Genomic DNA, 100,286 nt, shown 5'->3' on the forward strand with positions numbered 1-100,286 from the left:
AGAAGCTGGGACCCAAGACGTTCCGGAGGAAGGGATGGGTTCCGCTTTTTGCAGGGTGTGGAATGTAAGAAAAGGATTTCTACAATATATCCACGGTCAAGTAAGTCAGGTCGTCCGGAATCTTAGAAGAGGAAAAAGAGCGCACCGTCGCTAAAATCTCTTCGTTTAAATTTCTCGGATTTCGAAAAAAATTATTCTTCAATACTTCCAGAAGTCGTCTTTCACCGAAGATTTCTCTCTCTGGGCTAAGCGCTTCCGTAACACCATCCGTATAAAAGAAAAATCGATCCCCGGTTTTTAGAGCGATCGTATAGGTTTCAGGTTCGATCGTTTTTAACATTCCGAGAATCATTCCCCTTCCCTTAAGGAATTCCGGTTCTACGGGATCTTCCCGAATCAAAACCGGCGGCGGATGTCCAGCAACGGAATATCGAAATTCTTCCTTTTCAAGATCGTATAAACAGACAAAGGCGGAGATAAAATTCTTCTCCAAAACCTGAAACATCCGATTATTCAATTCGGAAAGAATCTTCGAAGGCTCCTCCATCTTTCGACTCAATTCCAAAAAGGAAACCTTGAGCATAGAAGAAACCAGAGCCGACGCGACCCCGTGACCCAACACGTCGCAGAGAATAAACATTACCTTTTTCTCATTTAGAATATGATAATCTAAAAAATCCCCTCCGACCTGATCCACGGGAATATAAACCGAATTCACGGAAAGACGATGGATTCTTCCGTCGAGTTGAGGAATCAATCTTGTCTGCAAATTGGCGGCCATTCCCAATTCCTCGTGAAGAATCCGATTTTGTTTTTTTAACTCTTCTGTTCTCTGGTCCACTTTCGCTTCCAGAGTCGTGTTTAATTTTTTGAGTTCGGAATGAGCCCTCGCGTTCTGATACGATATACTGACCGCTCCGGAAATCAAAAGGGCGAAGAATCCGTATTGGGATAGAAACATATTCTTTCCGGAAACGTTATCCAGAACTACGTCGACGATCGCAAAAATAGCGAGAAGTCCCACTCCTCCCACCATGATCAACGCTTCCATAACTTTCTTTCTCAATTCCGCGTAAAAAATGGGAACGAGCAATAAGAACATGGAGAATAAAATTCCTTCCCATGCATACACGAGCAAAACTCTCTGCGTTCCGTCGAGCTCCAAAAGATGTAAGGCTCCGATGACCAAACTCGACTTCATGATCAGCTTTGCCGCGGTTCCGGTTTTTCTTCGAAACAAAGCATACAAAAAATATAATATACACATCGGAAAAACCGTCTGCGCTAAAAAAAAGGAACGGGACAGAAGTCCGAACGGCACGTCTATGTAGTGCATTTTGTGAAGAAGAGGCAATCTCCAAAAAACAAAGAGAACGGCTGAAAAAGCCAGAAAGATGCTCGCTCTCGAGTAACGATTGAGAGAATACGAAATCGATTGTTGTAAGAACACACCCAAGAATAAAACGATCAACACGAGCTGAAACGCATCTTCCTGTATCAAAGCGTCCTTTAGCTCGTCAAAGTCGCCTAACTTGGGAATCGTTCTAAAAATTCCGCAGTGAAATCCGAGTTCCTGACATTCGATTTCAATTCGTATCGTATTTTTCTTTCCTCTTTCGATCCATTCCAGAGGAATCTTATACAAACGACTTCGAAACCAAGCCGGTGAATATGGATCCATCTCACCCGTTTTTCCGATCAGCTTATCGTTAAAATAAACCCTATCTGCGGATTGGATTCTATCTAAGAAAATTCCCTGGGACCCGGAAGGAGACGTTTTCGGATATTCGAACGAAATCGTATAATAGCCTTTCATCGGAATTTCCAAACCTTGGCTCGTTAAACCCACTCCCGGAAGAATACTCTGATAACGTTTTCCGTCTTCGTTATAATATTCCCATCCTTCGCTTAAAAGCTGAACCTTTTCGGGATCGATCGGTTCCGAGTTTACAGCGGAGGCAATTAGACATAATAGGAGTAGTCCGAATAAAATCGGTTTCATACAAAAAGAGGGGATCAAACTAACTTTGCGAACAAGGCTGTAAAGTTAAATTTAGATCGGAAACGAAAGAATAAAGAAACCGTTAAAGAGAAAGGATTGTGGTTTCCAGTTCATCGGAATTGAAACCCTTTTTTGGAGAAGGAATGAAATCTAACGCGGAATCCGAAATTTCATGAGACGCTCTGAACAGGAGATCGGATGTATAATGGGAAAACATTCTTTCGGTAAGAATCCTTCGATAACTCCTCGCTCCCTTTTCCGCGTGAAACAATCCTAGAAGATGTTTTAAAATAAAATGCGGCTTTGTGTTTGGATCGCTCCCGAGTTGACGATCGATATAATCCTGCATTCTTACGAGAATTTCCCTTCGACTCAAAGAAGAAGAATCATCCCCGAAGTATCGGGAATCGATCTCCGAAAAAAGATAAGGAGTTTCATACGCCGCTCTTCCGATCATCACACCGTCGTTCTTTTTCAATCGTTCTTCGATCTCATCGTATGTCCGAATTCCTCCGTTGATTTCAACGATCAATTCAGGAAACATTTTTTTGATTAGTTCCACGTCCGCATAACGCAGAGGAGGAATTTGTCGATTCTGTGCGGGAGAAAGACCGCCTAAGATCGCAATTCTTGCATGAATGATAAATCGTCTGACACGCGCTTCCTTTACGACTTCGATAAATCTACAAAGATCCTCGAAACTTTCTTTTCCAGGAATCCCGATTCTACACTTAACCGTAACGGGAATCGAAACGGCCGCATCCATAGCCGCTACGAGTTCCGCGACCTTCTCCGGAGTTTCCATCAGACAAGCTCCGAAATTTCCTTCTCGCACACGATCGCTCGGACAACCTACATTCAGATTGACCTCAGAATATCCGTAGTCTTCACTGATCTTGGAACATTCTGCGAGGGCTCTCGGATGATCGCCTCCCAACTGAATCGCAAGAGGTAATTCTTCGGGATTGTAAGATAAGAATCGATTTCGATCTCCATGAAGAATCGCACCCGTATGAATCATCTCCGTATAAAGAAAGGTATGTTTGGAAATCAATCTGAGAAGATAACGAAAATGACGGTCGGTCCAGTCCATCATAGGAGCCAGAGAAACCGGATATCGTTTTGGAATTTTAGAACCGATCTCGATCATATGCCTTCTTACCAGATTTTTTTTTCCAAACACTTCGGTCAAGGATCCTCTTGGATTCATTTTTTTTCAAATCGTATGAGAACCAAAAAATGAGGAGCCTTTCTAAGAAAAATTCCCGATGGAACGTTCTTTTCCGATTGATCCGGAGAACGATCCGATTCTCACTTCTCTTAACATGTTTCACTTTCTATTCTTCTTGTAGAACCTTAGAATCTTTTTTTGAAACGATCGTACTGACAGGCGGCGTGGATTCGACGAGACTTTCCTTTTCCGCACACTACAGCCCATTGGAAAACGTCATACGTTCCAACGCCGGAAGTAAGGAGCCCGCCGCCTCCGATCGAACCGTGAATCACGATCCGTTCAAGTCCGTTCCCTTTTATACGATCGGTTCGATTCCGAGAAGAATTCCGGGAACTCCTTTCGAAGGATATTTAAAATATCTTAACTACATGGCTTACGGATTGACTCTTACTGCGCCGAGAACCTTTCGAGGAAACCTCTTAAATTTTCCGGACGATGGAAGAGTCGCAACGAACGTATCCGAGCTCGCCGCTTACGGACTGTATCCGCTTCCCGATCCTTTTGGACGCAAGTCGGAATATCTCTATTCGGATTATCAGGCGTATGCGACGATCTACCTCGCTTTCGTAGAATTTCAAAATTGGAATCTGGGAGCCGGAGTCAACATCGGATTTAGCGTATATGACTTCGACGTATTGGAAAGAAACGTGAGAGTATCTTCTTCCAGAAATCGAGTACGAATGGTCACCGGTTTAAAATTATTATACGAATACAATATCGGGAGATTTTTGGAAGATTCCATTTTCTACAACACGTATCTTTATTTCGAAGTTTCCACACTTTCTTCGGCGCATGATCCGATCAAACAGACGATCCCCACGTCCGCAGGTGGAACCGTTCCTGATCTTTATCTTACGATGGATACGTACCGAATCGGAGTTCGAAAAGAAATTCAGTTGTCTCGTCCTTCCCCGGAAGAATCCTTGAGAAGAGACAGCGGTCCAACGCGAGAATCTTCTCCTCCGAAACAAACGGAACCATTACCTCCTCGAATCTAATGTTATCCTGGAAAGAAAATCAAACACCGGTCTCGGAACAATTCGGAGATATATATTTTTCACCAGAGAACGGATTGGAAGAAACCAAACACGTGTTCATCGAAGGAAACAACCTCGCACAAAGATGGGCGGATCCGAAACTTCGGACATCGTTTTCGATCTTAGAATTGGGGTTCGGAACCGGACTCAACTTTCTAACGACTTGGAAAGAATATACCGAACACAAGAATCGTTTCCGACTTCATTACATTTCCATCGAGAAGTTTCCTTTAAACAAGGAGGAAATTTCCAAGGCACTTTCCGTATTTCCCGAACTTCAAACGATTCAGGAAGAATTTCTATCTTCCTATGAGAATCTGATTCCAGGGATGAATTATTTCCGATTCCTAAACGGAAGGATTCATCTTACCCTGTATTTAGGCGACGTAGCGAACGCGTTAGTCGAAATATCCGGCAAAGTCGATGCGATCTTCTTGGACGGATTCGCCCCTTCCAAAAATCCGGATATGTGGGAAGAATCGATTCTGATCCACCTAAGACGCGTTAGCAAACCGGGTACGACGTTCGCCACCTTCACCGTGGCGAGAATGGTTCGGGATTCTTTGACCGCTTGCGGATTCGAACTTGAAAAACGACCTGGATTTGGAAGAAAAAGAGAAATGCTCGTAGGAACGTATTCTCCAAAAGAAACCGAAAGCGAAGAATCCAATAGCAAAGAAAAACCTTGGTGTAAACGTTCCTTTTTCCGTCGAGAAACGAAAACCGCGACGATCCTCGGAGCCGGAATCGCAGGCGCCGCTTTGGCGTATTCCCTTTCCCAACGTGGCGTACAAGTTACGTTGATCGATCCGTCGGGCATCGCAAACCAGGCCTCCGGAATTCCGGGAGCGATTTCCCATCCGCATATCACAAAGATCCCGACTCCGACAAGCCTCTTCACGTTACGCGCCTTTCGATACGCTTTACAATTTCTGTCCTCTTTTGCGGATACAAAAGAATTCAAAACTTCCGGTCTTTTTCACGGAGTCACCGAGGAAATGAGTTCCGAAAGACTCGAAAGAGGATTGGAGAATCATCGCCTTTCCGAAGAGATCGTAACTTGGAAAAGAACGTCGAACGATCCTCAAAATAAAAGCGATTTGGAAAAAGAAATGGGGGACGGTATCTTTTTTCCAAAAGGGTTTTGGACACAACCGAATTCCTTGGCGAAACGATTGATCGACCGACCTTCTATAGAATTCGTTCAAAAAACCGCGATTGCGGTTCAGCCGAGCGGGTCCGGTTGGAAAACAACGTTTTCCGAATCCGAGGAGGAACTCCATTCCGATTCCGTTATATTCTGCAATTCTTATGGAATTGGAGAATTACTCGACCCCATCGTAGGAGAGGCATTCTTACCGATCAAAAAAGTCAGAGGACAATTGTTGGTTCTAAAAGAAACAGGATCTTCTTCTCGACTTCCAAACATTCTCTGCGCGGAACATTATCTAACTCCTTCCATCGAAGGAGAACATATCCTCGGCTCCACGTTTGACGAATTCGATCTCGATCCGAAGCCGAGACCAAAGGACACGGAAGAACTCGTACGATACGTGCAAAAAAAATATCCGAGTCTGGATTGGAATCAAGAATCGGTTCTTTCGGAAAAGGTCGGCTTTCGGGCGCAAACACCGGATCGTTACCCGATTTTAGGCCCGGTTGTTTTACCACAGGAATTTACGAAAGAATACAAAGGAATCGATCTACCGCGAAATCGAAACAAATCGTATCCGAATCTAAAAACCGTTCCGGGACTTTTTGTCTTCGGAGCCTTGGGTTCCCGAGGAATTTTGAGTTCTTTTTTGGGTGCAGAGATTTTAGCCTCCTTGATACTGGATGAACCCGCTCCCGTTGAATCCACGTTATTAGAATCCTTACATCCGGTTCGATTCTTATATCGTAAGATTCGAAACCAGGATTGAAACCTTTGTCTTTTGTGAAGACAAAGGTTTCGGACTCCGTTCAAAGGGATGGGATAATTACAAACAACGGAATCGAATCAACGAATCGATCCGTTTCTTTTAGGAAATATATATAAATCGATAAACCCGGTTCCAAATCCAAAGAAAGAAATTTACAAAAACGGATTCCATGAACTCAGAAGTACAAAAGAAGTTTAAAGACTTAGAATCGGCACTCAAAGAAGTCTGGGGACTTCAGAATTTCCGCAAGGGTCAAAAGGAAGCCATCGAGTCCGTCCTAGACGGAAACGATACGTTAGTCATCCTTCCCACCGGCGGAGGAAAGTCCCTCATCTATCAATTGCCTTCGCTCCTGGAAGAAGGTTCTCTCACACTCGTAATCTCTCCACTGATCGCTCTCATGAAAGATCAAGTGGATTCCCTCAAAGCGAAGGGAATCACCGCGGAGTATTGCAACTCGACCCAAGACGACCTTGAACAGTTGAGAATTCTTAGCAGAGCCGCCACGGGAAAAATTCAGATTCTTTACTTATCACCGGAAAAAGCTCTGAGCAGACAGGTGCTTGAAATTCTTCCCAAACTCCCGCTCAAAAGAATTGCGGTCGACGAAGCTCATTGTGTTTCCCAGTGGGGCCACGACTTTCGACCGGAATACAGAAAGCTCTACGAATTACGGGATAAATTTCCGCAAAAGATTCCGGTGATCGCGTTAACCGCCACAGCGACGCAAAGGGTCATCAAAGACATTTCCGATTCTTTGGGGCTGAAAGAACCTTCTCTGATCAAGGGAAGTTTTTATAGGGAAAACTTAAACTTCTCCATTTTTTTTCCCCAGAACGAAACGTTTCGTGAAAGCCAACTTTTAAAGATTCTGATAAAAGGAAATTTTCAAAAATCGACGAGCGGAAGAGCCATCATCTACTGCGCAACGAGACAAAAGGTGGAATCGGTTTACGATTTTCTAAAGAAGAACGGATTCAAAGTGGGAAAGTATCACGCGGGAAGAACCGATTCGAGTCGAGAAAAAGCGCAGGACGGTTATTCCACGGGAAAGACGAACGTCCTCGTCGCGACGAACGCATTCGGAATGGGACTGGATAGTCCGGATGTAAGAATGGTGATTCACTATCAAACGCCCGCTTCTCTGGAAAGTTATTATCAAGAAGCCGGCAGAGCCGGAAGGGACGGAAAAGATTCGGATTGTATTCTATTCTATCATCCCTCGGATCTTGTTACGCAGAGTTTTATCATAGGAAAGGAATCCAACCGCAAAGGAGGAGAGACTCTTCTTTCTTACGTTAAAGAATACGCGCTCTCCAATCGATGCAGACAACAAACTCTTTGTTCTTATTTTGGAGAAGAAATTTCCGAATGCAAAACCTGTGATATCTGCTTGGAAAAAGAATCAGAGGAAGAACTTTCGCCTTCGGGAAGAGACGAGTTTTTTAAGAGAGAAGAAGATAAAAAACAAAAAAAAGAACAAAAAGAAAAATACGATTTTTCTAATGAAGAATTAAGAACGATCGAAGAATTGCTCGAACTCATTCCCGGAAAATTCGGAAAAAGAATGATCGCCGGAGTCCTGAGAGGTTCGCGCTCGAACGAGATTCTTAGGAAAAAACTGGATCGAACTCCGATGTATGGATCTCTTCGTTCCATACCCGAAGAAGCGATCTTACGAATCCTAGACGAATGGATCACCGAAAAAAAAGTTAAAATCCTCGGAGACAAATATCCGAAGCTCATCCTCGCGTCGACCGTAATCGTAAAAACTCCCCGCAGGAAAAAAGAAGAAGGGGTCGAAAAAGAACGAAAAAATCTTCCCGCAAAAAACGTAATACAAGAACTCAAAAACTTTCGAGATCGAGAAGCAAGAAGAAGAAAGTGGAAAAAGTTTATGGTCCTTCAAAATCCGGTGATTGCAGAAATCGCAAAGGCGATGCCGGAAACTCCGGAAGACCTTTCCCTTATCCGAGGAATGGGTTCCGCCAAAGTCGAAAAATTCGGAAACGACATCTTGAGAATATTAGAAAAATGGAAATAAGACATTCGAATAGAACAGGCGCAAAAGTCGAATCCTCTCTTTTTACATTTCGTGCGAATATGCAGTTGTATATTTATAATATGCTTTGATTTTTTAATAGAATCTCCGCAAAATCTCCAGCTTCTTTCCTCTTATTTTTAACAAAACCTGTCTCACTCTCTATCGACTTTCTCTATATTTCTTTCGTGATTTCATTGGAGGTTTTGCACGATGAAACAAAATAGAGAGAATACAAAACGGAACCTAAAGCAAATTGTGGCATTCATTTCCGTATCCATCCTTTTGATGAGCTGTGGTTCTAAAAAAAAGGATGATAAAAATAATCTGTTATTGGCGTTGCTGGGAATGAGTCTCGGTTCTAAAGCGGAGTTCAAACTCACGACCGCAAACACGATGGCCGCCGCTCGCATTGCGAATTCTTCCCATTTTATAGTAGGTCCTCACGCTTCCGGATTGTTAAGCGACTTGGCCGGAGATGATCCGCTCAATTACGGAGACGCAGACGCTTTCTCAAATCATTTCTTAACTCCTTCCGCCGTCTCGATGGAAGTTTGTCGAATCTTAGCCTATAAATCGGCGGCAAAAGGCGGACCGGCTCCAGGAACCGAAACGTTAGAAAACGCGGCATTTACACCATTTAAAATAGAGGGAGCAAACGGAAGCGGTCAAGTTGGCGCTCCGGATTTCGGTCCTTGCGGAGGATTTATGCCAGTCGCATTAAAAGGAGGAAGCGTTACGACGGAATCCGCATCTCTTCCGATCACTCCGATTCCTTCCGAATTAAGTTCCGAGTTTGATAGAATCGGAATCGTTGTAAGAAGTTTCTCTTACTATTTTGAACCCAAAGACGTTCCTGAAAATTCGTATCGCTATGTAGATTTGCTTTTGAACACTCCTACCCAATCCTTACTCTCCAGAGGGGAAGTTAGCACAAAAATATTCGGATCGGGTTGTCCTGCCTCCTTTGCAAACTCTGCCAGTTTTATTTTTATGCAACTGCTTCAACCGGGAGAAAACTTAACCAGCGCCTGCTCTTTTTATGAATCCGCTATCGACTCGTCCTCGGGTATTTTCCTTTCGATTCCGGGAATCAATTACTTTGCCAATCCGAACTCAGTCTTAAATCCTCCATCCGTTGCAGGAGTAAATTACACATCGGCCAATCAAAAGTTGAGATTCAAAGCTCCGGCGGCAATGAACGGCGTCCCTTCTACGACCCCTTACATTCTCATCGTGAGTTTAGATAATTCGAATCCAGGCAAATCGAATCTTCTTTTTAACATTTCTGTGGACAATGTTTTATTCTGGGACTCAAGTGGCGGCGACAATGTCTTCTCTCCACAGCTCGATGCGGCCGATAGACCGAACGCGACCGATGGAAATGACAACCTAACGAACCCTGCAAGAAGAAACGTGATCTTTCACTTGCCGACCATTTTGAGCGAGTATATAAATGAATAACACCTTGAATCGGCTCTCAAAATAGAAGAATCGATCTATCGGAACCTTAAAACACCGAAAGGAGCCTTGTGCTCCTTTCGGTGTTTTAAGTGAACAAACTTCTAATGTCGCCCTCAATTTTACGAATTATAAAACGATCTCCAAGCCCCGCAAAAGCGGAGTGGGGATCGTTTTTTGTTTTTTCAAATGATAAAACGTGCGGAGCAGAAATAATTATGACTCGATCAAACGACGTCCATTCTATGACCTTACAAATCAGAGTCTTTCATTGAGCCCGAAGGAATGAGAGATATGCAAAAAAACTCAAAATTAAAACGTAGAAATCCGCCTTCGCAATTTCATTCGTTTTGTTTTCGTCTATCTTATTATCAATGTGCAATTGTATTTTTGTTTTTAAAAGGTTAAGATGAAGTTAAGTCAAGATCACGATTTTTCTCTGTTTTACCAAAAATACAAGGATGCGATTTACAAGGTGATTCGATATCTGTCCGGAGATCCCGATGAAGTGGAAGACATAGCGCAAGAGGTGTTCCTCAATTTATACCGCGCTTTTCCGAATTTTTCGGAAGAGAAGGGAAGTTTTTACACCTGGGCCGCGGTGATCGCAAAAAATACGTATCTCACATATCGTAAAAATCGTAAAAAGGAATATGCCCTTGAAGAAAATTCATCATTAGAATCGCTCCGAGTAAAAGACGATTTTATCCAGGATCTAGAAACGAGAATTCTGGAGGAAGAATTGAGGGAGGTAATCTCCTCCCTACCGGAACCGGAGAAAAGTATTATTCTCTTAAAAGAATTCAACAACTATACTTTGGAAAAAACTTCTCAGGCGTTGAATATTTCTTCTCGAACCGTGAGCAGAAAATTATTAAGAGCCTTGGACCTCCTCCGAGAAGAATTAGAAAAAAGAAAAGTGGCTTTGTAAAGATGGAAAGAAACGATCGATTAGAAGAATTCGAAGACCTCATGTCTTTAGCCCTCTTCGGTGAAATTTCGAAAGAGCAGACTTTACGATTGAATCAAATCGTTGATGAGGATCCATCTTTAAAAGAACGATACGAATACTATAACAGAATGCAGGAGGGTTTAAGGTTTCATAAAAAAGCACTCGCACAATCTGAATCGGAACAACAAAATATTTCTCCTAGAAGCGCCTTTACGGAAAGACTTTTTAAGAATAGAATTCTTCTCTTAGCCGCAATCATTCCGTTGATCGCTTCCCTCTATTTTATTCTAAGATTTCAATTTTCCAAAAGACCGGATTCCATTTCCATCCAGACCTTGGGCGCTTGTGACGCAAAAACGATCCAAACAAGGGAACCGATCCGATTGGATGAAAATTCTTTTTGTGACGTCAAAATCCTCCTTACGCGGGGGTCCGTTCACTTTAAAATTTTCCCGAACTCGGAAATACGAATTCTACATCTTCCTCAATCAAACGATTCGAAAGAATCTCTTTCCATATTTTTTGAAAAGGGAAAGTTTTTGTTAAACGAAACGCTTCACTCTACCGGAAAAACAAGACTCTATTGGAACGGAACTCAGATCGAATTGCTCGGTACAAAAGTTTTGATCGAAGATTTAGAAAACGGAAGAAGTATCAAAGTTTGGAACGGTTCCGTCGTTCTTCGTTCTGGCGTTCGATATATACTTCCATTTTTATCGGAGTCGAAAGAAGCCTGGGTCAAATCTTTTGAAGAAAATAACAAGGAATTATTAAACGACATCAAAGAGGTGACACTTTCCGATTCTTCTTTGGAAACGAAATCTTTTGTTCCCTCCGCGGACTCGATCCTATTCTTAACCTCCGAAAATAACCCAAAGACGGCCGATCTCAAAAAAATCCAGAACGACCTTGGACAAATTAGAAATCATCTTTCCCTCGATCTCAAAGAAAGCAGAACGAATCGGTTGACCCCGGAGGACCTCGAGGACTTGGAAACACTTTCACAAAATCTCGGAAACAAAAAACTTCCCGAAGTAAAAAAGAAAAATCAAGAACCGATTCGAATCGAAAACGGGAAAAAAAATTCAGTCGTCGAGGAAAAAAAGGAACTGAAAAAAGAGGAGCCCGTTCGATTAGGGAACAAGACGATCAAGTTGAAGGACGGATCCGAGTTAAAAGGAAATCTCATTCAGTATGAAAACGAATATGTGCTCGAGATCGATGGAAAGAAAAAAGTGATCAAGAACGAGGACGTGGAATCCATTTCATTTTAAATCAAAGGACTTCATGAAGAATTTTTTTATCGCTTCTCGAATTCGAATTCTTGCCTGGATTCTTTTTTTAATTCTGATCGTTCTCCCGAAATTGATATTCGGAAATTCAGTGGTTTTGAAGGACGGTTCGACTTTAAAAAACGTTAAAACTACATTAAAAGAAGATCATGTATTGGTTGAAGACGAATTCGGTCATGTCGAAAAGATAGACCTTCAACTCGTGGAAAAAATTTTAGTTTCCGAAATTAAAAAAGGAGAAATTCAAGATCCTAAAAAATTCAAAAAATTCTATTTCTCGCTGGTCGGTTCCCAATGGAACTCTCGTGTTTCGGAACCTATGGATCTAAATCGCCATTATACACTGACGGACCTTGTGACGACCGCGATCTATATCGATCCTTATCTTGAAAAAAAATATACAGTAAAGGTTCAATCCTTTGCAATACAGGGAGAATATCGCCGGAGTCCGAACTTATCGTTTTCTCTTTCCTTGGAGCATAACAACTTTCTATTTCCGAAAACCGGGGTTTCCCCTTTGACCGCGATCGCGACGAATGTAAGTCTGAATCAGACTCCGGAATACCAAACTTTAGCTTTCCTTTCTACAATGAATCAAAGTTTTAATACAAACTCTGGCGAGTATGAAGGGAACCGATCTTCCGGATCCGCATTTACCATTTCGACAATTTCTCTTTTACCGAGCGTAAAGTATATGATTCCGATTTCGGATTCTATCGTTTGGTTTGCTCAGGCTGGCTTTGGGATCGGGAAAAGTTACGAGAGCGGAATTTATTCACGGCAATTGATTTACGGCGCGGGAATAGTCGGAACGGGTTTTCAATTGGAATTCGATTCTTATTTTTTTAGTCTTACCGCTCAATTCAGAAAAACGATTTTAAACGGATCTGTACATTCCTATCAATTCGGAGAACCTTTGATCTTGTTCGGAATAGGATTCAAGATTTAGAATATTATAAAGCTGGAAATAAACTCGGTTCGTTCTCTTCCACAAAATTCGGATGAGAAAGGCTGATTCCTAAGAGTCGAATCGCTTTATTTGCTACAAGTTTTCCATCCTTCGTTTCGATGAATTCTTCCAAAAGCGGCGAAGCCGTTTTGAAAAGGTCTTCCGCGGAAAAAATCATCTCGGGCAAAGTTTTGGATCTTGTTTTCAAAGTAAAATCGTGAAATTTAATTTTCAAAGTCAGGGTTCGTCCAGAAAAATCCCTTTTTTTTAATCTTCGTTCCACTTCTCCGGCGACGTATTTCAGCTGATTGAAGAGATCTTCTTTTTCGATTCGGTCTTGATCGAACGTAATTTCCGCCCCGAGCGATTTGCGTTCTCTGGAGGATTCCACTTCTCTGTCGTCTTCTCCTCTCGAAATTTTATAATAGTAGATTCCCATTTTACCGAAATGTTGAACGAGTTCTTCCACACTTCTTGTACGCAGGTCCTTACCGGTACGGATTCCCAATTCATCCATTTTTTGAGCGGTCACTTTTCCAACTCCGTGAAAACTGCTCACAGGAAGAGGTTCGATAAAGGAAACCACGTCTTCCGGTAGAACTACCGTTAGCCCGTTGGGTTTGTTCTTTTCCGAAGCCAACTTTGCGATGAACTTTGAATTTCCGACGCCGGCAGACGCAGTAAGGTTCGTTCGTTTTAAGATTTCGTTTCGAATCTCCTTCGCGATCGTAACCGCATAAGGAATATTCTTTTTATTGAATGTAACGTCGAGATAACCTTCGTCCAAGGATAACATCTCGACTCGATCCGTGTATTCTAAAAAGATTTCTTTGATTTGTCTGGAAACTTCCTTGTAGGCTTCGAAACGAGGAAATACAAAGATCGCCTGGGGAGCCAACTGCGCGGCCCGAGAACAAGGCATCGCAGATCGAACCCCGAATTTTCTCGCTTCATAAGAAGCGGCCGCGACTACGGATCGACTTCCGGGGGGACCACCTACGATCAACGGTTTTCCTTTGTATTCCGGGAAATCCCTTTGTTCCACGGAAGCATAAAAGGCATCCATATCGACATGAATGATTTTTCGTGGTTCCATCTTCAGCTCCGGTCAAATTATAACATACTAAACATTTGTAACCTACTTTTTATTTCGAACCTTTGCCCTCCGTTCGGATCAAGGTCAGTACTCGGACCGAAGTCGCGCCGTTTTCCAGGAGAATTCTCGCGATTTCGTTTGCAGATGCCCCGGTTGTGAACACGTCGTCCAAGATAAGATAATTGCCTTTGAGACTTCCTTTATACTCTTCTTTGATTTGAAAGGCAAGTCTCGCGTGAATAAATCGGTCCGCATAACTTTTCCCCGCCTGTTTTTCATGGCTGATTTTTAAGACGGGATCGATAAAAGGAAACGGAAGAATCTTTTGCAATCTCTTCGACGCAAAATCGCAGGATTCAAAGGGCCTTTTTTTTCTGCTTTGGTACCATTTTGTTTTTGTAGAAGGCATGACGATGATTCCTGAAAAGGAAATTTTTTTCCAAGAAACAAGTTTCCTTTTCATACCAAGGCAAAGATATACTGAGAGCAGATAAACGGACTGAAATTTAACGTAGTTCATGACCTTCGCGAGGAAAGGAGTTCTACTTCTTAAAAATTTTAATTCTTCGAAGAATAAATTTCTGGAAGAACAAAAAGAACATTCCGATTCTACATTCCATTCTTTGCATACTCCGCATTCGACTCCCTGAAAAATTTCAGGACTTCGATTCTCATAGTGGCAGAGTTTACAAACCCCGATCTTAGAGGAAAAAAAATCGTATCTTCCGCAAAACTCGCAAGTTGAAGGAAGAAATAAATCTAAGAATTTCCATAGTCCCATATCCTTTACAGTTCCGGAAAGGATGCGCGGAAAATAAAAAAGCCCGGAAAATTCCGGGCTTTTTCGTCATCGGTAAGATTTTTTAATTCTTACTTTTTAGCAGGAGCTGGAGTCGCCGGCTTTGCTGGTTGAGGCTGAGGAGCAGGTTGTGTGTTGCTGTTCGAGCTTGCATCCACCTTACGAATCTGCGTAGTCGGAGGATTTACGTCCACGGAAAAGCTGACTTTTTTTGTTTCACTTTCGTTTCCTACATTGTCCACCGCTTTAGCTTCGATCGTGTGTTCTCCTTGAGAATCGATTACGATGGATTCCGCATACGGAACAAAATCAGGAGCGTTGTCGACTTTGATCAGAATTCTTTTGATTCCGGATTGTCCGTCCAACGCTTTGATGGTGAAAGAGTTTCCTTTTCTGGAATACGTTTTTCCGTCGATGATGACGAGAGGAGTATTTCCTTGAATTTCAACTTCCGGTTTTACGTCATCGAGAGTAACCACGAGAATCGCTTCCGAAGTTGCATTTCCGGAATTGTCGACTGCGGAATACTTGATTAGATTGACGCCGGCTTTTTCCAATTTAATCGGCTGGTTGTCATAGGTTTTCAAATCCCCGCCGTTGATGGAATACTTCACTTCTTTGACTCCGGAAAGTCCGTCGATCGCGGTGATCGTATAAGTTACGTTTTTAGAACCGTAATTGTATCCGTCGAGATTGTAGAGAATTTCGCTCGGAGCGATTTTAACGGTTGGAGCTGTGTTGTCCACGACCACGACAAGAGCCTTCGCAGGTTCTTTGTTTCCAGCCTTGTCCACAGCTCTATAAGTAAGACGGTTTACGCCTTCCTTTAGAATCGTAATCGGAGAAGTATATTTTGCATAATCAGCGTCGCCGATCTTGTATTCAATATAATCTACGGTGCTGGAATCGTCTTTCGCGGAAATTTCAAAAGAACTTTTAGAGTTCACATAAAGATCTGCATTCTTTACGTCATCACTTTGAGTGTTTCCCGCAGTCTTAGTGGTAGCCGCAGGCGCTGTCGCCCCTGTTTGCCCTTGGGTCGTTGCCTGAGGGGTAGAATTTTCGTCCAGATCTTCCTGTGCGACGAGAGCCACGGAAAAGGACATTAAAAAAGCGATTGCGAGTCTTGCAAGATAAGAACCCTTCATTTTACACTCCTATGAATTCGGTTAATTAGTTTTTTGACGATATTCGGATAGTGGAAACATTTGGAAGGAGCGTGTCAACCGATTCTATGAAAAAAAAATCCTTCCTCTCAAGGAGAGAGAACTTACTTTCAATTTACGTTCTCTTAGGGATGCTTCTTTTTTTCAAATTGCCCAATTCCTTAGACGCTCAAGAAAAATCTCCCGCGGAAATTTGGAAACAAGTGGTCGTAGAGGATTTTGAAACGAAAGACTGGAGTAAGAAGAATCTAAAGACACGTCTGGCGAAGGAATACGATCCTGACATAAGAACTTCCTCCCTTCTCCTAAGTCCCGAGAGGAATTCTTCCAAAAGTCTTCTTTTAGAAGTGCCCGCCGATAAAAATCAGTCTTTTGAAATACTCTGGGAATCTCCTTGGAGGACGCGCGGTTTCGTTCAGGAATTTCAGTTTCACGTCTATTCCTCCGGATCCGGAGCGTCGCTTTACGTTTTGTTAAGAGATTCTACTTTAGAAGTTAAGAAAATACTAATTACTCATCTTAGTTTTGAAGGTTGGAAAAAAATCAAACTCAACGTGGTGAGAAAGGTTAGACAAGACGATATCGTTTTTACAAAACAAGCGCCCTTGGAATTCCTGGGTCTTCTTTATGAGGCTCCTTTCGAAATGAAACGAGGAACCAGAGATCTATTCGCGATCGACGATATTCTAGCGATCATCAGAGATAAGAATCGAATGTTCCCGAACGATAAAACCCTCGTTCGTTAATCGTTTCCGATTCTGATAAAAAAGAATCCTTTGATCCAAATTCTTTCTCGAAGTCAGAGGAATTTCAGCCGAAACTAAATTCGATTTTTATAATAAACTTTGAAAATGGAAATCGAGAACGAACGTTTTTCTTTCCCGAACGAAATCGCCTCCAAATCCCGAATTTCCAATCCTGGAAGAACGAGAATCCTCCGAAACTCTATTCGGATCGGACTTCAAGTCCGATTTCAATCATCTTTCGGTTTAATTGTTTTTGTCGGAACAGTTGGAAAATTTGCGATTCATCCGATGACTAAGGTTTCGCCTACACTCAATTAAGCGATCGGAAGAAGAACAAAGAACCGGGTGCCGGCGGGAGAAGTCTCAAAACGAATCGAACCTCCGTGTGTTTCGATGATTCTACGTGCGATGTCCAAACCGAGACCGGAACCTTCTCCTTGCCCCTTCGTAGTAAAAAAAGGTTCGAAGATTCGATCCTGAACCACAAGCGGAATCCCGGGTCCCGAATCCGACACGATCACTTCGACTTCATTTTCGCCGCTCCTTCTTATCCCAATCCCCAGAACTCCTTTGAATGACATCGCTTGAACGGCGTTGTAAATCAGATTCGTCCAAACGTGGATGAGATCGTCCGCATAACCTTGAATTGGTGGAACCTCCTCGTAATTTTTATGAATTTCCACTCCCGTTTTCAATTGATTTTGATAGATCGTAAGAACGGTTTCTAAACCTTCCGAGAGGATTACGGAAGTTTTAATTCCTTCCGAACCGAAATGAGCGAATTTCCGAAGCGCAAAAACAACCTTGGACGTTCGATTCACGGACATATCGATCAGCCTGGAACTTTTCGAAGCTTGGATCTCTTCCATGGCGAAGTTGAAAAGAATCGGAACGTGTTCCCCGGAAAATAACTTAGGAAATTCTTCCAGAGCATCTTCCAAACCGGACTCGACCAAGTCCTGCGCTACCGAATGTGCATTTTCGATTTTCCTTTCTTTGAGTTTTACTTCCAGCTCCTTGATCTTGAGACGAGCTTCCTTTGGAGAAATGATTTCGTGAATTCTTTTGCCTTTGTTCATAAAAGCGAACAATTCCTTCAATAAGGAAATATCCAAACCTTGAATCAAATCCGAATGACGGGACAATCGGTCCGTAGAATGTTCGAAATAATTCTGAATGGAATCGTTCGCCGCCTTGATCACTCCGATCGGATTATTGATTTCATGCGCTATACCGGCGACTAACTGTCCTAAGGCGGCCATCTTCTCGGAAACGATCAACTGGTTCTGGGTTTTTTTTAAGTTCTGGAGAATCTCTTCCAATTCCTGTTTTTGTTTTTCGATCAATTCTTTTTGATCCGAAATTTCCTTATTCAACCTTCGCAATGCTTCGGCCTCTTTTTTTTCCGAAATATCTTTCACCAGATTGATCACACAAAGTTTACCGTTGATCTCGGCGAACATACTATAACATTCCGCGTGAATGGCTCTTCCGTCCTTCGCTCTCAAAATCAACTCTTGGTCCAGAAGAATTTTTTCCCGAATCAATCTTTCCAGATAATCCGCGCGAACTTTCGGGTCGGGCCAGATGTTCAACTCGGTACTCGTTCTTCCGATGGACTCCTCTCTAGAATATCCGAATAAATTCACAAAGCTATCGTTGACTTCGATGTATCTTCCCTCTTCCACCGTTGAAATCGTAGTGGAAATCGGACTCAAAGTAAACACTTTGGAATAAATCTCCTGCGTCGGTCGCAGAGCTTCTTCCGCCAAATATTTTTCGGTGATATCCTGTGCGGTCCCGTATGCGAGAAACGAATTAAGGAATCTTCCCTTTACGGAAAGAAAACGATTTTTTCCGTCGATCCTTTTGATCTGATAAACGAACTCGATCGTATAATTTGGATCATCCCTATGCGTCAAACATTCGGCGAGTAACGAAAGGAGTTTTACCCTGTCTTCCTCTTCAACGTACGAACTTACAAAGGATGAGAAGGACATGTTGACGGATTCCATCGCTGTAGAATCTCCCAAAATAAACTGGTATTCCTTCGTCAACGTCAGCTCTAACGTTTCCGCGTTCAAACTCCAGCCTCCCAATTTCGCATAACGTTGAACGTCGGAGAGTTCTCTTTTGACTTTCTTAAAACCGAGCAGAGTGTATCTCATCAGAATGGCGACGAGGATAAACGCGGAAATTTCTCCCATCAAAACGGACCATGGACCAGTTGGACTTTCCACCGGAGTAATGATTCCCTTTTGAATCAGATACTCGCTGAGAATCGCCAGAGAAACCGAGAGTGTCGCGTAAAAATAAACGGCTCTGGTTCCCAAAAGTAGAGCGGAAATTAAAATCAACACAAGGCTAAACGGAAATACTACCGTTTGAGTCGCCCCTTCCCGAAACATGATCCCGAACGTCGCCAACCATTCGATTCCGATCATAACATGCGCCGCGAGCAATAGTCTTCCGGTCTTAGCGATGATGTGACATACAAGAACCGCGACCGGAATGAGATAGGCCGCTATGTAGATCGCCTTCGGCTTTTCCGCGAGAATGGGGTGCAAAATCCTATAACTGAGAGCGACCGCCAAACAGGCGATCATGATCCCGTACATCAAACGAACGGAAAAATCCTTCTCCGTATCTGAAAACACGGGCGGCATCAGGAAAGAAGGTATTCTAAAACGAATCATAAGCTTAACGAAATCGGGAAACCATTTTTATTCGCAATCATACGGAAGCAAAGCTTGATTTCATTGGAAATAATTTTTTTTATAATTCCCACGAACCATTTCCGATTAAGATCGGAGTATTCTAATACGAAGGAATTAACGTTCTAACATTCCAAGACCTAAATCAAATACGCCGAATATTCGAGCGCGAAATGAGACCTATACAAGAATACTCATAAATCACAAAAAGTAAATTCGATTTTTTGAATATTCTCTCTTGAATTTAAAAAATTCTATTTATTATTTTGATAAATGGGCACCTTGGGAAACGTGAAAAGGATATTTCGGTTTTGATTCTCGTTGAAAGAAATTTCACCTCTAAAGAACGCATGAGATGCGTGAATTTGACATAGATTGAACAAAAAGGAATTATAAGAGAATGCATTCCACCCTTTCCGAAAGATGATCGAAATTCTAAGGTCACTCGAAACGTAAATTCGGAATCTTTCGAAGCAATGAAAGCTAACTGCGAACCTGATTTTAACTTGACCTTTCTTTTTTTTTCGGTTTATAAAGTCCCGAAGACCTATACAACTGGTCTCATCCGTCCAATTTTACGATATGCAAAATTCCCTGGAACAGGAACTCCGTCTCCGGATTCAAAACGATATTTCCTTCTTCGATTGGATTCAAAACCAGGCGATGGATGGGTTATGGATTTTAGATCTGAATTCGGAGAAGAATTTTTGGTTTGATAAAAAATTCTTACGAACGTTCGGCCTCAGACAAACTCCGAACGACCCGTCCTCAGTATTTACGAAGGAAAGCCTCCGAAAAATTTCCGAATTCGTCCTAAATATAAAAGAACGAGGTTTGGAAGACCGCGAAGAACTTTTTTCTTTTTACCGCAACGAGAAAGAAATGTCTTTCAAGACAAATTTAATGACCGTAAAAAACGAGCAAGGAGTCGCCTATCTTTTGTTAGGCGGATTGGACATTTCCGAAAAACTCTTCGCTCCGGAGGAATCAAAAAATCTTCGCGGACCACTCGATTCGATTTTGGACTCATTACCCGCTCTTATCGGTTTTTGGGATTCGAATCTGATCAATCGATTTGCGAATAAAGCCTATTTGGAATGGTTCGGAATGAAACCTCAGGAAATATACGGCAAACATATTCGAGAGGTTTTAGGAGAATCGCTTTTTGAAAAAAATCTTCCCTATATGGAAAAAGCCATTCGGGGAGAAATACAGAGTTTCGAACGAAAAATTCCGATGCCGGACGGGAAATCCCACAAACACTCTTTAGCGCAGTACATACCGAATCTTGTGAACGGAAAACCGTCCGGCTTTTTCGTGATCGTCAGCGACATCACTTCGATCCGAGAGACGACGGAACAATTACGAAAGAGCGAAATCGAATTGAGCACTCTTTTCGAATCGCTACCCATCGGAGTGACTTTACTGAATCACGATCACGAAATCGTAAAAGTAAATCCGGCATTGGGAAAGATCGTCTCAATCAATAATATCAGTTTGGAAAAAGGATATTATAAAAATAGAATATATCTTAAAGCGGACGGTTCGTATTATTCACCGGAAGAACTTCCCAGTTTTCGTGCAAGAACCGGACAATTCGCTATTAAAGACGAAGTAGTCGGAATTCAAATCGAAAACGGGTCGATCATTTGGACCAAAGTTACTGCCGTACCATTGAATCTTCCGGATTATTCCGTAATGATTCTTACGTACGACATCACGGAAAGTAAGAATTTCGAAAGCGAACTGATCAAGGCAAAAGGTCTTTTAGAACAAACAAGTCGCCTCGTTCGAATCGGCGCTTGGGCCGCGGACTTAAGGTCCGGAGTCGGCACTTGGTCGGCGGTTACGAAAGAAATGCACGAGGTTCCTCCCGACTTCGAACCTACGATCGAAACCGGACTTCGTTTCGTAAAGGAAGGGGAAAGCCGCGCGATGGTTAAGGAAGCCGTTGAAAATCTCATCTCAAAGGGAATTCCCTATGATATCGAAATGCAACTGGTCACGTACAAAGGCAATGAACTCTGGGTCCGTTCGGTTGCAAACGCGGAATTTGAAAACGGAGTTTGTGTAAGAATTTACGGAGCGTTATACGACATCGACGAAAGGAAAAAAACCGAGATCGCCCTCTTTCAAGAGAGATCAAGATTGCTCGCATTCGTCGAACACGCTCCCGCCGCGGTCGCGATGTTCGATACCGAAATCAAATATATCGCGGTCAGCGAGAGATGGCTCGCGGATTATCATCTCCAGGGCAGAGACATATTGGGCTTATCCCATTACGAAGTTTTTCCGAACATCTCAAAGGAATGGAAAGAAACTCATCAGAGATGTCTTTCCGGAGAAGTCCTTAAAAACGATGAGGACGTATGGAGACCGGCCGGATGGGAGCAAGATCAATATTTGCGATGGGAAGTTCGACCTTGGTATCAGTTGGATGGAGCGATCGGCGGCCTCATGATGTTTACGCAAGATATCACCGAAAGTTGTCTGCAAAGGGAAGAACTCAAAAAAGCGAAAATTCTTGCGGAAAGGGCGAGCAGAGCGAAATCCGAATTCTTAGCCAATATGAGTCACGAAATCAGAACACCGCTGAACGGGATCATCGGATTCACCGATCTATTACTCCGTACAAATCTGGATCCGACCCAACACCAATATATGATGACCGTATATCAATCCGCGGGATCATTACTGGAAGTCATCAATGATATATTAGATTTCTCTAAAATTGAAGCCGGAAAACTCGAACTTTCAAACGAGATGACGGATGTCTGGGAATTGGGAAGTCAAGTAGTAAACACGGTTAAATTTCAAGCGCACAAGAAGAATTTGGAGCTACTCGTAAACATATCTCCATCGGTTCCAAAATTCGTAAACACAGATAGCGTTCGACTGAGGCAGATTCTCGTAAACCTGTTCAGCAATGCGATCAAATTTACGGAGGAAGGGGAAATTGAATTTAGAATCGAAGTTCTAAATATGATTTCCGAAAAAGAATCCGTAATTCGATTTTCGGTACGCGATACGGGTATCGGAATCGCGAAGGAAAACCAAAAAAGAATTTTCGACGCCTTTTCCCAAGAGGACGCTTCGACCACGAGGAGATTCGGAGGGACCGGATTAGGACTAACCATTTCCAATCAAATTCTCGCGATGATGAAAAGTAAATTGGAACTCGAGAGCAAGGTTGGGAGAGGAAGTATGTTCTTCTTCGATCTTACGATGGAAATTTTGGATTCAAATCCGACCAACGAATGGCCGAGATATGAAAGCGTAAAAAACATCTTGATCGTGGACGATAACGATAACAATCGGAAGATCCTGGAAGAAATGTTAAAATTATCGAATATACCCTGCGAACTCGTAAAAAACGGAACCGAGGCGATAGAAAAAGTCGCCGGCGGGAATCGATATGACTTCATCCTACTCGACTATCATATGCCTTTCATGGACGGAATGGAAACCGCAAAGATCATACGGCAAAAACTCAACGTCACCGAACAAGAACAGCCAATCATCTTGTTGAGTAGCGCTTCAGACGATTCAAACACGATCGAAGAATCGCAGAAGGTCGGGATTCAGGAAGTGATGACAAAGCCGATTTATATTCGAGAACTTTACGATTTGATCGGAAGAAACCAGATTCTTAAAAAACCTAACTTACAAAAAAACGAAAATAAAACGGGCGAAGCGGTCACATCGATTCGAAAAGCGGTAAAAATTTTAATAGCGGAAGACAATCCGGTCAACATGCTTTTGACCAAGAGCATTATCGCAAGAATTCTTCCTTCTGCCAAGATCGTGGAAGCGCGCAACGGATTGGAAGCGGTGGAGCAAAGCCTAAAATCAATACCGGACTTGATTTTTATGGATATTCAGATGCCGAACATGAATGGATACGAGGCGACAGAGGCGATTCGAGGATTGGAAATGGAAAGAAGAGTTCCGATCATCGCGCTAACAGCGGGTATCGTTTCCGGAGAAAGGGAAAAGTGTATCGAAGCCGGAATGGACGACTACGTAAGCAAACCAGCAGTACAGGCAGATTTTACGAAAGTAATCCTAAAGTGGTTGGCTTAGAAAAAGCCAATCCGTTCGTACTTAATTGTTTTCGAATATTCTTTTTTTTGAAATCGTTCTAAGACCTTTTATGATCGACTTCCATTCCGGAATTCCTAGATTTTGAACGACGCGATCGTGCGCCACTTTCCAAACCGGGTAAGCGTAGCGAAGAGCTTCCCAACCTTTTTCCGTGAGCGCGACTTTTCTCGCCCTCTTATTTTCCGAAGGAATATCCTGAATATAACCTAACGTTTCCAACGGTTCCAAATTTCTAAGAAGAGTCGTTCGATCCAAAACAAGAAGATCTGCCATCGGAGAAAGTTCCATCCCCTCCGTCGTTCCGAGAGTCATAAGAATGTTAAAGCGGGCCGAAGTCAGACCTACCGGATCTAAGACGTGATCAAAGTATTGTGCGATGGCTCGGGAGGCCCTCTTCAAATTGAAGTTCAGACAACCCAAGCCTACGGTCAAAAGTTCGTCACGAGTCGGATTAAGAGATCCTTTTTTTGACTTCCGATTCGAAACCGTCGACTCCACCTTTTTGACCATACAATTCTCCGTTTTGATTTTAGACGAGAACGGCTTCTAAGCCAGGAGCCATCGTCCGCTTCATTTCGCGAACGCGCTCTTCAAAATTTCCGTTCTGCAATCCCGAATCCGAATAGAGGACGGAATTGAAAAACTGATTCAACTCCTCACCGTGCCGGGTCGGTCTTCCCCTTTTAAGATCTATGAAAGCAAAATCAATCCATATCAGGGCTTTTAATTTTTTTCCGGCTTGGTCATACATCAAATCCTCGTTTCGAATTCCTCCGTCACTCTTCCCAACCAATCGAGTAACGATACGAACCAGATCGCTCTGTTTCGCGGGTTCGAGATAGGCAATTTGTGTTCGAGTCACCACCCAGGATTTCCCTTCTCTGGAAGAATGTTCGAAAAGATCGAAACCGTAAAAATCCCTCAAATGGTCTTCGCGCGCCTCCAAGAAGTAATCCATATAACGAGCGTTATTGAGGTGCCCGAAAGGATCACAATCCTGGAACCGGATTCGATAGATACCGGAAGGAGATAATTCCGTTTTATCCAATGTAGAAAGCATAAAGGCCTCCGAAACTTTTATGTGCAATTACACAGTTGCATTTACACATGTGTAATTGCACACTTTGCGACAAAAAAGTCAACTCCTTTTAGAGAAAATTTTTCTCAATCGTTTTGTAGGAGAATTCCGTCCGGTTTGAGATTACAGTCGAACAACATCGGCAACAATGGAGAAATGATCGCTCCGGTCGGAGAGGCGATGTTTTTTGCACAATCGTCGATTCTTGCTTTCGGATAGTATTTGTCGTCTTCCAGACCGGCAAAGTCCGGAGCCAAAAGAAAGACGAGCGATTCAAGCGGAGTATCCACGATGCCGGCGGCCTTTCGCAGGGAAGCGACTTTGTTTACCGCATCGGCGATCTTTTGTCTTGCTTCCTTTCCTTTATATCTTGTTTCCAAACCTAAGGAATCGACGACGAGACAATTCACGAATGCAGATATGAGAATGATACCAAAGATCTGTTTCATGGATTCCTCTTTTCGAGTGAGAGAACGATTTTTAGAATCTCAGGATTTTAATAAGAATCGAAGACTAACTCGTATTTTTTCTATCTCAAAGAAATAGATTTTTATATAAAGAAACAAGCAGTTTTCTCAAAAAATATTTCTCATTGAATACTTAGGTATTCCGAAATCGATGTTCCTTTTTTAGAATTTTCATCTTAAAAGAACGTGTGATTCAACGACGCAAAAATATTCTTTTTATGAGAATTCCGATCTCAATTCAAAGAACAACTTCTTGACGAAAGAAAAAAAATCGACTCCAATCGGCTTATGCCCGAGCTTCCGGATCTTGTGATCATTCAAGAAAGACTGATTCCAGAATTGATCGATCGAAAAATTAAATCCATTGAGATCATCGATCCGATCGTAGTAAGGGATCTAACCGGCGGAGCGATAGACAGTTCTTTTCAAGACAACGTTTTTCAAAAGATAGAAAGAAACGGACCTTTTCTGAATTTTATATTTGAAAAAATGAATCTTGTTATCCATCCGATGTTGTCCGGAAGATTCTCCTTGGATCCGAAATACAAACGAAAAGATCTTTGTATTCGAATCGTTACGGATGGGCCCATTTTGAATTATATGGACGATACGAGAATGGGAAAGGTCTACTTTTTAAAACCGGAAGAATTGGGGCAAATTCCGAAATACAAAGAGCAAGGAGTGGATCTACTTTCGGAGAATTTTACGGAATCCATTTTTCTGAAGCTAATGAATAAGAATAGAAAACAAACGAGGGTTTTTCTGATGGACCAAACCAAACTCAGTGCATTAGGAAATGCTTATGCGGACGAAATCCTGTTCGCGGCAAAAATTCATCCCAAAACTCCCTGCAATCAACTCACGACGGAAGAAAAAATCTTACTCTATAAAAGTATAAAGGAAGTCCTTCACACTTCGATCGATTTTATCCGAAACACGAACGCGCCCTTGGAAGTAAAAGTAAGAGATCACGTAAAAGTCCGAAATCGTAAAAACGAACCTTGTCCAGTCTGTGGAACGACGATCCGAAGAGCGAACGTCTTAGGTTATGATTCCTTTTTCTGCCCGAATTGCCAAAGGGCAAAGGGAAAACAGTTTATCGATTGGGGAAATTCTTAGAAAGAAATTCAAAAATCGGAGGTTTTTGAAAAACGATCCGCGCGAAAATTCAAACTCGGTTTTAGAATGATTCTTTGCAAAATTTCGATCGCTACGGTCTTAAAGTTCAACCCCTTCCCGATTCAAAACAAAGTCGGTTTAAAAAATCACTTGGACTTCCAGGATAAATTCTTAAACCAAACCCCAGTCCAATCGTATCGGATAAGAATTGCGTCTTCTTTCGAAATAACTCGAATCCCCGTTTTTCCAAGAATCTCGTAGAAGACGATCCTCCTCTAAAAGAAAGGTTTCCGTCTTAAATTCTCCTTCGGTTTCTAAAAAGGATTCAAGGGGAGGCAACGGCTTGTCCCCATAAAGGATCGATAACTTTTCTGCGACACGATGAGTTCCGCTCATTCTTCCGATCTGGCTATAACCCGCGATATGAGGAGTAAAGACGGAATTTTTCGTCTTCGATAAAACAGCTCCGAATTCTTCAGTTGGAGGTTCCGGATCAAATACATCACATATTTTGAATATGTCTTCCCTTTCCAGCAATTTTACAAACGCTTCCGGAGTAAAAATTTCTCCACGACTCGTATTGATTAGGACGGTTCCGGATTTGAAAGAATCGATCGACGATTCCGATACCGATCGAAAAGTCGGATCAGAGCCGTCCTTTGTGAGAGGAACGTGATAACTTACGATATCGGAACTCAAAACTTCCCGAAGAGATACGGATTCCGCCTTGTAAAATGGATCGTAAAAAACGGATTCTACTCCGAAAGACTTTAGAATTTTATGAAATTCTTTTCCTGTATGACCGTGACCGATCATCCCAACTCGAAGTCGCTTTAATTCCTGATCGGAAAACCGACTTTTGAGTCCTGCAAAACAATATTCCGCGACGGAACCCGCGTTACAACCGGGTGCGTTCAAAAAAATTCTTCCCGTTTCTTTTAGCGCCGCAAAATCCACGTGATCGGTTCCGGAACTGACCGTCGCGAAAATTCTTACCGTCGGATATTTTTGTACGGCGTCTTTGTTTACTTTCAACCTCGTATTCGCGACGAGAATCTCCGGTTCTTCTTCGTTCAACCGAATCATTTGATCGGGAGTATAGGAACGGACATCCAATCTTTCCAAATAGGAAAAAATTTCCTTCGCCCCCGTGGTCCCTTCCGGGTAATAGAGAATCGGTCTTTTTTGTTGCACGACTTTGTCATTTCATACGAACCCACTTTTTCAGAAAAAACAAAAAAGGTTTGCCTTGAGAAAGAATTCTTTCACAATCACAGGTCCATGAAATCTCTCCAGGAAAGACTTACATTCCCAGCGGTCATCGCATTGATCTCCGTGATTCTCATCGCATTGATTTGGTTCGTTTTTTTTAGCGGAGGAGTCGGTTCGAAGAACGGCTCCGCGGATTCCGAAACCGAATTTACTCTTCAAAGATCCGAATCGGGAGAATGGATCCTGAACCAAGCGGTGGTCGATACTTCCAGAAGAATTTTTGACGAGAACGGAAAATGGCTGAGCTTCGACGAGCTGATGCAATACGCGGCGACCGGCGAAGTCAATCTTGTATCGGAACTCTGGGCGCTTCGGAGACAATGTCCCGAGAATACGGGCTTCGAACAGTGTAACGAAATCATCCGCGCATTCATCGCAGATCACTACTCCGGTAAGGACGCCGATTATCTGATGAAACTTTTTTCGGGTTACTTGAGATACGAAACCACGATGAGAGAATTCGAACTCCCCGATAAACTCAGCCGTGCGGAAAAATACGAACTCGTTAAAAAGAAAAGAAGGGAAATTTTCTCGGATAACGACGCTAAGCTGATCTTCGGGTTGGAAGAGGCGGAGGAAACGTATAGGGATTCTTTGAGCGGATTTTTAAAAGAAACCGAATCTTTGAACGGCGATAAAAGATTGGAACGATATGAAGAATATCGAAAAAACGTCTACGGTCAGTATTACAATACGGTAAAGACTCGGGAGCCGAAATACAATACCTATGAAACCGAAATGTTCTTACGCGATAAAGAATTGGAAAGAATGAATTTATCCGATCGAAACGGAAAAACGAGGGCGATTCGCGAAAAGTATTTCGGAAAAGACGGAGCCGATCGTATGGACGCGGTTTATAAAGAAATCGAAGAAAGAGAGAAAAAGGAAAAACAAACTCATTCGGAGGAATCCGACTGGCTCCAGAAGAATTCAAACGTAAAAGGGGAAGCGAGAGAAAAAGCCCTCATGGAAATTCGTATTAAGAACCTCGGAAAAGAAGAAGCGGAAGAATATTCAAGAAGACTTAAATACGAAGAGGAAATAAAGAAAAATCAAAATTGATGTTTTATCGATTCGTTCCCTTAGACTCGTTTCGCTACCGACTTCTACTTTGTTTTGGAGTCGGTTTCGGCGTCCTTTTTGGACTTTCCCCCTTTTCCTTTCTCAGCGCAGGAATCGTTGCTTCGGTTTCGACTTTATCCTTGTTTCTTTCTCTCAATCGAGGATCCTTATGGAAGGCATTTCTTTGGCTTTTACTCCTTTCCCAAATTCTAAACTTCACAACTTTCTTATGGATTCCCGGATCGGTTTCTAGGATCTCGGGAACCGGTCCCTTCGTTTCGTTTGTATTCTTCCTTTTTTACGGGTTGATTTCGCATATCAAATTCGTTCCTTTTTATATTATTTTCCGTTTTTCGAATATTCAAAATACTTCAAAACCCTGGAATTTGATTTTGTTTCCGGCCGCAGGAACATTGGCTGATCTGATCACCTTTCAGATATTTCCTTGGTATTGGGGGAATTTGGTTTCCGGTTCGATCGTTTTCGAGCAGTTCGCTTCCCTCCTGGGCGTCTACGGTTTGAGTTTTCTTTTACTTTTTATCGCATCGGCTCTTTCGTTTTCGATCGCACATTTCAGGAATCGAAAATCGAAAGAGTTTAAAATTCTTCTGATTTCCTTCATCGCTATATTTATCGTTTACGGTTACGGTTTGTATAAAATCGGATTTGTTTCCGATTCATTGGTCCCCGGAGAAACAAAAGTTCTTTCGGTCGTTATGATCCAACCGGATACTTCTCCCGGAACAAAGGATCTTCAAAATGACGAAATTTTTCTTGCAAGTACGATGAGTAAAATTCTATCGCTTGCGCTCCAAGGAAGTATGTCTGCGGAAAAACCTCCTTCGCTTATCATTCTTCCGGAATCCGCCATTCCGTTTCACGGAACGATTCCTTCCAAAGAGAATCAGGATGAACACATCTATTCCTCCACGATGGAAGGCGTGATCTTATATTTATCAAAACATACCGGTGCGGACGTTCTTTTCAACGAATTGAATCTGGAAGATGGAAAACTGAGAAATCAAATCTCCCTATTTAAAAACTTGGATGGGATCACCGAACGTTATAATAAAAGAAGACTCTTGGCTTTCGGAGAATATCTTCCTTGGGAATCCAAGTTCCCATTCTTACGAAAAACGTTCCAAGAAACATCTCGTTACGTTCCGGGAGATTCTCCCAAACTTCTGACAGGAACGATTAAAAAAAACAGCCGGCAAGTTTCACCTCCTGACAGACACGACCTCGAACAGCTTAAAACTCCGGAAAGGATGAAAGTAGAATTCTCCTCTCCCGAACTACAAACGGAGAAAATTAAGAATTTAGAATATTCTTATTCCATTCTTCCTCTTTTGTGTTACGAAGCTATGTTTACCGATCTCGTTCTCGATTACTTCGATTCGAAAGAACGTCCCGACCTACTGATCAATCTTACCAACGATTCTTGGTTTGATTCGGAATTGGAGGCAAATCAACACTCCGGAACCGTTCGTCTCAGGGCGATCGAAACAGGCATTCCAATGATTCGCTCCACCGTCTCCGGAATTACGGACGTTTGGGATGCGAGAGGAATTTCGCTGATTACTCCGGTCGGCTTTCACGAAACCGCGATCCGCACCTTTTCGATTCAACTCAATCCTTCCGCGGCGACCTTCTATACAAAAATAGGTAATTCCTTTCTATGGATCGTATGTTCGCTTATCATTTTCCTTCGTTTAACGATCACGTTCCGAAGCGGTAGGAAAGTTTGAATGCTCGAGCATACGTTTTGTCATTTACCGGGTATCGATTCGGTCGAAGAAAGACAACTCTGGGAAAAAGGAATTCTCAACTGGAATGATCTAAAGGATTTTTTAAGAACGGAGTCCGTTCCTATCAAGAACCTCATCTTAGACGCATTAGAGTTTTCTAAAAAAGAATTGGAACGAGAGAACTTTTTCTACTTCTTCCATGTTCTTTCCGCGAAACATCACTGGAGACTGTTTCCGGCCGTTCGTCAAAAGCTTCTCTACTTAGATATCGAAACGACAGGCCTGGCAAGCGAAGACAGAACTACGATGATCGGTACGTATGACGGCAACAAATACAAAGCGTACACGCGGGGATTCAATCTGGATTTTTTTTTGGACAACGTAAGTCCGGATCGAATTTTTGTTTCGTACAACGGAATCGCATTCGACGTTCCGTTTCTCGAAAGGGAATTCAACGTTCGTTTTCGGAATAATCACATTGATATTATGTTTTTCTTACGTTCCCTCGGGATCAAGGGCGGACTCAAAGGTTGCGAAAAAGCGCTCGGGATCAATAGGCCGGAGGAAGCCGCAATCAACGGGGCCGATGCGGTTCGATTGTGGAGACAATACGTCGAATACGACGATACGGATGCTCTGAGAATTTTGGAAAGTTATAACCGAGAAGACACGGTCAATCTTGAAATCTTGTTCATCAAAGGATACAATCTAAAAATAAAAGAGACTCCGTTCTACGGGGAAATCATTCGAGAACCGGGAGATCTCAGATTTTAGGGAATTCCATAGAATTCTTCCTTTGAGCCTCACCTTCATTCTAAGTTCGAAACCATTCTACAGAGTCCGATCTACTTTAGGAAAATAGAATATTCCCCGATGAGATATCGCTTTGAGTATTTACGATAAAACGATCGCCTCTCACGATTGAATAAGCGATCGAGGTTTTCGAACAAACAAAAAATTCTTATTCACCGCCGATCCAGTGATACTTTTCATAAGGAGGATCGACTTCCATGATCCGAACCTGCCCCTGATCGATCAACTTTCGAATCAGCGAATGCATAATCGCCAAAGCTGTGTTATAGTATCCGCTATTAGCGACCTTTTCCCCCATCGCCTCTAAAACGAGAGTGGAAAGATCCTGGTCATTCTCTTTCAATCGACGAACTACGCCTCTTTCTAAAAGATTGAGGGTTTTGGAAAGGAGTTTGATCGCTCTTTGCGGATCATCCGGTTCCGGTCCGTGTGCGGGAAGAAGTCTTCGGATCGGTAGTTTGGAAAGGCGATCCAAGGATTGATGATAGTCGTAAAGATTGCCGTCGATTTCAGCGTAAATAGAAGAGATGTTTTGTAAGACGAGGTCGCCGGTAAAATAAATTTTTTCTCCCAGGATATACGGAGTAAGATGCCAACGATTGTGCCCCGGCGTATAAAGAATTCCGATCTCTCTTCCACCTGCCGCGATTACGTCCCCTTCCACGAGCTCTACGTCGAAATTGAGAAAAGGATCCACCCTTTCCGAATTGTTAAGCGCATCTTGAAATTCGAATATTCCTGTATCGACCCTTTTGAGCTCCTGGGCTCGAACGGAATTGTCATGATGTCCTTTGTAGACCAATCTTCTCATCGCTCTCTGGAATACTTGAACGAATTCGACATAGTTATCGATACCCGCCGCCATCCCGGCCATCGCGTATAACTTCGCATCCGTATAATATCGAATCGTTAATGCGGCACTCATATGATCCAAATGATTGTGAGTATAAATGATATGTTTGATTTTACTCAGGGAAAGTCCGATTTTTCTGAGAGCCCTTTGTAAGAGTCCGAGGTTCTCGATGTAACCGGAATCGATGATCGTGGGTTCTCCATCCGGAAGAATATAAATATTGTTAGGCGAATAGAACGGCTGAGGGATCTCGGTTTTGAAAATTCCGTCACCGATTTCCTGAACATCCGGTACTGAATCATATCGGTGAATTTTCATCGAACTCTCCCAAAAAGGACTCGAACCTTTTTGATTACACGGTCTTTCGCAACGTGTAGACGGGCAATTGAAATTTAAATCGTGTTCTTTACCGAAAACAAGTTGGATTCGATCTAATTTTTACCGCAACAAACTTTGACAGCGTCCAACAATTGTTTCCGGTCCCAGGGTTTTGGAAGAACTGCGTATGTTCCTGCTTCTTTCATTACTCGTTCCACCGCCGCTTCGTCGATGTGTCCCGTGATTAAGATGGAACGGATCTTCGGATATTTTTGATGAACTAAAATTAAGAATTCGTCTCCCTTAATTCCGGGCATTCTCCAGTCGGATAGTATGAGGATCACATTGATCCCGTTTTCCACGAGCTCATCCACAACTTCGAGAGCTTCTTTCGCGTTGATTGCCGTTTCATATTGAAACTCGTTTCCGAATTGTTTTTTTAATTCCTGTTTCAACGCGATCAAGATGATCGGCTCGTCATCCACACAGAGAATAGCGTCATTTTTCATAGTATCTTTTAGGGTCTCCGTTATACCGAGCCTGCGGATTTCAGCCACACGCTAAACTTCGTTCTTCCAGGAACGCTCTCGAACTCTATCTTTCCGCCCATCTTCTCTATTATCTTCTTACAAATATCCAATCCGAGTCCGATCCCTTCTCCTTGTTTTTTCGTTGTGAAGAAGGGTTCGAAGATCTTATCTTTTACTGAATCCGGAATTCCGCTCCCGGAATCGATAAACGAAGTAACGATCCAAAGATCTTGTTTTTCGATACAGATTTCAATCTTCCCCTGATAATTCATAGCCTGCAAACCATTATTCAAGAGATTGATCCAAACTTGATTGAGTTTATTTCCGTCTCCGAGACAACGCTCGTCGGTCCGATAATCGGTAATTACCTCTACCCCATACTTTATCTTTGTATGATATAACGTAAGAATCGTTTCGATTTCCGATTTTATATCGACGGGAACGATTTCCCCTTCTTCTTCATTCACTCCCGGATTCAAATAATTTTTTAAGGCTTCGACCACGTGCGATGCCTTACCGCTCGCAATCGAAATCACGTTGCTCAATCTTACAACCGTGGAAAAAGAAGAAACCGCCGTAAGAATCTCCATCCTTCTTTCGGTTCCGAGAAGCTCGGGGAGTCGTTCTTTCAATCGATAAACTCCCGAGTCGAGAACGACGTTCGCAACGTTGTCGTGATCCGGAATTGCGGCGTTTTGAAATAACTGAACGAGTTCCTTTTTTAAACTTCGATTCGGAATGATTTCCGATTGTGAGGCATCCTGTAAACTTTCAGCTAAGAGTATTTTAAAATCCCGAACTTCTTCTTCGTTAAAATTGAAAATCAAATTGGGGATTTCCCTGATTTCGTTTTGAAGAATTTCTAAGATTGCCCGATTCGAGGAAACGATCGCTCCTAAAGGTGTGTTGAGCTCATGAGTCATTCCCGCCGCGAGTTGCCCGATGGCGGCTAACTTTTCGGAGAGAAGCAACTGATCCTGAGCTCCTTGGAGTTCCTTCATGGTCTTTTCCAAATTTCGAACGGCTTCCACCAAATCGAAATTCGATTTGCGAAGTTCTTCGGTTCGGAGATCGATCTTTTTTTCCAAGTTTGCGTTGAGATCTAGGATCGTCTCTTCCGCCTGTTTACTTTTCGTGATATCATAGATGATTCCGAATATCTGCTTCGGAGAACCGTTTTGGTTTCTTTTATAGATCAGTTCCCTTGAAATCAACCACCGCCAGTTTCCGTCGCTGTGTTTCATTCGATATTGATGTTCGATCAAATCCTTATCACTCGCTTTCGCATAACGTGGAAGAATTTCGGTGAAATACCGATCGTAATCTTCGGGATGCATCATGGTTCGAATGATCTGATCTCCCATCGACTGAAGTTGTTCCACCGAATATCCAAGGACGATTTCGATTCCGTTGTTGCTATAGATGTTTTTCTTTTCCTCTAAATCATAAATGTATAATATGTCCGGAGTAATATCCAGGATCGATTCTATGAATTGATTTCTTTCGCGGAGATTTTCCTCGATTTGTTTTCGTTCGGTGACGTCCACCATCACGCCGCGAAGCCACCGCGGTTGATGATCGAGGACGATCACTTTGACAAGATCGCGGAGCCAGACAACACTTCCGTCTTTTCTCAAGAATCGATACTCGAAATCATGAGCTTCCATTCTTCCCGTACAAGCGATACAAAAATCGACGGCCCAAATTCTATCTTCAGGATGAAGGTGATTGGCCCAAAATCCGGGTTCTTTCCATTCTTCTATGGAATAACCGAGCATACTTACGACCTGTTGACTCACGAACGTAAAATCAAAACTCTTCGCATCCGCTTCCCAAACGATTCCCGGTGTTGTATCCACGAGATCCCGGAATCTTTCTTCGCTCGACTTTGTTCTTCGAAAGGACTCTTGTAGCTGTTCCACCATGTGATTGAAAGAATGAGCAAGGGTTCCCAATTCTTCCAGGCGACTCTCCGGTATTCTTTGTTGAAAATCACCTTGCGCCATCGCTCGACTTGCGTTCAGAATTTTTTGAATCGGAGCGGTGACGATTCCCGCAAGAAACGCACCGATGAGAAGGGAAAGTGTAAGCGCAAATGCAAAGACCATCGCGGACTGACTGCTACCAATTCTAACTCCTTCCAGATAATAAGCGGCGGGAATCGCAGTGAGTACGATCCAATTCTTATCCCCTCGATTATCTTCATAGGGTGTGGCTTGTGTAAGCCATGTTTCCAGCGATAGTGGTTTTGCGGTGATGACGTCGAAACGAAACTGAACGGGAGACTTCAACGTATCGAGATTTCCGATATTCTTTTTTAAGGTCTGAATGGCGTTTACAAAAACCGGGTCTCCTTCCACTCCTTGTTTCCAATCTCCCGCACTCACATTTTTGGAGGAAGCGATCAAAGCTCCGGAACGATCGATGACGATTGCCCGACCATGTTCGGAGATGTTCATCGATTTTAAGAGCGAAAGTATTCCATTTAAACGGCGAGACTCCTCTTGATTCTTCGAATTTTCAAGATAACGATCCAATTGAAGATTGATGTTCTCCGAAATTTCCTGATGCAACCTTCCCGCGAGTTTATCGGCGGCCAGCTCCGAACTTTTTAAATTGAGATACGCGGTCATTCCCACCATCAACATCACGAGAAGAATAAACGGAGTCACCATAAACATACGAATTGGCAAACCGAGAATCGGATTTTCCTCTTCGTCCGAATTGCTGATCTCGTTCCAAAGCAATTCCTTATGATTGAAAACGAACTCCCTCACATGACAGGGAATTTGAATCCAGAACATTCGATATTTTTTTGCGAGCGGAAGAGCGACGAGCATCGCAAATGGTGCGAGAACCCAAGTGATCGAAGTGGTAAAAAACAAAGCGGGGGTGATATTTCTATAGGAAATTGCGGGAGTAAATTGATTCGCACAGATATAACCCCAGAGCTGAGGTTCCACCGCCATAAAAACGAAAACAAAAAGTAGATAGTAAAACCATGTTTTTATTTTTCTAAAATCCGGATCCCTTCCAATCAATTGATAAGCGACCCAAAAACATGCAGGATTGATAAAGTATCCTAATAACCAATCGAGTAAGAAGTCGGGTGGCACACCCTCGATCAGATCCGAAAGACCGTATGCGAAAGGAACTGCGATCAAAGCGGGATATCCGAACAAAACGATAGAAAGAAAAACGGAAAGATCCTTGAGAGATTCGAAGGTTTGCGCTCCGGGGACCAAAACGATAAAAGAACCGAGATAACCGGTTATAAAAATGAGAATGAACGTAAGAGGAATGCTTAAGAAAGCCTGTGTATCCCAGGATTGTCTTTCTCTTCCGAATCCGATTTTTCCTCCGGGACGAAAGGTAAAACCTCCAAAAGCGGAAATCATAAGAATCAAACCGACAAAGTATCCGACACTTCCCCAGACTTCCAGAAGAGAAAGTGGAATCGATTGAAAAACGGATTCAAACCATTGCACAACAACTTGCATTAGGATGACCCTATCGAAGAACTGAAAAATTCAATTGGGACAATTCTCTCGCCTCTTCCAAGTCCCCACGTCCGATCGATTTCGCAAGTGATTCTACCCATTCTAATCGTTCCTTCGATTTTTCTCCGAACACAAGCGGAAGATGTTTCCTTTCGAAGGAGGAAATTTTACCATCAAAACAGCAAGTTATGCTCAATATTTTTAGACAGAGCTCTTTTTCTTCCTCATTCAGATCCTTTAGAAGTTTTTCAAGGGATTCCCATTCATCCAATCGAAAGTGATAGTCTTCAATCTGAAAGGCTTTGTGAAGTTTGATAAGAATGTATTCTAGATTCGGATGAAATCTCTGCGTAAAAACGACCGAGTTTCCGACCGCCGACATACATGCGATCTTAGCTTCACGACTCAAAGAATTTCGTTTGGAAAGAATTTCCCCCACGAGTTCTTTGGATAAGATACGGGTCAAAAGTCGTGTTCGCAACTCCTTAAGAATAACATAAAGTACGATTGCGTCCCAAATCGCCGTAATGGGCGCGGCTACAAAATCGGCGTAAATTCGAAAAGAGTTTCTCGCGAGAATTTTCCGAATCACGATCTTTGCGACCAAGTTCGAAAGAAAAACTTTAGCTTTGTAGAGAAGTGTCGTGATAAAAAGACTATGTTTATTGGTGAGACGATAGGGATCGATTCCTAAGAGCCTGAGATCCGGATCTGGAATTTCCAAGGCCAATCTCGAAAGAAGACTGCTAACACCGGTGATGAGATCGGGATCCTCCTCCAAATCCAGTCCCGCAAGACGAGTCATCTTGTAGACGGAAGAAAGACCGATTCTATAAAGAAGATAAAATTCCAAGATCGTTCCAGATAAAAGAGCAAGGCCAGTCCAGAACCATTTTTCTAAAAACACGGGGGACCAAAGCTCCGGCGAATCCGGAAATAATTTTTCCACAAGGATAATAAAGAACGTAGTCCAGAAACCGGTTTGTAAGGACCAAAAGACGGTCCATCCAATGATCTTTCTGGATCCGGCTCCGAATTCTTGACGCGTCCAATTTCCGGGAGATCTTTTGTCTCTTAGAGCGAGATTTCGCAAAACTCGGACTCCCCAGAGTTCGAGGATTCCCGGTTTGTATTCTACGGCTCGAGACCTTTTTTCCATGGGCCGGGAGTTCATACCGTTTTCCGAGGTTGTCAAACCAATCTTTCAAATTTTATTTCAGAATCAGGGTGCTCGGGAACGATCTTCTAAAGGTAGGGTCGAAACCAGAAAGCGAAGTTCAATTTCATTGTTGACCTTCTTTCGCTTTTCAATGAGCATGAATTAAAGGCAATCTATGAAACGTTCTTATACCATTCTTCTTTTTTCCGTCCTGAGTTCTACGCTGTTCTTTTTCGATTGTGAACACAAAGATCAGAACAACGTTGATCTCAGGGTTTTGGCCGCAACCGGAGAAATCATTTTTATCAATGGAGAAGTAGATTCCGATAAGATTTCATCTTGCGGCGTTGCGGTTCCCGGAACTACCTCCACCGGAACAACGGGAACGACAACGGGCAATACCTCAACTACGACTTCCGGTTCCACAAGCACGCGTTATACGATTACGAGCCAATTAATCATGAAAACCACAGGGGAATCTTTGGTCCTTCGATTTCAATTCGATTCTTCTCAGTATCAAGGTTCCGTGGATCCGCAACAAGGCTTTAGTTATTCTGGTGGCGCCTTCGCAAGAACCGTTACCGGTAACGTAGGAAAGGTAGAATGGGGAGCGTCCGGAATTCCGGTGTATCCAAGTAGTAACGGGGGCGCTCAACAACAAACGCTTCAATATATGGATATCGATCTTTCCTTGACTGGAAAATTACTCGCGAGTTCGACTACGACGGGAATCCTGAATCAGTGTTACACATCCGATAACGTAAACTGTACTTCGATCACGACCACACAGCAGTGTTTTACACAAGACAACCAGACCTGCGTCTCAACCGCTTCCGCCGCAGGAGCCTCTGTGACAATCACCGGACATATTTCCTGTAGCGCTCCGAACGTGATTCCGAGCGGAAGCGCAACAACTCAGTAAAAAATCACCTTCCAAGAAAGAATCAGGATTCTTAAAATCCTTTCGGGATATTAGAACCTGATTCTATTAGAGTTTCATTGTTTTCGCAAGTTCTACTAACTGATCGAGAGCTTTTCCCCAGCCTTCGTGAAAACCCATCTCTTCGTGTTTCTTACGATTGATCGAGTTTCCGTGGATGGCGGTCGCGACGTACTTCGTCCCTTTTCCGTGAGGTTCCAAAGTGAGGATACCCGTAAAAAATCCGAAAGGATGTGTGGGATCCGGAGAAGGACGAAATCCGGGTTGAAGAGCATCGGTCCAAGAAAGTTTTTCGTTCGGAATCACTTCCAGATAACAGCCAATGTTCGGAAAATTCTCTCCTTCCGGAGACTGCATCGTAGTGCTAAAAATTCCGCCAGGACGAAGATCGATTTCGCAATCGATCGTTTTCCAAGGTGCGGGTGTGAACCATTTTACGATATGCTCCGGCTTTGTCCAAGCGGCCCAGACCAATTCCCGAGGGACGTCCACGATTCTTTCAAAGACCAAATCCAGATCGGAATCGATCTGAGGAAAAATTTTAGGCTTCATCTTACTTTCTCCAATTCTCACAAATATATTCAATTTTTATAATACTTTGCCGAAACTCTTCGTTCGAGACCGAAAGAAAAGCGGACGATCCCTTCCAACACTGGGACCTCAGATTTCCATTGAACGAACCTGCTTCGCTCGAGGATCTTCTTATCCGGAAAATTCTTCCACCTTGGGATAAATCCTGTCGTAAATACGACAATCCTCCGTGAAAGTCGCGCGCCCCACCCTGATTTTGGGTGGAGGGGTGGGTGGTGGAAATGCTCGGGAGACATTTCTCTATCATAAAATTGTAATTTTACAAGCACAAAGTTCCATTTGGGTGGGAACTCCTACAAAAACTCAATGGTGTTCACCACTAAAAACGTTCGCGGTCTTTTTTTTTGCGGATCCAAGAAGTATTTTATTCTCACAAAAAATAGAATCCGTCTGAGAAAAAATCGAGATGGATCCTTCCAATCGTCGTAGAAACAGAAAACGTTTTTTAAAAAAGAAATCTATTCTTCTAAGAGTTTTAAAATTTGATCTTTTAAAAGATTGCGAATCCCGGATTCTTCAAAGCCATTTAAGAATTTCATCAAGTTTTCAGCAATGTTTTGAAACTCAGAGTCCATCTGTTCCCGCACTTGATAACGGGAAAGTAGACTTAGAATCACGACTCCGTCTCCGGGAGATCGTTCGGATTTCGCAAACAAGGAATGAACCAGCTTCTTATCATTCTTATCCGCATTTTCTAAGAGAAGAAGAATCGGATACGTGTAAAGTCCGTTGTAAAAATCCTTCAAAGGGACCTTACCGCTCTTACTCGCCGGAGAAAAATAATCGATTGCGTCGTCTTTTTTCTGAAAAAAGGAACCGAGATCGATCCCGAATTGTCTGAGTTTTTTCTTTTCCTTGTCCGATTTTTCGGAAAGAATTCCCGCCGCTGAAGTAACAGCGCCGAAAAGAGAAGCGGTCTTTCCGTAAACGACTCTATTATATATTTCTAATGTAATCTTGGGATTTTTCTCCCATTCCATCTGAATGAGTTCCGAAACCGAAAGGTCTTTAATCACCTGGGTAAAAATATCCATGAGTTCCGGATAACCGAGGCCGTTGAGATGATCGATTCCGCAGGCTAGGAGATAATCACCGGCAAGAATCGCGGTCTTATTCCCGAACTTGGAACCTACGCTCTGAAGTCCGCGTCTGGTCTCGGCCTCGTCCACGACGTCATCGTGAAGCAAACTCGCGGCGTGAATCAGCTCTGCAATGGCGCCGACGTCGAGCCAATATTTACCTGAATACCCGAGGAGTTGACAAAGGCAATAGTGCAATATCGGACGAATTCGTTTTCCGCCCGATCGGATCGTATAGGTTTTGATCTCTGCAAGAATTTTGAGATCCTCGCGAATGATCGCTTCCAGTTTTTTATCAAACTTACGAACTAAAGAATCTTTCAGTACAGATACTTTCACTACCTCTTCCCGTGGGGCCAGTATTCAAAATATCTGTACAGGCTCAAGCAGAACTCTTCGCGGGGACTTACGCTTTCAGTTTGTTTTCAAGAATCAAGAGCTGACGAGCGAGAATATCTTCCATATCGCGATACTGTTCCTTACGGTAGATATGGATCAGATTTCGATACATCCTTTTGATAATGGAAAGAGTGCTCGCGCGAGTGAAATATCGTTCGCTCGGAGTAAAACTATTCGCTTCCAAAAATCGAATACAAGTCGACTTATCCAGAAGAACTCCTCCATGAAACGGATCGATAAACGTCTCGTAATCGGGAGAATCAAAATGAAGAAGGAAATGAAGAGGCATGTTCACACCGTAAAGCGGAAGAGAAAGCCTCTGTCCTACGAGAAGATATATGGCTGACAAAGAGATCGGGATTCCTTTTCGAGTGCGCACGATGCGAGTTACGAAAGAATTGTTCGGATCGTCGTATTGATCGTTGTTCCCTTGAAAGTTTTCCTCGGAAGAAAGAACCCTAGTCAAAAAATGAACCTTGAGTTCTTCAGAAACGTATTCCGGATTGAGATCGCAGAGTTCTTCTACCCGAAGAGCTAATTGATCCAGATAAATTTTGAATTCATGATAGGAAGCATCGGGGTCGCCTACGCTGGAAAGAAGAAACACGGCTTCTTCCAAATCAGAGTAATCGTTGATATGTCCCTTGCCCGCGAGAAGCATATAACGAGTATTAATACGCTCAAGATGTACGATCGAAGAAATGGAACGTGCAAAAACTCGTAACGTAGGATCTTTGAACTCGTCAACGAAGTCGCTGATTCGAAATTGCCAGGGAACCATTTCCGCGATCTCGCGCATGACTTGTATCTTATCTTCTACACCCGCAAATTCCAATTGATAGAATTTTTCTTCCAACTTCTCGGGCGGAAAGGAAAGAGAATCAAAGTAAGAATCGGATGAGGGCATAAACTAGATCTTTTTCCAAAAAACAAAATGAGTCAATTCAGAATGAAATTTCTTTGGGGAAAAAATGAAATGCGAATGATAAATTACTATGTCTTACGGTCGATCAGAGAAAGAGCATAAAAATTGAAAAGAGGATTCGAAAAGAAATAAAAAAAACGAAACGCTCCCCAACAAATCGAGGAGCGACCGAATTCAAACGGAAAGTGCGGTTAATTCTTCGAGAGCTTTTTTCTCTTCTTCCGGTTTTGGCGGAGTTCCATGCCAGCCAGGATTGTTTTCCATAAAAGAAACACCTTTACCGAGCACCGTGTTGAACAAAATGATCGTGGGAGAACCTTTGTGAAGTTTTGCTTTTTCAAATGCTTGTATGATCTGCTCGATATTATGGCCGTCGGCTTCTAAGACGTTCCAACCGAAGGAAAGAAATTTCTCATTGAGAGGTTCGAGATTCATTACATCTTTCGTAAATCCGTCGATCTGAATTCCATTCTTATCCATAAAAGCGATCAGGTTGTCCAATTTATAGTGCGCGCCGGACTGAGCCGCTTCCCAAGTCATTCCTTCTCCACACTCTCCATCGGAAATACAAGTGTAGATTTTATGATTTTGTTTTTTCAATCTTGCCCCGAGTGCAAGACCTACGGAAACGGAAAGGCCTTGTCCCAGAGAACCGGAAGAACTTTCAATACCTTTCATGTAGCGCGTCGAAGGGTGACCCTGCAAGTTACTATTCAATTTCCGGAAAGTAAGAAGTTCTTCTACCGGGAAGTAGCCGGAATGAGCCATAGCGGCGTAACGGATCGCGCAGACGTGACCGTTGGAAAGAATCAACCTGTCTCTTTCTTCCCAATCCGGATTGGAGGGTTTGTGATTTAGAATTTTCTTATATAAAACTGCGTAAATATCTGCGAGACCGAGAGGTCCGCCCGGGTGTCCGGAATTTGCGGCGGTGACCATACGGATCACGCTCTTTCTGAGTTCGTTGGCGAAATTCTTAAGTTCGTTGATTTCGTTCATATTCTTCCTATGTGATTGCGATAAAGATTTCCAACCTCGGTGAGAGGTGCCGAAAGAAGGTCAGTTCGTAGAACGAAACAGAACCAGGCCGGAAAGGAAAATCACGGTGTATAGAGGAAGGAAAATATAGTGTAGTTTTCTGTGAAATTCTTTTTTTTGAGCGATTCCTGACCCTGCCATCAGAAGCATCAAAATCAAAGTCAGCGCGGCAAAAGCTCTGTGGGTGTCGATGATCCAGCGATCGACAGTAGGAACGATTCCCGCATTTTCCAAACCGCCTCCGAGGTATTTTGTGTACAAAAGACCGACGGCCGTGATCAGATTGATAGCAGTTCCTATCAAATTAAAAATTCGATGCAGGAGATTCTTTCTAAAACGAAAATAATAACCCGCGTAAAAGCTAAGGAGGGAGATCGCCATTCCGACATTGATTAGGGTTAAAATCATTTCATTCCATTTTCGGTAGAGTTCCGACCATTCGAAACTCTTTTTCCGACCCTTCTCCGAAGAAAGAGGGAAATTCTTCCAATCTCAGCATCCGTTCCTTGATTTCCAACTGCACGTTCGTCGAGAAGATCCGCCTTGGATTTTTTATTTGACCAAGGAAAAGAGCGCGAAATACTGGTTTTCATAGTAAAATTGCTGCCTTAGCTCAATTGGTAGAGCATCTGATTTGTAATCAGACGGTTGTGGGTTCGATTCCTATAGGCAGCTAATTTCTCTTCGGGTAGGTACTCAAGTGGCCAACGAGGGCAGACTGTAAATCTGCTGACTATGTCTTCGAAGGTTCGAATCCTTCCCTGCCCAATGTTATCTCTCAACTATTCAATAAGAACTTAATAGACAAAAACGAATCCGGAAGGATTCGAAGCTTGCGAGCGAGAGTGTTTCAAACGACCTTAGGGAGTGATGAAACTCGAAGCGAATCCATGGACGGATGAGCCGCGAGCAAGACACCTCGGAGCTTCGCTGACCAGGATGGGCAACTGCGTTAGAGGCGAATCCTTCCCTGCAACGCGATCCATTGAGAGCGTTGCGCTGAGTTCTCCCAATGTTATCTCTCAACTATTCAATAAGAACTTAATAGACAAAAACGAATCCGGAGGGATTCGAAGCTTGCGAGCGAGAGTGTTTCAAACTACCCTTAGGGAGTGATGAAACTCGAAGCGAAACTTTTTGCGGGAAAGTTTTGAACTTCCGTAAGAAGTGATTTGATAATTCAGAAAATGGAAACTCGAAATTTCAATTCGCTTCGGGAACGCTCGTCTGAAGATTCTTCCATTCCATTGAATAGAATCGGTATTTTCCGTCGCTGGAATATCCTTCCACAAAAAAACGATTCAATGTTTTACGATAAACTACGCTCGTAATTTGGAGAGATTCTTCGTTCGTCTCGTTTCGAAAATCGATACGAGCCGGAACCGAATGATACGCCACACTGGCGAACAATAGACTCCATTCTTCTTGATCTTGAGAAAAAAGAGCGCTCCCCAAAATTGCTTCCGGAGAAAGTCCCTGAAAAGGAACACAATTCTGCGGTTGTATTAGGGTTTTCTTAAATAACGAAGAACGTCCTTGTTTGCAGAGAAATGCAGGGTTCGAGGATAACACGAGAGTCGTCTCCGCCTTTCGATAATCCCAAAACGGAGTCTGATTCTTTTCGCCTCCAAAAAGTTTCTCATCGAGAAGTTTCGCATAACGTGAAGAACTTTCTGAAGAATCCTCCGGATCGGTATCCTCCGTCTTTTGTGAAGAACTTCTTCCAAGAAGAAATTCATAAACCGGATCCGGGGCGTCCGAATTTAGAATTCGAATCGCTTTGAGAAGTTCCTGACCCGGATGGCCTTCGTCCATGTTTTTAAAACAGATTCGATTCAAGAGCTCTTCGGATTCGTCTCCGGGTGAAAATCCCTTTGCGATCTGTCCACAGGCTTCCTGTTTTCTTCCGGATGCGAGTAACGTCTTTGCGGTTTCTATTCTTCCCCGTTCTTTGCTTCCATATGAGGAGCTCATCCAAAAATAACGCGCCGAGGAATCGTATTTCCCCAAGTTTCTCAAAAACTTACCGTAAAGATACAAGAGATCGGATTTTCCCTCTTCGCTTAACGATTTTAATCTTCCTCCAGAATAAATCCTCTTATAGGCGCTTCCCCGATCGGAATGAAGAGTATAACTGATTCTCAATGCGAGCGAAGTCTCAGGGCTCAGAATATTTCGGACTTCTCCAAAGGCGTGAATCTTTTCCCAACCGTCGTAATCGCCCATTTTGATCTTTACCGCATAACAAGCCTTATAGAGAGGCGCGTTTTCTTTTTTAGAGAGAATCTTAAATAGAAGCGGAAGCTCCGGAAGCGGAGAAGCAGTCGCTGTATCTGCGGATTCTTCGAGAAGGTTTTCAGAAGAATTTTCTTTCGAGTTTTGTTCCTGAAAAAAAGGATCCGGATCGGGTATCGGTCTACTACATCCCGAAATCACAGAAACAAGTGCGGACGGGCTTACGCTCAATCCGTTAGCGAGTTCTGTAACGAGCGATGGGTATTTTCCTTTCTTATCGGTAATCTTTCCGGAACGGCTCATGATTAAAATCGCAGGAATGTATTTTCGATATTTCTCATATAGAAAGAAAAGTCGAGAGGACGCGGTCTTTCGAATATCGGACTTCTGCGACGTTCGGAGTAATTCTTCGTATAAGGGAATTGAAAAAAGAGGATCCTCTTTTTCCATCGCGTAAGCGTCCTCGTAAGAAACGGACTCCAAGTTCAAAACAAAACTTAAAAAAATTAGAATATAAGAAAAACGTTTAAAATACATTTCTGAGAACTTCCCGCTTTGCGTCGCTTCCGTGATTGAGAGGACAAACTTCGGAAGGTACGGTTCCATTCTTGAACAATTCCTTTTTGGAATGTTTGCAGGATGGTCCCGGAAGTTTTCCGGATTCTTCACAGACCGTTGCGGTGATCGCGTGTTCGGTCACGGGATATCTTCGTTTTAGTTCCTCCGCGTCCTCGGCGGATTCGAAAACCTTTGCGACCGCACCCCAAAGAGGAGCGGCGACGGTTCCGCCTAACGCGGACGAGCCGAGACCGAAACTCGGATCGTCGTATCCAAGCCAGATCGCCATGGAAAGTCCCGGTTTGACTCCTACGAACCAATTGTCCCGATTGTCGTTCGTGGTTCCCGTTTTACCGGCCACTTCGCCTTTGTAACCTGTGTTCCGTACACCCGCAGAATTCGCGCTTCCATGAAGAAGATCGATCATGATCTCCGCAACTTGGGAAGAGAGAACCTTTCGTTCTTCCGGAACTTTTAAACCGAACTCGTCCGTCGCCTTTCTTTCAAAGATGATTTTTCCCGAACGATCGGTTATCTTCTGGATGAGATAAGGGCGTTTGATCGAACCGTCGTTCGCGAAGGCCGAATAAGCCGAAGCCATTTCAAGAGGTGAAATCTCTAATGACCCGAGTGCAAGAGAAAGGTCACCCCTAAATCTGGATTGAAGCATCTTGGAATCCGGGAAGAAAAATTTTTGAAAGAATTCTTGGATTCTGGAAATTCCGAGCTTTTCCGCGATCTGAACCGCGGCTGTGTTCTTGGACTTAGCCAAAGCTTGTCTAACGCTGATATCACCGTCGTATTGATTTCCGATATTCTCCGGCATCCAGTTTCCGGTTTGATTTCTATAGATAAGAGGCGCGTCCAAAATTCGAGAAGAAGCCGTAATCAGGCCGTTTTCAATCGCGGCGGAATAGAGAATCGGCTTTATAGACGAGCCAGTCTGGCGTTTCATTCCTGTGGTTCGATCCAATTGGTTGTCCGCCTTAAATTCGGAACCGCCGTGCATCAATAGAATTTCACCCGTGGACGGATCAACGGCGACTAACGCAACTTGGAGCCCCGATTCGTTTGAACCCGAAAAAGAATCCGTATCCATAAAGAGTTCAAGCGCTGGAGAAAGATCCTGCACGTATTTTCGAAAGACCGCCGTTTCACTGGAATTCTTGTTATCCGTAAGCTTTGTCTTACGAACCAGGCCGTTTTTTTGAACATTGTCGACGTACGTTTTTACGATCTTCTGGAGTTCCGCCTGAACCGGTTCTGCGATCGTAGTATAGATCGAAAATCCTCCGGTCTCATAAATATTTGAATCCGGATAAAGGGAATTTAAGAATTTACGAACGTGTTCCGTCACGTAAGGAGAATGGTCCCTTCGATTCCCGAAGACGGTTTCACCGGGAGAGCGCATGTGAAAGGAAAGATAGAGTTCGTCCAACTTCGTTTTCGGATTTTCTTTTAGAATTTCGTCTTCCCGAAAAGAATGAATGATCGCATTGACCCTCTGTCTCGAAAGATCCGGATTTTTCAGAGGAGAATATCGGTTCGGTGCCGAAGCCAAGGAGGCAAGAACGATCATCTCTTCGGTTGTAAGTTCGTTCGGATTCTTCTTAAAATAAAATTCTGCGGCGCTCGCAAAACCGAAAGCTCCGTGCCCCAAGTAGACGTTATTTAGATAATATAAGAATATTTGCTTTTTCTCATATGTATATTCGAGCGCAAAGGCTAGTTGCGCTTCTTTGATCTTTCTCACCAGACTTTTTTCACGATCGTCGAGGAGAATTCTCGCGAGCTGTTGTGTGATCGTGGAAGCGCCTTGTTTAAAACGAAAACTTGTGATATTTACAAGAATCGCTCTCGCAATGGAAAGGTAATTGATTCCGCTATGGGAAAAAAATCTTCTATCCTCCACAAGAAGAACGATCTTCTTAAGATTTTCCGGATACGCGTCCCATTCCAAATTACTGGTCTTCTTTGCGAAAATCTCCGAGACTTTCTTCCCATCCCGATCGTAGATCACGGAAGGTTGGTGATTGTAAAAAAGAGAAATCATCTGTTGGAGTTCCGACTCTCGGGAAATGACCCCAACCCAAAAAACGATCATCCCCAAAAGAAGAAGGGAGATGACGACGCCGGCGGAAAGGAGGACGAAGTTCGGAAGTCGAAGACGATGCGAAGACATCTGATCCCGAAGTCTTTCGGCCAAGGTTTTGATCCGAGGCTGACTTCCCTCTTCGATCTCCCGACGGACGGAGAAGAATGGCTTTTTTTCGAACGCAATTTTTTCCCGACGAAGCAAAGGGCGTTCCTCGCCGAAGAGAGGATCCGGAGTCGGTGCGTTCCGTGATTCCCCGAACTTTTCGCGGAGTTCCCGCATTTTTGAGCTCAGTGAAGCTCGAAACTCTTCCAAAGAATGAGAAATTCTTTCTAAAAACCCGGGCCCCGTGGGTTCGAGATCTTTTTGTGGAGTTGCATTCGCGGGAGTTCCCGCGTTTCGAAGAGGCTCTTCTCTTCTTGGAGGCTCGGTCGGCTTCGAAGGACTGATTTTTGGAGCTGAAACGATCGGTTCTCTGGGCGACAAGGGTGGAGGGGGAGGTTCCATTCTCACCAAAGCCTTATGACCGCATTGATAACAGGTCAGTCGGAAGACGGAACCGGTGGGAACTCCTTCCGGCAATCGGGACGCGGTCCCGCACTCAGGGCAAAGAAATCGAGGACTTCTTAGAGTTTGAATCCCTGTCTCCATCATCCTCTTAATTGTCGGAGGATCTTCAAGATCCAGACAAGCACTTAATTCTCTTTTTCTTTCCTTTCCGTAACGACGGTGAAATCGTTCCCGGAAACGGCTCCAGGGGGAATCGGTTCTTCGACTCCGAGCGGAAACATGGAAACGGTGAGAACCTGAAAACCGAGCTCCCGAAGACGATGAGTCACCCCGAAACCGTCGTCGCTATGAAATCTTCCGTTGATATGAACTACCTTTTTACCACGGGTCAAAAACGCGTTTGCGATCGCGTCGGCCATCCCCGTATCCCAAAGATATTGCGCGTCGATAAATCTTCGTAACATTGCATCATCGGAATTCGCGCCGGGATGACCTTGAAGCGTGTTCTTGATCTTGGTCTCATATCCTTCTTGAGAGAATTTTCGAATCAGATATTTCGGAGGTAAAAAGACCGAACGCAACGGAAACAAAGTTTCCAACCCCGAAGAAGAAACCAAATTCACGTATTTTCTCGGAACGTTGGAAGCGATCACGGGAATTTTCCGTTCCTTTGCGTATTGTAAGAATGGATGATAATCCCTAAGATGATTGGGCCAGAGTTTGAGAGAATTGAGAAACGCCTTTTCACCGATCTGCCCGTTCAGGTATTCGTCCAAGGTTTTCTGTTGATCTCGCTCCAACATCTCCATAGAAAGAACGACTTCGTTCGAAGCGGATATTTTTTTAAACCAATCCAACCGGATTTTGTGGCCGACAGTATCGTCGTGTTCTTCGCCAAAGATTAAAATATCATAATTTTTGAATGAATTAAAAATCACTTCGGGATCGACGTTCGTCGAAGTAGATCCTTTTTGGATGATCTCGGGCTGTGGCGGAAGTCCTTCCGTCTTCGAAACTTCTTCCGAAAAGACGGAAAAAAAACTTAACACAAGAAGAATCGAACCCAAAACCCCGCTCTGAAAGTTTACTTTTGTTTTCAAAAAAACCGCTTATTTCAAAAGGGATTCGATTTTTTGAGCGACTTCAACGCTATCCGGCTCTACCGCCGAAAGATAACGCGCTTCGATCTTCCCGTCCTTGGAAATGAGAATCTTTTCGAAATTCCACTGAACGTCTCCTGGGTTCGGAGAATTCTGAGTAAGATATTGATAGAGCGGATGTTGGTCCTTTCCTTTTACGGAAATCTTGGACATCATATCGAAGCTCGCTCCTTTTTGAATTCTACAAAACGTTTCGATCTCTTTGTCCGAACCAGGTTCTTGACTTCCGAAATTGTTCGCGGGAAAGCCTACGACCACAAATCCTTGATCCTTGTATTTTTTATAAACCTTCTCAAGATGATCGTACTGATACGTATACCCGCATTTCGAAGCGACATTCACGACCAGGACGACTTTTCCTTTATACTTTGAGAGAGGGACTTCATTCCCCTTAATGTCCTTTACCTTAAAATCGTAAAAACTTCCTTTCGCAAACGTGCCTGCGATCGGAAACAAAATCCCAAGAATGAAAAATAGAATCAAAAGTTTCGGTTGCATGGATGATACCTTCTCGAGAAGAGTTTAAATCCGAATGCAGTTTTGCTTCAATCGTTTTTCGATTCATCCGATCGCATTCTTACTCTCTCAACGGAATGCAAAACGATTCAATCGATGACAACCGCGATCTTTCCGAAACTTCTTCCCTCTTCCAATTTTTTATGAGCCTCTCCGATTTTTCTCCAAGAAAAAATTTCCGGGTCCACGACCGGTTTCAGAATCTCTGCCTCCGCAAGTCTGGAAATTTCTTTCAAAATCAATCCGTGTTTTTCTCTTCCTTCATTGTGCAAAAGAGGAATCAACATAAAGACGACCGCTAAGTCCAAACTTTTCGAATGCGCCTTCCCTAAGTCGAATGTTCCAGAGGCGTTGATTGTAATCGCTTTTCCCTTTCTCTTTACCATTGCGATCGCCGTTTCAAAACCGCTTCCTCCACCCGTGTCCAAAGCAAGATCGAAATCGGAAGAACCGAACTGCTCGAGAGCTCTTTTTTGAATCTCAGATTCCGATCTTCCGCTCACAGCCTCCGCGCCGAGTTTTAAGACGAGTTCCCGTTTCACCGGTTCCGTTACTGTCGCAAAAACTCTCGCTCCGGCCCAACGGGCAAGTTGCACCGCGATATGACCGACACCCCCTGCTCCACCGGTAATCAAAATCTTATTTCCAGCTTGGAGATTCCCTTTTTCGAAAAGACCTTCCCAAGCCGTGATGGAAACCAGAGGCAGAACCGCCGATTCCACAAAGTTCAGATTTTTCGGTTTTAGGGCGATCAATCGTTCATCCGCGAGAATGTATTCCGCCAAAGCGCCCCCGGTTCCTACAAGACCTCCCACACAGCCGAAGACCTCGTCTCCCTTTTTCCAAGCGGAAACGTTATCCGCAACCTCCTCGACGATTCCGGAAACGTCCCCGTGAAGAACCGCAGGAAACGCCGGCGCAATCGGAGGTCCGAACTTTCGAATTTTATAATCCACCGGATTGACGCTCGTGGCCTTGACTTTGATAAGAACATGACCCGGAAGAAGTTTCGGTTTCGCAACCTCCCCTTCCTCAAAAACTTCTGGGCCGCCGAAACGACGGATGATCATCGCTTTCATAAAAACATTCTCCTTTCTCTTTTGGGAAGATTCTAACCCGGATTCATTCTTTCTACAATGGCTTGAATTTGAAAGAGATTCTTTCTAAAATGGAAAGAATGAATATCGAAAGTATTTTGGATCTCGAGTTGTTCGAAGCGGTTTGTGCGGAGGGGAATTTTGCAAAGGCGGCGAGAAGAACCGGGGCCTCGCTTCCAACGATCAGTAAAAGAATCTCGAGGCTGGAAAGAGTGCTCAAAGTCACACTCTTTGAAAGAACGACAAGAACGATTCGACTCACGGATGCAGGAAATCGATTCAGACTTCGAAACGAGAAAATTCTTTCCGAACTTCGAACGGCGGAAAAGGAAGCCGCTTTCGAAAAAGAACTCAAGGGAAAAATAAGAATCACCGCACCCGCTCCGTTTGCGACTCGAGTCTTACCGAACATGATCGCGAACTTTCAAAATCAACACCCGGAGATCCAATTGGAAGTGGTATTCGGAAACGAAAAATTCAATCTGATCGAAGATCGTTTCGATCTGGGAATTCGAATCATGAAACCGATTCGGGGAGAACGTTGTAAAATTCTTTTACCCAATCGGATCGTCGCAGTCGCCTCTCCGAGCTATCTAGAAAAAGTAGGAACTCCTTCCCGTCTTTCCGATTTGGAAAATCATTCCATTCTTTTCGTCGACGAACAAGCCAATGTAAGAATTCCCGAGTTGAAAAAAAAGATCTCCGAAATATCGGGAGAAAGAGGCATCCGATCCAACAACGGATCCTTCCTCGTGGAATACGTGGCACGGGGAGGATCCGGAATTCTTTTTCGATCTTTTTGGGACGTAGAAGAACAAGTCGAAACTGGAAAACTAAAGAGGATCTTTACAAATCTCCATTGGAAGGCCGAAACATCGGTTTGTCTTTTATTTCCTTCCGGAGAAAAAGCTCCGAAACGAATTCTTCGCTTCTCCGAATTTCTGGAATCACAGTTTCGTTCCGAGACTCTTTAAGTCTATTGTGGAAGAAATCTTGATAAAACGGATTCCGGCAATAAAGAAGCCGCCGCGAAAATTCCGAAAATCAATGCGAGAATTGCAAGACCCAAGGCTGGAAAAAAACCAAGCGGCTCGCTTCCTCTTTCGATCAAATAGATCGGAGTATCCAGAACATAACCCATGTCCTTATAAATTTTTTCGGACTCGCTATCCAAGGATGTATCGTTGAACCTTCCCTCGATCGCGAATTCGGGAGAAGAAAAATAGGTCCCGTTATCCAATTCTTCCTGAGTCACGGCGCTGTCTTTCACGATCACCTTCACGTGTTTCGATCCGGCTTGATCGAGAGTGGCGACAGGATACGTAATGTGTTGGAGTCGGTCTTTTTTAGTGGAGATCACGTAGTTATTGGCGGGAACCACACCGTCTTTGATCTTGATATATCTCGGAATCCGATCCGCAGGTGTGGAAACGAATTCCACAAAAGTAAATTCCGTTTTATGATCTTTTGCGGAATGAAACTTCATATCCGGAACGGCAATTCCGAAAATGACGAAGGCGCTCAGACCGACGCCGCCAATTCGATATAGAATCGAAAACCGATTTAAAAATTGAACCACCTTCAGCGCAAGATTCATTCTATTCTCCTAATATTCTTGAATGTTTTTGCAAAGGATAAAGAAAACTCGAAATCCGGTCGAATTCTTTTTAAACCGAAATTCAATTCCCTTAAAATAAAAAAGAATCGAGACTTACAGAAGACCCGATTCTGATTCTAAACTATTCGAAAGAGATTCGAAAGGCGACGATTTGATTAAACGGCGATTCCTTCAAAAAAAGTAAGGATATTGGAATCTTCGTTCTCTAAATGGTCCAACGCTTGTTCGATGACGGACTCGAGATAATAGGCGTAATTCTTATAACCTTTGAGAAACGTTTTCGTCTCTTCGACACGATCCGAAGGAAGTTTATCCTGAACGATCAACTGAAAAAGAGCGAGAATCCCAAATGCGGATTTGAGAGGATCCGGCGTCGCGGCGATTTTTAAAATCTCGTCCGCGTCTACTTCTTTAAAGGAAGGAAGCAAGTCCGTGATCAATTCCAAGGCTCCGATCGGAATCTGACGGTCCAATGATTTTACGTAATTGATGATGGCCCGATACGCGCGACTATCTCCGACCCTGGAAAGAATCTGAACCACTCCGGAAAGAAGCCTCTTATGATAACCCCAGGAAAGTCTTCCGGAATCCGCATCCCTCATCACCTGGTACAAAAAACTCCACACAAACTTATCGTTTTCGATCGCCTTATCCGCGAGCTCGGTGAGCCATTCGTCGAACGCCGGGTTTTCCATTTCTTTCGAAAGAAACTCTTCCAATTCGGTTGGATTTCTTGTTTCAGGCATGTGGCTTTTTTTGCGCATAGGCTCACGATTATCCACTAGAGAAGATTCCTTTTCCATTCTTTTTCTTGGAAAATAGACGGATTATATAAAAAAACTAAAACAGAAATGAGGAGAGAATTTCTGTTTCCGCTCAGGCAAACAAAATCGGAAAAAAAATTCGAATTCTAATACATTCTTAACATCTCTTTGCAATCGCTAACGCGAAAATGAAACAGGACCCTTGCAATTCTTCTCGGATCTTGCATTCTAATCAGTAAGATGAAACCGAACACAAAGAGGATTTCTTTTACGATTCTTCTTCTCGCTTTTCTCGAAGAACCCTTGTTCTCCGAAGAATCCGAAAGCCGATTCGTTTATTTTGAAGAATCTTCGGAAGAAACCAAAGCTCAAAAACAAAAGACGGAGAATTCGATTCGTAAAGAAACGAAAGCTCCCTCAAAAATTCAGTATTCCGTGGAACAAAAAGAAGAGAAGGCATTTTCTTCGGAAGAGAACTTCGCAAAATCCGAGATCCTTAAAATCGAGGAAGAATGGAACCGGTATTCTCCGGAGAATCTGAAACAACTCGCGACAAAACTTAGCACGTTAGGCGCAATCAAGCAGAAATTTCGGGATTACAAAACCGCAATCAGTTTCTACGATCAATCGTTGTCGATCCAAGATCGACTAGGAGAAAAAGAAAGTAAGGAATATGCGCTTACGTTGTATTTGAAATCGATTGCGGAATTTAGAATCGGAAAGACATGTCAGGCGGTGACCAGTATCCAGTCCGTAATCGAGATCTATCGTTTTTTGGGGGATATGGATTCCGCGATCCAGGCGGAAGATTCTTTGAAAAAATATTCCGGTTTCTGCTTGGAAAAATAAAAACGCTTTGACACGAGGCGAGTTACACTCGAAAGGTAGGGATGGCTCGCTTCGTTATGAATCCCCTCTCCACACAAATCTTTCAGGATATCTATCACGCTTCTCAATCAGGAAGAATGATCACAATGGGGGATCTGGAAGTAAACACTGCAAAATCCGCGCATCAATTGAGACCTCATTTGGAAGATCTCAAAGAATCCAGCCTCGTCGTCGAACATCCGGAAGGTTTTGAAATCGCACCTTCCGGAAATCATTACTATCAGAGTCGTTGGGGTTAAGTGCAATCGCTTCGAAGACAGGGATCATATTAAATTAAGTTTTCCTAATTTAAATTTTTTGAAACGATTTCATTCCAAAGATTCCCGATTCTTATCTTAAACAAAAAAGATTCAAGTTGGAATTTCTTTCCTGAACCCAAAAATCCTGCACTTTCTATTTTCGAAGAGGAAATGGGGGATGACTTTCAAACAACGTGCATTCCACAATCGGGATCGATTCGTTTCTCCGGGCAAAAAACCGCCTAAAAAGTGGAAAGAATTCACCTTTTTATTTTTGTTCCTTGCTATTTATAAGAATATCTCGCGGCAGAGAAACCGGTTCTCAAGACTCGATCTTTTTTTCTTCCGGCTTACTTCGGTTTAAAAGAAAAACGGCGAGAACCGCAAACGAACCTCCGACTATGGTCGTGTAACTCGGAATTTCGCCCAAGAAAATCCAACTCCCCAGAAGCGCCGTAACCGGAACGAGAAAGATAAAAGAACTCGCGACCCTAGAACCCAACTTCGAAGAGGCAAAAAAATAAACGGTCGTTCCGAACGTAGTCGATATCACGGCAAGATAAAGAATTTGAATCCAAAATCCGGCACTTGCCGAAAGTGCCTTTGTAACTCCGTAGGGAATTGCGAGAAAAAAATCAAGAACCGTTCCGATCGAAAATACATAAAAGCTATAGACTAAAGGAGAAATGGTCTGACCCGTGCTATGACTATTCATACTCAAGAACGCCCAGCTAAACGCGCAAAGGAGAAAGAAAATATTTCCCGATTGAAATAGAGAATTCCAATTCAAATTCCAAATCTGAAGAAGGATACAACCCCCCACAAGTCCCAGAACCAGACCGACCGCTTCCCTACCCGCCGGCAATTTTCTTTGAAACGAATGAACGAGAACGTAAGTAAAAATTGGATTCATCGTAGTCACGAGCACTCCGCCCGCTCCGGCCAGTCCGTTATTCAGTCCCAGAAAAAAGAACTGGTTGTAGACCGTATAAAGGATTCCACCGATGCCCACTTGTAAAAAAATTCGATAACTCGGTAAACGAAAGGATTCCTTTCTCCAGAGAACGACGGGAAACAAGGAAACCGCGGTGGCTAAGAATCTCCAGAAAATAATTACGTTTGGATGTTGATCGGCAACGATTAATTTCGCGGAAGGCCAAGCGAAACCCCAAGAAACCATGGAGATCACCAATAAGAAATAGAATTTTGTGCTAGTGGCGGATTGCATAAAGGAGTAGCCCCTTTTACCAATCTCGGAAATTGAAAATCAGATACAATCCTAACTTCTGTATTCTTCGATTTAACGAAAACGAGCTTCCGATTCAAGAAGATGGTTTTTGTTAAAGGAAAAGTTGCATCAGCCTTTGTTTCGAGTTCGATATTCTTTCACGAGCTCGGGTAACTTCGACATGGAAGAATGAATTCGATGCATCTCTAACGCGGGTTTGGCGGGAATTCCGAAATACGCTACTTTTTCGGTGCTGTCTTCGGTGAGTCCGGACATTCCCATCAGAATCGAACCCTTCCTCATAGTGATTCCCTCCGCGACAGCGGCTTGTCCGCCCATGATGACTCCGTCTTCCAGTGTGACGGAGCCGGCAAGAACGGTTCCACCGGCTATATACACGTAGTTTCCAACTCTACAGTTGTGAGCGATATGAACATGATCGTCGAATTTTGTGTGGTTCCCGACCGAAGTTGTTTCAATCGTCGCGCGATCTACGGTGCAACAAGCGCCCATCTCGACGTAATCTCCGATAACAGAAATTCCAATTTGAGGAACCTTATAACGAACGCCGGCCTTATCATAAAAACCGAAACCATCGGCGCCGATCACGGTGTTCGGATGAATTAGATTTTGTTTTCCTAATATACAATTGTAGGCGACGATCACCCCTGATTTAAGAATCGTTCCCTCGCCGATCTTCACGCCGCTTTCGATGACAACGTTGGGAAAAATTTGACATCCATCTCCGATCTCTGCATTCTCTTGAATCACCGCAAAATCCATGATCGTAACGTTCTTCCCGATCTTTGCACTCGGATGAATACTTGCCTTCTCGGAAATCGAAGATGCAAACTTCGGTTTTTTCTCATAAAGAGAAAGTAACTCGATAAATTTTAATCTCGCTTCTCCCTCGGGGACAATCAAGGCGGAAGGAAATTCCGAGGCTAAGGGGGCAATCGTCAACGCCATCTGAACCTGCTTTGCTTTTGGGTTCGAGCTGAGATATTTCTTCGCTTCGAAATAATATATTTTATCCGCTTGAACAGGAGAATGATTTTCGATATCGCCGACGCCGATGATTTCCTGCTCGCCGTTTCCTTTTAATTCCAACCCGAGGGTTTTCGCTAAATCTTTGGCTTTCATGATAATCAAATTTTTATAATCCAAAAAAAGGACTCAACTCGTTTTTTTCGATTTATCAATTTGATAGAAGTAGATTCGATATTATAGAAAAATAAAAGAGTTTCCACTTACTCAAAGAATGCTTTTATAAAATGACATATCACTCCTCTTTCACAAACCGGACAGTGTTCACTATTGCAAAACATAGAGCTTGAAAAGCAAAGTAAGACCTCTCTTTTCAAAACAGGTTCTCTTTCTTTTACAAAAATAGAGTACGATTTTTTTCTTTTCCGATTGAGATAGCGTAAGAATCCTTCCGCATCCGATAAAAAATGCGAAAGGTTCCTGAATTTCTAAAAGAGAGAAGATTCAAATTCTTCAATTTTTGGTAAGAATTTCATGGTAAGATCGATGTCGTCCCAGCCGTTTTTGATTCTTTCCGTTAAAGATTCAGAAAGTTTAAAGTTATATTTTATTACTCCGGCAACGAGGACTAACGTTTCTAAATCGACCTCAATTTCCGCACCTTCCTTTCCCTCTACGTAAGCCAAGATCTCTTCCACTTCCTTAAGGGACAATTTGATCAGAGCGATTCCATTCTTTGCGCAATTTCCGAAGAATATATCCGCAAAAGACGGTGCGATGATCGCACGAAATCCAAAATCGGATAAAGCCCACGGCGCGTGTTCTCTGCTGGATCCGCACCCGAAATTCTCACCCGAGATCAAAACAGAAGCGTTTCGGTATCTCATTTCATTGAATACGAAAGCTGGATTTTCCATTTCTCCGTGTTCGTCCAAGTATCTCCAATTATGGAAAAGATGTTTGCCGAATCCCGTACGTTCTACCTTCTTCATAAATTGTTTTGGTAGAATCTGATCCGTATCGATATCTTTTCTATAAAGCGGAACCGCAATTCCCTTGTGTCGTTTCCATGAATGACTCATCTTTTTTCCTCCGTTAATTCTGAGATAGTTCCGAATCTACCCAAGATAGCCGCGACGACAGCGCTTTCAGGACTGACGAGGTGGGTTCTTCCTCCTCTTCCTTGCCTTCCTTCAAAATTCCGATTGGAAGTAGAAGCGGACCGTTCTCCCGGTTTCAGAAAATCGTCATTCATGCCAAGACACATTGAACAACCCGGTAATCTCCATTCAAAACCCGCATCCATAAGAATACGATCCAACCCTTCCGCTTCCGCCTGACGTTTCACTCTCCCAGATCCGGGAACTACGATCGCCTGCACGTTAACCGAAACCTTCTTTCCTCTTGCAACTTGAGCCGCCCTTCTGATGTCTTCTATGCGTGCGTTCGTACAAGATCCGATAAATACTTTATCTACTCCGACTGAACGCATCGATTGTCCCGAATACAAACCCATATATTCCAAGGATCTGCGCGCGGCAGTCTTGGCTTCCTGATCTGGAAAAGAATCCAGATTGGGAACCGAAGATGTCACCGGGACGACCTGCCCCGGATTGGTTCCCCAGGTAACCATCGGAGAAACATCGCTTGCATTCAAGTCAATCGTTTTATCGAAAACCGCGTTTGAATCCGATTTTAAAGTTTTCCAATATTCTACTTTTTTTATATACTCTGCTCCCTTCGGAGCATAATCTCTTCCCTTCAAATATTCGAACGTGGTCTCATCCGGCGCAATCATACCGGCTCGCGCCCCGGCCTCGATACAAAGATTACAGAGGGTCATCCTCCCTTCCATGGAAAGTCCGCGAACCGCTTCGCCGGAATATTCAATAACGTATCCTTGACCTCCGTTCGTACCGATCTTTCCGATCAGAAAAAGCGCTACGTCCTTTGCTGTGACATCCGCTGGAAATTTCCCTTCTATACGAACCAAAAGATTCTTTGATTTTTTTAAACGAATCGTCTGCGTTGCCAAGACGTGTTCGATCTCGCTCGTTCCAATACCGAGAGCAAACGCTCCGAATGCGCCGTGCGTGGAAGTATGCGAATCTCCGCATGCAATGACTGTTCCGGGTAACGTAAGTCCCATCTCTGGACCGACCACATGAACGATTCCTTGATCGGGATGATTTATATCCAAAAGCTCGATATCGAAATCCATACAATTTTCGGAAAGAAGTTCCATTTGTTTTTTTGAAATGGGTCCCGCACCGTCCCATTCCCGATTTCTCGTTGAAACGTTATGATCCATGATCGCAAGAGTTTTTTCTCTCTTCCGAACCGTTCTTCCCTTTTCCCTAAGAGCCGTAAATGCCTGCGGCGAAGTGACTTCGTGCAAAAGATGCCTGTCGACGTAAAGAATATCCTCCTCCCCGTCTTTTGCGACAACTCTTGCGTCCCAAATTTTATCATACAATGTTTTTCCAGCCATAACTGCCTCCGATAAAAACGATAGCAGAAACAAATGCATAATGCAAATAAATAGGATTGATTGACATTATAACTAAAAGTTATACATTGATTATGGAATGGAATTCAGACAGATAAGATACTTCTTGGAAATTCGAGACGCAGGAACATTTCAAAAAGCCGCGTCAAAACTGGGACTGACACAACCGGCGCTTTCACGCCAAATTTTTCTTTTAGAAAAAGAATTAGGCTCTCTCGTCTTCGAACGAGGCCCGAGGCAAATCAGACTGACTCACGAAGGAGAAATATTCCTGACCTACGCGGTGAGGATGAAAGAATTGTGGGACGAATTAAGATCCGGAATGAAAGAACCAGGCAAAGAACTCTCCGGAGAATTTTCGATTTCCGCAGGAGGCACCGTTTCTGCATGGATTCTTCCTGAGATTCTAAAAAAAATAAAAAAGGATCATCCCGATCTGGTTCTTTCGGTAAGAGAAGGAGATTCTTTGGAAACAAAAGAGGCGATTTTATTAAACGAAGTGGATTTGGGTATTCTTACCGGTCCTGTCGACGAGCACGGACTCATTTCCAGGGAATTTCTTTCGGATAGAATTGTTCCCGTTGCACCCAAAAACCATCCCATCTTTCAAAAGAAAAAACAAACTCTCAAGGACATCAAAGAGGAATCTTTTGTATTCTTTCATCCTGCATCCGCAATTCGAAAAGCAGTCGAGAAAAAAATACGATCTTTAGGCAAAGAGTTTCGACCTAAAATCGGAATGGAACTCAGAAGTGTGGAATCGGTAATCAAAAGTGTAGAGGCAGGTCTTGGAATCGGATTTTTATCCGAATACAGCCTTTCCTCCAAACTAAGAATGATTCCGATCCAAGAACTTATAGCCGAAAGAAAATTCTTTCTTTGTCATAAGAAATCCATTCGGCCCGGTTTGTCCCAATTGGCGGAAGAATTGGTCCGTGAAAGTCGAGAACGATTCGGCTCCCTTATCGAATAAATTTATTTTAGAATTATAGAATATTCTTATACACTAGAATCGATTCTTCTTTAATTTAATTCGGATATATTTTCTAAATTGTCAGTTCATTTTAATATATTTGTACTAACCCAAGGACCCATCTCTTAAAAACCGATTTCGGATTTCAATCTTAATCCTCGTCTTCCATACACGGAACGGAACGAATTCGTCACAAACGGATTGTCAAGACTTCATTTCTTATGTGATTCGATAGGGAACGAAGATTCAGTTTCGACTGCAATGATAAAAGTGAGAAACGAAAGCCTTTCATGGACAAAAAGTCATCTCTAACTGATTTTTCCAATATGTTCCCTCTGTTTTAGGGAAAGGCCAAAATCGTTTCATATCCGAAATCATCAATCTAACTTTCGCCCCTACTACCGGGTCCGTTTGACAAATTTGCATTAGAGATTCATAATTTGATTGAGGACCCATCAGTCCGGAACTTACTTCCGCATAATCCTCGGCAACATTGGAGGTTGCGTACATTGTGACAAATCCGGGAACCGGATTGTTAAACTGAAGCAAAGCCGGAGAAGCCCAATCCACGTTTGTTGCATAGCCGACCGAATTGAGCGCTACCCAATCAGAATGAACGTCCATCAATAAACCACGCAATGCAAAATCAAAGTTATGAGTCATCTCGTGATGGATGGACCGAACTAGATAATTGTCCAAAGTCCCATCCGCAATTCCAGAATTTACATTCAAATAAATTCTGTTGGCAAAAGGATCCATTGTTCCTCCAATAGCCATACCGCCGACGGATAAATTCGAGCAAAGTATCACCCGCTCTACCTTTGCCTTAATCCAATAACCACGTGGATATTTTGCTATTTGAGCCCGCAAAAGGATCGAATAATGATCCACATCTTCTTGTGCATACGTTGTATTGCAGGTAATCGAGCCGGACATTTCCGTATGAGTAACGATCTCCACGTCACGATCATAATTCTCCGCTCGGTCCGGTTGGATGAGCAATAAGAATGGAAGTAAATCTTCTAACTCACTCTTCTTCTGGTTACAGCCAGAACCTATCAGAAAAACGAGCGCTAAGGTAAGAATCTTTTGAATCATATCTAAAGAAAACAGATATGGATTTGCAAATTGACCGCAGATGATAACTTGCATTTATTATTTTCAAAGGGGGAGAATTCCCGAAGTCCTTCCAGAAAAGATCTTGCGCGTGTCATACGAACGTTAAAATGGATTCTCAAAATAAACCGGATGAAATGGATCTGCCATCACTGCGAATACAAAAATCCAATCGACTTACAAAACTGTGCACAATGCGGAAATAGAAAAGGACCCAACGTGAAAACGATCGACTCCGCCAGTTCTATTTTTCAAAAATTTGGAAAGTTAGGCACCATTGGTTGGATTTTTATCATTCTATCCGGATTAGGGGCGATCATTCTCGCTCCGATTTTACTGATCAACGCGATTTCCAAAGTAGAAGGTTTTGCAAGTTTTCTCCTGCTAATCGGTGGTTTTTTCGGCGCCCGATCCTCTGCGAAGTCTCAATTCGGTCCGCCGGCGAACGCAATCTTTATCGTTTTCTTTTCTTTGATGGGCGTCGCAATCGATCAGCCGGGGAACTACCTTTACAATCTCCCATTACAATTGGTCTGTCAGGATGGGACAAGGCCAGTGAGGACGGTCCAAGTAAGTCATCCTCTTCCGGAAAGAACGGATATGACTCAGGTTTTTACTTGTTCCACTTCCGATGGAAAAGAAAAAACTCAAATCCCATTGCCGAAAATCTTAGGAATCCGCTTTTTAGAATACTTGATCCTTGGTGGAATTCTTCTTACATTCCATAAATGGAATATTCTAAGAAATAATAAAAGAATCGTTACGGGCGAGGAAAGAAAGTAATCCGAATCGGCTCGATCCTTTCCCAACCCTGATCGAAATCGGCATAAAACAAGCGAATCGTTTTTAAACAATTCCGAAAAGAAATCGTTTCGAATTAGCTATATATCAATTCCAACTAAAAAACGGAACGGATTCTTTTTGAAATGTTCAAACCGAATGGCTTGCCAGCTTACTCGCCTCTTCCTCCGATACTTTATAAGGACGCATTCTATTTAAATCCATAAACAAACCGTAAAATTTAGCGGAACAAATGAGCGCGCCGTCGGATTCCCGATAAAGATCTTGAATGACAAGAACTCGACTCCCCTTCTGAGCTTCAAATCGTGTTGAAAGTTTTACGATTTCTGGATATTTAAGCTCCGCCTTGTATTCCAATTCGGCTTTCAAAATCACCGGACCGATCCGACGACTCCGGAGATCGTTCATATCCAATCCCGATTCTTCGAATGCCGCTCTACGAGCCTCGTCAAAATAACTCTGATAGATTCCGTTATTGACGTGTCCGTTTTCATCCAAATCCACCCATCTGACCTTTAATGTATGAGTAAAAAGTTTGATCTGCGTTTCGTGACCTTTTTCTTTTTCCAGGGTATCCATAAAAACTCCTCAGGTAGACCGATTGTTCTATCTCTAATTATCCTATAAAATGGTAGACAATTTTGTCTACCATTTTATAGTTTCTCCTGATACAATAAATTTTTATTTTAGACGAGATTTCTCTAAGCGAAATTTTCAGTGGGAATTCCGTTCCCAAGAATCAAAGAATCCTCTTCCAGACGAGGAACAGCACAAACCTTTCTGCAAAGAAACGATCTTGAAAGCTTTTTGATTCTCACTTCGAAGCGAAAATGAATTTCGAGAATATAAGGAAACAATGATAAACCCTCTGGTAAAATCGGATCAGGCAAAGGATCGAATTCTAAAATCCGCCGTTAAACTCTTCTATGAAAGAGGTTATACAAACACGGGAATCAACGAAATATTAAGCGACGCCGGCGCTTTTAAAAAAAGTTTATACCGTTACTTCCCTTCTAAAAAAGATCTCGGATTAAGTTATGTGGAATTTCAAGAAGAGGAAATCCTGGGATTGGCGGAATTAATGATGAGAAAATATCCGAAGTATGCGGATTTTGTTCCGGCCTGGGTTCGATTTTTAAAAAGAGGATTGAAGACTACCTATCGTTTCGGATGCCCGCTCGCCAATTTTTCAAATCAAACACACGATGAACCCGAATTGAGAAAAAGGGTGCTCGAATCACTGGATCGTTGGAACAAAAGTTTCGGCGTCTATTTCCAACAAACCGTCTGGAAGAAAAAGAAAAATTTAGATTCTAAAACCGCGATTGAATATTCGGAAAAGGTTTTATTTCTTTATCAAGGTGCCATGCAACTCTACGGGTTGACCGGTAACAAGAAATTCATAGATCGCCTTGAAACGGAATTACTCAAGCTGGAAGAATCCTAATCAGAGATCCAAGCTGAGTCGAATCATATCCGTGCACCGGATTCCATTTTCATAGATCGGTTCCGCATAGTGTTTTAAGAAAAAATCCCGATCGATACCTGAAATTCTAAATCCACATTTTTGATAGAGCGCCAATTGGGAAAGACTCGAATTCCCGGTTCCGATCTCCAGTACTTTCATTTTCAACTCCTTCGCTTTTGAAATCGCGTGAAGGACCAAGCTTTTGCCGATTCCCTTTCCTTGAAATCTCTCTTCGACCGCTACGTTGACCAACTCCATCGTTTCCGGTCGAGTGTAAATCAATACGTAAATTCCAACCGTTTCCGTTTTCGAGCGGGCTACATAACAAATTCCTCGTTTCAAATATTCATTCACGAGTTCTATAGAAGGATCGGCGGAAAGCAGGAGTTCTAAGGGAAGCTCCGTACTGTTCGGATCGATTTTTGTGATTTCAAGATTCATATTGGTTCGTAAGGAAATGGATTCAAGTTGTCTTCTATAGGACTAAAATCAATTGATTTCGGATTCCTAAATTCCAAAAGAACCGTTTTTTATCTTTTAAAAACGATCCGGAATACATCCTTGAAAAAAAGAAAGAAGCAATAACCAATGGAAGAATCTTAGTGAATTCTATCGGAAATAAAAAATTCTTTGGTTCGCCCTCGGTTCCGGAGAGTTTTCGGTTTCGAACCACGTAGATCGCAAAACAAAACCAGATGTCCCAAAACTTTAAAAATCCACTCGTCGCGGAAGTCTTCCGGAATTATCCCAAGGAGATTCGAGAACGATTATTGAGTATAAGAGAATTGATCTTCAAAATCGCAAAAACGACCGAAGGGGTTGGAGATCTGGAAGAAACCTTAAAATGGGGACAACCCAGTTATCTGACTCCGCATACGAAAAGCGGAAGTACGATCCGGATCGATCGGATCTCATCGATGGAAAATACCTACGCTCTTTTTTTTCATTGTCAGACCAATCTTGTCGAAACGTTCCGCGAACTTTTTCCGAAAAAGATCAAATTGGAAGGGAATCGTTGTATTCTACTGAACATAAAGGATCCGATTCCCACAAAAGAGCTGAGTGTTTGTATTTCGATAGCTCTCACTTATCATCTCGACAAAAAGAAAAAAGATCACCGACGATAAAACGAAGAAGGCGATCTTTTCCTATTCGATACATCCGAACTTCCCGAAATTTCACTCTCGAGGAAGTTCGAAATAAACAAATTGAGAAATTATGCGGGACTTACTTCCAATTCCTCGTTTTCTATAGAATTGCGAGCTTCCTTGTAAGTCATCCACTTTCCAGTTTCCGAATCGATCACCTTACAGCGAGAAGTCGATTTGAAATAATCACCGAAGATCGTATCTCTTTCCTGAACATTCTCCCCATAGACCGCCTTGATTTCTTCCAGGGCGCGATTAAGATTGTAAAAAGGAATTTTCATATGAACGTGGTGCGGCATGTGAATGAAAATATTGTGAAAGAAGAAGTTCATGATCGGATTGATATGATAATTGATCGTTCCTTTCATTTGTCCGTAATAAGGAGTCCATTCGTCCTTCGTCTTCCAAGGAATTTCGGAATGAATGTGATGCACATAGACGGTGATTCCCATAAAATAGTTCCAAGCGATAAAAGGAACCAAACAAACCTTTGTAAACATCCAAAATCCGGCTCCGGCGTCAAAAACGCCTTCCGTCGCCGATCCACCGAAATAAAACACCAAACCGGAAGAAAGAAAAGCGAAAGAAAGCATGATCCATTTATCTCTTCCGGCTTCTTTCATCGGCGCCGTAAAAAGGACCATTCCCTTTAACCACACTTCGATCATGTAGTAAAAACCGCCTCCCCAAGCCGACCAGAAAAATCGATGCATCATTTTTTTGAATATTCCAAATTTAGAATATTCTTCCGCAGTGGCAGGGTGCCATACGAAATCCCCGCCTCTTTTGATCGTGTGTCCGTGATGGATTCTATTGTGACCGTAGGCCCACTGATTGTAAGCGTGTAAAGACGGCAACATCGCGATCTGACCGATCCAATAACGAAGATATTTATTCTTAAAAAGTGCTTCGTGCGCGCAGTCATGCCCGACTACAAACAACGCGGCGATCGTCATACCCGCAAAAAACCATAGAAACGGAAGAAGATACCAGGTATTCACATTCCAGAGAAGGACTACGACGAGCCCGAAAAAAAACAAATCTCTGAAGAAGTAGCCAATCCCTTTGTAGGCAGGATTGTCAAAGGTCGCATCCGAGAGAGTTTCTCGAACGGCTCCGAGAGTTTCTCTCGGGTTGGATGAAGAGTTATTTTTCACTTCCATAACGTTCTCCTTAATGAACGGCGTTAGCTTACTAATGAACAACGTTAGTTAATAGTGTACGTTTTGGCAAGAAAAAAAATCACCGGGAGAGAAAAAAGAATTCGATTTGAATCCGGAAATGGGACTGAAAGAGTTTTGAGCGTTTCGGTAAATCCGGATTCTTACCCAAAGTCAGGACGTCTCGTCGATTTCCGTTCGATATCTGGCCATTCCGATCCGGAGATTTTGTAGAGGACGTGTTTGCAGAGAATGTGGTCTTTCGGAAGATTTGGGTGAGAGAAGAATCCGATCTCCTTCAAACCAATGCGTTCCATGACGGAACGGGACTTTTCATTGAGGACGGAGGTAAAAGAAACGATTTCCGGTAGTTTCAGCGTAGAAAATCCGTATCGAAGACAGGCGTTGGCGGCTTCCGTCGCATAACCATAGTTCCAAAAGGAAGAATGCAATCTCCAGCCGATCTCGACAGCGGGTGTAAAAAAGGAAGAAAAACCGACGTTCATAAAACCGGTAAAACCGATAAATTCTCGATTCCGCTTTGTTTCTAAAACCCAAAGTCCATATCCGAACTTTTGAAAGTGATTTTCAACTTTCGCGATGATTCGGTCGGATTCTTCCCTCGTAAGAATCGAAGGAAAGTATTTCATCACAAGCGGATCGGAACACATTTCCGCAAATGGAATACGATCTCTTTCCTCCCATTCCCTCAAAATCAACCGTTCCGACTCGAATTTCATTCGTGAATCCCCTAACAAATATTAAAGTTTAAGAAATTAGTATTGCCAAAGAAAATTCTGCCGATAGTATGGACAAAGAATTCCAGTTATTCAATCGATTTTCTAACTTCTGAACGTAGTCCTATCTTAAAGTTTGCTCTTCTTTTTAAGTCCTGCATCTCTAAAATTTTTCTACCTCCCAACATACCGGGAAATGCTGTTTTTAAATCAAGATAACTTGATCTAATTCATAACGACACGAGGAAAAATATGTCTGTTAACATTTATGTAGGAAACCTGTCTTACGACATCACTGAAGGAAAGTTAAACGAACTTTTCGGAGCACACGGAGCAGTTAATTCTGTTAAGATCATAACCGATCAGTATTCCGGAAAATCAAAAGGTTTCGCTTTCGTTGAAATGCCGAATAAAGACGAAGCTGACAAAGCTATCAAAGATCTGGACGGAAAAAACGTTCTTGCACGTAACTTAAAAGTAAACGTTGCAAAACCGAAAAACGACAGATTCTAATTTAGAAATTTATAATTTTTAAATATCTTTTAAGCCGTCTTGCGGGGTGAAAACCTCCAAGGCGGCTTTTTTATTCGATTTGAATCGATCGATTATTTTAAAAACCATTCCTTGACTTTTTTGACTGCGTTCGTCGTATAAGGCTCTTGATCGTAAAAGTCGAATTGTGTCGCTTTTTCTACCCAGACGATTTCTTTTTCGCCGCTTAAATTCTTGTAAAAACGTTCGGCTCCTTTCGGAATCGCGGCTTCCTTACTATGAATCAAAAGAATCGGAGTTTTGATTTTTTTTGCATCCGGAATCGGATCAAACTCCAACCAATCTCTCCAAGCCATTACGGCAAATTGGTTTCCCCATTCTCGAATTTTTCCCCTCTTTTCGTTGAGATAGTAATCGAACGGACCGAACATCGCCGCGGTTGGATCCGTTGCGCTTACGGAGGGAACGTATTCTACTTTGTTGGATTGTTTGTACAATTTTTCCGCTCGGTCGCTTTGTTCCTTTAATTTTTTGATGCCTTCCGCACCTCCGTAGACGAGTTCGGTCAGCTCCTTATCGTGAAGCCAAGGCGCTACAAATGCAACTCTCCTCAGTTTTAATCCTCTCGCCAACGCCTCGCCTACATATCCGGAACTCGCACAGATTGCCAATCCGTTCACAGAATTGATATATGATAACGTTTGCATATACTGAGCGGCATTTTTTATATCTTGTATTTTTAGCTCTGGCTTTTCATAATTCCGCGGTTCTCCCTCACTTTCTCCGTAATTTCTAAAATCAAACGTAAGCGCGACAAATCCTTCTTCGGCAAGTTTGCGAGCATACAAATCGGACATTTGTTCCTTTACTGTCGTCCAACTTCCGGTTACGATCACTCCAACGTATTTTTTTCTTTCATCGAAATCGACCGGCAGATGAATTTTTCCAACAAGTTTCAATCCTTGGCTCGGAAATTCTACCTTACGAGTTCCGCTTTCCACAGAGAAGCTTTCTTGTAATTTTTTTCCGAACGCTTTCTCTAAGATCTCCGGATCGAAATATTCCGTGAATTTCTCGATTTTTCCATTCTTCCACTCGAATATTCCGACGTAGTTGTTATTGTATTCTCCGCCGGCTTTCAAAGATATCGTTCCGGAATAGGAAACGATCACCTTGTTTTCTTTTTCGGTGGGGAATATTTTATAAGGGAATTTCATCGAATTAAAATTATCCGGAAGACCAGAGTATTGATTTTTGATCATCGAAATTCCGACGAGTTCTTTCGGAAAGTTAGACGGGGAAAGTGGCATTCTTTGGACTCCGGCTTGACTCCAAACAGTTAAGAATTCCGGAATATTTTTATTTTCTAATGAACGAAAAAACTTTGATACAATCTGTTCAGACTCGACTGAGACTGGGTGAGAAGGGTATTTTTTACGATTCTTTACGTTTTCTATCGCAGATGATCCGAGATTCCGATTCCCACTTTGGTGTTCCAAATTGAATTTCATGGAATGAATCGTCCAATTTCGATTTTCCGTTTTCCTCAATTTGAATTCATAAGTTCCGGTAACGACCCATTCCGATCCGCCCGTTTCCACGGGAAGATAGTGTAATGCAATCCCGGAAAATTTGACGATCGCTTCATTCCCTTTTTTTTCTACTTGGAAGTTCCCGACTTGATGATGTGTGCTATAGAATCCCGGAAGAAAGTTTTTCCAAGAGTCGATCACTTTGTTCGCGCTGATTTCCGCGGGCTGACCGCCGGCGAGCGAAGTGTAATCAAGATAAATTTTTTCCGCGAATACGGATTTGAGTTTTTCCCAATCTCTTTGATCGGCGCTCTTGAAAACGGTTTCTACCGCTGATTGAATTTGGAGCTTGTCCGCATTTTCATTTCCGCAAGCAACGATCAACGCGCCTATAAAAAAAACGATTCGTTTGGTAAGTTTCATAGTATCCTCTTTGTGGTTAAGGATACGCGAGATTCGACTTTTATTCTTGTAAACGATTGCCCGGAGTTTGTAAAATCTTGCTCTTTCGAAACGATTGCGGAGAGATTCCTTTCGCTTTTCGAAACGCATTGGTGAAATGACTCTGATCGTTAAAACCGAGTTCATACGCAATATCGGAAATTTTGCTATTCGATTCCATTAAGAGTCTTTCCGCTTCGGAGAGACGAACTTTTAGAACGAATTGATAGGGAGTTTCCCCGGTCGTCTTTTTAAACTCTCTGAGAAAATGAAATTTACTCATCCCGATTTCTGCGGCCATATCCTCGATCATGATTTTTTCGGAAATTTCTTCTAAGATCATTTTTTTGATCGTATCGAGATTGGTTTCGCTGAGTCTCGATACCTCCTGATCCGGTGCATCCAAATAGTTGGAATAATTTTTTAAGAAGTATTCCGCAAAGCTCGCCAAGAGAGATTCCAAATAGGACGATTGGTTTCTACCTTTGGCTCTCATTTCTAAAACGAAGAGTTCGATAAAGTGTTTTAAAACGTTATCTTCAACGTTGTAAGTGTTGAGAAATACGAGGGATTTTTTGTCCCTCTCCGAAAGAACTCGTGTCGCATTGAGCAATCGATCCTCTTCGATTGCTAAGATCGTAAAATGACATTCTTCTTTTATGGAATGTGTAAAAGGAACGTACGGAGGATTCATCCAAATCTGACCGACTTCGGTATGAAGGTCCAGATCGACTCCGTTCTTTCGCGTCTTCCAACGAAGGCCGCCAGTATCTAAAGCAAAGTAAAAATAAGGAGTATAGATATTGACCGGATAGAATTCAGGACTACTTCCGATTTCAAGCACGATTCCGTCCCATCCAAGGGATTCGGATGATTCTTGAATGACAAGACTATCACCACAATCGGATTGGAATCCCGTATCGGCATCGAGAAACTTTAGATTCGTTTTCACGTGTCCTTTCCCCCATCTTTATCCACAAGTATGCTCGACTATAACAGTGATTTGGTTCAATCAAATTCGATGTAAGTTAATTTAGAATCGCTCTTAAGGAAGATCAAGAATTTTGCGATCTTTACCAAATTCAGATTGGAATGAACAAAATCAAATCAAGGAGATCATTTCCCGGAAAGTTTTGAATACGGAAAAAATGCTTAAACGAAGTTCGGGAAAAATATCAAAACGATCCGAAAAAGACAATGAGAACGGTGCAACGCAGGAAACAAAAAAGATCGAAATTCTCCAAGAAATCGATCAGAAAAGAAAACTCTATTTCTTCTTTTTCTTAACCGGAGATTTCTTTTTGGCGATCGACTTTTTAGGCGACGCCTTCTTCGTCTTCGAAACGGATTTCCGATTCGAAGTCGATTCAACTTTTTTACCGGAAACAGTACGACGACTTTCCGTTTCGGACTTCACTACTTCCGCTTTCTTTTGAATCGGTTTTGGATCCTTATTCTCTTCGGCCGTGATAAGATCAAAAAGACATTCAATACCCAAGGGACCCATGAAAAGATTGAGATGTCCCAGCTCCGGAAGTTCCACGTCGTCGAAATGCCCAAGCCTTGAATTTTCGGAAGGGATCACAATCTGATCTTTTTTCGAAAATACGGATTGCACGTTAGGTAGTTTTCCAAAAATTTCCACCGCTTCTTGAAGGAACTTAGAACCGGGCATCATCTGCCAGGCGCTGATAAAGATCGGAGCGATATAAGCGAGATACGTTCCGTGAACAGGCGTTCCGGAGATGAAGATTTTTTTCACTCGATCTCTTCCTTTATAAGTAAGACCGGAAGCGATCAAACCTCCCATCGAATGACCTACGATATAACAATCCTTAATATCTTTTTGAACCAAGTAGTCCTCTAAGATCTGGCTCTTTCTTCGAATATTTCCCACCTGAAATCCGAGAGGTACTACATACACGGGATGTCCATTCTCTCGTAGATGTTTACGCATCGATTCCCAAGAAAGAGTTCTTCCTAAGAATCCGGAAACCAAGACGACGGGGCGTTTTTCTCCTTCCGGAGAATCTTCTAATTCGGTAAAAATTCCTAAGATAGCGTGCCAAAGATAGAGAATCGTATACCATATCTCGGCTAAGTATTGAAGAATAGGATTGCGGACGGAGCGATTGTCGGATACGTAAGCGAGATGATCATTCATTGAGTTGCTCCCGGGGGATTCCGGTTTTAGGTATTATTTTCCCCTTCGCCACTGCTGAAAATCAAAAAACGGGAGCGGGAATTTTTCCGGGTCGGGAACCCTTCCCGGAAGCTTTCAAATTCTTATTCTTTCTTAAACTTCAAAGATGCAGAATTGATACAATACCTAAGTCCGGTCGGTCTTGGTCCGTCAGGAAATACATGTCCCAAATGCCCACCACATCTTGCACAAACCACTTCCGTTCTGGTCATCCCATGACTAGAGTCGGTTTCCTTTTCAACGGCTTCTTCTTTTGCCGGCTGATAGAAAGAAGGCCAACCCGATCCGGATTCATATTTTGTTTCCGACGAAAAGAGCGCGGCTCCGCAAGCGGCGCAAAGATAGGTTCCTTTTTCGTGATTCTTATAGAGGGCGCCGGTGAACGCCATCTCGGTCCCCTTCTGTCTTAAGATTTTATATTGTTCAGGAGTGAGTTCTTTTTTCCATTCTTCTTCCGATTTGTTCACTTCGTATTTCATCTTTCCTCCTTTTTTCTTTGCCTTATCGTCGCCGTCCACGGGAGCACAACTTGTGAATAGGAATAACACAGAAACGAGCGTCAGTAAAATCTTCTTTTCCATACACGTAGATTCGTTCTGAATGTTGGACTGGTTACTAAAATGGAAAGGATTCGAAAAATGATTGTGAAAAATTTTTACACCGCATTTTACGATCCGTTCCATTCGTCTTCATTTTTCGATACGGATCTGGATTTCAGGAATATTTTCCTTGAGACGGGAAACGATCTTCGCCTTTTGCTCCGATGGAAACTGATTCCCCCACAAACTGATTTCTTTCAGTTTTTTAAGTTGATAAATACTTTCAGGCAAGTCGGTCAATTGATTGTAGTCAACCGATAATTGCTCTAAACTTTCTAAAGCGCCGATCGAATCAGGTAAGGACAAGATTTGATTGTTACGGAGATCGAGCGACTTACAATTTTTGAGTTTTCCGATAGTATCCGGCAAGGAACGGATTTTTGATTTGGAGATTTCAAGACTGTACATGGATTCCATATCTCCGATTTCCTTCGGAATTTCCGCGACTTCCGCTTCCGTCAAAGTGAAATACATGCAGTTCTTGAGTTGACCGATTTCGGATGTTAACTCTTGAATTCTGATCGAATACATACGGATGATTTTCAAACCCGCAAGCTGGCTGATTCCCTCTAAATTCAACAAAGGATTATTGCGAATATCCAATTCTTCGATGGAATTCATTCCGTATAAAGGGGTCGGTATTTTTTCGAATTGATTTTCAGCAAGATTCAATTTTTCCAATATAGACAATTTGGAAAAACCTCTCGGAAGATCTTTGAGTTTATTTCCGGAAAGATCCAAATGATTCAGATTCACAAGATTGGCAATTTCCTCGGGAAGCTTTTTTATTTTTTCCGTATAAACATAAAGATATTCTAAATTAGTTAATTTGCATATTTCAATCGGAAACTCGGTCGTTTTCTTGGAGCAAATCGATAATTTCCTGAGATTTCGGAGAGACTCGATCGTATTCGGCAATTTTGCCGCCTTCGTATACAACGACAATGTTTCCAGATCTTGATAATCTCCGATCCCGTCCGGGATTTCTTCGAGACTTCGATCGTCTACGTACATGGATTTAGATTCCGGTTTATAAAATTTACTCAAATCGATGTTTTTCTTTTCAAGTTCCGGATAGAGTAAATTCCGAATTTTACCGGAGCTATCAAAGATTACGTTCGAATCCTGATCGTCGTGAAAATAAGCGAACATAAGGTAATACGGAGTTTGTTTTGCTATCTGTTGAAATGAATCCTCTTTCAAAGTGAGTAAAACGATTTCCGTCGACATTCTGCAAAGAATATCTTGCATTACCGTATAATCCTCGCCCATCGTTCCCCAAATATCTTCGGGTTCTTCTTTTAAATCGTTTCGAATCAGATCCGAAAAGTCAATCACCGGTTCGTTTTCCACACAACCTTCTTCCATCGCGTTCTTGGGATCGTTACTTTCCGTGTCGTAATCGAATTCGATCGAATATTGCGTTCCGGCGTCATCCCATCGGATATCGAAAATACCGATTGGCTTTCCCTTTTTTTCCGTTAGCTTTCCCCAATAAGAACGTACGGATTGCAACACTTTGCCCGCTTCTTTTTCCCAGTTGATTTTCTGAAAGACTTTCGCGTATTTTGACTCTTCGAAATCTTTAACTTTCACCTTCAAGAATCGATAGAATGAATCGCTTAATAATTTTTGAATGGACTCCGTTGTCGATTTTTGATCCGTAAATTCGGCTTCGACATATCCTTTTTTCAACTTTTCGCGGAATACCTTTTCGGCTTCTTTTAAACATTCCGTTTCATTGTGAAATGCTTTGATGGAACTCTGACCGGCGGAGCCGATTTTTCCAAAAGTAACGGTAAACGTATTTCCGGAAACTTCGATACTCCAAAATTTATGAGAACCTTCGTCTTGGTAGGTTAAGTATTTTTTCATTCAGCACGCTCGATTTTGTTCGGTGAATGGGAAAGAATCATTCGACGGATCGAATTTCAAGTCGGAATTGATTTCTAAACGTTATTTTACCTTGGATTTTCGGAAGGCTACGACTTAAAAAAATGCAACAGGTTTAAAAGAGATTCATTATATAATTCGAATAAAAATTTATTCGAATCTAAAAAATGAATTTAGTGTATATTCAGAGAATTCTATATTCTTCGACGATTTCTCGGAGTGAATCTTCCATTTCGCGGATGTAACGAAGTTCCAAAGTCATTCTCCACATCGTCACCGAACCGTGATAAGCCATCAACATTCTCCGAGCTACGTATTGAATGTCCATGCTTCGTTTGAGTTGACCGGAACCGATCGCCTTCTGTAGATAGTCGCTGATCATCCTCGTCCATTTCGAGACGATATCTTTTAAGAATTCGGTATACTCCGGATCCGCGTCCATCACCTGACTCGCAAATCCGGCAAAGGGACATCCGAAGAATTCTCCGTGACGAATCTGCTTTTCTTTGAGGATGACCCAGGCTCTTAAGAATTCGGCCATATCGGGATAACGATCCATCAAACCTTGAAGGTCGCTGAGAGTTTTCTCTTCCTGGCGAGCCAAATAGGCGAGGCCCAATTCTTTTTTGGATGGATAATGATCGTAAAGACTCGCGGCTACGGAATTGGACTCTTGAATTATCTGTCTCATTCCGGTATTCGAAAACCCCTGTTTGTAAAAAAGAGAAGTCGCCGTATCCAAAATTCTTTCCCGAACGCCGATTCCGGATTCTTTCTTTTTGCGCGATTGAGCTTTCATATCTAAAGGTATTATTCCAAAAATCTTACGTAACTAATTTCCCATGCGAAAAAACTCCTGTCAATGACTTTGATTCTACTCCTTAAAAATACAGAACGAACGTTCTGTATTTTTTTGTTTGATCAAAATTTAGGCCGGTCTAAACTAAGGTCAGAATCTTCCGGAGGCACGCTGAGGTGAATGCAATTTCGCTCCCTATGGGTCGCGAAATAAGGTCAGATTCTCCGACAAAGAAAAAGGGAGGGACGAAATGATCAGAGATGAAATTCAACTCGTGACTCGTATTTCCGACCTGGACACGCAGAGACACGTGACCAGTAGAACTTATGAGAATTTCTGCCTGGAAGGCAGATTTCGTGCCCTGGAAAAAAACGGTTTTTCTTTGAGGGAGATTTTGTCTCAAGGGATTGCGATCCATCCTCTCGAATCTCAGATTCGATTCCTTGCTCAGCAAATGGAAGGAGCCGATCTCAAAACGGAAACGAAAGCATTTCCTCTTAAAGATGGTAAGATCTTCTGGGATCAAAAAGTGTATTCGGATTCCGGAACTCCGGCCGCGGAGATAAAAACCCTTACCGTTTCGGAAAAAGAAGGAAGAACGATCGATCTTCTTCCCGGCGAAAAATCGGACATTTCCGGTTTTGATCAGTTTCCACAGATTCCTGATTTTAAAGGGACTTGCAAAACGGTGGATACGGAATTGATCACTCTCTATAGCGAGAGAAATATTTTCGGGGAATACAACCCTGCGTATCTTTGGAGAATCGTAGAGGATTCTCGATGGTTTTTTTCCACACAAACCGGTCTGACCTTGGATCGTTTTGTGGAAATGGATACGACGATGTTTTTTATGGGAGGAGTTTTTCGATTCTTCCACCCCGTCCCCGCGGGAAGAAAAGTGCGGGTGAGCACCTGGATCCATTCATTTGAAAAGATCCGGAGTTATATGAGGCACGAAGTTACGGATGTAGAAACCGGTTTGCGTTATTTCGCGGTGCAGGACGAACAATTGGTCGTCTCCGTTTCGAAATCGAGACCGAAAAAAGCACCCGAAGAATTTCAAAACCTCGTGAGAGAGTATGTTGAGAATTATGAATATTCTCAAAAATGAATATAGGATTGATTGATTAAGAATTTGAAGTCTGGAGAAAGAAAATGAAATTAGCAAAGCCATTGGCTATTTGTACACCAAGAAGAACTCCTTTTGCTCAGATCGCGAAAGCGCTCGGACCATATCCAGGACACCACCTGGGTAAAATTGTCGCAGAGGATATTCTCGCTAAAAGCAAACTGAAACCGTCTCAAATCGACGGAGTTGTCGTTGGAGAAGGATTCAGCAACGCGCCGAACTCAGCAAGAGTGATTGCAAACCTCGTCGGAATGAGAGACGAGATCGCTTGTATCACAGTTGCAAACAACTGCGTTTCCGGGATGGAAGCGGTTGCGGAAGCGGCTCGAAGAATCGTTTTAGGTGAAGGCGAAGTGTTCCTCGCGATCGGAGAAGAATCTCAAACTTCCATGCCTTTTATCGTTAAGAACGCTCGTTTAAACAAAAAAGCGGGATCTCTGGATAAGTTGAAAAAACTTCTTCCGGACAATCTTCCCGAAGGTGTGGAACTGAGAGATACTCTGGAAGACGGACTCGGGGACGGGGAAACTTCTTACGGTATGCAAGTTACCGCAGAGATCGTAGCGCAAAACTACGGACTTTCTCGTGAAATCCAAGATAAACTCGCCTTCGAATCTTTCAAAAGAGCATTAGAAGCTTCTAAAGCTGGAAAATACGCTCCTTATATCATTCCTATGAAAGACGAAGACGGAAACGAACTCGCGATCGACGAAGCGGTCGGACTCCGTGAAGGTTTAGTGGAAAACCCAACTCGTATGGGACGCGCGATGCTGATGTTTGATAACCCTGGAATGAAATTCGAAGAATTCAAAACGAAGTATGCAAAAGATTTAAAAAAATCCCACGGCCCTACCGTCTCTATCTTCAACGCAAGTCCTCGTTCCGATGGAGCGGCGGGTGTGATCATTACTACCGTTGAAAAAGCAAAAGAACTCGGTCTTACAATCGAAGCGGTTGTTTCCGGTTGGAGCATGAAAGGAGTTCATCCAAACAACATGGGAATCGGACAAGCGGCGGCGACCGAAGCACTTCTCGCTGACGTAGGCCTGAAGATCCAAGACGTCGACTACGTAGAAATCCACGAAGCGTTCGCGGCTACCGCTGTGGGAGCTCTGGAACAAATCAAAATGGACACCGGTTGGGATTGGGAAAAATCTTTCGACGCTAAGAAGATCAACCCGAACGGAGGATCCATCGCGATCGGTCACCCATTTGGCGCAACCGGAATTCGTTTGATTGCGAACGCGATCATGGATTTAAAAGAAGATCCTTCAGCGAACAAAGTCGTGATTACTGCGTGTGCTCACGGTGGAATTGCTGGATCCATGTTGATCGAAAGATACAAAGGTTGATATTAGTTTAGAATTTTATAAACTACTCAAGTCTTTGTCGAAATCCTTTCGAAAACGAAAGAACAAAAAAAGCCCCGAGCAATCGGGGCTTTTTTTATAGGATCCAATCCCATTTTTGAAAAGGTGCGCGAGCCGTAGACATCACGAGAAGAATTCTATTTTACCATTTTACGGCGCTCATTTTTAAAGCCGACCAATGGAAGAATTTTTGACATAGAGATACAATCGAATACAAAGCGAAAAATCCCATTGGAGCGAGTGGAATTTTGAGAAATCGAGAATCAATTTCGAGGGATTTTTTGGACGTTCTCCAGATGCCTCCGTAGGAATTTCCAGAAGGAAAGATCGGCAAACGAATCCGCAAGAAAGGATAAACCATTTTGGAAGCGGAAGAATGTGGGAATCCATTCGGAGAAGGGAACTTACTGAGCGTAAAAAGTGGACTTCAAAGAATTCAAAAAAAACATTTGGATCAAAAGAAAATTCTTTCTATCGAAATCAAAGGAAACGTCTCAAATCCTCTTTCAATAACCTCGTCTATAGGCGAATTGATTCACAAGAAGAGTTTGTCGGAACTCCGACAGCTCTTCTTGTGAAAGTCGCGCGCCCCACCCTGATTTTGGGTGGAGGGGAGCGGTGGCGGGAAAACCTCGGGAGACTTTCCTCTATCACAAAATCGCAATTTTACAAGTAAAAATCGCACTCGTTGTAGTTCCGACAAAATCGTCCCTTCTCAGATTCGCAGAAAAAGGAACGTCTCCAAAGGGAAGCGATATCAGAAAAAGAAACCTATTGTTCTACGCAGAGAAGACTTTTAAACTGATCGCAACTGATAAATAAATTCCCTTTGATATTTACAATCGTCGTCCCCGTCGCGGATGCTTTCGTGCCCTCACTAATGGCATTGTCAGACGTCCACTCTTCGCAATTTCCAAACTCCAACCTTGACCAGTCGGTTGCATCTCCCGGTACAAATCCCGTCCAGTAATCTGCCGCACCAGCTTGCAACTGATTCGGAATCGTAGATACGAAACCATTTGCGTTCGTTGTATAAACTACGGTCGACTGATCAATGCGGTAATAACTTTTATTCGCCTGCAGTACCCAATTCTTCGTACCACCTACCGGATTTGTGGGACAGTTCACTGCGTCGTTCAAACATGCATAACGTACACCGTCCGGACCCGAGTCTCCCGTGATAAACGCCTTAAAGGTTCCAGAAGTGGGTTTATTGGCGTCGTTCGCGCACTTTGTATCCGCTCCGTTTATGCCGCCCAAATTACCGTTATAAGTAGCGGCCGTAACAAAGACACGTAAATTTGTATTTTGAGGAGTTGTTATAGTCCCGGTAGTATTTGTAGACGGGACAATTCCCCCAGCACCTAAAAGGAGTAAAGCGGCCGAATCATCGCTCTTCTCTTCCGGTTTACACTGGAAAAAAGAAATCGAAAGAATAAGGACAGAAGAAAGAAAAAAGGTTTTTTGTTTATGTGAGCCAAATGTCATATTTGAAAATTGGTTATATAAACAAAATACGTGTCAATTCAAATTATAGAAAAATATAACAATTTATAGACTTGCTCGTGATTTTAGCGGAAATGAGAATCGGATGTTCTCGTAAAACTTTTGTTATACGAACCGGATTCTTCTCTAAGATAGAATCAGAAAAAGGGGAAAACTGGCTTCAAATTCCAATCCAAATTCTCCACCTCATTTTATAATACGGATTTCATTTCTCTATTTTCTTCTTGCGAATTCCCTAAGTAGGATGATTTTATCGGCCATGCCAAACGTATTTCTCCAGCCGGAAAAGGGGATTTTTTTAAATTCTGTAACGTCTACCAATTCTCTTATCAAAAGTGAGGAGTTCCCGCACGGAACTTGGATCGTCGCCGAGGAACAAACAGAAGGAAGGGGACGACGTGAAAGAAAATGGGAAGTTTTAGGGGAAGAATCTCTGATCTTTTCCGGTAAAATCGGTCTCGAAAATTTCGACGGAGGACCGGGGCTTTCCCTCTTTATCGGAACCGCGGTTTGCAAAGCGATTCTTTCCATTTATCCCGAATTGGCAAGGGAGCTCAAAATCAAATGGCCGAACGACCTCTACCTCGGTAACAAAAAGGTTGCAGGAATTCTAATAGAATCCGAAGTCATCGGCTCCACGGTGACTCTGATAATCGGAATCGGTGTCAATCTCTATGGGAAAAAAGAAACGATTCCTTCACACCTCACAGACGCGGGGTTTCTCAATACGAATCCAGATCGTGCAGGCAAAAAAAACGAAATCTTAGAAAAGCTGATTCCGACTTTAAACGAGGCGATTCTTCTCTGGAAGGATTCGGAAGGAAGAAAAAAGGAACTGATTTTGTTAAACGAACTTCTTCTCTGGAAAGGACAATCTGTGAGTTATACGGAGAATGGAACGCCTCAGACGGCGACTTTAGAGGGTTTGGGGGAAAACGGCTCCCTGATTCTAAAAACTCCGTCTGGAACCCGTCTGGATTTCATTGACAGTCCGGACGATTTCCATTCTCTAAACTAAAATGCTCTTAGTTGTCGACGTTGGAAACACAAACACGGTCTTCGGAATTTTTGAAAACGGAAAGACCTCACCCCTTTTTCACAAAAGAACTGTTACTCGAAAGGACAGAACCTCGGACGAACTCGGATTGTTCTTCAGGGGATTTTTGCGAGAATTCAAGATCGAGAACGAAAAAATTACGGGCGGCATTTTCTCAAGCGTCGTTCCCACGTTAAATCCGATCTTAGATAGAATGTTCCAAGATTGGTTTAAGATCGACGCGGTTCACGTGAACTATCAAATGAAACTTCCTTTTACCATTTCTTATCCGAGACCTTACGAAATCGGAGCGGATCGTTTGGTAAACGCCGCCGCCGCGGTCGTTGACAATCCGGGAAAATCCATCATCATCGACTTAGGAACCGCGACGACGTTTTGTGTCGTAAGCGACAAACCGGAATATTTGGGAGGAGTGATCGCCCCCGGTCTCAAAGTTTCCATGGACGCTCTCACGAGAAATACGTCTCAGCTTCCTCCCATCGTCTTTCAATCTCCCGAAAAAATACTTGGAGATTCTACAATCGAATCGATTCAAGCCGGCTTCTTTTTTGGATGGATCGGACTTTTAGAAGGAATCATTCGCGAGATCAAACGGGACAAAGGTCAGGACTATCGAGTCATCGGAACCGGCGGGCTCGTTACCGTAATTGACGCGGCCCATCCGGGAATCTTCGATAGCATCGATCCGCTTCTCACTCTGAGAGGACTTCAGATTCTTCACCAAATGAATTCGTAATCGGTTCTCAAAAGAATCGAATTCTAAAGGAGATCCCCTCGCGAATGAAAGAATGTATTTTTCTTTTTCCGAGTTCCCCGTTCTAAAATTTTTAGATGCAAATGTAAGAATGGCGATTTATTCGAGGAAAATTCTTTCTTGCCTCTTAAGAATTCAATCACACAATTCGTATTCCGATGTTCGGCTTTTTTAAATCGAAAGAACCTTCTGTTCCGGTTAACGATCAGGTATGGATTTCCAGCGAAGCGAAATTTGAAAAATGTCGTCGTCTACTTCGCAAAAATCCAAACCATCTCTTTCTTTTCTGGTTTGTAGAATCCTTCGAAAATTTTCGATCCAACCTCGGTTTAGAGAGAAACTCACCAAACATAGCTTATGCGAATGAAATTTCGCTCGTCGATATTCAGGGACAATTTCCGATCTTCTGCGAACACTATCCACAAAGAAAGACCGAACAGGCTTTATTTTTAAAACTTCAACTCAAGGAAGTCACCGTTTTTTCATCGTTAGACGAAGAGCTTTTTCAAACTCTTGGCGGAAAAAATATCGTGGAAGTTATGAAAAAATTTCGCATCAACGACGAGGCGATCTCTCATCCGATGATCAACGCTTCGATCCGTCGCGCTCAGGAAAAATTGGAAAAAAAAGTTCCTCTCGAACAAAAGATAGATTCTTCTCAAAAAGATTGGTTTTCCGCGAATCTTCGTTCATGAATGTCACGACGAATTCTACTTCCTTTCGGACTCAAAGTCCGCTCCAAGCAAATTTTACAGTAAGAATCTTTGTAGGAACTCCTACGAAAGCTCGGTTTTTTTGAAGACAAAATTCTTCAAATCGACCTCCGAGTCACCGTTTGAAATCGTTCTCTTAAATTTCCAATTAGCGAACTTTTCAAGCAAGTATCTTCATAAAATTTCAGAGCGCCTTCTTTTCTTTCAACCAAGATAAAACGGCTGAATCAAACTCTTCCGGTTCTTCCAACTGAGGAGTGTGTCCGCTCTTTTCAAAAAATTGAATCTTCAGGTCGGCGAAAAGAGGAACGATCGGATCCCAGAGATATGCGGGAGGCATCAGATAATCATGTCGTCCAAGCGCCAAAAATACCGGAACCTGGATCTTTTCAAGACCGATCTTGATATCGATGTCGCGAAAGATCTCCCCCCAAACGTGATCAAACATCGCAGTATTCACTTCCATACCTTCCCAGAGTCTACTCGAATCGTATTTGAAATCATACCAGCTCTTGGCACCGGAAAATATATTAAATATCCGGAATGCATTCTTTGGATCTTTTGAGATGGCTTCGGGTAATTTCGACATCCTCTCTTCGAAATATTTCTTTCGATCTTCGGACGCAGTCTCTTGAAAACGTGACTGAATGAGTTCGTGACTTTTCTCTGATAAATCCGGAGTCAGGCACATCAAAATCAAATGACTTACGTTCCGCGGATATTTTTTCGCATATTCCAGAGCCATATAACCGTGACCCGAATGACCGATCAAAATGATCTTTTCTAAACCAAGTTCTTTGCGAACGAGTTCCATATCGTCCAGAATGATCTCCAAAGAAAAATCCTCTTTCTTCGTGGAGGAACTTCCGCCGGCGTAACCCCTATGATCGACAAAAATCATTCTACAATGTTTTCGAATGTCTTTGGAAAAGGTTCGATCGTAATAGAGTGCGCTTCCTATCACAAAAACATCCGGTCCTTCTCCTTCTATGATGTATTGTAAATTCCATTCTTTTGATTTTACAAATCCTTGGAGTGAATTTTCATTCATAACGTTATGTGTCTTTTCCTCTTAAAATTAAATTTTTGGAATTCGTTTTCTTTAAAACCACTTTTCGAAAGGAAACATCGGATTCCTCCATTTTTTATCCTTCCTCTCGATTGAATCAATTTTTTTTACCATTCACCACAAAAGGATTTCGATTTCTAAGATCGGATTGGATTCTTTTCATTCAGAAACGGAAACTCCCGTTTGTTCGGTCCTTTTTGATTTTCCAAAACGAATCCGACAAAGGATTTTGCAAACGGAAGAGAGTAACGGTTTTCGAGGAGCTTTTTATGAAACATATCGTGATTCTTCTTTTAATGGTCTGTTGTAGTAGTATCATCATCGGAAATGGAAAACGTACATTGAACAACCAGAACAAGATCCCAAATCGCCTAATTGATTATGATAAATTTCGGAAAACGGTAAATTCTTCAGCACAAGAAAGAGAGACAAGACGTCTTACGGAAAAAGAATTCTTAAAGATGATCACCGAAAAAGACGTGATCCTTTTAGACGTGCGGAGCGAATCCAGATACAAGCTCAGACATATCCAAGGAGCGATCAATCTTCCCTTTACAGAGTTTACAAAAGAATCCCTCGCCCAGATCTTTCCGAATTTTGATACAAAGATTTTGATTGATTGCAATAATAACTTTGAAGGTAGTCCGCAAGCCTTTGCCGCTAAAAACCCGGGTGCTTCTTCGAATCTCTCCACCTTTGTTTCCTGAAAGGTCTACGGATATACGAATATCTATGAGTTAGGGCCTTTGTTAGATGTCGAAAAAACAAAACTCCCTTTTGAAGGATCCGAAATTCATTGATTGAAGATCAGACTGAAACATCGTTCGAGTTTTAAGAATTTTATTCTTCGGTCTTTTGTTTTGCCTTTCGATGGGCAACGCATCTCCGCACATTTCCTGAATTGCAAGTGCTCAAATCAAAAGATAAATTTGTCGGAACTACGACGGCTCCTCCGTGAAAGTCGCGCACCCCACCCTGATTTTGGGTGGTGGAGGTGGGTTCGCGGGAAAAAAGCGTGAGACTTTTCTATATCAGAGAATTCTACTTTTTGCAAGTAAAAATCCCATTGTAGGAACTCCTACAAAACCGAAGAAGACAGAAAACTTTCGTTTTTCTATCTCAAAATTCTCAACAACGGACTCGAACTCATGGAAAGTCCCACATATGCGGCGGCGACCGCGTCCCAGGAATCATCGTGGCCTTTCAAAAGATCGATGTTCAAAAGAAGTTTGAGCGCATGGCGAACTTGTTTTTTATCCGCGGTTCCGCTTCCGGTCGTCCCTTTTTTGATCTGAGAAACGGTAGGTTCTAAAATTTGAATATTCTTTTCTGCTAATGTGATTAGAAGAACGCCTCTCGACTCGAAAACACGGGAAGCCGTCTTTTTATTCTTAGCGAAGAACATTTCTTCGACGGAAGCGATCGTCGGACTAAATTCTTCCAACACTTCGTTGAGCCCTTTTTTTAAGAGAAGAAGATTCTCCGGACTCGGAGTTCTTGGAGGAATTTCAACGGTTCCATAGGTTAGAATCCGAATTTGAGAGGATGCTTTCTCCAAGACCGCATAACCGGCTCTATGCGAGCCGGGATCGATTCCTATGATTCTCACTTTGTATTTTCCGAAAAAGGCTGGATCGTTTTGAAAAAGGAGTTCGATTCTTCTTTTCCCGAAACGATCAGGGAAAGAAGAATCTTAGAATGGAGCAAAGAATCATTCAAATTCTTTTTCGAGAGAAGGAGCAAGTTCGAAATTGGAAGTCACGGAAGTCACATCGTCGTGTCCATCCAGTTGATCGATCAACTTCATCACTTTCTCCGCGGTTTCTTTATCCGCAATTTCAGAGCTCACCAGGGCGATGTATCGAATCTCGGATTCTTCCGATTTGAGTCCCTTCTCGTTGAGAGCGTGCATTACGGCTTCATAATCGTCCGGAGCCGTGATCACACGAAAGACTTCCCCTTCATTGACTACGTCTTCGGCTCCGGCTCCCACGGCGAGATCCACGAGTTCGTCTTCGCTGATCTGTGAGGATTCCAAAACGATAACGCCCTTCTTTTCGAATAAGCGACTTACGGAACCGGAAGTCGCAAGGGAACCTCCGAGCTTCGTAAGAATACTTTTGACCTCGGGAGTCGTTCTCGATTTTTTATCCGTGACCGCCGAAACCATGATCGCGATCCCGCCGGGTCCGAAACATTCATAGAGACACTCTTCATAAGTGACTCCTTCCAAATCCCCCGTTCCTTTTTTGATTGCCCTTTCTATATTGTCTTTGGGCATGTTCACTGACTTGGCCTTCAGCACCGCGAGTCTGAGTCTTGGATTTCCTTCGGGATCTCCTCCTCCCATCCTTGCGGCGACCGTGATTTCTTTTCCTACTCTAGTAAATATGGCTCCGCGCTTTGAATCGATCGCGTCTTTCTTACGTTTGATCGTCGCCCATTTCGAATGTCCGGACATGCTTTCGTATCCCCTAAGATTTGCTTTTTGATGACTGGAATCAAACGAGTTTGATTCAGGATGATACTTTCCAGAAATCAAAAAAAAGACATTCTGTCCATCCTTTTCAGAAACGGATTCGCTTGCAAAGAAAAGGGAAAATTCTTTTCGGGAACGGTTCCTTTCCTTAGAAAGGACAAATGGACTCATTTTCAACGGATTCTAAAAAGAATCTTCGGCAATTTCTCTTCGGAAAAAATCTTCTCGCAAGAGCTCTTGCATTCTTTCTCTTTGTGCAATTCTTTATCGTCTGCGATCGCGGCCAGAACCAAGAGAAAAAGGAAATTCTTCTCAAACTCATAGGCGACTTTCAAGTAGATCTGCAAAAAAATCTGCAGACTGCGATTCAGAAACAAGGAGTTGTAGCCGCACTCGAAGTTTGCAAAACGATTTCTCCTCAAAAAGAAGAGGAAATCAAACAAGAATTCCCGGCGATCCGAATCAGAAGAGTTTCCGAAAAACCAAGAAACCCAAATCACAAACCGGAAGAATGGGAAGCCCGCATTTTTAAAGAATGGGCGGAAGCGATTCAGACAGGAATGCCGCCTTATACGGTAATTCTGAGCGAGCCTTCTGGAATCAAAATTCTTAAACCGATCGTTTTGGAGAATCCAACCTGCCTCAAGTGTCACGGCGGTCCGAAGGACATATTCCCGGGCGTTGCGAAAAAGATCGCCGAACTGTATCCAAACGATCAGGCGACCGGTTACAAGCTCGGGGATCTTCGAGGAGCCTTCTCCGCGACTTGGTGATCGTCGAGCGCTTCCGATATATTGAAATTTTTGAATATTCTAAAAATTGAAAATATTTAAAGAGCAGATTCTTTCTTTTTTCCAAACCGGAATTTTGTAGTATTCGGAAATTAGAATTTGATTTGTATTCCGATGCTGATCAGAGGATAGTATTTCACTTTTCCTCCGAACGCCGTCGATTCTATGTAATTCGAGTTGTAGATCGGAGAGGGATTACTCGGGGTCGTGATCCCAGTCAAAGGACTTGTAGAAGAATTTCGGGAATACGGACTGAAATTATTATAAGTTTCGCTGATCTGATTTAGATTCCCGAAAAAATTAATAAATTCCAAATAGGTATTCACGTAACCCCACTGATAATTCATAAATCGATCGATTCGTATGTCGAGTTGATGGAAATCGGGCCATCTTCCCGAGTTGTAATATTCCGAATATTTGGGAGTGTAGAGATTGATTCCGGTGGAAGCGATCGCCGCGGCCTTGTCCGATCCGACGATAGGAGTGATCGGAACGTTCGTAAGATACGTGTATTTGCTTCCGATCTGCCAGTCTTGACCGATCTTCCAGGCCACAACAATGTTCAAAATATGAGTTCTATCATAATCGTATAAAAGAAGTTTATCGTTATCCACCAAAAGTTCGAATTTACCGTCGTCGTAGTAGTTGAGATAATTACCACCTTCGTGAAGTTGGTATTGAAGTTTTCGATTTCTGTTGTTCTTAGTTCTATCCCGTTCTTCGTCGTCCGTCAGTTGAGGCTGATGATTGTTTCTTTTTGAAATCGAGTTTGTATAAGAGATCCAACCGAAAAATCTTCGGTGCGAACCTTGATTTGCCTTCAGAAAAATTTCCACACCACGTGAGAATCCGTCCCTCGAGTTCGAATAGTTCATATTACGAACAACCAATGGATTTTTATTAACGTCGTCCGGATGATTTACTATATCTCGTTTTTCGTTGTTAGGTTGATAAGGATCTTGGATGTAAGAATCCGGTGTCACAAGATTGGAATACTGGTTATGAAATCCTTCTACTTTGATCAGATAATCGGACGTAACCCTTTGTTCGATTCCGATCGAAGAATGGATGGAATGTTCCATTTTCAAATTCGGATTTCCGGAACGAGAGGAGAATTGTTCGATCTGAAGAGGAGCGTTGTAGTGTTCCCCCGTTCCCGCTAAAAATTTCGTCCCGGTTTTAAGAATTTCGTATTCCGCCCGCCCTCGAAAGGCGTCCCTTTTTTCATGAACCTTATCGTAATAGTCGTGACGATAACCCGGAAGAACGCTAAAGCCTCCGATCTTAAATTCCAACTCCGCGAAACCTGCGATCTCTCTTGTATGAATCTGATCTCCTTCGATGAGGGCACGAAACTGACGATTGGAATCCAAAAGACTATTGAAAAAATCCAAAAAGGTCGCGTTAGACGATTTAATATCCTCTCCCTGAAGTTGAATCGTCTTTTCGCGAAGTTGTCCTCCGAATCGAAACGTTAGATGCCTTTCAAGAAGAGTGATCCGAGTATTATTCTCCACAAAATTAATGTTTTGCGTAGTTACGTTGGAAAGTCCGAAGATTTGTTCTGCGGTAAGAGGATTTTTAAAATCCACTTCGAAATTTTCCCGAAAATAATTATTGGAAATCGATAACGAAGTTTCAAACCAAGATTTATTGTTGTATGAATATCGAAACCCGGAAGTTCGAAACAATCTTTCCAATCCCACGGGCGGACGCCCCGATGCCGCCTCTTGAAGAGTCGAAAGCCCGAGAAATTCCTTCTTACTGTTTTCAAAATCGTCCTGAGCTTTCGTATATTTCTGCTTATCTTTCGCACCGAAAAGAAGAACGTTAAACGTATGATTGTTTCCCGGTTTCCAATTAAATTTTGCCTGATAGTCCTCGTAATCGGCATACTTTGCGTCGGGAGGAATTCCGTCCGGATAGAGTTTTAAAAGGGCAACGTTCGGATAGGATTTCCGAGCGGAAACGATGGCGAAAAGATTTTCCGTGATCTTGTTTTGATGATAGACGTCCGAAAGAAAGGTGTTCAAGTTTACGACGGAAAACGTTTTTGCGACTGCGTCCGGAGTGCGAATGTCGATGATACCGCCGGTGGCAAAGCCGTATTGAACCGGAAAAGCACCCGAATAAATGTTAAACGACTTTATGATATTATTATTTAGTACGGAGGATTGATCTCCGAGGTGATACGGATAAGACATCGGAAAACCGTCGAGATAATAACCGTTCGCGAGCGCCCCTCCCCCTCTCATCACCAAAAAACCTCGCTCGCTATTCGAATAAGGATTCGAGTTTCCAACGCTATTTACAAGATTATTAAACGAAGAGGAAGAAAGTCCAATCGGAGGAACCGCGACTATCCCCGGAAGAGTTTGAATCGCTTTGAGTGCATCGTTCTGGGCACCGGGAAGCCTTCGGATCTCCTCTTGTTGCAACGTATATCGGGAAAGCGATTCCAGATCCTTGTCACCGATCACGTTGATTTCACCGGCTACCGGTTTACGAATAAAGAGGAATTTTTTCTGGCCGTCGTATTCGACCGTTATGCTCTTTTTGAACACGCGCTCGGATGTCATGATTCTAAGATTATAAGTTCCAGGAGCGGGAAAGGAAGCCTTTACGGCGCCGTCTCCGTTTGTGATCAGATACTTTCCGATTTCCTGAAAAACGACCGGAGTGTTTGCAACGGCGTTGTTTCCCGATTCTTCCGTGATTACGACTTCCACTTGCAAAGCTTTTTCGGCAAACAGAGGATTTAAGGAGAATCCGAGAAGAAGGATCCATGCGCCGAGTTTTTGATTTCTACTTCCGTTGGCAAAAAAACCGAAACGACGGCTCTCGCTCTTTACCGTATCGATTCCCTTTGAAAAAGAAAAAAATCGAACGTTCGAATCGTATCTGGCACTTTCTTTCATTTCTCTACCGGAAACTTCAAAAAACAAATAGGGACTTGTTTTTCAATCCATAATTCCTCTTCAAAATCAAATCCGCGGTTTATAAAAAACCTTCCAGGAGGGAAGAATTTACGAGAAATACAAAAACGAATTTTGATTTCGGAGAATCGATCGTGTCCTGAAGAAATGTAATTCCTCGTAAATTCCGAATCGATCCGGAATTCCAATCCTAAATCTCGAGAAAAAGGAACACACTGATGCTCTCGAAGTAAAATCGAAAATTATAGTCCAGAACATTTTATAGGTGAGAAGATTTGTCGGTCCAAATGAATCGTTTCCTTTTTTTCATGACAAAAACGGATTCTTTCCTCGGCACGATTTCAATGGATTCTTCTTTTTGAACTCTCAAAAAAACTTTCAAAATGTTTTATAATTAGTTTGACATAAAACTATTATTCATTTTACGTCAAATGGATAGGACAATCAGAATGAACAATAATTCTTTTTGGAAAACTAAATTCTTCCAATGGAAGATGTTTTTAAAATGCCCGGTCTATTGGAGATGCGGCGGTAGAATTCTTCAATTATCGGAAGATCTCAGAGAGATGAAAGTGAAACTTCCTTTCAATCGAAATACAAGAGGATTGATGGGGACCCACTTCGGCGGTGCGCTCTATGCCTTCGTCGACCCGATTCCACTTCTTATGCTCAAAGAAAATTTGGGGGAGAATTACATTCTCTGGGATATCAACGGCTCGATTGAATACGTTAAGGCGACTTCGCAAGACGTTTTCGCTGATTTTAAAATCGGGTCGGAAATTTTGAACAAGATTCAGGGAGAATGCGAGGAAAGAAAGAAGACGCATTTTCATCTCAACATTCTGATTCAAGAGAAGAATGGTGACGTTGTTGCGAAGGTGGATAAGACGATTTATGTTCGTAAGAAATCGGATCTTTTAAAAAAACGTTCTGCTTGAAATCTTCAGAAGACCGGACCGATTTAGGAATTCTCTGAAAGCAAAATGTAGGAACTCCTATGAATCGATTTTTACTGAAAACAAATGCGGGAACTCCCCCATTTCGGCTTTCCACCAATCGATTTGAATATTCAAAAGTAGAACGTTCCGAACTCTCCTCGAGAAGGGAACTTCAAATGATTCCATAGGAATTCTCTGAAAGCAAAATGTAGGAACTCCTATGAATCGATTTTTACTGAAAACAAATGCGGGAACTCCCCATTTCGGCTTTCCACCAATCGATTTGAATTTTCAAAAGTAGAACGTTCCGAACTCTCCTCGAGAAGGGAACTTCAAATGATTCCATAGGAATTCTCTGAAAGCAAAAAGTAGGAACTCCTATGAATTGATTTTTACTGAAAACAAATGCGGGAACTCCTCCATTTCGGCTTTTCACCAATCGATTTGAATTTTCAAAAGTAGAACGTTCCGAACTCTCCTCGAGAAGGGAACTTCGAATGATTCCATAGGAATTCTCTGAAAGGAAAAAGTAGGAACTCCTATGAATTGATTTTTACTAAAAACAAATGCGGGAACTCCCCAATAATCACCTTCGAAAGGAGAATTCGAATTCCCGGAAAATGGAATCCTCTTCCTTCTACTGGAAATAGAACCGAAAGTCACTTAAGAACCGGATCTACAAAAATTCTTCTGTAAGAGCTCCTACAAATTCGCCTCTTTTGTGCCCACGTAGAAACCGACTGCAATTTCGATTCTTAATTCTTACTCAATCCCTTTTTCCAATACAAACTTCCTAAAGATACAAATCCGATCAGAGAAATCAAACCCTGCCAAGGTTGTAAAAGAAGAAAGTATCCAAGAGAAAACATTCCGAAAAAGAGAGCTGAGGTTCCCAAAATCCAAAGATAAATCCGACTCTGAAATTCTTTCAATCGAATCTCACTTTCTTTACCGTTCCAAAAGCCGAAAGGATTCACTCTTTCTATAAAGGCGTCTAACGTTTCCTTCGGAACCGGAGGTGTGAGCAATGTTACAGCGATCGATACGACGACCGAACCCATCGCAACCCAAAAAAGAAGATATTCCGATCTTACTTCCGGATACGCCGGATAAAGAATCATAGATAAAATCAAAGCCGTGATCATTCCGGAAAGTTCCGTCCATGCGTTTGCCCTCCACCAAACCCATCTTAGAATCTGAGGCAATCCCATTCCCGAAGCAAAGGCGAGCAAAAATTTCCAAGCGCTCGCTATCGATTGAATCTGAGTGGCGACCAAGATCGCGATGATCGACATAAGAACCACGGCGATTCTACTCACTTTCACCAAGGTTTTGTCGCTCGCAGAAGGATGAATAAAACGAAGATAAAAATCGTTTACGAGATAACTCGCTCCCCAGTTGATATGAGTGTCCGCGGTCGACATAAATGCCGCCATCAAACTCGCGAAGACGATCCCTAACACACCGGTGGGTAAAATGAGTTTCATCAAAACGGGATAACCCATCTCTCGATCACTTCCCACGAGTTGTCCTTCCGCAAAGTAACGAGTAGGATCGTGAAGAGGAAAGACGACTAACGTTACAAGCGCCGTCAAAACCCAGGGCCAAGTTCGAATGATAAAGTTTGCGATATTGAACCAAAGCGATCCTTTTTCGGCCTCTTCCGGATTTCTCGCGGTATGAATTCTTTGCGCTAAATACCCGGAACCGTCAGAATAGTATTGAGCCCACCACTGAACTCCTATGAATATTAGAAAAACCGTAAACGGTAAGGATGCGTCTTGAAAGTCCGGCCAAAAACTCAAAATAGATTCGTGCTTATCGGGATAAACTTCCTCCATCTTTAAAAGAAGACCGGAAATTCCTCCCTGACTCGAAACCGCGTAGTATGCAAAAAGGATCGCTCCTCCCATTCCCAGAGCAAATTGCACGAGGTCCGTCAGGATCACACCTTGGATTCCGCCCATACTACTATAGATAACGACGACGAAGAAAAGAATCAAAACCGTGATCGTATTATTCAAAGAATCGAATACTAAAAACGAAGGCCAGAAACTTTGGATCAACGAAAAATTTTCCGGACCAAGAAGCTCGTTCCAATCCAAAAATGGTCCCGTAATCTTGGACATCGCCTTAAAAACCCATCCGAGTACAATCGAATTTACTAATATACTCAAATAGAACGCTTTGACCATTCTTAAGATCATTGCGGGTTTCCCGCCGTAACGAAGTTCGACAAACTCTACGTCGGTGAGAACTTCCATTCTTCTCCATTTGCCCGCAAAAAAAACGGTCATCGCCATATAACCGATCGCCCAGCTCCACCAAAACCAATTCGCGGAAATTCCGTCGGCCGCGACAAAGCCGGTGATCACGAGAGGCGTATCCGCGGCAAAGGTGGTTGCAACCATCGAAGTTCCAAGCCACCACCAGGGAAGTTTCCGATCGGCGACGAAGTAAGAAACCAAACTTTTGCCTGCTTTTGGGGAAAGGAGAACGCCCGCCGCGAATGCAAAAAGGAGATAAAGCGAAAGAATGGACCAATCAAGGATGCTAAACATGTTTTCTTCTTTGAACGTAGAATGGGAAATTTTTAGGAACTCGTTCTTCCCAGATATCGGTAAAACTTTCGTCAGTTTTGAACCGTTCCCTGAGAACGAAACCCTCTTTCCAAAATCGGAGAATCAAAATCGAATTCTCTTGATCCCCCGCCTCGAAAGAAAAATATGACTCTCAAGGTTATGGCAAATATCATCGTTCAGAAATACGGCGGAACTTCCGTGGGAACCCCGGAAAGAATCCAGAACGTTGCAAGAAGAATCAAATCCTATCACGACAAAGGTCAAAACGTCGCCGTGGTCGTTTCCGCAATGGGACATACGACGGATGAACTCGTAGAACTCGCCGGCAAAATTTCGGCGAATCCTCCGAAGCGAGAAATGGACATGCTCCTTTCTACGGGAGAACAAATTTCAACAGCCCTTCTCGCCATGGCTCTCTGGGAAATCGGAGTTCCTGCGACGTCTTTTACCGGATCTCAGATCAAACTTTTAACGGACGGGAATTTTTCAAACGCGAAGATCAAGATGATCGATCGTTCTCGTATCGACGCCGCCTTCCAAGAAGGAAAGGTAGTAATCATCGCCGGCTTTCAAGGAATCGACGCGGACGAAAACATTACAACACTCGGAAGGGGCGGTTCCGATACTTCTGCCGTCGCCGTCGCCGCAGTCCTCGGCGCGAAAGAATGTGAAATTTATACGGATGTGGACGGCGTTTACACCGCGGATCCGAGAGTGGTTCCTAACGCAAAAAAACACAAACAGATCACTTACGAAGAGATGTTGGAGCTTGCGAGCTTAGGAGCGGGAGTTCTACATTCAAGAAGCGTAGAGTTAGGAATGAATTACGACGTAGTAATCCACGTCCGCTCCAGCTTCAATGATAACCCGGGAACACTTGTGGTGAGCGAGGATAAAATTATGGAAAAATTAAAAGTCAGCGGGGTCACCGCGAAAAGCGATCAAGCAAGAATCACGATCGCCGGCGTTCCGGACAAACCCGGTTTAGCGGCCGGACTTTTCGGAGAACTGAGTTCGAAGCAGATTCTCGTGGATATGATCGTTCAATCTTCTCCGCATAACGGAATCAATACGATCTCCTTTACGATTCCGAAGAAGGACGTTCTCGAAGCGAAGCCGATTCTTCAATCCTTCTCAAAGGCACAGGGAGCGCAAGAACCGGAGATCAACGAAAGTATCGCGATCGTTTCCGCAGTCGGAGTCGGAATGAAATCTCACGTCGGAGTTGCGGCAGGAATGTTTAAGGCACTCGCGGACAACGGAATCAACATCGAAATGATTTCCACTTCCGAGATCAAAATCTCCTGTGTAATTCCGGAGGATCAGGCAAAAATCGCGATCAACAAGATTCACGACGTATTCGGCCTTTCCAACTAAGATTTTAAGCATACCTCGTACGAACTTCATCGAGTTCAGAAATTCAGAATATTCGAAATTAAGAATATTCTGAATCGTTTTTCTTCCTAAGATTAGAAAACGTCGGGCATCTAAAGGAAAACAAAATTCAAAACATCGCAGGTCTCTCGTTAGCCGAAGACGAACCTGCGATCGAAATCAAAATTCTACGCACAAAAATGTTTCCTGTTCGCAGGAAAATCTGAATCAAAGCCGTTGCGAAATACCAAGATCGTCGTCTCGTATTCGTTCGCAAAAAAAAGGCCCTGGGAATTGGAGCGAATTCATTCTTACAACGCAACCGTTTCCATATCTACAAACTCCTGACTCCGCAAAATCGTTCGAGCCGGTCCGTCGTAAAAAAATATCCGAAATAAAGAACGAAAAAAATACCGCAAGAGAACCGATCCTAAAAATGAGAGCGATGATACGCGAAAGGAAATCTCGTCGCCAAAAGGGATCGGAGAGAACTATTCAAAAAGTTTCGGAAAGGAAACTCAAAGAAAGATCCATTTCCGAAAATTCGATTCTGCAATCACCGCGATATCGGTTAAACTGGAGACCGAAACTCCTTTCCCTTCTCGATTTTTGAGAATTCGGATGGACCGAACAAGAATCGGACGGGACCGGATGAGTTTTACCTTTTGTGTCGGCCCTTGTTTCTCCTTTCTTCGAAAATCTCCCAGCGATTCTGTGAAAAATACCTTTTTCGTTTATTAGATTCTCCTCATAGAAATCAATGAGACATAGAAGATTGCTCTCTCGGAGAACGAAAGGAATGATTTTTTTTATAACTTGGCAATATTTTGCTCGAGCTTTTCGTCCCTTTCTCTTTTAATTACCCTTTCCCATTTCTCGAGTAACGACTCCGGAGTTTGCAATGAGCATTCGTTTTCGCATTTCTCTTTATCTTTCTGTCGTCCTTTTTATCGGGTTTATGGTTCTCGCCGGAATCAATTCCTTTACCGCATATCAAAATTTAAAAACGGAAGTGATCCATAGCTCAAACGTCACCGCGGAGCGTTGGACGTTCGAAGTAAAAGATCACTTGGACACGACGATGGCTCTTATCCGTGGCTTTCGTTTCCCGCTTATGTATGCGACGCCGACGAGAAATCAAGTGATCGTCGCTCTCAAAGAAATACTTAAACGAAATGAAAACTACTACGGTGCTTGGGTCGTTTACGAACCGAACAGTTTCGACGGAAAGGATTCTCAATTTAAGAATACGGAAGGGCACGACACAACGGGAAGATTCATTCCGTATCTTCACAGAGGGAAAACAAAAGAAGAGATCGTTTTGGAAGCAACGAAAAACTACGACAACCTCGGACCGGACGGTGACTGGTATCAAATTCCGAAAAAATCGAATTCTCCTTTGGTAACGGATCCATATTATTACGAAGTGGAAGGAAAGATTCGTGTTCTTATGATTTCCTTAGTCGTCCCGATCAGCACGGAAGGAAATTATTATGGAGCCGCGGGCTTAGACTATCAATTAGAAGAATTACAAAATCTCATCGGAGATACAAGACCGTTTCGCAATCAAGGTTACGTCGCCCTCATTTCCCCAAAAGGAATCTACGCCGTAAACGGTTTGGATAAAAGTTTAGTAGGAAAGCCGATCCCAAAAAAGGAAGAACTCGATTCTTACCTTATGAAAAGTCAGGAAGGAAAAAAATTCACTCTTAACTCAGACGGTCACAGTCATTACCTCTTTCCGTTTCACATAGGAAAAGAAAAACGATTCTGGGTAATGCAGGTCAGCATTCCGAATTCCATCTATCGCGACGATATCGTAGGAATTTTGATTCGAGGTTTTCTTTCCACTCTTGTGATTTTGATCATCGTCCTAATAAGTCTGAATTTAATATTCCAAAAATTGATTACTTCCGGACTTCTCAAAGCCATCGGCTTCTCCGAAGAAATTGCGAAAGGAAATCTCGTCGCGGAAAAAGAACACGACGGAGAAGATGAAATCGGAACCCTTCTCACTTCCATGAATCAGATGCGCGAAAATCTCCTCGGTGTAGTTCGTGAGATCGGCGCCTCCGCCTCTAAACTCAAAATCACATCCCAAAAGATGGCGGATTCTTCGAGAAATTTTTCTGACGTCGCTCAGACACAAGCATCGGCGGCGGAAGAATCTTCAGCGGCCGTCGAAGAATTGGCCGCGTCCGCGCAAAACGTAGGTAAGTCGATGGAACAAGCTGTTTCCAGTATGAAGGAAATCGACGGAAACGTAGATCGACTCAAGGAACAAATTACGAACATCAACAATGAGATGCAGGATCTGGTTCGCTTAGCCGCAGAATCAAAAGAACAAGGAATCACCGGGGAAAGTGCGATGGCCGCATCCACAAACGCCATGGGAGCGATCGGTGATAGCGCTTCTCGAATCACGGAAATTCTTTCCATCATCACCGAGATCTCGGAAAAAACGAATCTTCTCGCTTTGAACGCCGCGATCGAAGCCGCAAGAGCGGGAGAAGCCGGAAAAGGGTTCGCAGTCGTCGCGGAAGAGATTGGAAAACTCGCTTCGCAAACATCCTCGAGCGTTCAAGAAATCGGAGCACTGGTTGATTCAACGAACACAGCCGTATTAAACGGAAATTCAAAGGTTTCGGAAGCTTCCGCCATTCTTCGTAAACTCAGGGAACAAGTGGAAGAATTCGATCGTTATGCGAAGAACGTTCTTTCTTCCGTCAAAAATCAGGAAGAGAATACCAGAGAAATTTCGCAGAGCGCAAACGAGCTCATGACATTCAGTCTTCAAATCGAAGAGGCCGTTCTAGAACAAAAACGCGCAACCGATGAAATCACAAAAACAATCGTAAGCATCTCCGATGGAACCCAAGAAATCGCGGCCGGCGCGGACGACCTCACTTCCTTCTCGGGGGAAATGCACGGACAAGCGGAACAACTCGGACAACTCATCGGTAAATTTAAGACGGACTAAAAGCCTTAGAAAAACGGTTGAACCAAGGGAAAGAACTGAGGATCTTACAGATCAAAGGCATTCTTACCCTTGGAGAACCGTGGATGAAGACAAAACGAACATACGCCAAAACCTTTCTTTTCGCGGGAATGTTTGTCTCCTTGTTCTTTCAAACTCCGATACAAACCGCTGAATCTCTGAATCGAGTCATCGCGACCGTTGGCACCGTTTCCATTTCCGAATTGGATCTGGACGACGCCGGAGAAAAATACAATCGTCTTCAAAAACATTTAAAACACGAAGACTTCCGAAAATCACTTCGCACCCGAATCATAGACTTTCTCATCGACCGGGCAATCGTCGACGTCGTCGCAGAAGAAGAATCCGTTCAAGTCAACGAACAACGAGTGGAAGCGGAAATCGAAAAAAGAATGGAAGTGATGGGGATCGCCAATCGAAAACAATTCGAAAAAGCGATGGAAGCTTCTTCAAATATGCCGTTCGAACTCTGGGTTACGGAACTTCCGTATCAAATCAAAAAAGGACAACTTCTTCAATTGAAGATCGCCGTCCCTCCTCCGAACGAACAGGAAATCAGAACCTGGTACAATCAAAACAAGGACAAGGTAGGATTCGAAATTCGTTATAGAATCATCGCGATCGCTCCCGAAAACGATTCCGTACAAGAGGAAAATAAACTCTTCAAAGAAGTTTCCGAAATCAAAAAATCGATTCTCGCGGATCCTTCTTCTTTTGCATTAGTTGCCGGATCTCCAAGAAACGATCCGACTCTCAGGTCGAGAAGAGGTTTGGTAGAATGGATTTCCTCTTTCGATCTTTATAAATACAGTAAGATCACCGCGACAATCGCCGCTCCCCTTCCCAATGGAGGAATTTCGGACGTATTTCGAGACGAAAGAAAACGGTATTGTATTTTAAAAATCGAAGGAAAAAGACCGACTCCTATGGATAATCTCCGGGGAGGAATTCAGAACATTCTCTATCGCGACAAAGAAGAGGACACGTTTCACAAATGGTTGAAAGAATCGAGAGCCGAAATTCCGATCCAGGTCTTCGACGAAAACTATAGAAAAGAAAATAAAATCTCTCTCAAAGAAGAGACTTTTCACTTAGATTGAAATTGAGTCTTTCGAAATTCTAAACGTGCGCCGATATTCAAACTGAGTCATGAAATTTCCGATTTCTCATTCCGCCGTTTTCTTAAACTCCGACACGGTTTCGCTTCTCAAATCCATCTCATCGGTCGAAAGGGAAAAACTCTTACGACTTTCCCTTCTCTCGCTTTCCAAAATTCTTCCCGATTCAGAAGTTTTTCTGAACTCTTGGCCGTTTGAAAAATCAGAAAAAGAATTCAGTTTTCTGAATATTCATATTTTAGAAAATAACCAGGAAGATATTTTCTTAAAAAAAGTCGCGGAAAAACTTCCCGCTTCCAGAACCGGCGATCCGGACTGGGACGACGCATCTTTCTTTTATTTCTCCGGACTATTCCCTATTTTGGACGAAGCCCTAAGCAAAGAATTGTATGAAAGGCACGATCGTTATCTTTCACAATATTCTTATAGCGAAAACTTACCGCCAGGAATCGTTCCTACGATCGTAACAAGAGAATTTACGAATAGCCTTCCTGAAACGATCAAAACTTCCGCACAGGAATACCTCCTCAAAAACATCAATCACTACGATGTGGAGATTTTTTATCACGCGCCCGATCTCAGACAATATCGACTCGATTTTTCTTTAAGGACGAGAAGGTCCTTGAACTTAGTAAGGGGTTTTCTTAAGACAAAGGAGAATTGGTCTTATCAAGAAATTCTTCCGTGGATCACGAATCATCCCGAGGTTTTTAGAAACGGTCCTTCTTATTTAGAACTCGAAGTCTACAGAGGATGCGAGCTAAATTGTACGTTTTGTCCCAGACAGTTTAGTGCAAACGATCAAGACGGTAACTTTCTCAATTCCGATTTTTTGGAGAATCTTTTCAAACAACTGGAATCTTCGTTTTCAAACGAATACACCGTTTGTTTCGGAGGAATGGGAGAACCTCTTTTACATCCTCATTTTGTAGAGTTGATCGGAAAAACGATTTCGTTTCCTCTTTTACAGGAGCTGATGATTGAAACGGCCCTTTATTCCGATATGGATCCGATCCTGGAATCTTTGGGAAAACTTTCCAATGTTGAAAAAGAAAAGATCACTTGGATCATAAATCTTACCACCCGAAATCCGGAAAAATACGAGAAACTTTACGGTAAGAAAGAGTTAGGGAAAATTCTTTCCAACTTGGAAAAGCTCGAAAAGGTCGTTCCGAAGAATAGAATTCACCTTCAATTTTTAAAAATCGAAGAAGCGGAAGATGAGGTCGAAACCTGGGTCGATGAAACCGAAAAACAAGGTTACGGAGTCATTCTTCAAAAATACAATCGTTACGCAGGTTTAATGCCGGAGAAAAGAGTTACGGATCTGACTCCGATCCAAAGAGAATTTTGCTGGCACCTCAATCGAGACTTATTCGTAAATGCGAATGGAACGGTTTCGATTTGTAAACAGACGCCCGGAAAAGAATTGGGCAATCTGCATAAAGAAAACTTAATAGACATCTGGCAAAAAGGTCTGCCCTCGTTTCAGAACTCGTTAAACGGAAAACACGAAGCGACGAACGCACCTTGCCTTACCTGTGATGAGTGGTATACTTTCAACGCCTAAGATTTTCGCTTTTATCCAAGCAAGAACCGATTCTACCAGACTTCCGGGAAAGGTATTAAAAGAATTTCCGTTCTGCTCGGGGAAAAGTCTTCTCGATAGAATCCAAGAACGGATTCAAACCCTTCTTCCCGATGAACAAATCTACTATCTGATCCCGGAGAATGACGATCGACTTCGAAATTTTTTGACGGAAAGAAACTATAACTTTCTTACGGGAAGTCTTTTGAACGTAAGAGAACGATATCTAAACGCCGCAAATACCGTTCAGGCGGAATGGATCCTACGGTTGACCGGAGACAATCCGTTCTACGACACGCTTCATCTGGATCAGCTCATACAAACCTTTCAATATTCGAAACCGGATCTCGCTCACGTAGTGAATCTTCCTTTAGGAATGGGAGGAGAAATTTTCACAAGAGAAGCCCTTGCATGGAATCCGGAAATTTTGGAAGAACGACATAAAGAACACGTAAGCCTTCATATCAAGGAGAATCCGGATCGTTTTCGAATTCTTAAACTCACTCCTTTGTTAAGCGAAGAAGAACAAAAGGCTCTTCCCGACCTCAGACTTACGATCGATGAAACAAATGATTTTGAAACGACCTCCCAAGTCTTTCAGGCTCTCGAAAGTCGAACTCCTTTTTTCGGAGCCAAAGAAGTCATTCGTTTGTTTCAGGATTCACCTAAACTTTTCGAAGGAAACCGCGAGGTGAAACAGGTTCGTTTTGAGATCCCGCAAGTTCAAAATTCTTCTAAAAGAACGATCGGAATCTTGGCCGGAGATCCGACTTTTTTCGGGAGCGGCCATTTTGAACGTTCTCGTATCCTTTTCTCGCTTCTATCTTCGGAAGGTTTTTTCATGGTTTGGAGGAACGAACTCCCGAAAGACGGAGAATACGATCTTCTGATCGTCGATTCAAGAGACATTCCAATTCCGGAATATTCTAAAACAAAAATATTTCTTTTGGATCATTTCGGGAATGAAAGAAATAAATACGCTCATTATGATATTCTTCCTCATCCTGAGATCAGAGATACGTTTTCCCTCGACAAAATTCTAATCTCTCCGAGACTTCATTCTCTGGAAAAAAAAGACGGTTCATACCTGCTTTGTTATGCGGGAAATTTGGAGAGCCGATTCACTTTTTCTTTGGATTCCTTTTTGGAAACGATTCGAAAAAAGGAAGGCTTTTCCAAAGTTATAAGAATCGGAGGAGATCGTTCGTCTTTGGATTCGATCGAGAACTTTTACAGAATCTCTTCGTTCCAATTTCAAAATCTTTTGGCGGAATCGGGTGCCTTTATCGGTTATTTCGGACAATCCCTATTCGAAGCTGTCTTTTTCGATAAGAAGGTGGCGAGCTTTTCCATCGGTCCGATCCATTCAGCGCTCTCGTTGTTAAGCGAAGAAGAATATAAAATTCCTTTTGCCGGAGAATTGGGTTCTTCCGATTTTGGAAAAAAAATAGAAATGAAACAAAGTACGAAGCCCGTTTCAGGAAACGGTTATTCAATTTTGTTAAGCGAAATCAAAAAATTCTTACTCTCATAAGATCGAAAAATTCATTCTTCCTGTAAGAGAAGGATTGAATTTCGAAAAAATCGGTCGGAACAACTACGCGCCTTACCGTAAAAGCCGCGCGCCCCGCCCTGAGGTACAAACCGGAGACATGGGTAACAAAATAGACCGGGAACATAGGTAACACTCAAAATGCTGGCAAAGGAGGAAA

Annotated in this window: 81 protein-coding genes, 2 tRNA genes and 2 pseudogenes; 38 read left to right on the forward strand and 47 right to left on the reverse strand. The window is 42.8% G+C overall.

The features are described 5' to 3' along the window. Nucleotides 1-79: 79 nt before the first annotated feature. Both DLM75_RS21045 and dusA read right to left on the reverse strand, forming a co-directional pair. Nucleotides 80-2,002, reverse strand: a complete 1,923-nt coding sequence (locus DLM75_RS21045) for a PP2C family protein-serine/threonine phosphatase (RefSeq protein ID WP_241548008.1) — start codon at nt 2,000-2,002, stop codon at nt 80-82. 82 nt (nt 2,003-2,084) lie between these two features. After that, nucleotides 2,085-3,152, reverse strand: a complete 1,068-nt coding sequence (gene dusA, locus DLM75_RS21050; protein WP_118970480.1) for a tRNA dihydrouridine(20/20a) synthase DusA — start codon at nt 3,150-3,152, stop codon at nt 2,085-2,087. 89 nt (nt 3,153-3,241) lie between these two features. Here dusA and DLM75_RS21055 point away from each other — a divergent pair, with 89 nt between their 5' ends. From DLM75_RS21055 to DLM75_RS21085, 7 genes are all read left to right on the forward strand, one after another. After that, nucleotides 3,242-4,234 (forward strand): LIC10647 family lipoprotein, encoded by a 993-nt coding sequence (locus tag DLM75_RS21055; protein WP_241548009.1) that lies wholly within the window; start codon nt 3,242-3,244, stop codon nt 4,232-4,234. Continuing rightward, nucleotides 4,234-6,195 carry a bifunctional tRNA (5-methylaminomethyl-2-thiouridine)(34)-methyltransferase MnmC2/FAD-dependent 5-carboxymethylaminomethyl-2-thiouridine(34) oxidoreductase MnmC1 gene (gene mnmC / locus DLM75_RS21060; protein WP_118970481.1) on the forward strand — a complete coding sequence of 654 codons (1,962 nt, stop codon included), beginning with the start codon at nt 4,234-4,236 and terminating at the stop codon, nt 6,193-6,195. The genes DLM75_RS21055 and mnmC overlap by 1 nt, the downstream gene beginning before the upstream one ends. 169 nt (nt 6,196-6,364) lie before the next feature. After that, nucleotides 6,365-8,239, forward strand: a complete 1,875-nt coding sequence (locus DLM75_RS21065) for a RecQ family ATP-dependent DNA helicase (RefSeq protein ID WP_118970482.1) — start codon at nt 6,365-6,367, stop codon at nt 8,237-8,239. 210 nt (nt 8,240-8,449) lie between these two features. Continuing rightward, nucleotides 8,450-9,700, forward strand: a complete 1,251-nt coding sequence (srpA, locus tag DLM75_RS21070; RefSeq protein ID WP_167731799.1) for a sigma factor sigX-regulated lipoprotein SrpA — start codon at nt 8,450-8,452, stop codon at nt 9,698-9,700. 406 nt (nt 9,701-10,106) lie between these two features. After that, nucleotides 10,107-10,628, forward strand: coding sequence for an RNA polymerase sigma factor (locus DLM75_RS21075; RefSeq protein WP_118970483.1), 522 nt, complete (start codon nt 10,107-10,109; stop codon nt 10,626-10,628). Nucleotides 10,629-10,630: 2 nt separating this feature from the next. Continuing rightward, on the forward strand, nt 10,631-11,923 hold the full coding sequence (locus tag DLM75_RS21080; RefSeq protein ID WP_118970484.1) for an anti-sigma factor: 1,293 nt from the start codon (nt 10,631-10,633) through the stop codon (nt 11,921-11,923). Between the two features lie 13 nt (nt 11,924-11,936). Further along, on the forward strand, nt 11,937-12,890 hold the full coding sequence (locus tag DLM75_RS21085; RefSeq protein ID WP_118970485.1) for a hypothetical protein: 954 nt from the start codon (nt 11,937-11,939) through the stop codon (nt 12,888-12,890). A gap of 4 nt (nt 12,891-12,894) precedes the next feature. Here the strand turns inward: DLM75_RS21085 and dinB are convergent, their stop codons facing one another. The 3 genes from dinB to ompL47 form a co-directional block, all read right to left on the reverse strand. Then, the gene (gene dinB / locus DLM75_RS21090; RefSeq protein WP_118970486.1) at nt 12,895-13,986 is read right to left on the reverse strand and encodes a DNA polymerase IV; all 1,092 of its coding nucleotides are present in this window, start codon (nt 13,984-13,986) and stop codon (nt 12,895-12,897) included. A 49-nt stretch (nt 13,987-14,035) separates the two neighbouring features. Further along, the gene (locus tag DLM75_RS21095; protein WP_118970487.1) at nt 14,036-14,767 is read right to left on the reverse strand and encodes a ComF family protein; all 732 of its coding nucleotides are present in this window, start codon (nt 14,765-14,767) and stop codon (nt 14,036-14,038) included. An 89-nt stretch (nt 14,768-14,856) separates the two neighbouring features. Beyond that, nucleotides 14,857-15,933: a multi-beta-barrel domain surface protein OmpL47 gene (gene ompL47 / locus DLM75_RS21100; protein ID WP_118970488.1), complete on the reverse strand. Its 1,077-nt coding sequence runs from the start codon at nt 15,931-15,933 to the stop codon at nt 14,857-14,859. 149 nt (nt 15,934-16,082) lie between these two features. Between ompL47 and DLM75_RS21105 the strand changes: the two genes are divergently transcribed. After that, nucleotides 16,083-16,697: a flagellar filament outer layer protein FlaA gene (locus tag DLM75_RS21105; RefSeq protein ID WP_429945551.1), complete on the forward strand. Its 615-nt coding sequence runs from the start codon at nt 16,083-16,085 to the stop codon at nt 16,695-16,697. 314 nt (nt 16,698-17,011) lie between these two features. Here DLM75_RS21105 and DLM75_RS21115 read toward each other — a convergent pair whose 3' ends face one another. Beyond that, on the reverse strand, nt 17,012-19,393 hold the full coding sequence (locus DLM75_RS21115) for a PAS domain-containing sensor histidine kinase (protein WP_241548010.1): 2,382 nt from the start codon (nt 19,391-19,393) through the stop codon (nt 17,012-17,014). A gap of 600 nt (nt 19,394-19,993) precedes the next feature. Between DLM75_RS21115 and DLM75_RS21120 the strand changes: the two genes are divergently transcribed. After that, a complete protein-coding gene (locus DLM75_RS21120; RefSeq protein ID WP_118970492.1) occupies nt 19,994-23,494 on the forward strand; it encodes a response regulator in 3,501 nt (1,166 codons plus the stop codon). Nucleotides 23,495-23,515: 21 nt separating this feature from the next. Here the strand turns inward: DLM75_RS21120 and DLM75_RS21125 are convergent, their stop codons facing one another. From DLM75_RS21125 to DLM75_RS21135, 3 genes are all read right to left on the reverse strand, one after another. Further along, nucleotides 23,516-24,025 carry a MarR family winged helix-turn-helix transcriptional regulator gene (locus DLM75_RS21125; protein WP_118970493.1) on the reverse strand — a complete coding sequence of 170 codons (510 nt, stop codon included), beginning with the start codon at nt 24,023-24,025 and terminating at the stop codon, nt 23,516-23,518. Between the two features lie 19 nt (nt 24,026-24,044). Continuing rightward, complete coding sequence (locus tag DLM75_RS21130) at nt 24,045-24,575, reverse strand: acyl-CoA thioesterase (protein WP_118970494.1); 531 nt, start codon at nt 24,573-24,575, stop codon at nt 24,045-24,047. 104 nt (nt 24,576-24,679) lie between these two features. Further along, a complete protein-coding gene (locus tag DLM75_RS21135) occupies nt 24,680-25,042 on the reverse strand; it encodes a TIGR04452 family lipoprotein (protein WP_118970495.1) in 363 nt (120 codons plus the stop codon). Nucleotides 25,043-25,348: 306 nt separating this feature from the next. Between DLM75_RS21135 and DLM75_RS21140 the strand changes: the two genes are divergently transcribed. Then, nucleotides 25,349-26,179, forward strand: a complete 831-nt coding sequence (locus DLM75_RS21140) for a DNA-formamidopyrimidine glycosylase family protein (RefSeq protein WP_118970496.1) — start codon at nt 25,349-25,351, stop codon at nt 26,177-26,179. Between the two features lie 171 nt (nt 26,180-26,350). Here DLM75_RS21140 and DLM75_RS21145 read toward each other — a convergent pair whose 3' ends face one another. Further along, nucleotides 26,351-27,373, reverse strand: coding sequence for an NAD(P)-dependent oxidoreductase (locus DLM75_RS21145; protein ID WP_118970497.1), 1,023 nt, complete (start codon nt 27,371-27,373; stop codon nt 26,351-26,353). 87 nt (nt 27,374-27,460) lie between these two features. Between DLM75_RS21145 and DLM75_RS21150 the strand changes: the two genes are divergently transcribed. From DLM75_RS21150 to DLM75_RS21160, 3 genes are read left to right on the forward strand one after another with little or no spacing between them, the layout of a single operon-like run. Then, a complete protein-coding gene (locus DLM75_RS21150; RefSeq protein WP_118970563.1) occupies nt 27,461-28,513 on the forward strand; it encodes a lipase secretion chaperone in 1,053 nt (350 codons plus the stop codon). Next, entirely contained in the window at nt 28,513-30,261 is a 1,749-nt protein-coding gene (locus DLM75_RS21155; protein ID WP_118970498.1) for an apolipoprotein N-acyltransferase, read from the forward strand. Before DLM75_RS21150 ends, DLM75_RS21155 begins: the two co-directional genes overlap by 1 nt. Beyond that, entirely contained in the window at nt 30,262-31,035 is a 774-nt protein-coding gene (locus tag DLM75_RS21160; protein WP_118970499.1) for a ribonuclease H-like domain-containing protein, read from the forward strand. Nucleotides 31,036-31,222: 187 nt separating this feature from the next. On the opposite strand, the gene DLM75_RS21165 is transcribed toward DLM75_RS21160, so the two are convergent. The 4 genes from DLM75_RS21165 to DLM75_RS21180 all read right to left on the reverse strand — a co-directional run bounded on the left by DLM75_RS21165 (nt 31,223) and on the right by DLM75_RS21180 (nt 37,449). After that, entirely contained in the window at nt 31,223-32,245 is a 1,023-nt protein-coding gene (locus DLM75_RS21165; protein WP_118970500.1) for an MBL fold metallo-hydrolase, read from the reverse strand. A gap of 113 nt (nt 32,246-32,358) precedes the next feature. After that, nucleotides 32,359-32,754 (reverse strand): response regulator, encoded by a 396-nt coding sequence (locus DLM75_RS21170; RefSeq protein WP_118970501.1) that lies wholly within the window; start codon nt 32,752-32,754, stop codon nt 32,359-32,361. Between the two features lie 20 nt (nt 32,755-32,774). Beyond that, nucleotides 32,775-36,275 (reverse strand): PAS domain-containing protein, encoded by a 3,501-nt coding sequence (locus DLM75_RS21175; protein WP_118970502.1) that lies wholly within the window; start codon nt 36,273-36,275, stop codon nt 32,775-32,777. Between the two features lie 10 nt (nt 36,276-36,285). Continuing rightward, nucleotides 36,286-37,449: an LBF_2804 family protein gene (locus tag DLM75_RS21180; RefSeq protein WP_118970503.1), complete on the reverse strand. Its 1,164-nt coding sequence runs from the start codon at nt 37,447-37,449 to the stop codon at nt 36,286-36,288. Nucleotides 37,450-37,609: 160 nt separating this feature from the next. On the opposite strand from DLM75_RS21180, the gene DLM75_RS21185 reads away from it, so the two are divergent. Further along, nucleotides 37,610-38,356, forward strand: a complete 747-nt coding sequence (locus DLM75_RS21185) for an LIC10920 family plasminogen-binding lipoprotein (protein WP_118970504.1) — start codon at nt 37,610-37,612, stop codon at nt 38,354-38,356. A 66-nt stretch (nt 38,357-38,422) separates the two neighbouring features. Here DLM75_RS21185 and DLM75_RS21190 read toward each other — a convergent pair whose 3' ends face one another. The 5 genes from DLM75_RS21190 to DLM75_RS21210 all read right to left on the reverse strand — a co-directional run bounded on the left by DLM75_RS21190 (nt 38,423) and on the right by DLM75_RS21210 (nt 42,814). Continuing rightward, nucleotides 38,423-38,926 carry an SRPBCC family protein gene (locus tag DLM75_RS21190; RefSeq protein WP_118970505.1) on the reverse strand — a complete coding sequence of 168 codons (504 nt, stop codon included), beginning with the start codon at nt 38,924-38,926 and terminating at the stop codon, nt 38,423-38,425. Nucleotides 38,927-39,423: 497 nt separating this feature from the next. After that, nucleotides 39,424-40,383, reverse strand: a complete 960-nt coding sequence (locus DLM75_RS21195) for a polyprenyl synthetase family protein (RefSeq protein WP_118970506.1) — start codon at nt 40,381-40,383, stop codon at nt 39,424-39,426. A 67-nt stretch (nt 40,384-40,450) separates the two neighbouring features. Further along, nucleotides 40,451-41,350, reverse strand: a complete 900-nt coding sequence (locus DLM75_RS21200) for a transglutaminase-like domain-containing protein (RefSeq protein ID WP_118970507.1) — start codon at nt 41,348-41,350, stop codon at nt 40,451-40,453. Between the two features lie 192 nt (nt 41,351-41,542). Continuing rightward, nucleotides 41,543-42,367, reverse strand: a complete 825-nt coding sequence (locus DLM75_RS21205; RefSeq protein ID WP_118970508.1) for a transketolase — start codon at nt 42,365-42,367, stop codon at nt 41,543-41,545. A gap of 60 nt (nt 42,368-42,427) precedes the next feature. Beyond that, nucleotides 42,428-42,814 (reverse strand): hypothetical protein, encoded by a 387-nt coding sequence (locus DLM75_RS21210; RefSeq protein ID WP_118970509.1) that lies wholly within the window; start codon nt 42,812-42,814, stop codon nt 42,428-42,430. A gap of 194 nt (nt 42,815-43,008) precedes the next feature. On the opposite strand from DLM75_RS21210, the gene DLM75_RS21220 reads away from it, so the two are divergent. Then, nucleotides 43,009-43,081, forward strand: a tRNA-Thr gene (locus DLM75_RS21220). Nucleotides 43,082-43,092: 11 nt separating this feature from the next. After that, a tRNA-Tyr gene (locus tag DLM75_RS21225) sits at nt 43,093-43,174 on the forward strand. Between the two features lie 435 nt (nt 43,175-43,609). Here the strand turns inward: DLM75_RS21225 and DLM75_RS21230 are convergent. From DLM75_RS21230 to DLM75_RS21250, 5 genes are all read right to left on the reverse strand, one after another. Further along, nucleotides 43,610-45,178, reverse strand: coding sequence for a hypothetical protein (locus DLM75_RS21230; RefSeq protein ID WP_118970511.1), 1,569 nt, complete (start codon nt 45,176-45,178; stop codon nt 43,610-43,612). After that, entirely contained in the window at nt 45,168-47,945 is a 2,778-nt protein-coding gene (locus DLM75_RS21235; protein WP_174715103.1) for a transglycosylase domain-containing protein, read from the reverse strand. Before DLM75_RS21235 ends, DLM75_RS21230 begins: the two co-directional genes overlap by 11 nt. A gap of 44 nt (nt 47,946-47,989) precedes the next feature. After that, nucleotides 47,990-48,862, reverse strand: coding sequence for a ChaN family lipoprotein (locus DLM75_RS21240; protein WP_429945553.1), 873 nt, complete (start codon nt 48,860-48,862; stop codon nt 47,990-47,992). A 51-nt stretch (nt 48,863-48,913) separates the two neighbouring features. Further along, nucleotides 48,914-49,462, reverse strand: a complete 549-nt coding sequence (locus tag DLM75_RS21245) for a glutathione peroxidase (protein ID WP_118970514.1) — start codon at nt 49,460-49,462, stop codon at nt 48,914-48,916. Between the two features lie 107 nt (nt 49,463-49,569). Beyond that, nucleotides 49,570-50,559, reverse strand: a complete 990-nt coding sequence (locus DLM75_RS21250; protein WP_118970515.1) for a zinc-dependent alcohol dehydrogenase family protein — start codon at nt 50,557-50,559, stop codon at nt 49,570-49,572. A 98-nt stretch (nt 50,560-50,657) separates the two neighbouring features. Here DLM75_RS21250 and DLM75_RS21255 point away from each other — a divergent pair, with 98 nt between their 5' ends. Beyond that, nucleotides 50,658-51,551 carry a LysR family transcriptional regulator gene (locus DLM75_RS21255; RefSeq protein ID WP_158586501.1) on the forward strand — a complete coding sequence of 298 codons (894 nt, stop codon included), beginning with the start codon at nt 50,658-50,660 and terminating at the stop codon, nt 51,549-51,551. A 2-nt stretch (nt 51,552-51,553) separates the two neighbouring features. Here the strand turns inward: DLM75_RS21255 and DLM75_RS21260 are convergent, their stop codons facing one another. Together DLM75_RS21260 and DLM75_RS21265 are read right to left on the reverse strand one after the other, a co-directional pair. Further along, on the reverse strand, nt 51,554-52,174 hold the full coding sequence (locus tag DLM75_RS21260) for a hypothetical protein (RefSeq protein WP_118970517.1): 621 nt from the start codon (nt 52,172-52,174) through the stop codon (nt 51,554-51,556). 176 nt (nt 52,175-52,350) lie between these two features. Continuing rightward, nucleotides 52,351-52,959: a hypothetical protein gene (locus DLM75_RS21265; protein WP_118970564.1), complete on the reverse strand. Its 609-nt coding sequence runs from the start codon at nt 52,957-52,959 to the stop codon at nt 52,351-52,353. 435 nt (nt 52,960-53,394) lie between these two features. Here DLM75_RS21265 and DLM75_RS21270 point away from each other — a divergent pair, with 435 nt between their 5' ends. Both DLM75_RS21270 and DLM75_RS21275 read left to right on the forward strand, forming a co-directional pair. Next, complete coding sequence (locus DLM75_RS21270; RefSeq protein WP_429945554.1) at nt 53,395-53,808, forward strand: tetratricopeptide repeat protein; 414 nt, start codon at nt 53,395-53,397, stop codon at nt 53,806-53,808. Nucleotides 53,809-53,864: 56 nt separating this feature from the next. Then, a complete protein-coding gene (locus DLM75_RS21275) occupies nt 53,865-54,086 on the forward strand; it encodes a hypothetical protein (RefSeq protein ID WP_118970565.1) in 222 nt (73 codons plus the stop codon). 322 nt (nt 54,087-54,408) lie between these two features. Here DLM75_RS21275 and DLM75_RS21280 read toward each other — a convergent pair whose 3' ends face one another. From DLM75_RS21280 to leuC, 4 genes are all read right to left on the reverse strand, one after another. Next, nucleotides 54,409-55,314, reverse strand: coding sequence for a DMT family transporter (locus tag DLM75_RS21280; protein ID WP_118970519.1), 906 nt, complete (start codon nt 55,312-55,314; stop codon nt 54,409-54,411). A 129-nt stretch (nt 55,315-55,443) separates the two neighbouring features. Beyond that, complete coding sequence (gene lpxD, locus DLM75_RS21285) at nt 55,444-56,457, reverse strand: UDP-3-O-(3-hydroxymyristoyl)glucosamine N-acyltransferase (protein WP_118970566.1); 1,014 nt, start codon at nt 56,455-56,457, stop codon at nt 55,444-55,446. A 332-nt stretch (nt 56,458-56,789) separates the two neighbouring features. Then, nucleotides 56,790-57,383 carry a 3-isopropylmalate dehydratase small subunit gene (leuD, locus tag DLM75_RS21290; protein WP_118970520.1) on the reverse strand — a complete coding sequence of 198 codons (594 nt, stop codon included), beginning with the start codon at nt 57,381-57,383 and terminating at the stop codon, nt 56,790-56,792. Further along, complete coding sequence (gene leuC, locus DLM75_RS21295; protein ID WP_118970521.1) at nt 57,380-58,792, reverse strand: 3-isopropylmalate dehydratase large subunit; 1,413 nt, start codon at nt 58,790-58,792, stop codon at nt 57,380-57,382. Before leuC ends, leuD begins: the two co-directional genes overlap by 4 nt. A 97-nt stretch (nt 58,793-58,889) precedes the next feature. Here leuC and DLM75_RS21300 point away from each other — a divergent pair, with 97 nt between their 5' ends. Next, nucleotides 58,890-59,783, forward strand: a complete 894-nt coding sequence (locus tag DLM75_RS21300; protein ID WP_118970522.1) for a LysR family transcriptional regulator — start codon at nt 58,890-58,892, stop codon at nt 59,781-59,783. A gap of 288 nt (nt 59,784-60,071) precedes the next feature. Here DLM75_RS21300 and DLM75_RS21305 read toward each other — a convergent pair whose 3' ends face one another. After that, on the reverse strand, nt 60,072-60,935 hold the full coding sequence (locus DLM75_RS21305) for an LIC13305 family lipoprotein (RefSeq protein WP_118970523.1): 864 nt from the start codon (nt 60,933-60,935) through the stop codon (nt 60,072-60,074). 96 nt (nt 60,936-61,031) lie between these two features. On the opposite strand from DLM75_RS21305, the gene DLM75_RS21310 reads away from it, so the two are divergent. Further along, nucleotides 61,032-61,682, forward strand: a complete 651-nt coding sequence (locus DLM75_RS21310; RefSeq protein ID WP_147456679.1) for a zinc finger Ran-binding domain-containing protein — start codon at nt 61,032-61,034, stop codon at nt 61,680-61,682. Between the two features lie 147 nt (nt 61,683-61,829). Here the strand turns inward: DLM75_RS21310 and DLM75_RS21315 are convergent, their stop codons facing one another. After that, a complete protein-coding gene (locus tag DLM75_RS21315) occupies nt 61,830-62,279 on the reverse strand; it encodes an acyl-CoA thioesterase (RefSeq protein ID WP_118970525.1) in 450 nt (149 codons plus the stop codon). A gap of 277 nt (nt 62,280-62,556) precedes the next feature. On the opposite strand from DLM75_RS21315, the gene DLM75_RS21320 reads away from it, so the two are divergent. After that, entirely contained in the window at nt 62,557-63,147 is a 591-nt protein-coding gene (locus DLM75_RS21320; RefSeq protein ID WP_118970526.1) for a TetR/AcrR family transcriptional regulator, read from the forward strand. Here the strand turns inward: DLM75_RS21320 and DLM75_RS21325 are convergent, their stop codons facing one another. After that, nucleotides 63,148-63,609 (reverse strand): GNAT family N-acetyltransferase, encoded by a 462-nt coding sequence (locus DLM75_RS21325; protein ID WP_118970527.1) that lies wholly within the window; start codon nt 63,607-63,609, stop codon nt 63,148-63,150. A 254-nt stretch (nt 63,610-63,863) separates the two neighbouring features. Between DLM75_RS21325 and DLM75_RS21335 the strand changes: the two genes are divergently transcribed. Next, nucleotides 63,864-64,295, forward strand: coding sequence for a DUF1801 domain-containing protein (locus DLM75_RS21335; protein WP_118970529.1), 432 nt, complete (start codon nt 63,864-63,866; stop codon nt 64,293-64,295). Between the two features lie 89 nt (nt 64,296-64,384). Here the strand turns inward: DLM75_RS21335 and DLM75_RS21340 are convergent, their stop codons facing one another. Continuing rightward, a complete protein-coding gene (locus DLM75_RS21340) occupies nt 64,385-65,479 on the reverse strand; it encodes a fatty acid desaturase (protein WP_118970530.1) in 1,095 nt (364 codons plus the stop codon). A 161-nt stretch (nt 65,480-65,640) separates the two neighbouring features. Next, nucleotides 65,641-66,216 carry a GNAT family N-acetyltransferase gene (locus tag DLM75_RS21345; protein ID WP_118970531.1) on the reverse strand — a complete coding sequence of 192 codons (576 nt, stop codon included), beginning with the start codon at nt 66,214-66,216 and terminating at the stop codon, nt 65,641-65,643. A 36-nt stretch (nt 66,217-66,252) separates the two neighbouring features. Between DLM75_RS21345 and DLM75_RS24565 the strand changes: the two are divergent. Beyond that, nucleotides 66,253-66,432 (forward strand): annotated as a pseudogene (locus tag DLM75_RS24565) (hypothetical protein); the annotation flags it as partial. 33 nt (nt 66,433-66,465) lie between these two features. Beyond that, complete coding sequence (gene rbp, locus DLM75_RS21350) at nt 66,466-66,726, forward strand: RNA-binding regulator (protein WP_069606220.1); 261 nt, start codon at nt 66,466-66,468, stop codon at nt 66,724-66,726. Between the two features lie 92 nt (nt 66,727-66,818). Here the strand turns inward: rbp and DLM75_RS21355 are convergent, their stop codons facing one another. The 6 genes from DLM75_RS21355 to DLM75_RS21380 all read right to left on the reverse strand — a co-directional run bounded on the left by DLM75_RS21355 (nt 66,819) and on the right by DLM75_RS21380 (nt 74,172). After that, a complete protein-coding gene (locus DLM75_RS21355) occupies nt 66,819-68,660 on the reverse strand; it encodes a nuclear transport factor 2 family protein (protein ID WP_158586502.1) in 1,842 nt (613 codons plus the stop codon). A 40-nt stretch (nt 68,661-68,700) separates the two neighbouring features. Further along, on the reverse strand, nt 68,701-69,630 hold the full coding sequence (locus DLM75_RS21360) for a helix-turn-helix domain-containing protein (RefSeq protein ID WP_118970533.1): 930 nt from the start codon (nt 69,628-69,630) through the stop codon (nt 68,701-68,703). Nucleotides 69,631-69,945: 315 nt separating this feature from the next. Beyond that, nucleotides 69,946-70,842: an esterase/lipase family protein gene (locus DLM75_RS21365; RefSeq protein WP_118970534.1), complete on the reverse strand. Its 897-nt coding sequence runs from the start codon at nt 70,840-70,842 to the stop codon at nt 69,946-69,948. A gap of 122 nt (nt 70,843-70,964) precedes the next feature. Beyond that, on the reverse strand, nt 70,965-71,360 hold the full coding sequence (gene msrB / locus DLM75_RS21370; protein WP_193989137.1) for a peptide-methionine (R)-S-oxide reductase MsrB: 396 nt from the start codon (nt 71,358-71,360) through the stop codon (nt 70,965-70,967). Nucleotides 71,361-71,570: 210 nt separating this feature from the next. Next, nucleotides 71,571-73,355 carry a leucine-rich repeat domain-containing protein gene (locus tag DLM75_RS21375; protein WP_118970535.1) on the reverse strand — a complete coding sequence of 595 codons (1,785 nt, stop codon included), beginning with the start codon at nt 73,353-73,355 and terminating at the stop codon, nt 71,571-71,573. Nucleotides 73,356-73,557: 202 nt separating this feature from the next. Further along, complete coding sequence (locus tag DLM75_RS21380; RefSeq protein WP_118970536.1) at nt 73,558-74,172, reverse strand: TetR/AcrR family transcriptional regulator; 615 nt, start codon at nt 74,170-74,172, stop codon at nt 73,558-73,560. A 250-nt stretch (nt 74,173-74,422) separates the two neighbouring features. Between DLM75_RS21380 and DLM75_RS21385 the strand changes: the two genes are divergently transcribed. Together DLM75_RS21385 and DLM75_RS21390 are read left to right on the forward strand one after the other, a co-directional pair. Continuing rightward, nucleotides 74,423-75,283: an acyl-CoA thioesterase gene (locus DLM75_RS21385; protein ID WP_118970537.1), complete on the forward strand. Its 861-nt coding sequence runs from the start codon at nt 74,423-74,425 to the stop codon at nt 75,281-75,283. Nucleotides 75,284-75,327: 44 nt separating this feature from the next. After that, the gene (locus tag DLM75_RS21390) at nt 75,328-76,653 is read left to right on the forward strand and encodes a thiolase family protein (RefSeq protein ID WP_118970538.1); all 1,326 of its coding nucleotides are present in this window, start codon (nt 75,328-75,330) and stop codon (nt 76,651-76,653) included. Between the two features lie 789 nt (nt 76,654-77,442). On the opposite strand, the gene DLM75_RS21410 is transcribed toward DLM75_RS21390, so the two are convergent. Continuing rightward, the gene (locus DLM75_RS21410; protein ID WP_118970542.1) at nt 77,443-78,159 is read right to left on the reverse strand and encodes a DUF1554 domain-containing protein; all 717 of its coding nucleotides are present in this window, start codon (nt 78,157-78,159) and stop codon (nt 77,443-77,445) included. 277 nt (nt 78,160-78,436) lie between these two features. Here DLM75_RS21410 and DLM75_RS21415 point away from each other — a divergent pair, with 277 nt between their 5' ends. From DLM75_RS21415 to DLM75_RS21425, 3 genes are all read left to right on the forward strand, one after another. Continuing rightward, the gene (locus DLM75_RS21415) at nt 78,437-79,195 is read left to right on the forward strand and encodes a biotin--[acetyl-CoA-carboxylase] ligase (RefSeq protein ID WP_118970543.1); all 759 of its coding nucleotides are present in this window, start codon (nt 78,437-78,439) and stop codon (nt 79,193-79,195) included. A gap of 1 nt (nt 79,196) precedes the next feature. Then, the gene (locus DLM75_RS21420) at nt 79,197-79,970 is read left to right on the forward strand and encodes a type III pantothenate kinase (RefSeq protein WP_118970544.1); all 774 of its coding nucleotides are present in this window, start codon (nt 79,197-79,199) and stop codon (nt 79,968-79,970) included. Nucleotides 79,971-80,146: 176 nt separating this feature from the next. Further along, a complete protein-coding gene (locus DLM75_RS21425) occupies nt 80,147-80,683 on the forward strand; it encodes a hypothetical protein (RefSeq protein WP_118970545.1) in 537 nt (178 codons plus the stop codon). A 202-nt stretch (nt 80,684-80,885) separates the two neighbouring features. On the opposite strand, the gene DLM75_RS21430 is transcribed toward DLM75_RS21425, so the two are convergent. Next, a complete protein-coding gene (locus DLM75_RS21430) occupies nt 80,886-81,752 on the reverse strand; it encodes an alpha/beta fold hydrolase (RefSeq protein WP_118970546.1) in 867 nt (288 codons plus the stop codon). A 314-nt stretch (nt 81,753-82,066) separates the two neighbouring features. On the opposite strand from DLM75_RS21430, the pseudogene DLM75_RS21435 reads away from it, so the two are divergent. Further along, nucleotides 82,067-82,570 (forward strand): annotated as a pseudogene (locus DLM75_RS21435) (rhodanese-like domain-containing protein). Nucleotides 82,571-82,884: 314 nt separating this feature from the next. Here DLM75_RS21435 and DLM75_RS21445 read toward each other — a convergent pair. Both DLM75_RS21445 and DLM75_RS21450 read right to left on the reverse strand, forming a co-directional pair. Next, entirely contained in the window at nt 82,885-83,379 is a 495-nt protein-coding gene (locus tag DLM75_RS21445) for a crossover junction endodeoxyribonuclease RuvC (protein ID WP_118970548.1), read from the reverse strand. A 102-nt stretch (nt 83,380-83,481) separates the two neighbouring features. Beyond that, nucleotides 83,482-84,231: a YebC/PmpR family DNA-binding transcriptional regulator gene (locus DLM75_RS21450; protein WP_118970549.1), complete on the reverse strand. Its 750-nt coding sequence runs from the start codon at nt 84,229-84,231 to the stop codon at nt 83,482-83,484. A gap of 179 nt (nt 84,232-84,410) precedes the next feature. Here DLM75_RS21450 and DLM75_RS21455 point away from each other — a divergent pair, with 179 nt between their 5' ends. Then, entirely contained in the window at nt 84,411-85,022 is a 612-nt protein-coding gene (locus DLM75_RS21455; protein WP_118970550.1) for a Tll0287-like domain-containing protein, read from the forward strand. A 110-nt stretch (nt 85,023-85,132) separates the two neighbouring features. On the opposite strand, the gene DLM75_RS21460 is transcribed toward DLM75_RS21455, so the two are convergent. Further along, nucleotides 85,133-87,823 (reverse strand): TonB-dependent receptor plug domain-containing protein, encoded by a 2,691-nt coding sequence (locus DLM75_RS21460; protein ID WP_241548012.1) that lies wholly within the window; start codon nt 87,821-87,823, stop codon nt 85,133-85,135. 602 nt (nt 87,824-88,425) lie between these two features. On the opposite strand from DLM75_RS21460, the gene DLM75_RS21470 reads away from it, so the two are divergent. Further along, entirely contained in the window at nt 88,426-88,914 is a 489-nt protein-coding gene (locus tag DLM75_RS21470) for a PaaI family thioesterase (protein WP_118970552.1), read from the forward strand. Between the two features lie 755 nt (nt 88,915-89,669). Here DLM75_RS21470 and DLM75_RS21485 read toward each other — a convergent pair. Next, nucleotides 89,670-91,475, reverse strand: coding sequence for a sodium:solute symporter family protein (locus DLM75_RS21485; protein WP_118970555.1), 1,806 nt, complete (start codon nt 91,473-91,475; stop codon nt 89,670-89,672). A gap of 180 nt (nt 91,476-91,655) precedes the next feature. On the opposite strand from DLM75_RS21485, the gene DLM75_RS21490 reads away from it, so the two are divergent. The 5 genes from DLM75_RS21490 to DLM75_RS21515 all read left to right on the forward strand — a co-directional run bounded on the left by DLM75_RS21490 (nt 91,656) and on the right by DLM75_RS21515 (nt 100,108). After that, nucleotides 91,656-92,873: an aspartate kinase gene (locus DLM75_RS21490; RefSeq protein ID WP_118970556.1), complete on the forward strand. Its 1,218-nt coding sequence runs from the start codon at nt 91,656-91,658 to the stop codon at nt 92,871-92,873. 898 nt (nt 92,874-93,771) lie between these two features. Beyond that, nucleotides 93,772-95,850 carry a methyl-accepting chemotaxis protein gene (locus tag DLM75_RS21500; RefSeq protein ID WP_118970558.1) on the forward strand — a complete coding sequence of 693 codons (2,079 nt, stop codon included), beginning with the start codon at nt 93,772-93,774 and terminating at the stop codon, nt 95,848-95,850. 83 nt (nt 95,851-95,933) lie between these two features. Then, complete coding sequence (locus DLM75_RS21505) at nt 95,934-96,968, forward strand: putative peptidyl-prolyl cis-trans isomerase (RefSeq protein ID WP_118970569.1); 1,035 nt, start codon at nt 95,934-95,936, stop codon at nt 96,966-96,968. 49 nt (nt 96,969-97,017) lie between these two features. Then, entirely contained in the window at nt 97,018-98,556 is a 1,539-nt protein-coding gene (locus DLM75_RS21510) for a spiro-SPASM protein (protein ID WP_118970559.1), read from the forward strand. Then, nucleotides 98,531-100,108, forward strand: coding sequence for a cytidylyltransferase domain-containing protein (locus DLM75_RS21515; protein WP_118970560.1), 1,578 nt, complete (start codon nt 98,531-98,533; stop codon nt 100,106-100,108). The genes DLM75_RS21510 and DLM75_RS21515 overlap by 26 nt, the downstream gene beginning before the upstream one ends. Nucleotides 100,109-100,286: the final 178 nt, after the last annotated feature.

The sequence above is a fragment of the Leptospira stimsonii genome (genome assembly GCF_003545885.1).
Taxonomy (GTDB): domain Bacteria; phylum Spirochaetota; class Leptospiria; order Leptospirales; family Leptospiraceae; genus Leptospira; species Leptospira stimsonii.

Excerpts from the sequence above, each read along its gene's own strand:
- DLM75_RS21045 (WP_241548008.1), bottom strand. The coding sequence starts at position 2,002 with ATGAAACCGATTTTATTCGGACTACTCCTATTATGTCTAATTGCCTCC.
- dusA (WP_118970480.1), bottom strand. The coding sequence starts at position 3,152 with ATGATCGAGATCGGTTCTAAAATTCCAAAACGATATCCGGTTTCTCTG.
- DLM75_RS21055 (WP_241548009.1), top strand. The coding sequence starts at position 3,242 with ATGAGGAGCCTTTCTAAGAAAAATTCCCGATGGAACGTTCTTTTCCGA.
- mnmC (WP_118970481.1), top strand. The coding sequence starts at position 4,234 with ATGTTATCCTGGAAAGAAAATCAAACACCGGTCTCGGAACAATTCGGA.
- DLM75_RS21065 (WP_118970482.1), top strand. The coding sequence starts at position 6,365 with ATGAACTCAGAAGTACAAAAGAAGTTTAAAGACTTAGAATCGGCACTC.
- srpA (WP_167731799.1), top strand. The coding sequence starts at position 8,450 with ATGAAACAAAATAGAGAGAATACAAAACGGAACCTAAAGCAAATTGTG.
- DLM75_RS21075 (WP_118970483.1), top strand. The coding sequence starts at position 10,107 with ATGAAGTTAAGTCAAGATCACGATTTTTCTCTGTTTTACCAAAAATAC.
- DLM75_RS21080 (WP_118970484.1), top strand. The coding sequence starts at position 10,631 with ATGGAAAGAAACGATCGATTAGAAGAATTCGAAGACCTCATGTCTTTA.
- DLM75_RS21085 (WP_118970485.1), top strand. The coding sequence starts at position 11,937 with ATGAAGAATTTTTTTATCGCTTCTCGAATTCGAATTCTTGCCTGGATT.
- dinB (WP_118970486.1), bottom strand. The coding sequence starts at position 13,986 with ATGGAACCACGAAAAATCATTCATGTCGATATGGATGCCTTTTATGCT.
- DLM75_RS21095 (WP_118970487.1), bottom strand. The coding sequence starts at position 14,767 with ATGGGACTATGGAAATTCTTAGATTTATTTCTTCCTTCAACTTGCGAG.
- ompL47 (WP_118970488.1), bottom strand. The coding sequence starts at position 15,933 with ATGAAGGGTTCTTATCTTGCAAGACTCGCAATCGCTTTTTTAATGTCC.
- DLM75_RS21105 (WP_429945551.1), top strand. The coding sequence starts at position 16,083 with ATGCTTCTTTTTTTCAAATTGCCCAATTCCTTAGACGCTCAAGAAAAA.
- DLM75_RS21115 (WP_241548010.1), bottom strand. The coding sequence starts at position 19,393 with ATGATTCGTTTTAGAATACCTTCTTTCCTGATGCCGCCCGTGTTTTCA.
- DLM75_RS21120 (WP_118970492.1), top strand. The coding sequence starts at position 19,994 with ATGCAAAATTCCCTGGAACAGGAACTCCGTCTCCGGATTCAAAACGAT.
- DLM75_RS21125 (WP_118970493.1), bottom strand. The coding sequence starts at position 24,025 with ATGGTCAAAAAGGTGGAGTCGACGGTTTCGAATCGGAAGTCAAAAAAA.
- DLM75_RS21130 (WP_118970494.1), bottom strand. The coding sequence starts at position 24,575 with ATGCTTTCTACATTGGATAAAACGGAATTATCTCCTTCCGGTATCTAT.
- DLM75_RS21135 (WP_118970495.1), bottom strand. The coding sequence starts at position 25,042 with ATGAAACAGATCTTTGGTATCATTCTCATATCTGCATTCGTGAATTGT.
- DLM75_RS21140 (WP_118970496.1), top strand. The coding sequence starts at position 25,349 with ATGCCCGAGCTTCCGGATCTTGTGATCATTCAAGAAAGACTGATTCCA.
- DLM75_RS21150 (WP_118970563.1), top strand. The coding sequence starts at position 27,461 with ATGAAATCTCTCCAGGAAAGACTTACATTCCCAGCGGTCATCGCATTG.
- DLM75_RS21155 (WP_118970498.1), top strand. The coding sequence starts at position 28,513 with ATGTTTTATCGATTCGTTCCCTTAGACTCGTTTCGCTACCGACTTCTA.
- DLM75_RS21160 (WP_118970499.1), top strand. The coding sequence starts at position 30,262 with ATGCTCGAGCATACGTTTTGTCATTTACCGGGTATCGATTCGGTCGAA.
- DLM75_RS21165 (WP_118970500.1), bottom strand. The coding sequence starts at position 32,245 with ATGAAAATTCACCGATATGATTCAGTACCGGATGTTCAGGAAATCGGT.
- DLM75_RS21170 (WP_118970501.1), bottom strand. The coding sequence starts at position 32,754 with ATGAAAAATGACGCTATTCTCTGTGTGGATGACGAGCCGATCATCTTG.
- DLM75_RS21175 (WP_118970502.1), bottom strand. The coding sequence starts at position 36,275 with ATGCAAGTTGTTGTGCAATGGTTTGAATCCGTTTTTCAATCGATTCCA.
- DLM75_RS21180 (WP_118970503.1), bottom strand. The coding sequence starts at position 37,449 with ATGAACTCCCGGCCCATGGAAAAAAGGTCTCGAGCCGTAGAATACAAA.
- DLM75_RS21185 (WP_118970504.1), top strand. The coding sequence starts at position 37,610 with ATGAAACGTTCTTATACCATTCTTCTTTTTTCCGTCCTGAGTTCTACG.
- DLM75_RS21190 (WP_118970505.1), bottom strand. The coding sequence starts at position 38,926 with ATGAAGCCTAAAATTTTTCCTCAGATCGATTCCGATCTGGATTTGGTC.
- DLM75_RS21200 (WP_118970507.1), bottom strand. The coding sequence starts at position 41,350 with ATGCCCTCATCCGATTCTTACTTTGATTCTCTTTCCTTTCCGCCCGAG.
- DLM75_RS21205 (WP_118970508.1), bottom strand. The coding sequence starts at position 42,367 with ATGAACGAAATCAACGAACTTAAGAATTTCGCCAACGAACTCAGAAAG.
- DLM75_RS21210 (WP_118970509.1), bottom strand. The coding sequence starts at position 42,814 with ATGATTTTAACCCTAATCAATGTCGGAATGGCGATCTCCCTCCTTAGC.
- DLM75_RS21230 (WP_118970511.1), bottom strand. The coding sequence starts at position 45,178 with ATGTATTTTAAACGTTTTTCTTATATTCTAATTTTTTTAAGTTTTGTT.
- DLM75_RS21235 (WP_174715103.1), bottom strand. The coding sequence starts at position 47,945 with ATGGAGACAGGGATTCAAACTCTAAGAAGTCCTCGATTTCTTTGCCCT.
- DLM75_RS21245 (WP_118970514.1), bottom strand. The coding sequence starts at position 49,462 with ATGCAACCGAAACTTTTGATTCTATTTTTCATTCTTGGGATTTTGTTT.
- DLM75_RS21250 (WP_118970515.1), bottom strand. The coding sequence starts at position 50,559 with ATGAAAGCGATGATCATCCGTCGTTTCGGCGGCCCAGAAGTTTTTGAG.
- DLM75_RS21255 (WP_158586501.1), top strand. The coding sequence starts at position 50,658 with ATGAATATCGAAAGTATTTTGGATCTCGAGTTGTTCGAAGCGGTTTGT.
- DLM75_RS21260 (WP_118970517.1), bottom strand. The coding sequence starts at position 52,174 with ATGAATCTTGCGCTGAAGGTGGTTCAATTTTTAAATCGGTTTTCGATT.
- DLM75_RS21265 (WP_118970564.1), bottom strand. The coding sequence starts at position 52,959 with ATGCGCAAAAAAAGCCACATGCCTGAAACAAGAAATCCAACCGAATTG.
- DLM75_RS21275 (WP_118970565.1), top strand. The coding sequence starts at position 53,865 with ATGAATCCCCTCTCCACACAAATCTTTCAGGATATCTATCACGCTTCT.
- DLM75_RS21280 (WP_118970519.1), bottom strand. The coding sequence starts at position 55,314 with ATGCAATCCGCCACTAGCACAAAATTCTATTTCTTATTGGTGATCTCC.
- lpxD (WP_118970566.1), bottom strand. The coding sequence starts at position 56,457 with ATGAAAGCCAAAGATTTAGCGAAAACCCTCGGGTTGGAATTAAAAGGA.
- leuD (WP_118970520.1), bottom strand. The coding sequence starts at position 57,383 with ATGAGTCATTCATGGAAACGACACAAGGGAATTGCGGTTCCGCTTTAT.
- leuC (WP_118970521.1), bottom strand. The coding sequence starts at position 58,792 with ATGGCTGGAAAAACATTGTATGATAAAATTTGGGACGCAAGAGTTGTC.
- DLM75_RS21300 (WP_118970522.1), top strand. The coding sequence starts at position 58,890 with ATGGAATTCAGACAGATAAGATACTTCTTGGAAATTCGAGACGCAGGA.
- DLM75_RS21305 (WP_118970523.1), bottom strand. The coding sequence starts at position 60,935 with ATGCAAGTTATCATCTGCGGTCAATTTGCAAATCCATATCTGTTTTCT.
- DLM75_RS21310 (WP_147456679.1), top strand. The coding sequence starts at position 61,032 with ATGAAATGGATCTGCCATCACTGCGAATACAAAAATCCAATCGACTTA.
- DLM75_RS21315 (WP_118970525.1), bottom strand. The coding sequence starts at position 62,279 with ATGGATACCCTGGAAAAAGAAAAAGGTCACGAAACGCAGATCAAACTT.
- DLM75_RS21320 (WP_118970526.1), top strand. The coding sequence starts at position 62,557 with ATGATAAACCCTCTGGTAAAATCGGATCAGGCAAAGGATCGAATTCTA.
- DLM75_RS21325 (WP_118970527.1), bottom strand. The coding sequence starts at position 63,609 with ATGAATCTTGAAATCACAAAAATCGATCCGAACAGTACGGAGCTTCCC.
- DLM75_RS21335 (WP_118970529.1), top strand. The coding sequence starts at position 63,864 with ATGTCCCAAAACTTTAAAAATCCACTCGTCGCGGAAGTCTTCCGGAAT.
- DLM75_RS21340 (WP_118970530.1), bottom strand. The coding sequence starts at position 65,479 with ATGGAAGTGAAAAATAACTCTTCATCCAACCCGAGAGAAACTCTCGGA.
- DLM75_RS21345 (WP_118970531.1), bottom strand. The coding sequence starts at position 66,216 with ATGAAATTCGAGTCGGAACGGTTGATTTTGAGGGAATGGGAGGAAAGA.
- rbp (WP_069606220.1), top strand. The coding sequence starts at position 66,466 with ATGTCTGTTAACATTTATGTAGGAAACCTGTCTTACGACATCACTGAA.
- DLM75_RS21355 (WP_158586502.1), bottom strand. The coding sequence starts at position 68,660 with ATGAAACTTACCAAACGAATCGTTTTTTTTATAGGCGCGTTGATCGTT.
- DLM75_RS21365 (WP_118970534.1), bottom strand. The coding sequence starts at position 70,842 with ATGAATGATCATCTCGCTTACGTATCCGACAATCGCTCCGTCCGCAAT.
- msrB (WP_193989137.1), bottom strand. The coding sequence starts at position 71,360 with ATGAAATACGAAGTGAACAAATCGGAAGAAGAATGGAAAAAAGAACTC.
- DLM75_RS21375 (WP_118970535.1), bottom strand. The coding sequence starts at position 73,355 with ATGAAAAAATACTTAACCTACCAAGACGAAGGTTCTCATAAATTTTGG.
- DLM75_RS21380 (WP_118970536.1), bottom strand. The coding sequence starts at position 74,172 with ATGAAAGCTCAATCGCGCAAAAAGAAAGAATCCGGAATCGGCGTTCGG.
- DLM75_RS21385 (WP_118970537.1), top strand. The coding sequence starts at position 74,423 with ATGATCAGAGATGAAATTCAACTCGTGACTCGTATTTCCGACCTGGAC.
- DLM75_RS21390 (WP_118970538.1), top strand. The coding sequence starts at position 75,328 with ATGAAATTAGCAAAGCCATTGGCTATTTGTACACCAAGAAGAACTCCT.
- DLM75_RS21410 (WP_118970542.1), bottom strand. The coding sequence starts at position 78,159 with ATGACATTTGGCTCACATAAACAAAAAACCTTTTTTCTTTCTTCTGTC.
- DLM75_RS21415 (WP_118970543.1), top strand. The coding sequence starts at position 78,437 with ATGCCAAACGTATTTCTCCAGCCGGAAAAGGGGATTTTTTTAAATTCT.
- DLM75_RS21420 (WP_118970544.1), top strand. The coding sequence starts at position 79,197 with ATGCTCTTAGTTGTCGACGTTGGAAACACAAACACGGTCTTCGGAATT.
- DLM75_RS21425 (WP_118970545.1), top strand. The coding sequence starts at position 80,147 with ATGTTCGGCTTTTTTAAATCGAAAGAACCTTCTGTTCCGGTTAACGAT.
- DLM75_RS21430 (WP_118970546.1), bottom strand. The coding sequence starts at position 81,752 with ATGAATGAAAATTCACTCCAAGGATTTGTAAAATCAAAAGAATGGAAT.
- DLM75_RS21450 (WP_118970549.1), bottom strand. The coding sequence starts at position 84,231 with ATGTCCGGACATTCGAAATGGGCGACGATCAAACGTAAGAAAGACGCG.
- DLM75_RS21455 (WP_118970550.1), top strand. The coding sequence starts at position 84,411 with ATGGACTCATTTTCAACGGATTCTAAAAAGAATCTTCGGCAATTTCTC.
- DLM75_RS21470 (WP_118970552.1), top strand. The coding sequence starts at position 88,426 with ATGAACAATAATTCTTTTTGGAAAACTAAATTCTTCCAATGGAAGATG.
- DLM75_RS21485 (WP_118970555.1), bottom strand. The coding sequence starts at position 91,475 with ATGTTTAGCATCCTTGATTGGTCCATTCTTTCGCTTTATCTCCTTTTT.
- DLM75_RS21490 (WP_118970556.1), top strand. The coding sequence starts at position 91,656 with ATGGCAAATATCATCGTTCAGAAATACGGCGGAACTTCCGTGGGAACC.
- DLM75_RS21500 (WP_118970558.1), top strand. The coding sequence starts at position 93,772 with ATGAGCATTCGTTTTCGCATTTCTCTTTATCTTTCTGTCGTCCTTTTT.
- DLM75_RS21505 (WP_118970569.1), top strand. The coding sequence starts at position 95,934 with ATGAAGACAAAACGAACATACGCCAAAACCTTTCTTTTCGCGGGAATG.
- DLM75_RS21510 (WP_118970559.1), top strand. The coding sequence starts at position 97,018 with ATGAAATTTCCGATTTCTCATTCCGCCGTTTTCTTAAACTCCGACACG.
- DLM75_RS21515 (WP_118970560.1), top strand. The coding sequence starts at position 98,531 with ATGAGTGGTATACTTTCAACGCCTAAGATTTTCGCTTTTATCCAAGCA.